Origin of the sequence: Endobacterium cereale (genome assembly GCF_009617585.1) — a bacterium.
Classification (GTDB): Bacteria; Pseudomonadota; Alphaproteobacteria; order Rhizobiales; family Rhizobiaceae; genus Neorhizobium; species Neorhizobium cereale.
Map to the genome: position 1 here is coordinate 455,272 of NZ_WIXI01000051.1, position 109,672 is coordinate 564,943.

127 protein-coding genes, 1 tRNA gene and 1 pseudogene (1 of these 129 cut by a window edge) are annotated in these 109,672 nt (G+C 58.3%); 52 read left to right on the forward strand and 77 right to left on the reverse strand.

The genetic code is table 11. The features are described 5' to 3' along the window. Window positions 1-127, forward strand: partial view of a response regulator transcription factor CtrA gene (ctrA, locus tag GAO09_RS28415; protein ID WP_112733668.1) — the 3' portion only. The gene continues 575 nt to the left of window position 1, outside the view; only the last 127 of its 702 coding nucleotides appear in the window; its start codon lies beyond the left edge, outside the window; the stop codon is at window positions 125-127. Window positions 128-283: 156 nt separating this feature from the next. On the opposite strand, the gene GAO09_RS28420 is transcribed toward ctrA, so the two are convergent. Beyond that, entirely contained in the window at window positions 284-646 is a 363-nt protein-coding gene (locus GAO09_RS28420) for a response regulator (RefSeq protein WP_153360164.1), read from the reverse strand. A 97-nt stretch (window positions 647-743) separates the two neighbouring features. Beyond that, window positions 744-1,391, reverse strand: coding sequence for a histidine phosphotransferase ChpT (gene chpT / locus GAO09_RS28425; protein ID WP_153360166.1), 648 nt, complete (start codon window positions 1,389-1,391; stop codon window positions 744-746). A 244-nt stretch (window positions 1,392-1,635) separates the two neighbouring features. Between chpT and GAO09_RS28430 the strand changes: the two genes are divergently transcribed. Both GAO09_RS28430 and GAO09_RS28435 read left to right on the forward strand, forming a co-directional pair. After that, window positions 1,636-2,235 carry a DUF1134 domain-containing protein gene (locus tag GAO09_RS28430; RefSeq protein ID WP_153360168.1) on the forward strand — a complete coding sequence of 200 codons (600 nt, stop codon included), beginning with the start codon at window positions 1,636-1,638 and terminating at the stop codon, window positions 2,233-2,235. Window positions 2,236-2,364: 129 nt separating this feature from the next. Then, entirely contained in the window at window positions 2,365-3,534 is a 1,170-nt protein-coding gene (locus tag GAO09_RS28435; protein WP_324185099.1) for a coiled-coil domain-containing protein, read from the forward strand. A 2-nt stretch (window positions 3,535-3,536) separates the two neighbouring features. Here GAO09_RS28435 and GAO09_RS28440 read toward each other — a convergent pair whose 3' ends face one another. Then, window positions 3,537-4,373 (reverse strand): TrmH family RNA methyltransferase, encoded by an 837-nt coding sequence (locus GAO09_RS28440; protein ID WP_153360170.1) that lies wholly within the window; start codon window positions 4,371-4,373, stop codon window positions 3,537-3,539. After that, window positions 4,373-4,765 carry a hypothetical protein gene (locus GAO09_RS28445; RefSeq protein ID WP_153360172.1) on the reverse strand — a complete coding sequence of 131 codons (393 nt, stop codon included), beginning with the start codon at window positions 4,763-4,765 and terminating at the stop codon, window positions 4,373-4,375. Before GAO09_RS28445 ends, GAO09_RS28440 begins: the two co-directional genes overlap by 1 nt. Before the next feature lie 42 nt (window positions 4,766-4,807). Here GAO09_RS28445 and GAO09_RS28450 point away from each other — a divergent pair, with 42 nt between their 5' ends. From GAO09_RS28450 to rpoH, 5 genes are all read left to right on the forward strand, one after another. After that, window positions 4,808-5,833 (forward strand): RluA family pseudouridine synthase, encoded by a 1,026-nt coding sequence (locus GAO09_RS28450; RefSeq protein ID WP_153360174.1) that lies wholly within the window; start codon window positions 4,808-4,810, stop codon window positions 5,831-5,833. A 73-nt stretch (window positions 5,834-5,906) separates the two neighbouring features. Beyond that, window positions 5,907-6,743, forward strand: a complete 837-nt coding sequence (locus GAO09_RS28455) for a helix-turn-helix transcriptional regulator (protein ID WP_235938547.1) — start codon at window positions 5,907-5,909, stop codon at window positions 6,741-6,743. Window positions 6,744-6,826: 83 nt separating this feature from the next. After that, window positions 6,827-7,000: a hypothetical protein gene (locus tag GAO09_RS29790; protein ID WP_209018874.1), complete on the forward strand. Its 174-nt coding sequence runs from the start codon at window positions 6,827-6,829 to the stop codon at window positions 6,998-7,000. A gap of 93 nt (window positions 7,001-7,093) precedes the next feature. After that, window positions 7,094-7,378, forward strand: coding sequence for a DUF1127 domain-containing protein (locus GAO09_RS30200; protein WP_235938549.1), 285 nt, complete (start codon window positions 7,094-7,096; stop codon window positions 7,376-7,378). A gap of 333 nt (window positions 7,379-7,711) precedes the next feature. Then, window positions 7,712-8,614, forward strand: a complete 903-nt coding sequence (gene rpoH, locus GAO09_RS28465) for an RNA polymerase sigma factor RpoH (protein WP_153360176.1) — start codon at window positions 7,712-7,714, stop codon at window positions 8,612-8,614. 64 nt (window positions 8,615-8,678) lie between these two features. On the opposite strand, the gene GAO09_RS28470 is transcribed toward rpoH, so the two are convergent. The 5 genes from GAO09_RS28470 to GAO09_RS28490 form a co-directional block, all read right to left on the reverse strand. After that, window positions 8,679-10,097 (reverse strand): PepSY-associated TM helix domain-containing protein, encoded by a 1,419-nt coding sequence (locus GAO09_RS28470; protein ID WP_235938550.1) that lies wholly within the window; start codon window positions 10,095-10,097, stop codon window positions 8,679-8,681. A gap of 145 nt (window positions 10,098-10,242) precedes the next feature. Beyond that, window positions 10,243-10,698, reverse strand: coding sequence for a hypothetical protein (locus GAO09_RS28475; protein WP_153360180.1), 456 nt, complete (start codon window positions 10,696-10,698; stop codon window positions 10,243-10,245). 75 nt (window positions 10,699-10,773) lie between these two features. Continuing rightward, window positions 10,774-11,262 carry a bleomycin resistance protein gene (locus tag GAO09_RS28480; protein WP_324185098.1) on the reverse strand — a complete coding sequence of 163 codons (489 nt, stop codon included), beginning with the start codon at window positions 11,260-11,262 and terminating at the stop codon, window positions 10,774-10,776. Next, entirely contained in the window at window positions 11,259-13,688 is a 2,430-nt protein-coding gene (locus tag GAO09_RS28485) for a RodZ family helix-turn-helix domain-containing protein (protein ID WP_153360188.1), read from the reverse strand. Before GAO09_RS28485 ends, GAO09_RS28480 begins: the two co-directional genes overlap by 4 nt. Window positions 13,689-13,753: 65 nt before the next feature. After that, the gene (locus tag GAO09_RS28490) at window positions 13,754-15,052 is read right to left on the reverse strand and encodes an adenylosuccinate synthase (protein ID WP_153360190.1); all 1,299 of its coding nucleotides are present in this window, start codon (window positions 15,050-15,052) and stop codon (window positions 13,754-13,756) included. Between the two features lie 199 nt (window positions 15,053-15,251). Here GAO09_RS28490 and GAO09_RS28495 point away from each other — a divergent pair, with 199 nt between their 5' ends. Further along, the gene (locus GAO09_RS28495; protein ID WP_324185097.1) at window positions 15,252-16,148 is read left to right on the forward strand and encodes a DMT family transporter; all 897 of its coding nucleotides are present in this window, start codon (window positions 15,252-15,254) and stop codon (window positions 16,146-16,148) included. A 3-nt stretch (window positions 16,149-16,151) separates the two neighbouring features. On the opposite strand, the gene GAO09_RS28500 is transcribed toward GAO09_RS28495, so the two are convergent. Together GAO09_RS28500 and GAO09_RS28505 are read right to left on the reverse strand one after the other, a co-directional pair. Continuing rightward, window positions 16,152-16,436 (reverse strand): hypothetical protein, encoded by a 285-nt coding sequence (locus tag GAO09_RS28500; protein WP_153360192.1) that lies wholly within the window; start codon window positions 16,434-16,436, stop codon window positions 16,152-16,154. Between the two features lie 29 nt (window positions 16,437-16,465). After that, window positions 16,466-17,731 (reverse strand): DUF3422 family protein, encoded by a 1,266-nt coding sequence (locus GAO09_RS28505; protein WP_153360194.1) that lies wholly within the window; start codon window positions 17,729-17,731, stop codon window positions 16,466-16,468. Between the two features lie 219 nt (window positions 17,732-17,950). On the opposite strand from GAO09_RS28505, the gene GAO09_RS28510 reads away from it, so the two are divergent. Continuing rightward, window positions 17,951-18,520 (forward strand): transglycosylase SLT domain-containing protein, encoded by a 570-nt coding sequence (locus GAO09_RS28510; protein WP_153360604.1) that lies wholly within the window; start codon window positions 17,951-17,953, stop codon window positions 18,518-18,520. A gap of 18 nt (window positions 18,521-18,538) precedes the next feature. Here GAO09_RS28510 and GAO09_RS28515 read toward each other — a convergent pair whose 3' ends face one another. From GAO09_RS28515 to galE, 6 genes are all read right to left on the reverse strand, one after another. Further along, on the reverse strand, window positions 18,539-18,958 hold the full coding sequence (locus GAO09_RS28515) for a L,D-transpeptidase (protein ID WP_153360196.1): 420 nt from the start codon (window positions 18,956-18,958) through the stop codon (window positions 18,539-18,541). A 250-nt stretch (window positions 18,959-19,208) separates the two neighbouring features. Next, window positions 19,209-19,823, reverse strand: coding sequence for an alpha/beta hydrolase (locus GAO09_RS28520; protein WP_153360605.1), 615 nt, complete (start codon window positions 19,821-19,823; stop codon window positions 19,209-19,211). 62 nt (window positions 19,824-19,885) lie between these two features. Next, a complete protein-coding gene (locus GAO09_RS28525; protein ID WP_153360198.1) occupies window positions 19,886-20,818 on the reverse strand; it encodes a VOC family protein in 933 nt (310 codons plus the stop codon). Window positions 20,819-20,965: 147 nt separating this feature from the next. After that, complete coding sequence (gene ung, locus GAO09_RS28530; RefSeq protein WP_153360200.1) at window positions 20,966-21,652, reverse strand: uracil-DNA glycosylase; 687 nt, start codon at window positions 21,650-21,652, stop codon at window positions 20,966-20,968. Window positions 21,653-21,666: 14 nt separating this feature from the next. Continuing rightward, on the reverse strand, window positions 21,667-22,062 hold the full coding sequence (locus GAO09_RS28535) for a VOC family protein (protein WP_153360202.1): 396 nt from the start codon (window positions 22,060-22,062) through the stop codon (window positions 21,667-21,669). A 13-nt stretch (window positions 22,063-22,075) separates the two neighbouring features. Continuing rightward, entirely contained in the window at window positions 22,076-23,065 is a 990-nt protein-coding gene (gene galE, locus GAO09_RS28540; RefSeq protein ID WP_153360204.1) for a UDP-glucose 4-epimerase GalE, read from the reverse strand. Between the two features lie 174 nt (window positions 23,066-23,239). Between galE and GAO09_RS28545 the strand changes: the two genes are divergently transcribed. From GAO09_RS28545 to GAO09_RS28560, 4 genes are all read left to right on the forward strand, one after another. Continuing rightward, window positions 23,240-23,602 (forward strand): YbaN family protein, encoded by a 363-nt coding sequence (locus GAO09_RS28545; protein ID WP_153360206.1) that lies wholly within the window; start codon window positions 23,240-23,242, stop codon window positions 23,600-23,602. Window positions 23,603-23,626: 24 nt separating this feature from the next. Continuing rightward, window positions 23,627-23,971 (forward strand): heme-degrading protein HmuQ, encoded by a 345-nt coding sequence (hmuQ, locus tag GAO09_RS28550; RefSeq protein ID WP_153360208.1) that lies wholly within the window; start codon window positions 23,627-23,629, stop codon window positions 23,969-23,971. Window positions 23,972-23,982: 11 nt separating this feature from the next. Further along, a complete protein-coding gene (gene hutX / locus GAO09_RS28555; RefSeq protein ID WP_153360210.1) occupies window positions 23,983-24,507 on the forward strand; it encodes a heme utilization cystosolic carrier protein HutX in 525 nt (174 codons plus the stop codon). A 187-nt stretch (window positions 24,508-24,694) separates the two neighbouring features. Next, window positions 24,695-25,408, forward strand: a complete 714-nt coding sequence (locus tag GAO09_RS28560; RefSeq protein WP_153360212.1) for a hypothetical protein — start codon at window positions 24,695-24,697, stop codon at window positions 25,406-25,408. Window positions 25,409-25,418: 10 nt separating this feature from the next. Here the strand turns inward: GAO09_RS28560 and GAO09_RS28565 are convergent, their stop codons facing one another. Further along, window positions 25,419-25,649 (reverse strand): hypothetical protein, encoded by a 231-nt coding sequence (locus tag GAO09_RS28565; protein ID WP_153360607.1) that lies wholly within the window; start codon window positions 25,647-25,649, stop codon window positions 25,419-25,421. 67 nt (window positions 25,650-25,716) lie between these two features. After that, window positions 25,717-25,902 (reverse strand): DUF3008 family protein, encoded by a 186-nt coding sequence (locus GAO09_RS28570; protein ID WP_153360214.1) that lies wholly within the window; start codon window positions 25,900-25,902, stop codon window positions 25,717-25,719. A 160-nt stretch (window positions 25,903-26,062) separates the two neighbouring features. Here GAO09_RS28570 and GAO09_RS28575 point away from each other — a divergent pair, with 160 nt between their 5' ends. The 5 genes from GAO09_RS28575 (at window position 26,063) to treY (ending at window position 32,683) form a co-directional block, all read left to right on the forward strand. Further along, entirely contained in the window at window positions 26,063-26,281 is a 219-nt protein-coding gene (locus GAO09_RS28575; protein ID WP_153360216.1) for a hypothetical protein, read from the forward strand. Window positions 26,282-26,493: 212 nt separating this feature from the next. After that, entirely contained in the window at window positions 26,494-27,282 is a 789-nt protein-coding gene (locus tag GAO09_RS28580) for a nucleotidyltransferase family protein (protein ID WP_153360609.1), read from the forward strand. Between the two features lie 62 nt (window positions 27,283-27,344). Beyond that, complete coding sequence (locus tag GAO09_RS28585) at window positions 27,345-28,058, forward strand: metallophosphoesterase family protein (protein ID WP_338015115.1); 714 nt, start codon at window positions 27,345-27,347, stop codon at window positions 28,056-28,058. A gap of 90 nt (window positions 28,059-28,148) precedes the next feature. Next, complete coding sequence (gene treZ / locus GAO09_RS28590) at window positions 28,149-30,002, forward strand: malto-oligosyltrehalose trehalohydrolase (RefSeq protein WP_153360218.1); 1,854 nt, start codon at window positions 28,149-28,151, stop codon at window positions 30,000-30,002. Further along, a complete protein-coding gene (treY, locus tag GAO09_RS28595; RefSeq protein WP_153360220.1) occupies window positions 30,002-32,683 on the forward strand; it encodes a malto-oligosyltrehalose synthase in 2,682 nt (893 codons plus the stop codon). Before treZ ends, treY begins: the two co-directional genes overlap by 1 nt. A gap of 210 nt (window positions 32,684-32,893) precedes the next feature. Here treY and GAO09_RS28600 read toward each other — a convergent pair whose 3' ends face one another. The 12 genes from GAO09_RS28600 to GAO09_RS28655 all read right to left on the reverse strand — a co-directional run bounded on the left by GAO09_RS28600 (window position 32,894) and on the right by GAO09_RS28655 (window position 40,509). Continuing rightward, window positions 32,894-33,088, reverse strand: coding sequence for a hypothetical protein (locus tag GAO09_RS28600; RefSeq protein WP_153360222.1), 195 nt, complete (start codon window positions 33,086-33,088; stop codon window positions 32,894-32,896). After that, window positions 33,081-33,329, reverse strand: a complete 249-nt coding sequence (locus GAO09_RS28605; protein WP_153360224.1) for a hypothetical protein — start codon at window positions 33,327-33,329, stop codon at window positions 33,081-33,083. Before GAO09_RS28605 ends, GAO09_RS28600 begins: the two co-directional genes overlap by 8 nt. A 65-nt stretch (window positions 33,330-33,394) precedes the next feature. After that, window positions 33,395-33,823, reverse strand: a complete 429-nt coding sequence (locus tag GAO09_RS28610) for a DUF983 domain-containing protein (protein ID WP_153360226.1) — start codon at window positions 33,821-33,823, stop codon at window positions 33,395-33,397. A gap of 123 nt (window positions 33,824-33,946) precedes the next feature. After that, window positions 33,947-34,300 carry a DMT family protein gene (locus GAO09_RS28615; RefSeq protein ID WP_112733473.1) on the reverse strand — a complete coding sequence of 118 codons (354 nt, stop codon included), beginning with the start codon at window positions 34,298-34,300 and terminating at the stop codon, window positions 33,947-33,949. A 139-nt stretch (window positions 34,301-34,439) separates the two neighbouring features. After that, complete coding sequence (locus GAO09_RS28620) at window positions 34,440-34,781, reverse strand: hypothetical protein (protein WP_153360228.1); 342 nt, start codon at window positions 34,779-34,781, stop codon at window positions 34,440-34,442. A 200-nt stretch (window positions 34,782-34,981) separates the two neighbouring features. Next, window positions 34,982-35,200, reverse strand: a complete 219-nt coding sequence (locus GAO09_RS28625) for a hypothetical protein (protein WP_153360230.1) — start codon at window positions 35,198-35,200, stop codon at window positions 34,982-34,984. A 261-nt stretch (window positions 35,201-35,461) separates the two neighbouring features. Further along, window positions 35,462-36,544, reverse strand: coding sequence for a hypothetical protein (locus GAO09_RS28630; protein ID WP_153360232.1), 1,083 nt, complete (start codon window positions 36,542-36,544; stop codon window positions 35,462-35,464). Window positions 36,545-36,876: 332 nt separating this feature from the next. Further along, window positions 36,877-36,953, reverse strand: a tRNA-Met gene (locus GAO09_RS28635). Between the two features lie 169 nt (window positions 36,954-37,122). Continuing rightward, window positions 37,123-38,319 carry a tRNA 2-thiouridine(34) synthase MnmA gene (gene mnmA, locus GAO09_RS28640; protein WP_324185094.1) on the reverse strand — a complete coding sequence of 399 codons (1,197 nt, stop codon included), beginning with the start codon at window positions 38,317-38,319 and terminating at the stop codon, window positions 37,123-37,125. A 200-nt stretch (window positions 38,320-38,519) separates the two neighbouring features. Continuing rightward, window positions 38,520-38,846, reverse strand: coding sequence for a hypothetical protein (locus tag GAO09_RS28645; RefSeq protein WP_153360234.1), 327 nt, complete (start codon window positions 38,844-38,846; stop codon window positions 38,520-38,522). Between the two features lie 160 nt (window positions 38,847-39,006). Further along, window positions 39,007-40,179, reverse strand: coding sequence for an AAA family ATPase (locus tag GAO09_RS28650; protein WP_153360236.1), 1,173 nt, complete (start codon window positions 40,177-40,179; stop codon window positions 39,007-39,009). Between the two features lie 108 nt (window positions 40,180-40,287). Beyond that, window positions 40,288-40,509, reverse strand: a complete 222-nt coding sequence (locus tag GAO09_RS28655) for a DUF7660 family protein (protein WP_153360238.1) — start codon at window positions 40,507-40,509, stop codon at window positions 40,288-40,290. Window positions 40,510-40,511: 2 nt separating this feature from the next. Between GAO09_RS28655 and GAO09_RS28660 the strand changes: the two genes are divergently transcribed. After that, window positions 40,512-40,907 carry a DUF7677 family protein gene (locus tag GAO09_RS28660; protein WP_209018875.1) on the forward strand — a complete coding sequence of 132 codons (396 nt, stop codon included), beginning with the start codon at window positions 40,512-40,514 and terminating at the stop codon, window positions 40,905-40,907. Between the two features lie 17 nt (window positions 40,908-40,924). On the opposite strand, the gene GAO09_RS28665 is transcribed toward GAO09_RS28660, so the two are convergent. Beyond that, window positions 40,925-41,200, reverse strand: coding sequence for a hypothetical protein (locus GAO09_RS28665; protein WP_209018876.1), 276 nt, complete (start codon window positions 41,198-41,200; stop codon window positions 40,925-40,927). Window positions 41,201-41,435: 235 nt separating this feature from the next. Then, the gene (locus GAO09_RS28670; RefSeq protein WP_153360240.1) at window positions 41,436-43,241 is read right to left on the reverse strand and encodes a putative bifunctional diguanylate cyclase/phosphodiesterase; all 1,806 of its coding nucleotides are present in this window, start codon (window positions 43,239-43,241) and stop codon (window positions 41,436-41,438) included. A gap of 266 nt (window positions 43,242-43,507) precedes the next feature. Here GAO09_RS28670 and GAO09_RS28675 point away from each other — a divergent pair, with 266 nt between their 5' ends. After that, window positions 43,508-43,978 (forward strand): hypothetical protein, encoded by a 471-nt coding sequence (locus tag GAO09_RS28675; protein ID WP_153360242.1) that lies wholly within the window; start codon window positions 43,508-43,510, stop codon window positions 43,976-43,978. Between the two features lie 18 nt (window positions 43,979-43,996). Here GAO09_RS28675 and GAO09_RS28680 read toward each other — a convergent pair whose 3' ends face one another. Beyond that, complete coding sequence (locus GAO09_RS28680) at window positions 43,997-44,458, reverse strand: hypothetical protein (RefSeq protein ID WP_153360244.1); 462 nt, start codon at window positions 44,456-44,458, stop codon at window positions 43,997-43,999. Between the two features lie 34 nt (window positions 44,459-44,492). Continuing rightward, on the reverse strand, window positions 44,493-45,395 hold the full coding sequence (locus tag GAO09_RS28685) for an energy transducer TonB family protein (protein ID WP_209018877.1): 903 nt from the start codon (window positions 45,393-45,395) through the stop codon (window positions 44,493-44,495). A gap of 422 nt (window positions 45,396-45,817) precedes the next feature. On the opposite strand from GAO09_RS28685, the gene greA reads away from it, so the two are divergent. Beyond that, window positions 45,818-46,300 carry a transcription elongation factor GreA gene (gene greA, locus GAO09_RS28690; RefSeq protein ID WP_324185092.1) on the forward strand — a complete coding sequence of 161 codons (483 nt, stop codon included), beginning with the start codon at window positions 45,818-45,820 and terminating at the stop codon, window positions 46,298-46,300. Between the two features lie 95 nt (window positions 46,301-46,395). Continuing rightward, window positions 46,396-46,872, forward strand: coding sequence for a hypothetical protein (locus tag GAO09_RS28695; protein WP_153360248.1), 477 nt, complete (start codon window positions 46,396-46,398; stop codon window positions 46,870-46,872). 9 nt (window positions 46,873-46,881) lie between these two features. Here GAO09_RS28695 and GAO09_RS28700 read toward each other — a convergent pair whose 3' ends face one another. Next, window positions 46,882-48,003, reverse strand: a complete 1,122-nt coding sequence (locus GAO09_RS28700) for a mechanosensitive ion channel family protein (protein WP_153360250.1) — start codon at window positions 48,001-48,003, stop codon at window positions 46,882-46,884. Window positions 48,004-48,127: 124 nt separating this feature from the next. Between GAO09_RS28700 and GAO09_RS28705 the strand changes: the two genes are divergently transcribed. Then, on the forward strand, window positions 48,128-48,592 hold the full coding sequence (locus GAO09_RS28705) for a DUF1810 domain-containing protein (protein ID WP_153360252.1): 465 nt from the start codon (window positions 48,128-48,130) through the stop codon (window positions 48,590-48,592). A gap of 23 nt (window positions 48,593-48,615) precedes the next feature. Here GAO09_RS28705 and GAO09_RS28710 read toward each other — a convergent pair whose 3' ends face one another. Continuing rightward, window positions 48,616-49,665 carry a Tim44 domain-containing protein gene (locus tag GAO09_RS28710; RefSeq protein WP_153360254.1) on the reverse strand — a complete coding sequence of 350 codons (1,050 nt, stop codon included), beginning with the start codon at window positions 49,663-49,665 and terminating at the stop codon, window positions 48,616-48,618. A 340-nt stretch (window positions 49,666-50,005) separates the two neighbouring features. Here GAO09_RS28710 and GAO09_RS28715 point away from each other — a divergent pair, with 340 nt between their 5' ends. Together GAO09_RS28715 and GAO09_RS28720 are read left to right on the forward strand one after the other, a co-directional pair. Further along, the gene (locus GAO09_RS28715; protein ID WP_153360256.1) at window positions 50,006-50,755 is read left to right on the forward strand and encodes a hypothetical protein; all 750 of its coding nucleotides are present in this window, start codon (window positions 50,006-50,008) and stop codon (window positions 50,753-50,755) included. Further along, entirely contained in the window at window positions 50,749-51,579 is an 831-nt protein-coding gene (locus GAO09_RS28720) for a hypothetical protein (protein ID WP_153360258.1), read from the forward strand. Before GAO09_RS28715 ends, GAO09_RS28720 begins: the two co-directional genes overlap by 7 nt. 3 nt (window positions 51,580-51,582) lie before the next feature. Here the strand turns inward: GAO09_RS28720 and GAO09_RS28725 are convergent, their stop codons facing one another. Continuing rightward, on the reverse strand, window positions 51,583-52,170 hold the full coding sequence (locus GAO09_RS28725) for a TetR/AcrR family transcriptional regulator (RefSeq protein WP_153360260.1): 588 nt from the start codon (window positions 52,168-52,170) through the stop codon (window positions 51,583-51,585). A gap of 141 nt (window positions 52,171-52,311) precedes the next feature. Between GAO09_RS28725 and GAO09_RS28730 the strand changes: the two genes are divergently transcribed. After that, window positions 52,312-53,073, forward strand: coding sequence for an SDR family NAD(P)-dependent oxidoreductase (locus GAO09_RS28730; RefSeq protein WP_153360263.1), 762 nt, complete (start codon window positions 52,312-52,314; stop codon window positions 53,071-53,073). A 67-nt stretch (window positions 53,074-53,140) separates the two neighbouring features. On the opposite strand, the gene GAO09_RS28735 is transcribed toward GAO09_RS28730, so the two are convergent. The 5 genes from GAO09_RS28735 to GAO09_RS28755 form a co-directional block, all read right to left on the reverse strand. Then, window positions 53,141-53,848 (reverse strand): GIN domain-containing protein, encoded by a 708-nt coding sequence (locus GAO09_RS28735; RefSeq protein WP_153360265.1) that lies wholly within the window; start codon window positions 53,846-53,848, stop codon window positions 53,141-53,143. Window positions 53,849-53,892: 44 nt separating this feature from the next. Further along, complete coding sequence (locus tag GAO09_RS28740) at window positions 53,893-54,465, reverse strand: DUF1700 domain-containing protein (protein WP_153360267.1); 573 nt, start codon at window positions 54,463-54,465, stop codon at window positions 53,893-53,895. Further along, the gene (locus tag GAO09_RS28745; protein ID WP_153360269.1) at window positions 54,462-54,785 is read right to left on the reverse strand and encodes a PadR family transcriptional regulator; all 324 of its coding nucleotides are present in this window, start codon (window positions 54,783-54,785) and stop codon (window positions 54,462-54,464) included. Before GAO09_RS28745 ends, GAO09_RS28740 begins: the two co-directional genes overlap by 4 nt. 216 nt (window positions 54,786-55,001) lie before the next feature. After that, complete coding sequence (serA, locus tag GAO09_RS28750; protein ID WP_153360271.1) at window positions 55,002-56,597, reverse strand: phosphoglycerate dehydrogenase; 1,596 nt, start codon at window positions 56,595-56,597, stop codon at window positions 55,002-55,004. 76 nt (window positions 56,598-56,673) lie between these two features. Beyond that, window positions 56,674-57,855, reverse strand: a complete 1,182-nt coding sequence (locus tag GAO09_RS28755; protein ID WP_153360273.1) for a phosphoserine transaminase — start codon at window positions 57,853-57,855, stop codon at window positions 56,674-56,676. Between the two features lie 498 nt (window positions 57,856-58,353). On the opposite strand from GAO09_RS28755, the gene GAO09_RS28760 reads away from it, so the two are divergent. The 3 genes from GAO09_RS28760 to GAO09_RS28770 all read left to right on the forward strand — a co-directional run bounded on the left by GAO09_RS28760 (window position 58,354) and on the right by GAO09_RS28770 (window position 60,621). Then, the gene (locus tag GAO09_RS28760) at window positions 58,354-58,998 is read left to right on the forward strand and encodes an outer membrane protein (RefSeq protein WP_153360275.1); all 645 of its coding nucleotides are present in this window, start codon (window positions 58,354-58,356) and stop codon (window positions 58,996-58,998) included. A gap of 184 nt (window positions 58,999-59,182) precedes the next feature. After that, the gene (locus GAO09_RS28765; protein WP_153360277.1) at window positions 59,183-59,482 is read left to right on the forward strand and encodes a hypothetical protein; all 300 of its coding nucleotides are present in this window, start codon (window positions 59,183-59,185) and stop codon (window positions 59,480-59,482) included. 500 nt (window positions 59,483-59,982) lie between these two features. Next, on the forward strand, window positions 59,983-60,621 hold the full coding sequence (locus GAO09_RS28770; RefSeq protein ID WP_153360279.1) for an outer membrane protein: 639 nt from the start codon (window positions 59,983-59,985) through the stop codon (window positions 60,619-60,621). A gap of 242 nt (window positions 60,622-60,863) precedes the next feature. Here GAO09_RS28770 and GAO09_RS28775 read toward each other — a convergent pair whose 3' ends face one another. From GAO09_RS28775 to GAO09_RS28785, 3 genes are all read right to left on the reverse strand, one after another. Continuing rightward, a complete protein-coding gene (locus GAO09_RS28775; RefSeq protein WP_153360281.1) occupies window positions 60,864-61,700 on the reverse strand; it encodes an outer membrane protein in 837 nt (278 codons plus the stop codon). A gap of 222 nt (window positions 61,701-61,922) precedes the next feature. Further along, a complete protein-coding gene (gene glmM / locus GAO09_RS28780) occupies window positions 61,923-63,275 on the reverse strand; it encodes a phosphoglucosamine mutase (RefSeq protein WP_153360283.1) in 1,353 nt (450 codons plus the stop codon). Between the two features lie 256 nt (window positions 63,276-63,531). Then, window positions 63,532-63,822 (reverse strand): hypothetical protein, encoded by a 291-nt coding sequence (locus tag GAO09_RS28785; protein ID WP_153360285.1) that lies wholly within the window; start codon window positions 63,820-63,822, stop codon window positions 63,532-63,534. Window positions 63,823-64,098: 276 nt separating this feature from the next. Here GAO09_RS28785 and GAO09_RS28790 point away from each other — a divergent pair, with 276 nt between their 5' ends. Continuing rightward, a complete protein-coding gene (locus GAO09_RS28790; protein WP_209018878.1) occupies window positions 64,099-64,680 on the forward strand; it encodes a hypothetical protein in 582 nt (193 codons plus the stop codon). Between the two features lie 53 nt (window positions 64,681-64,733). Here GAO09_RS28790 and GAO09_RS28795 read toward each other — a convergent pair whose 3' ends face one another. The 11 genes from GAO09_RS28795 to tolQ all read right to left on the reverse strand — a co-directional run bounded on the left by GAO09_RS28795 (window position 64,734) and on the right by tolQ (window position 74,850). Next, window positions 64,734-65,117: a hypothetical protein gene (locus tag GAO09_RS28795; RefSeq protein ID WP_153360289.1), complete on the reverse strand. Its 384-nt coding sequence runs from the start codon at window positions 65,115-65,117 to the stop codon at window positions 64,734-64,736. Window positions 65,118-65,142: 25 nt separating this feature from the next. Then, window positions 65,143-65,379, reverse strand: a complete 237-nt coding sequence (locus GAO09_RS28800) for a hypothetical protein (RefSeq protein WP_153360291.1) — start codon at window positions 65,377-65,379, stop codon at window positions 65,143-65,145. Between the two features lie 42 nt (window positions 65,380-65,421). After that, complete coding sequence (locus tag GAO09_RS28805; RefSeq protein ID WP_153360293.1) at window positions 65,422-65,760, reverse strand: hypothetical protein; 339 nt, start codon at window positions 65,758-65,760, stop codon at window positions 65,422-65,424. A 46-nt stretch (window positions 65,761-65,806) separates the two neighbouring features. Beyond that, entirely contained in the window at window positions 65,807-67,741 is a 1,935-nt protein-coding gene (ftsH, locus tag GAO09_RS28810; protein WP_153360295.1) for an ATP-dependent zinc metalloprotease FtsH, read from the reverse strand. 122 nt (window positions 67,742-67,863) lie between these two features. Then, window positions 67,864-69,198 carry a tRNA lysidine(34) synthetase TilS gene (gene tilS / locus GAO09_RS28815; RefSeq protein ID WP_324185089.1) on the reverse strand — a complete coding sequence of 445 codons (1,335 nt, stop codon included), beginning with the start codon at window positions 69,196-69,198 and terminating at the stop codon, window positions 67,864-67,866. Between the two features lie 16 nt (window positions 69,199-69,214). Next, the gene (ybgF, locus tag GAO09_RS28820; RefSeq protein WP_153360299.1) at window positions 69,215-70,225 is read right to left on the reverse strand and encodes a tol-pal system protein YbgF; all 1,011 of its coding nucleotides are present in this window, start codon (window positions 70,223-70,225) and stop codon (window positions 69,215-69,217) included. 156 nt (window positions 70,226-70,381) lie between these two features. After that, window positions 70,382-70,921, reverse strand: coding sequence for a peptidoglycan-associated lipoprotein Pal (gene pal, locus GAO09_RS28825; protein ID WP_153360301.1), 540 nt, complete (start codon window positions 70,919-70,921; stop codon window positions 70,382-70,384). A 226-nt stretch (window positions 70,922-71,147) separates the two neighbouring features. Further along, window positions 71,148-72,455 (reverse strand): Tol-Pal system beta propeller repeat protein TolB, encoded by a 1,308-nt coding sequence (tolB, locus tag GAO09_RS28830; RefSeq protein ID WP_153360303.1) that lies wholly within the window; start codon window positions 72,453-72,455, stop codon window positions 71,148-71,150. Between the two features lie 34 nt (window positions 72,456-72,489). Further along, on the reverse strand, window positions 72,490-73,623 hold the full coding sequence (locus tag GAO09_RS28835; RefSeq protein ID WP_153360306.1) for a hypothetical protein: 1,134 nt from the start codon (window positions 73,621-73,623) through the stop codon (window positions 72,490-72,492). A 10-nt stretch (window positions 73,624-73,633) separates the two neighbouring features. Next, window positions 73,634-74,092 (reverse strand): protein TolR, encoded by a 459-nt coding sequence (gene tolR / locus GAO09_RS28840; protein WP_153360308.1) that lies wholly within the window; start codon window positions 74,090-74,092, stop codon window positions 73,634-73,636. A 35-nt stretch (window positions 74,093-74,127) separates the two neighbouring features. Further along, the gene (gene tolQ / locus GAO09_RS28845; protein WP_153360310.1) at window positions 74,128-74,850 is read right to left on the reverse strand and encodes a protein TolQ; all 723 of its coding nucleotides are present in this window, start codon (window positions 74,848-74,850) and stop codon (window positions 74,128-74,130) included. Window positions 74,851-75,288: 438 nt separating this feature from the next. On the opposite strand from tolQ, the gene GAO09_RS28850 reads away from it, so the two are divergent. Beyond that, entirely contained in the window at window positions 75,289-75,771 is a 483-nt protein-coding gene (locus GAO09_RS28850; protein ID WP_153360312.1) for a hypothetical protein, read from the forward strand. A 36-nt stretch (window positions 75,772-75,807) separates the two neighbouring features. On the opposite strand, the gene ybgC is transcribed toward GAO09_RS28850, so the two are convergent. Beyond that, window positions 75,808-76,257 carry a tol-pal system-associated acyl-CoA thioesterase gene (gene ybgC / locus GAO09_RS28855; RefSeq protein WP_153360314.1) on the reverse strand — a complete coding sequence of 150 codons (450 nt, stop codon included), beginning with the start codon at window positions 76,255-76,257 and terminating at the stop codon, window positions 75,808-75,810. Window positions 76,258-76,379: 122 nt separating this feature from the next. Between ybgC and GAO09_RS28860 the strand changes: the two genes are divergently transcribed. The 5 genes from GAO09_RS28860 (at window position 76,380) to GAO09_RS28880 (ending at window position 80,865) form a co-directional block, all read left to right on the forward strand. Further along, complete coding sequence (locus GAO09_RS28860) at window positions 76,380-77,600, forward strand: NAD-dependent epimerase/dehydratase family protein (protein ID WP_153360316.1); 1,221 nt, start codon at window positions 76,380-76,382, stop codon at window positions 77,598-77,600. Window positions 77,601-77,765: 165 nt separating this feature from the next. Next, entirely contained in the window at window positions 77,766-78,581 is an 816-nt protein-coding gene (locus GAO09_RS28865) for a glycosyltransferase (protein ID WP_153360318.1), read from the forward strand. Then, complete coding sequence (locus tag GAO09_RS28870) at window positions 78,578-79,144, forward strand: hypothetical protein (RefSeq protein WP_153360320.1); 567 nt, start codon at window positions 78,578-78,580, stop codon at window positions 79,142-79,144. The genes GAO09_RS28865 and GAO09_RS28870 overlap by 4 nt, the downstream gene beginning before the upstream one ends. After that, a complete protein-coding gene (locus tag GAO09_RS28875; RefSeq protein ID WP_235938554.1) occupies window positions 79,141-80,052 on the forward strand; it encodes an NAD-dependent epimerase/dehydratase family protein in 912 nt (303 codons plus the stop codon). The genes GAO09_RS28870 and GAO09_RS28875 overlap by 4 nt, the downstream gene beginning before the upstream one ends. An 84-nt stretch (window positions 80,053-80,136) precedes the next feature. Next, on the forward strand, window positions 80,137-80,865 hold the full coding sequence (locus GAO09_RS28880) for an RNA ligase family protein (RefSeq protein WP_153360322.1): 729 nt from the start codon (window positions 80,137-80,139) through the stop codon (window positions 80,863-80,865). Window positions 80,866-81,118: 253 nt separating this feature from the next. On the opposite strand, the gene GAO09_RS28885 is transcribed toward GAO09_RS28880, so the two are convergent. The 4 genes from GAO09_RS28885 to GAO09_RS28900 all read right to left on the reverse strand — a co-directional run bounded on the left by GAO09_RS28885 (window position 81,119) and on the right by GAO09_RS28900 (window position 84,397). Further along, window positions 81,119-81,496 (reverse strand): hypothetical protein, encoded by a 378-nt coding sequence (locus tag GAO09_RS28885; protein WP_235938556.1) that lies wholly within the window; start codon window positions 81,494-81,496, stop codon window positions 81,119-81,121. Continuing rightward, the gene (locus GAO09_RS28890) at window positions 81,489-81,710 is read right to left on the reverse strand and encodes a hypervirulence associated TUDOR domain-containing protein (protein ID WP_153360324.1); all 222 of its coding nucleotides are present in this window, start codon (window positions 81,708-81,710) and stop codon (window positions 81,489-81,491) included. Before GAO09_RS28890 ends, GAO09_RS28885 begins: the two co-directional genes overlap by 8 nt. A gap of 84 nt (window positions 81,711-81,794) precedes the next feature. Further along, a complete protein-coding gene (locus GAO09_RS28895; protein WP_153360326.1) occupies window positions 81,795-82,796 on the reverse strand; it encodes an LLM class flavin-dependent oxidoreductase in 1,002 nt (333 codons plus the stop codon). A gap of 143 nt (window positions 82,797-82,939) precedes the next feature. Beyond that, complete coding sequence (locus GAO09_RS28900) at window positions 82,940-84,397, reverse strand: methyl-accepting chemotaxis protein (RefSeq protein WP_153360327.1); 1,458 nt, start codon at window positions 84,395-84,397, stop codon at window positions 82,940-82,942. Window positions 84,398-84,568: 171 nt separating this feature from the next. On the opposite strand from GAO09_RS28900, the gene ruvC reads away from it, so the two are divergent. The 8 genes from ruvC (at window position 84,569) to GAO09_RS28940 (ending at window position 89,704) form a co-directional block, all read left to right on the forward strand. Then, complete coding sequence (gene ruvC, locus GAO09_RS28905; protein ID WP_132271636.1) at window positions 84,569-85,078, forward strand: crossover junction endodeoxyribonuclease RuvC; 510 nt, start codon at window positions 84,569-84,571, stop codon at window positions 85,076-85,078. 68 nt (window positions 85,079-85,146) lie between these two features. Continuing rightward, window positions 85,147-85,398, forward strand: a complete 252-nt coding sequence (locus GAO09_RS28910) for an AbrB/MazE/SpoVT family DNA-binding domain-containing protein (RefSeq protein WP_153360329.1) — start codon at window positions 85,147-85,149, stop codon at window positions 85,396-85,398. 6 nt (window positions 85,399-85,404) lie between these two features. After that, window positions 85,405-85,836, forward strand: a complete 432-nt coding sequence (locus tag GAO09_RS28915; protein WP_153360331.1) for a type II toxin-antitoxin system VapC family toxin — start codon at window positions 85,405-85,407, stop codon at window positions 85,834-85,836. After that, the gene (gene ruvA / locus GAO09_RS28920; RefSeq protein WP_153360333.1) at window positions 85,833-86,447 is read left to right on the forward strand and encodes a Holliday junction branch migration protein RuvA; all 615 of its coding nucleotides are present in this window, start codon (window positions 85,833-85,835) and stop codon (window positions 86,445-86,447) included. Before GAO09_RS28915 ends, ruvA begins: the two co-directional genes overlap by 4 nt. A gap of 73 nt (window positions 86,448-86,520) precedes the next feature. Continuing rightward, on the forward strand, window positions 86,521-87,561 hold the full coding sequence (gene ruvB, locus GAO09_RS28925) for a Holliday junction branch migration DNA helicase RuvB (protein ID WP_153360335.1): 1,041 nt from the start codon (window positions 86,521-86,523) through the stop codon (window positions 87,559-87,561). 7 nt (window positions 87,562-87,568) lie between these two features. Beyond that, window positions 87,569-88,459: a metallophosphoesterase gene (locus GAO09_RS28930; RefSeq protein ID WP_153360337.1), complete on the forward strand. Its 891-nt coding sequence runs from the start codon at window positions 87,569-87,571 to the stop codon at window positions 88,457-88,459. Between the two features lie 3 nt (window positions 88,460-88,462). After that, window positions 88,463-88,975 (forward strand): NUDIX hydrolase, encoded by a 513-nt coding sequence (locus GAO09_RS28935; protein ID WP_153360339.1) that lies wholly within the window; start codon window positions 88,463-88,465, stop codon window positions 88,973-88,975. 75 nt (window positions 88,976-89,050) lie between these two features. After that, a complete protein-coding gene (locus GAO09_RS28940) occupies window positions 89,051-89,704 on the forward strand; it encodes a hypothetical protein (protein ID WP_153360341.1) in 654 nt (217 codons plus the stop codon). 99 nt (window positions 89,705-89,803) lie between these two features. On the opposite strand, the gene GAO09_RS28945 is transcribed toward GAO09_RS28940, so the two are convergent. Further along, window positions 89,804-90,550 (reverse strand): YebC/PmpR family DNA-binding transcriptional regulator, encoded by a 747-nt coding sequence (locus tag GAO09_RS28945; protein WP_153360343.1) that lies wholly within the window; start codon window positions 90,548-90,550, stop codon window positions 89,804-89,806. Between the two features lie 180 nt (window positions 90,551-90,730). Here GAO09_RS28945 and GAO09_RS28950 point away from each other — a divergent pair, with 180 nt between their 5' ends. Beyond that, on the forward strand, window positions 90,731-91,234 hold the full coding sequence (locus tag GAO09_RS28950; protein WP_153360345.1) for a pyridoxamine 5'-phosphate oxidase family protein: 504 nt from the start codon (window positions 90,731-90,733) through the stop codon (window positions 91,232-91,234). Between the two features lie 95 nt (window positions 91,235-91,329). Here GAO09_RS28950 and GAO09_RS28955 read toward each other — a convergent pair whose 3' ends face one another. From GAO09_RS28955 to GAO09_RS29000, 10 genes are all read right to left on the reverse strand, one after another. Then, on the reverse strand, window positions 91,330-92,208 hold the full coding sequence (locus GAO09_RS28955; protein ID WP_153360347.1) for an MBL fold metallo-hydrolase: 879 nt from the start codon (window positions 92,206-92,208) through the stop codon (window positions 91,330-91,332). Between the two features lie 131 nt (window positions 92,209-92,339). Further along, entirely contained in the window at window positions 92,340-93,140 is an 801-nt protein-coding gene (locus GAO09_RS28960; protein WP_153360349.1) for an ABC transporter permease, read from the reverse strand. Window positions 93,141-93,144: 4 nt separating this feature from the next. After that, window positions 93,145-93,933, reverse strand: a complete 789-nt coding sequence (locus GAO09_RS28965) for an ABC transporter permease (protein ID WP_153360351.1) — start codon at window positions 93,931-93,933, stop codon at window positions 93,145-93,147. A 3-nt stretch (window positions 93,934-93,936) separates the two neighbouring features. Beyond that, on the reverse strand, window positions 93,937-94,971 hold the full coding sequence (locus GAO09_RS28970) for an ABC transporter ATP-binding protein (protein WP_153360353.1): 1,035 nt from the start codon (window positions 94,969-94,971) through the stop codon (window positions 93,937-93,939). Between the two features lie 289 nt (window positions 94,972-95,260). Further along, entirely contained in the window at window positions 95,261-96,085 is an 825-nt protein-coding gene (locus GAO09_RS28975) for a TIGR00282 family metallophosphoesterase (protein ID WP_153360355.1), read from the reverse strand. Between the two features lie 48 nt (window positions 96,086-96,133). Next, window positions 96,134-96,709 (reverse strand): 5-formyltetrahydrofolate cyclo-ligase, encoded by a 576-nt coding sequence (locus GAO09_RS28980; protein ID WP_153360357.1) that lies wholly within the window; start codon window positions 96,707-96,709, stop codon window positions 96,134-96,136. Beyond that, window positions 96,709-97,995: a hemolysin family protein gene (locus GAO09_RS28985; protein WP_153360359.1), complete on the reverse strand. Its 1,287-nt coding sequence runs from the start codon at window positions 97,993-97,995 to the stop codon at window positions 96,709-96,711. The genes GAO09_RS28980 and GAO09_RS28985 overlap by 1 nt, the downstream gene beginning before the upstream one ends. Before the next feature lie 276 nt (window positions 97,996-98,271). Further along, window positions 98,272-99,306, reverse strand: coding sequence for a histidine kinase dimerization/phosphoacceptor domain -containing protein (locus tag GAO09_RS28990; protein ID WP_153360361.1), 1,035 nt, complete (start codon window positions 99,304-99,306; stop codon window positions 98,272-98,274). 31 nt (window positions 99,307-99,337) lie between these two features. Continuing rightward, complete coding sequence (locus tag GAO09_RS28995; RefSeq protein ID WP_153360363.1) at window positions 99,338-99,775, reverse strand: response regulator; 438 nt, start codon at window positions 99,773-99,775, stop codon at window positions 99,338-99,340. Then, window positions 99,772-101,268, reverse strand: a complete 1,497-nt coding sequence (locus GAO09_RS29000) for a sensor histidine kinase (RefSeq protein ID WP_209018879.1) — start codon at window positions 101,266-101,268, stop codon at window positions 99,772-99,774. Before GAO09_RS29000 ends, GAO09_RS28995 begins: the two co-directional genes overlap by 4 nt. A 159-nt stretch (window positions 101,269-101,427) precedes the next feature. Between GAO09_RS29000 and GAO09_RS29005 the strand changes: the two are divergent. Further along, window positions 101,428-101,553 (forward strand): annotated as a pseudogene (locus GAO09_RS29005) (type II toxin-antitoxin system RelB/DinJ family antitoxin); the annotation flags it as partial. Window positions 101,554-101,685: 132 nt separating this feature from the next. Here GAO09_RS29005 and GAO09_RS29010 read toward each other — a convergent pair. Continuing rightward, window positions 101,686-101,892 carry a hypothetical protein gene (locus tag GAO09_RS29010; protein WP_153360367.1) on the reverse strand — a complete coding sequence of 69 codons (207 nt, stop codon included), beginning with the start codon at window positions 101,890-101,892 and terminating at the stop codon, window positions 101,686-101,688. Window positions 101,893-103,218: 1,326 nt separating this feature from the next. Beyond that, on the reverse strand, window positions 103,219-103,494 hold the full coding sequence (locus GAO09_RS29015) for a hypothetical protein (protein WP_153360369.1): 276 nt from the start codon (window positions 103,492-103,494) through the stop codon (window positions 103,219-103,221). Between the two features lie 207 nt (window positions 103,495-103,701). Here GAO09_RS29015 and GAO09_RS29020 point away from each other — a divergent pair, with 207 nt between their 5' ends. Genes GAO09_RS29020 through GAO09_RS29030 form a run of 3 tightly spaced genes read left to right on the forward strand, consistent with a single transcriptional unit; the run spans window position 103,702 to window position 106,324 of the window. After that, entirely contained in the window at window positions 103,702-104,442 is a 741-nt protein-coding gene (locus GAO09_RS29020; RefSeq protein ID WP_153360371.1) for a hypothetical protein, read from the forward strand. A 9-nt stretch (window positions 104,443-104,451) separates the two neighbouring features. Then, entirely contained in the window at window positions 104,452-105,219 is a 768-nt protein-coding gene (locus GAO09_RS29025; protein ID WP_153360373.1) for a hypothetical protein, read from the forward strand. After that, window positions 105,212-106,324, forward strand: coding sequence for a pentapeptide repeat-containing protein (locus GAO09_RS29030; protein WP_153360375.1), 1,113 nt, complete (start codon window positions 105,212-105,214; stop codon window positions 106,322-106,324). Before GAO09_RS29025 ends, GAO09_RS29030 begins: the two co-directional genes overlap by 8 nt. A gap of 127 nt (window positions 106,325-106,451) precedes the next feature. On the opposite strand, the gene GAO09_RS29035 is transcribed toward GAO09_RS29030, so the two are convergent. Then, window positions 106,452-107,033, reverse strand: coding sequence for a recombinase family protein (locus tag GAO09_RS29035; RefSeq protein WP_153360377.1), 582 nt, complete (start codon window positions 107,031-107,033; stop codon window positions 106,452-106,454). A 221-nt stretch (window positions 107,034-107,254) separates the two neighbouring features. Between GAO09_RS29035 and GAO09_RS29040 the strand changes: the two genes are divergently transcribed. Next, window positions 107,255-107,620 (forward strand): hypothetical protein, encoded by a 366-nt coding sequence (locus tag GAO09_RS29040; protein WP_153360379.1) that lies wholly within the window; start codon window positions 107,255-107,257, stop codon window positions 107,618-107,620. Between the two features lie 25 nt (window positions 107,621-107,645). Continuing rightward, complete coding sequence (locus tag GAO09_RS29045) at window positions 107,646-108,704, forward strand: HNH endonuclease (protein WP_153360381.1); 1,059 nt, start codon at window positions 107,646-107,648, stop codon at window positions 108,702-108,704. Between the two features lie 306 nt (window positions 108,705-109,010). Here GAO09_RS29045 and GAO09_RS29050 read toward each other — a convergent pair whose 3' ends face one another. Beyond that, window positions 109,011-109,280 carry a hypothetical protein gene (locus tag GAO09_RS29050; protein WP_153360383.1) on the reverse strand — a complete coding sequence of 90 codons (270 nt, stop codon included), beginning with the start codon at window positions 109,278-109,280 and terminating at the stop codon, window positions 109,011-109,013. Window positions 109,281-109,672 lie beyond the last annotated feature (392 nt).

The window sequence follows — 109,672 nt, forward strand, 5'->3', positions numbered from 1 at the left end:
TTTCATCTGCAAGCTGCGCAAGAAGCTCGCAAATGCCGCCGATGGCGCCAACTATATCGAAACCGTCTGGGGCCGCGGCTATGTGCTGCGCGAGCCGGATGGGGCGGAATACGCCGAAACGGCCTGATAGAAATATCGGAATTCCCCTTCCGCAAGGCCCGCGCGAACGTCATCGCGCGGGCCTTTGCACGTTCACGGACAGCCTGGTGACAGGCCGATCACGGATGCGAAAAAACCGGGCACGTCAAAACGTCCCGGCAATCGTCATTTCATTTTTTGGAAATCAGGCCGCGATCGACAGGTTGGCAAAGACCGAGGACAGGATCTTGCGGTCGAACGGCTTCAGCAGGAAGTCGTCGGCGCCGGCACGCTTGCCCTGCATCATCTTGCGCAGATCGGCTTCGATCACACAATAATAGATGCGCACCTTGTCGCCATTCGGAATGGCGCGAACGCCGGTGATCAATTCCAGTGCGCCTTCAAGACCCGCATCGACGATCAGCACGACGGGAAGTTCGGCCTTGCAGCGCTGAAGCGCTTCGCCCGAACTTGCCGATTCCGACACCATGAAGTTGAGTTCGCTGAGGATACGCTTCGCAACGGTCCGGACGATATCGGAACTGTCGGCAATCATCAGACGCTGCATAGTGGACTCCCCAATGGATCCGGCCTTCGAAGGAAGCACCGGATCCCGATCCTAAGGGAGCCTCAGCTAATGAATGGTTACCGATCAGCGATATAAATCACGCGATTGCCATTTCCGCGATAAAGGCAATCTTATCTTCGAAAACGACGTGTTTCAGATCCATACCCGCTTCTTCGGCCAGCAGCACAGTATAATAAGGCTGGATCGAATGGGCGTCGACAGCCTCTTCCATGCTGCCGGAGCAGATTTCGATGAATTTCGGCGGTACGCGCAGCATCCGGCCCTTGGTCGTGATGGTGAACTTCGCGTCCGTTTCCGGATTTTCCAGCATGACCTCAAGGCTGCCACCGCGCGGGATAGAGCCATAAGCGACCATGAACAGGTTAAGCAACAGCTTGACCCGGTTCTTCGGGATGATGGCGCGCGGGCCGGTCCAGGTTACTTCGACCTTCTTGTCCGCGTCCGCAAAATCCTTGGCAGCTTTTTCCGCTTCGCCGGTATCGATCGAAGCACCAACCGAGCCGGAAGCACCGAAAGCGAGGCGGGCAAACTTCAGGCGAACCGAGGCGTTCAGTGCGGACGCACGGATCAGGTCCAGGGCTTCCTCGTCGGTACCGCCTTCGTCGAGCAGTTCCAGACCGTTGTTAATGGCGCCGACCGGCGAGATGACATCGTGGCAGACGCGGCTGCACAGAAGGGCTGCGAGGTCGGCACCGCTCAAGGTGAGATTGGGGTTCTTCGGCATCGGGAGTTCCTGTTGCTCTTCTTTAAAATGTCACAGCGTCCTTTGCGCGCCATACATATGGCACACGGCGCTGTATTGTCGTCCGCGAATGGCGAGAACCTGAGCACGCCAACGTTGCGCGAGAATGACGTCAGCGTTGCGCCTTAAGAACACCATTTTTGGTAAACCGATTGTTAACACCATCGCCTCAAGATGGTTAGACCGCTATATGCGACGAGATTCGATGCAAACCACGGAAAGAACGATGCGCCCCAGCAAACTTTACGCCATCGCCCGCCTGGGTTTACAGAGCCTGCTTGCCCCTGTCCTTGCAATGCCTCTTGCCCTCCCCACCGTTGCCGCCGCCCAACAACAGAGCGGTGAACAGTACACGGCGCAGGAAATTGTCGATGCCGGACATAGCTTCTTCGGCAATGCAAGCGGTGGCTTGGCCAAGGTTGTCGAGCGCGCTTTCCAGCAATATGGCCTGCCGAACGGTTACATTCTCGGCCAGGAAGGTTCCGGCGCCTTCATCGCCGGCCTCACCTATGGCGAAGGCCAGCTCTATACGAAGAATGCCGGCCAGCACGAAGTCTATTGGCAGGGGCCGTCTCTTGGCATCGACTACGGTGGCCAGGGCACCCGCGCCATGATGCTTGTCTATGACCTGCAGTCGATCGAGGCCCTTTATGCCCGTTACGGCGGTGTCAGCGGCTCGGCCTTCGTCATCGCCGGCGTCGGCATGACGGTTCTCAAGAACCGCAATGTTGTGCTGGTGCCGATCCGCACCGGTCTTGGCGCACGCCTCGGCGTCAATGTCGGCTACCTGAAGCTGACGCCGAACCCGACCTGGAACCCCTTCTGATCCTTGCTATCTAACTTTCGCCTTTTAGGCGTGCGAAGCGCTTGCCGCCTCGCACGCCTCATGCTTAGTTTATACTTGGCAGGAAGACGGTATCAGGCTCGATAATTCAGACTGCGGGATGGCCCTCACGTGATCCAATTTGCTTTGTTGTTCGGCCTCGGCTTTCTGACTGCGGTTCTACTTGCGATGATTCTTGCGCCCGCCATTCATCGGCGGATCGTGCGCTATACGGAAAACCGCATTCAGGCGACCATGCCGATCAGCCCGCAGGAGGTGCGCGCCCAGCGTGACATGGCGCGTGCCGTCTATGCCGCGGAGAACGCCCGCACCAAGCAGGACCTGGCGAAGGCGCGCGATAAGGCCCTGGCACTGCAATTGCGTTATGATGGCATCACCGGCGACGCCACCCGCCTGCAATCGGAAAACCACGAACTGCATATGCAGATTGATGACATGAACACCGAAGCATCCGACCTGCGGTCGCGCCTTCGCCGTGAGGATGTCTATATCCAGCAATTGCGCGCCGCCTTGCAAACCGTTGAGGATGCCGGTGCCACCAAGGATCTTGAAATAGAAACCCTGCACAAGCGGGTCATGAAGCTTGGGGCCGACCTCGACAATCTGACCATCGACCTGTCGACGCGCGACACCGAGGTCGAGAACCTGAAGTTCCGGGTGACGGCGCTGCGCGAAGAGCGGGACACCTTGCGCCAGGACGTCAAGCTGCTCACCACCCGCACCAAGGAAGCGGAAATCCGCCTGACGCAGGAAGAGCATAAGGCCCTGCGCCTTGAAGACAAGCTCGCGCGCGAAACAGCGGAACGTAACGACAAGGAAAGCGCGCTTGAGCGTCGTGATGTGGAAATTACCCGCCTTCGCGACAAGGTGAAGACGGCCAATGCGGAAACCCGTAGCGCCAACAAGGCGCTGAAGGCTGCCGGCATCACCCTGCCGGCGCCGACGAAGAAAGCCGCAGAACCGGAAAAAATCTCGGTCATTCCCGCCGGGATTTCCGAAACGGGGAACGACCTGACATCCATGGCTCAGGACATCCGCAACCGCGGAACGGCTCTCGGCGAACGCCTGACGAAGCCGCGCGGCAAGGCCGGAGATGATGCCATCCGTTCCGAAATGGCCTCGATCGCCGCCAGCATGGTAGCACTGACCGCAACCGCCGAAGGCCCGTCCTCACCCATTCACAAACTGCTGGAGACGCCGGCAGAGCCGTCAGAGACTGGCCGCATCAGTCTTGCTGATCGCGCTCGCGAAGCGATTGCCGAACAGACGCAAAGCGCCTGAGATCAGATTTTCTGCTGGATGCGGGCGATCTCGTAAAGCGCGATGCCCGTCGCCATGCCGGCATTGAGGCTATCAAGGCCCGGCCTCTGCGAAATCCGCGCCGTGCTGAACCGGCTCATGATCACACGGGGCAATCCCTCTCCCTCCGTTCCCGTCACCAGTGCGATGCCCCCTGCCTCTGGCGGGATTTCGCGCAGGTCTGCAGTACCGGCCGGAGACAGGCCCCAGATCGACAAACCACGCTCCGCCAGCCGCTCCAGCAGTGACAGGATTGATCCGCCGCGTGCATAGGGCACCGACAGAACCGAGCCGACCGAGACACGCAGCGCCTTGCGATAAAGCGGATCGCAGCAGGTTTCATCTAGAAGCACCGCGTCCGCCCCGAAGGCGGCGGCATTGCGGAACATCGCGCCGATATTGTCATGATTGGAAATACCGCAGGCGGCAACGACCAGCGCCCGCTCCGGCAGTCGGTCGATCAGGGCATCAAGCTCAGGTTCGGCAACACGTCGTCCGAGCGCCAGAATGCCACGGTGCAGATGAAAGCCGGCAATCGCATCGAGAACGGCGCTGCTCGCCACATAGACCGGCACATCCTCAGGCACACCCGCCAGAATATCCTGCACACCATCGACCCGGTTTTCCAGCAGCAGGATCTTTTCGACTGCAAAAGCCCCTGCCCCATGCGCGGCAGTGGCCATGCGTAGAACGACAGTGCCTTCGATGATGAAACGACCCTGCCGCCCGGCAAGGTCGCGTTCCTTGATGTCGCGGAATTCTGCGATGCGGGGATCGGCCGGATCATCGATCCGGGTAAGCCCGTTCCCCTCGACACGCATCAGTGGCTGCCGACCGTGATATCGGCGATGATACGGCCGACCGACAGATCGAAGATCAGCGCCTTCGATGTGCCGTTAAGCTGGCCGTAGAACAGGATCTGGTTGCCCGAATGCGAAACCGACTGCACGACGAAGCCGGCCGGCAGGTTCGCGGTTGCCGCCAGCGGCTGGTCAGCCGGCACGGAAAGGCCACCGGACGTCTGCGTTGTAGCAGCCGTCTGCGGCGCCGGGCGCGTGATCTTGTAGACAATGGCGGCAAGGACGGCCATAAAGCAGACCAACAAGATGCCGCCGGAGACAAGCTGCAGCTTGATCATCTTGCGACGGATGTTCTCCATTGCCGGATCGAGCGGCTCTTCTGGGCTCTGGTCCTCGATTTCGGCTTTGGTCATGGAACGGTCCTTGCGTCAGATTTTTCAACATCGGATGAATGAATGAACGACCCCTTTAACCAAGGCGAGCAGCCAAGGAAAGTCCTGACTGCCGGAGAAGATGCCGAAGGCCGCATCGATGCATGGCTGGCAGCCGAACTCGGCGGAGAATTTTCGCGCAATCGCCTGAAAGCCCTGATCGAACAAGGTGCCGTCAGCCTGAATGGCAAACCCTGCACCGAACCGAAGAAAAAGGTGTCGCCCGGCGATACGATCGAGATCTCGCTTCCCGAACCGGAAGACCCGGAGCCCAAGGGCGAAAACATTCCGCTGGAGATATTGTACGAGGACAAGGACGTCATCGTCATCGCCAAGCCGGCAGGCCTCGTCGTGCATCCCGGCGCCGGCAACTGGACCGGCACGCTGGTCAACGCGCTGATCTACCATTGTGGCGACAGCCTGTCGGGTATCGGCGGCGTAAAACGTCCCGGCATCGTCCACCGTCTGGACAAGGAAACGTCCGGTGTGATGGTGGCCGCCAAGAACGACGCCGCCCATCGCCATCTGTCTGACCAGTTTGCCGACCATGGCCGCACCGGCCCGCTGGAACGCGCCTACATGGCTGTCGTCTGGGGCCGCCCCAACGGCCTGAAGGGAACGATCGATGCACCGCTCGGCCGCGCCAATGGCGACCGCACCAAGCGTGCGGTGAAGAAGGAAAACAGTGACGACGCCCGTCACGCCATTACCCATTATCAGGTGATGGAGCGTTTTCATGAAAAGCCGGACGCCACCTCGCTCGCCGCCCTCATCGAATGCCGGCTGGAAACCGGCCGCACGCACCAGATCCGTGTGCACATGGCGCATGTCGGCACGCCTCTGATCGGCGATCCGGAATATGCCGGCGGTTTCAAGACCAAGGTGAACACGCTGCCGGAACAGGCAAGAGAAGTGGTCGGCCGTTTCCCGCGCCAGGCCCTGCACGCCTTCCTGCTGGCCTTTGAACATCCGCGCACCGGCGAGGTGATGGAATTCGAAGCGCCGATCCCCGACGACATGGCCGAACTGATCGAGGCGCTGCGGGCGTAAGAAATAGCGGGTGGCGACACGCCGTTGCCGGGCGTATAAAAACCGCCCGGCAACTTTTGGGCGTGCGAAACCGATGTCCGTCAGCCACATGCATTCCACAAAACTGCTGGAAACCGATATCCTCACGGTGTGGGATGTCGTCTGCGATGGCGCGCATCGGCACCTGAGTGAAGAAGAGACGTCGGGCAGCACCTGCCTCGTGTTTCCCTATCGCGGCGTCTTCATGCGCCATATCGGCGATGACGAGGCCGTGGCGGAAGCAAGCCAGGTGCTGTTCTTCAACAAAGGCGATATCTACCGCATCAGCCATCCGGTCGAGGGCGGCGATGCCTGTATCAGCCTCAGCCTGCCGGAAATCCTGCTCGATGAACTGGTGCCGGACATTCACCGTCGGCCCGGAGATGTTTTTGCCTTCAACAAACAACGCCTCGGCATCGATGCCCGCGCGCAGGCGCAGGTGGCGCTGCTGCGTCACAGCCTTCTCAACCGCACCGCCGAACCGCTGGAAGGCGAAGCACTGGCGATGACGCTGGTGCGCCGCGCCGTCGGCGAGCGCACCGCCCGACCACCGGTGCCTGGCTTCAGCACCCAGAAACTCGTCAACCGCACAAAGCTCCTGCTCTCCTCCGATCTCGCAAGGCGCTGGACGCTATCGGAAATTGCCGCAGAAACCGGCGTATCTCCCGTCTACCTGACGCAGGTGTTTCGAAAGATCGAGGGCATGCCGCTTTACCGCTACCAACTGCGCCTCCGGCTTGCCCGCGCGCTCGATCTGCTCGGCAGCTACGACGACCTGACCGAACTGGGCCTCGACCTCGGGTTTTCCAGCCACAGTCATTTTTCCTCCTCCTTCCGACAGGCCTATGGCCGCACGCCGGCGGAATTCCAGCGCTTTGCCGGGCTGCGCTAAAAAAATCGCTAAAGATTCTGACAGCGCCGAATTCGCCAAAGGTGTCTTCTCTCCCTGTCACCGCCAACCAAGGGAGAGACATCATGAAGGAAAACACCTGCGCCGCCTGCGACTGCGAACTCGATGACACCCGCATCGCCGTGAAAATCGGCGGCAGGACGGTCGAGGTCTGCTGCGAGGAATGCGCCACCGTTCTGCGTGAAGCGGAAGCCACTACGCGCGCTGCCGCCAGCATGTCGGCCCATCCCGGCCACTAGACGGCTGCCATGACGGCTTGACGATCAGCGGCGGCCGGGCGGCCGCCCTTTGCAGCCTGTCATAAGCACAGGCCACCCACTCAGGAGGACATCATGAAAAACGAGAACCGGGCGGTCTTTGACCGCGCGCCGGAACCGATTGCCTATGCTTTCGAGTTTCCGATCGAAACCAGTGCCACACCGCCGAAGCCAAAAGGCATGGCGCGTTTCATCAACTGGATCGCCGCAAAACTGCGAAGACGCCGAGACCGCATGGCGCTGCTCGAACTCAACGACGAGCAGCTGAAGGATGTCGGCATTTCCCGAAGCCAGATCGACAGCGACCACAGCCGTTATCGCATGAGCCAGTCGCACGGTCTGGAACGTCATCGCTTCTGAAGCGTTTTGGAAACAGTCCGTCGCCGCATTCCCTCAAGACCATCCGAGCAATGGCTGAGGAAATGCGGTAGAAACGGTCCTGAGGAACAGCCGAGCCATCGACGGAATCTTCGATTTTCACCGGCCTTGCAAGCTTACGAATTTGTAATGATGTAACGCTCTCGTGAGGCATTGAATCACCGTTCCGCCGTACTTATCTGGTATCCGGGTCGGAGTGGGGTTGATGACATGACCCACGCCGAAGCGGCTTGCCTGAAAGGGTTTTGATGACGTCCATATGTGATGGCGTCAGCCCGAGGGAGCCGGCATTAAACGATCAGAAGGGGGTGCTTTATGGCCCGCAACAATCTGCCATCCATTACCGCCGGTGAAGGCGGTCTCAACCGTTATCTCGACGAAATCCGCAAGTTCCCGATGCTGGAGCCGCAGCAGGAATACATGCTCGCGAAGCGTTACGCTGAGCATGGTGACCGCGACGCCGCCCACAAGCTCGTGACCAGCCACCTGCGTCTCGTCGCCAAGATCGCCATGGGTTATCGCGGCTACGGCCTGCCGATTGGCGAAGTCGTGTCCGAGGGTAACGTCGGCCTTATGCAGGCCGTCAAGAAGTTCGACCCGGAACGCGGTTTCCGTCTGGCGACCTATGCCATGTGGTGGATCAAGGCCTCGATCCAGGAATATATCCTGCGCTCGTGGTCGCTGGTGAAGATGGGTACGACGGCCAACCAGAAGCGCCTGTTCTTCAACCTGCGCCGCCTCAAGGGCAAGCTGCAGGCCGTCGAAGACGGTGATCTGCGCCCCGATCAGGTCAAGGAAATCGCCACGACCCTGAAGGTGTCCGAGGAAGAAGTCGTATCGATGAACCGCCGCCTTTCCGGCGACGCTTCGCTGAACGCTCCGATCCGCGCCACGGAAGGCGAATCTGGCCAGTGGCAGGATTGGCTGGTGGATGACAGCGAGACCCAGGAACAGGTTCTCGTCGAGCAGGACGAACTTGATACCCGCCGCCGCATGCTGTCCAAGGCCATGGGCGTGTTGAACGAGCGTGAACGCCGCATTTTTGAGGCCCGGCGTCTGGCTGAGGATCCGGTGACGCTGGAAGAACTGTCGAGCGAATTCGACATTTCCCGCGAACGCGTTCGCCAGATCGAAGTGCGCGCCTTTGAAAAGGTGCAGGAAGCCGTCCGCAAGGAAGCGCTGGCACAGGCTCAGGCACTGCGCGTCGTCGACGCATAATTCTGTCTGATACAAATTTGATAGACAAAGCCCGCGGCAAATACCGCGGGCTTTTCTTTTGTGACTACCGCATGCCCGGTGGCATGTTGCGTTGTTCCGCCGCCATCATCTCCCCGAGTGCCGCCCGGAAAAAATCGATCAGCAGAAACACCAGCAGACTGACACCCATCACCGGCAGCACCACGCTAAACGCGACGGCAACCACCAGCGAGATCAATTTGGCGACTGGAGACATGTAGGAAAAGCTGCGGATCAGCGTGCGAACCGAACCACCCGGTGCCGGGCGTCGAGTCCACCACATGCGATAACCATAGATGATCATTGCCGTCAGTGAGATGCCGAGCAACGCCATCAGCACCTGATTGGCGACACCGAACAACACGCCCATATGCGCATCAATGCCCCAGCGGATCAGTTTGGCGACGATCGGAAAGGTCGCGAAATCGGCGCGACTGGTAACGGCAAATGTGTTCGGGTCGACGGCGATCGTATCTACCTGGGTGGGCCAGCTGCGATCATATTCACTGACGCGAAAGGCTTGATCAACCGTGCGCGGCGGACGGATCTCGATCATCGGGCTATCGATACCAGCTGCGCGGGAAGATGCCACGACGGCATCGAACCGAGCAACCATGTCGCTTTCGGCAACCGCGGCAGCCGTCTCGACCGGAGCACCCATGCCATGCGCCGCATGTTCGCCCAGAACAGGCGCTTCCGCTGCGGGATTAAGCGCCGTGGTGATCGCCGGCGTGATCCAGCCCACGGTGTTGCGGAAAACGTCGATATTTCCGCCCGCCCAGCGCGACCATGTCAGGCCCGTCGCAGAGAGGAACAGAAAACCGATAGCCGTCCAAAGGCCGATCACCGTGTGAAGTCGGCGCGAACGCTGGTGCGTGCTGACCTTCGCCAAGGCTGGCCTTTTTACACCGCGTTGCCAATACCAGAGCAGCACGCCGCCGAGGATAGACACCCACAGCCACGAGGCGGCAAGTTCGCTGTAATGGCGGCCGATATCGCCAAGCAGCAGATTGCGATGCAGGTAATCCAGTGCGATGCGGAATGGCAGAATGCCGCTGGTACCGTAGGTAATCAACTCACCCTGTACGGCCGCAGTGGCCGGATCGATGAAGACCGTCCGCGTTTCGGATTCGCCAAGGCCCGGTTCGGTGAACATCACGCGCGTGGTCTGCGTTTCATTCTTGGCGGGACGCACTGCAAACAGCCGGGGCCCCTCGCCGATCGAAACACGCGCTGCGGTGATCTGCTCGGACAGTGGGCGTGCCGGTCCTTCAGTCTGCGCCACAAGCTGGTCGCGATACAGGATGTTCTCGATCTGCGGCGTCAGCACATAAAGCGTACCGGTGATCGCCGCGACCAGCAAAAACGGGCCGACAAAAAGGCCGACGTAAAAATGCAGGCGGGTGAGAAAAGCGCGGACAGCGGCGCCATCAGATGCTGCGGCAGGCGTGCGGGACATTGTCATGGCGTGCCCCTCACACATGGATTTTCAGGACAAGGAGCTTCGGGAAAATTGGTACGGGCAGCCACACAAAGGGGCGCCACGGAAAAACGACGGGACATTGATGCCTCCAGATGAACAGATGGAGCCGAAAGTTTGCTCGGCCGGATCAGACGTCGGGAGAAAAAGCAGGCGGCCCACGCGCCGCCATCCACCGCCCTTGCGGTCGAGTGACCACCACAGCGTAGTCGCGCGACAAAGGCACCGCACGCGATGGCACCGGCCATCGCGGTGCCAATACGACTGGCAGGTCTGTCGCCGCAACCTGAGCGGCAAACTGGCAGGCGGCCGAACAACATTCGGGATGCTCCGCCTTGCCGCCATGCTTGTGATGGACGGGCGCAGCGCTTGTGCTGTCATGATCACCATGGGCATCGCCATGTCCGTCATGAACGCTTGTATCGGTGGAACAGATGATCTGCGCTGCAGCCAGCCGTTCGGCCGCCGCCATGGCACCCAGCGCATGCGCACCGATCGCACCGTCGAGCATCATCATGAACGACAGCAGCAGGGCAAGAACCCCGCCGCTCATTCTGTCCGCGATGATTTGTCTGACGAAACGCATGATTGTGTCATTGCATTTCGCAAGCTGGATGTCACTGCGGCAAGTTTGCGCCCTGCAACTTATTTGGGCAGTTCATTAAGATACCTCGCGCGTTCCGATCGACTGGGAGAAACGGACAAGATAACCGTCGGGGTCCTGCACCAGAAATTCGCGCGCGCCGGACTCAGCCTCGCCGATCCGGTACCAGCTTTCTTTTACAGGCCGGAACAATGGCCATGCGGCGGCATTGAGCGCTTCGGTAATGACCGTCACGTCCGAACACTCGATCTGGAAATTGATGCCCCGCCCGTAAGGTCGCTCAAGCGGTCCTGTCACCCACTCGCCGTTGACCTGACACAACATGACCTGCGCGCCTTCGCGCTGAAGAAAGGCGAAGCCGGCGGCAGGACGGTCGTAGACGATATGAAAGCCAAGAAGATCGCACCAGAAACGCAGGCTGGCAGCAATGTCCGAAACATCCAGTTCCGGCACGAGCGCATTAAAACCGCCTTGAGGCGATGCGCCGTTTCCGGCCGCAGCGTTGCGGCCGGACTGGTTCAGTTGCGTGGGTTTGTCCCCGCTCACTGGCCCGTCGAAGGTGTGGCGGTCGACCATTCGCGGATGGCCGTATTGAAGGCGCGAATACCTTCCTGGCCCTTCTGCAGGGTCAGGAGCGCCCGGCGACCGTTACGATAGGCCAGCGGAATGTCCAGCCAGTTCTTCGAGCGCAGCAGTTCCAGGTTGGTCGCGCGTGCATCCGGAAAATCGTTGAGCGCGATCATGTGGAAATCGTCGGTGATCTTGGCCGGAACAGCCACCAGCGGCGTGCCGCGATCCTGCTCGGTATCCTTCATTGCGATGCGCTGGACGCTGTCGATCGCGCCGCCCTCGAAATCCGGCGGAACCGAGAAGACGAGTTCGATCAGGTGACTGGCCGGCAGCGACGGGTCGGTATTGCGCTTGAAGGTGACGAGCGCCGTCAGACCGCGACCGGGAATATTGATGCGCGCCTGAACGGTCGGTTCCTGGCGGCCGTTTTCACCCGGCTCGGTCTGCAAAGACCACGAGACATTGCCCTCGACAGCGGTCGGAGCCGGCTGGCCCAGACGCTCTTCGTAAAGGAACATTTTTTCGCCGCTGACAGCAGCCGTATCGGCCGGATTGACGGCCGGAGCATTGGCAGGTGGCGTCTGGCCGGCCGCTTCGTTAGGCGTTGCGGCCGGTGTGCCGGGCGGGCTGTTCAGCTGTGCGACGGACTGGCCGCCACCGCCTGCAGGCGGCCCACCGGCACCTTCATCCACTTCCGTGCCATTCGCCAGCAGACGCTGCGTAAATTTCTGGCCGGATGTCGTGCCATCGGCTGCCGGAGGTGTCGCACCGTTGGATGCCTGCCCATTGGCCGGCGTCTGTGCCGGTGTATCGTTGGCCGGCGGGGTCTGCTGGTTCGCGGGCGGTGTCTGCTGAGTCGTTTCGGTTCCGGACGTAGCGGAACCGCCGACAGTACCGACCATTTCGCCGACCTTGTCCCAGTTCGACCAGGCTACGTAACCGCCGCCACCGATGATGACGATGCCGAGAACGGCAAGGATGATCGGGCCGAAGCTGCGCTTCGGCTTAGGCTTGGCACGGTATGGGCGCACCGGCGGCGGCATCATGTCGTCATGAAGCTCGTCGTCCTGTGCGGCAGGTGCCTGCTCGGCCGCAGCCGCAGCCGCCTTGTTGTAGCCGATCAGTTCTTCCAGATCATTCCAGGGATCGGGATCGGCAGGTTTCGGCTGCGCAGCGGCAGCGCTCGCAGCAACACCGGCGGCGCTAACGGCAACACCAGCTGCGCCAGCGGTCGCAACTTCGGCAGCCGTGGTAGTAGAAGCATCAGGCTGACCGCGCAGATATTCCTCGAACGGGTCGTTGCCCGCTTGAAAGCCCTGCGACGGAATGGTGCCGAGCTCCGGCAGATCGCCGACGGACGGCATCTTGGCTGTGGCCGAAGCGCTGACCGGCGTTTCGAAATGGGCATCGAAATTTTCGGTTGCAGCCTGATCGCCGGACTTGTGTTCGCCAAATGCAAACGGAACCGCATCGTCCGAATGACGCGGCAGTTCAACAGGGTCCGCCCAGGACAGTTTGGGGGACAGGTCCGGCTCGGACTGTGTCTCGCTGGCGGACAACCAGGCCGGCTCTTCGTTTTTCGCAGGTACGTCGCCGAAATCGGCCATCGGCTCGACAAGGCGCGAACTTGCATGATGCGTATCGCGCTCACCGCCGAAATCGGGCTCGCGCGCCTCATCGTCGGCATGATGCGGAGACGCAGGATCTTCCGGCCAGATTGGCGCCTGCGTCGGAAAGGTAGGCTCATGCGACGGGATCAGATGATCGGCATCGTCCTGATATGCCGTCGTCTCGGGCAGTTCCGCCTGACGGCCGAAAGGCGGTTCATCCGGATAGGGGGCGGTGACGGGCGCAGCAGGTTCATCCCAGCGCGGCGTCTCGGCGGCTTCGACAGAAGAATGGTCCGCGTGACGATGATAATCTTCGACACGCTCTTCCTGCACGGGCTCTTCGTACTGCTCGGCAGGCGGCACAGGCGCGGGCTCAGGCTGCCAGAGCGGTTCATAAGCCTCCCCCTTGCGCTCCTCGTGCTCATAAGCGCTGTCGGAATAGGAGGATGCAGCATCATCCTCAACCGGCGCGGCAACGGGTTCAGGTTCCGGTTCCGGTTCCCGCGTCGGCTCGAGGGCTTCAGGCGCAAGTGCGGCTGCGGCAACAGCGGGCGCGAGATCCGGTTCCGTCGCCGGCAATGCTTCCGCATGTTCGGCCTCGACAGACGTAATCGCCGCCTCCAGCTTATCCATCTGGCGGCGGAGCATGTCGTCCGACGGGCGCGGCTTCATGTTTTCGAGCTGTCTTTGAACAGCTCCACGCGCCTTGTCATACACCCGAAGCCGCATCTCGGGAGTATTGTTCGCCAGACCGTCTACCGCCCGGCGAATAACCGCTACAAAATCAGCCATCGATACTTTCTCTTGATCACTGACCTGAAAATGGGGTCGCGTGAAAGATGTGTCAAACTAGGATATTAGTCCTCAAACGGGTCCGTCACAAGTATGGTGTCGTCCCGCTCAGGACTCGTGGAAAGTAGGGCGACGGGCGCGCCGATCAACTCCTCGACCTGACGGACGTATTTGATCGCCTGCGCCGGCAGGTCAGCCCAGGAACGGGCACCCACAGTCGACTCTTTCCAGCCTTCCAGCGTGATGTAGATCGGCTCGACGCGAGCCTGTGCGGCCTGCGCCGCCGGCAGGTGGTCGATCCGCTTGCCGTCGAGCATGTAACCGACGCAAATCTTCAGTTCTTCAAGACCGTCGAGAACGTCGAGCTTGGTGAGCGCAATGCCGGTAATGCCGTTGGTGGCGACCGACTGGCGAACCAGCGCGGCATCGAACCAGCCGCAACGACGCTTGCGGCCCGTGACAGTGCCGAATTCGTGGCCCTTCTCACCGAGGAACTGGCCGATCTCGTCGTTCAGTTCGGTCGGGAACGGACCTTCGCCGACGCGGGTCGTGTAAGCCTTTGTGATGCCGAGGATGTAACCGAGCGAACCCGGCCCCATGCCCGAACCGGCAGAGGCCTGACCGGCAACGGTGTTGGACGAGGTCACGAACGGATAGGTGCCGTGGTCGATATCGAGCAGCGAGCCCTGAGCACCTTCGAACAGGATGCGCGAACCCTGGCGGCGCTCCTTGTCGAGCAGTTCCCATACGCTTTCCATGAAAGGCAGGATACGGTCGGCAACGGAGGTCAGTTCCTCCATGATGTCCTTGTGCTCGACTTCAGCCACGCCAAAACCGCGACGAAGGGCATTGTGATGGGTGAGGATACGCTCGACCTTGGCTTCCAGCGCATCGAGATCGGCAAGATCCATGACGCGGATGGCGCGACGGCCGACCTTGTCTTCATAGGCCGGGCCGATACCGCGGCGGGTGGTGCCGATCTTGGTGCCGCTGTTGGAAGCCGCATCTTCGCGCATGCCGTCGAGTTCGCGGTGCAGCGACAGAATCAGCGTGGCGTTTTCGGCGATACGCAGGTTGTCGGTGGTGACCTTGACGCCCTGCGCTTCCAGACGGCCGATTTCGGCGATCAGCGCATGCGGGTCGACAACGACGCCGTTGCCGATGACGCCCTTCTTGCCCGGACGCACGACGCCCGACGGCAGCAACGACAGCTTGTAGCTGACGCCATCGATGACGAGCGTATGGCCGGCATTGTGGCCTCCCTGGAAACGGACAACAATATCCGCGCGTTCGGAAAGCCAATCGACAATCTTGCCCTTGCCCTCGTCACCCCACTGGGAACCCACTACCACGACATTCGTCATTTCACGATATCCTGCCTTGCGGCGCAAGACGTTGCGCCTACTCAAACCGGCGCATCTATACTGCGCCGATCCGCGGAAAGCGACCGCTTTATCAACTTGTCTGTGGTTTTTACGTGACAAATCGCCAGCCGGACCGGTAACTGCACGACCGAAAAGGCGTGAGAACAGCGCTGTGACGGGGTATTTCAGGAGAACACACGTGCACGGCAGAGCTTATCTTTTTCTGATCATTGCTACGCTTTGCTGGGGCGGAAACGCGGTCATGGCCAAGTTTGCGGTCGGCCATATCAGCCCGATGACCTTCACTTTCCTGCGCTGGGTAGTGGCCGTCATGTTGATTCTGTCGATCTCGCTGCCGCAGATCAAAAAGGACTGGCCGGTCGCGAAAAAGCATCTTCCGGTGCTGATATTCCTTGGTGCGATCGGTTATACCAGCTTCAACGCCCTGCTTTATTCGGCCGTCCACTATACGACGGCGATCAATGTCACGATCGAACAGGCGGCCATCCCGTTCCTGATTTTCTTCGCCAATTTTGCACTGTTTCGTATTCGCGTTTCGGCCGCCCAGATTTTCGGCTTCTCGCTTACGCTTGTCGGCGTCGCGCTGACCGCCGCTCATGGCGATCTGGCCTCACTGGTGACGCTGAGCGTCAATTACGGTGACGGCCTTATGATCTTTGCCATCCTCGCTTATGCCGCCTACACGATCGCGCTGCGCTGGCGCCCGCCAGTGGACTGGCGCACGCTGATGGCGATCCCGGCCATCGCCGCCCTCGTCTTCTCCATCCCTCTGATGGCATGGGAATATGCGGCAGGCGACCTGATGATGCCGGACCTCACTGGCTGGGGCGCCACGCTCTATACCGGCATTTTTGCCTCGCTGGTGGCGCAGATCCTCTACATCCGGGGCGTCATCGAACTGGGTGCAAACCGCGCCGGGCTTTTCATCAATCTCGTGCCGGTATTCGGCACGCTTTTGTCGGTCGCCATTCTTGGCGAACAACTCTTTCTCTTCCACATCATCGCACTGATGCTGGCACTCGGCGGCATTGCCATTGCCGAACGCTGGAAACCGAAAGAACCGGTCGCCGCCTGATCACTATTCGATGGGATATTCAAAACCGTTCAGCACCTCGCGAATAGCGGCAGGTGCGTTGCGATATTTTTTCTTCAGACCGTTGAGCCGTGCATCCGTGCCACGGCAATAACGATCGAGTGCCGCTGAAATTTCCTTGGCGCGCTCGGCGTCATAGGGCTCTTCGCCACGAAAATGGTCGCAAGCCTCCCGCTCGGTGACATAGGTCTGGACATCGGCCGGCAATGAAGCAGCCGATGCAGGAAGGCCCACGACCAGAAAAATGCAGGCGAAAGTCAGACGAAGCATTCCCCCTCCTCCCCAGCGCCTGAAAAATCTCAGTCGCTGTGCTTGTTGCGAATATGCCGAACCGTCAGCCAGATGCCGAGCACGACAAACGGCACCGCAGCACCTGTCAAGGTTTCCGGCGCAATGTGCACGCCGAGATTATGCGCGAACTTGGCGAGATAGCCCACAAGACCGATAACGTAATAGGAGATCGCCGCAACCGAAAGTCCTTCGACCGTCTGCTGCAGGCGCAATTGCAGATGCGCGCGCTTGTCCATCGAGGCGAGAATTTCCGTATTGAATTTCTGCAGATCCACATCGATCCAGCTGCGCAGCAAAGCGGTGGCACGCGTCAGCTTGCGCGACATGTTGGCCTGCCGCTCCTCCACCGACTGGCAGGTGCGCATGGCCGGCGCCAGACGACGCTGCAGAAAACCGCCCAGCGTTTCCGAGCCGGGCACGGCCTTTTCGCCCAGCATCGACACCCGGTCGAGCACGATGTTGTTGTAGGCGCGGCTGGCGCCGAAACGATAAAGGCTGAGCGCCGCATTGGCTTCCAGTTCGGCGGCAAGGGCTGTGATCTCGGCCAGCATCGTATCCGCCTCACCGCGTGCGTGCTGCTTCATGCGCTGGGTGATGGCGGTGAACCGCGCTTCGATGGCGCGGATTTCCGGCGATAGTTCCTGCGCCAGCGGCAGACCCATCATGGCAAGCGTACGGTATGTCTCGATGTCGAGAATACGCTGGGCAAGCATGCCGCGTGCCGCTTCCGTCATGCCGTGGTCGAGCACGAGAAATTTCGTCAACCCGTCACCATCCTGACGAAAATCGGTGACGATGGTCGCCTGCCCGTCGGCCACCATGCTCTGACAGAGGCTGGTCAGGTCGAAAGCGGCAATGACATCCGACACATCCTCGCTGGCAGGACGGATTTCGATCCGCACACCGGAGATGAACGGTCCCGGTGCTGCAAACCGTGCGCCAAAAGGATTGACCGGGATTTCGGCACCGAATGTGGCCGGTGCCGGCGTGTCCCAGAAATAAGTCGAGAATTCCGTATGGCGTTCCCATCGCAGCGTGCCGCTGCCCCATGTCATCGTGTGATGGCTGGTGTCGGCAGCCGGTGCTGGCACGCCCTGCCCCAAAGACAATTCGGCGAGGATGGCCTGATCTCCCGCAAAATTCGCCTCGGTCAGGAAGGCCACCTGAAAGATGACACGCGGTAGCGGCAACAGCGTATAGGGCCGCGAATGGATTTCTCCGAGCGCACGCGCCCGAACGTCTGCGACCGGAAACGAAAAACTGCGCTTCGACAAATACCTGGCTCCCCGACTGCGCCCCACCGGCCAGCTCTGGTCTTGGCTATTATCAAATAGCTGGCCCGGCGCGAGGTGACGCTTTGCCGCAGAAAAATAACATTGTCCTGCTCTTCACAGAACCGCGATCTCAACAGGCAAATCGCACCCAGCCCGGATACGTAAACTTTTCATTAAATTTTAAGGAGCATCACTTTTCGTATGACCCGAGTTTCTGCGATGCGTATTGCGTTTTTCATCGCGCTTTTTGCTCTGACCGGCTGCGCCAGTGCGCCGAGCCGGATCAACAATGCCTGCGCCATTTTCGAACAAAGAGACGGCCTGTTCAACAACTGGGCCCGCGACGCCAAGCGTGTCCAACAGGAATTCGGCGTGCCGGTGCCGGTGCTGATGGCGACGATCTACGTCGAATCCAGTTTCCAGCCCTATGCGAAACCACGCCGCAAATATGTGCTCGGCTTCATTCCGTGGGGCCGCATCTCGTCTGCTTATGGTTATGCGCAGGCGCTGGACGGCACCTGGGAAACCTACAAGAAGGATACCGGCCGCTGGAACGCGCGACGCAGCAATTTTGGCGACGCCATCCATTTCGTCGGCTGGTATCATAACCGCAGTGTCAAAACGAACGGCATCTCGCCGACCGACAGCCGCAACCTCTACCTCGCCTATTATGCCGGGCACCGCGGCTATGAACGCGGCAAGTTCACCACAGCCATCCGCGGCGCGGCCCAAAAATCCGCCAGCATGGCGCAGCGTTACGAAGCACAGCTGCGCCAGTGCGGTTATTGATCAGGCTATCGGCTGCGCTCAGTGGCTGATGTTGATCCGCGTGTTGGCGAGCCCGTAGCGGTGCGTCAGTGCGTAAAAGGCCGCTGCGTTTTCCGGATGCAGGCGGATGCAGCCATGCGAGGCGGGACGACCGAGACGCTTGGTCTCATAGGTCGCATGCACCGCATAACCGCCATTGTAAAACACAGCAAAAGGCATCGGCGCGTTGTTGTATTTGCGCGAGCGATGGTTTTTCGACAGCCATTTCGCCGTCCACTTGCCCTTCGGCGTGACAAAACCCTTGCGGCCGGTCGACACCTTCCACTGATAAAGAACGGTTCCGTTTTCCGTCACCGTCATGGTCTGGCTGGACAGGCTGACATTGGCAACAACGGTTGCTTCAGCCGGCTGAAACGATATCAACAGGGCGGCAATTGCCCCCAAAGCGAACATACGCATAAACTTCCCTCTCACTAGAAAAACGGAGTCCGCCACACCGTCCGTGAGAGCAATAAGCTGAAAATTTCTCAGCCAATCAAATGAAAACATGAAGAAATCGCGCGAAGAACAAAAACTGTTCTTAACAAAAGAGAACAGTATTGCATTTATGCAGCACAGAATGCGGAGAACCCAGTAAAAATACGGGAATATCTACCCCGCAGCGCCCCAGAAGAATGGCGTGCCGCCTGAACGGCACCCCATTCCGGCATCATGCGCCATACGGCTGCAGAAACAGCTTCACTGCCTCGATTTCGTTCGGGCGGATTTCATGACTGCCGGGATGCCATTCCAGCGTCACATCATCGCCCTGGCCGCGAAAATATTCGGCCAGCCCGTTGGTCAGCGGCACCGGGCAGATCGGGTCGCGCTCGCCGGCCGTGATCAGCACACGCGCGTTTGCATCCTCCATCCTTGCCTTCGGTTGAAACGGGATCAGCGGATGCATCAGCACGCCGGCATCAAACAGGCCCGGCTGCTCAATCATGACATTGGCGAGAATGTTGGCGCCATTGGAAAAACCAAGGCCGATCACATCGGACGCGCCATATTTTTCCCTGTTGGCAGTTACGAAAGCCACCATCTGTGCGGTCGCCCGCGCCAGATCGGCAAGATCATAGACACCCTCGCCCGTGCGGCGGAAAAAGCGCGGAGCCCCATGTTCGGAGACGTCGCCAAGCGGTGAGATCACCGTCGCCTCGGGCAGCAGACGACTACCGAAATCGAAGAACTGGTTTTCATCGCCGCCTGTGCCGTGGAAAACGAACAGGATCGGTGCACCCGGCGCTCCGGCGCGGGCACGGTGCAGATAGTTTTCGGCACTCATCGTAAAATCCTTGTCAAAGAAAAAACCGGCCACCGGCTTGAACCGGTGGCCCACAGAAGGCATCAGCCCTCCAGCGGCTCCAGATGCTTTTCCAGCTCGGTGCGCAGGTGAGCGTGCTGGCTCGGCAGCTTCAGTGCCTCGCCGAGATGGGCGGTATCTTCGTCACGGTCGAAACCCGGTTCGTTGGTGGCGATTTCAAACAGGACGCCACCCGGCGTGCGGAAATAGATCGCCCAGAAGTAATCACGGTCGATGACGGGCGTCACCTGATAACCGGTATCCATCAGCGCCTTGCGCACTTCGAGCTGCTTTTCGCGGTTCTCGACGGCAAAGGCGATGTGATGCACTGATCCGGCGCCAAGCCTTGCATTGGAAATGTTCGGCATGGTTTCGATGTCGATGAAATCGGCGCCATTGCCGCCGGGCATGCCCAGACGCAGCACGCCGTCCTTGTTGTCCACCTGCTCATAACCCATGAACTTAAGAAGCTCGGCAGTGCCACCATCGTCACGCAGACGCAGCGAGGCGGAGTGGAAACCGCGGATCGCCTCGTCAGCGCCGACACCATTGCCGGTCCACTGGGCGCGGGCATCATCCTTCACTTCCACCAGTGCAAAACCATCGCCATCGGGACCTGCGAAATGCAGGCGCTTTTCGCCAAAAGCCTCGTCAGCCTTCAGGCCCTCTGCACCAGCCTTGGTCAGGCGATCCGTCCAGTAACCCAGCGAGCCCTGTGGTACGGAGAAAACGGTGGAACCGACTTCGCCGGTGCCGGGACGGCCCTTGGCGATATGCGGAAACGGAAAATAGGTCATCACCGAACCGGGCGTGCCGACCTCGTCACCGTAATAGAGGTGATAGACATCCGGCGCGTCGAAATTGACGGTCTTCTTGACGCGGCGCAGGCCGAGCGTATCGGTGAAGAACTGGTTGTTGGTGCGGGCGCTGCCAGCCATCGAGGTGACGTGGTGAAGCCCTTTGATCTGGTCGAGCATGGAAATATCCCTTCTCTGCGGGTTCATCTGAACCGCGTTTGATGAAGGGAAGATGGTGGATCGATCGCAATTTGGATAGACGATCAGACCCGAACGCATTGTTCGATAAATGAAGACGGAAAAGATCCGTCGTTCACTGATGCAGCGTCAAACGCTGTCCGGCAACTGCCAGTCCACCGGGTCCTTGCCGATCGATTGCAGATATTCGTTCGTCTTGGAAAACGGCCGCGAGCCAAGAAAACCGTTATGCGCCGAGAGCGGCGACGGATGCGCCGATTTCAGCACCAAATGGCGTTCCTGATCGACGAAGGCCGCCTTCTTCTGTGCATAGGAGCCCCAGAGGATGAAGACCACGCCATCACATTCGTCATTGACGGTGCGGATGACGGCATCGGTAAATTTTTCCCAGCCCTTGCCCTGATGGGCGGCGGCTTGGCCTTCCTCGACGGTCAGCACACTGTTGAGCAGAAGCACGCCCTGCTCCGCCCAGTGCTCAAGGAAACCGTGTTTTGCAGGCGGGATATCAAGATCGGCCTGCATCTCCTTGTAAATGTTGACCAGCGACGGCGGCATGCGCACGCCCGGCTGCACGGAAAAACACAGGCCATGCGCCTGCCCCGCACCATGATATGGATCCTGCCCGAGGATGACGACCTTCACCTCATCGAGCGGCGTCAGGTCAAGCGCGCGAAAATATTCCGAGCCCTTTGGAAAGATCTGCTTTCCCGCCTGCTTTTCGGCAACGAGAAACTTTTTGAGGTCGGCCATGTAGGCGCTGTCGAATTCCTCTTCGAGCGCAAACTTCCATGTCTCTTCAAGCTTGATATCCGCCATGACCGATCCTCCCTTTACTGAAACCGTCCGCCACGCTGGATGACTTCGGTTTTGTAGCCATCCGGATCGGTCACGAAGAAAAATTTCGCGAACGGTTTTCCTTCGTGCGGCATCTCGACCAGTTTGCCGACCGTGAGACCCAGATCGGTGAAACGTCTGTGCTCCGCCTCGATATCCTCCACCGTCACGGCCAGATGGCCATAACCATTGCCGAGGTCATAGGCTTCGGCCTTGCCGTCATTGACGGTCAGTTCCAGTTCGAAGCCGGTTTCCGGGTTGGAAAGATAGATCAGCGTAAAACCATCAAAGGGCACGCGTTCGGCGACTTTCAGTCCAAACGCCTTGTCGTAGAAATCGACCGACCGCGCCTCTTCGAGTACGCGGATCATCGAATGCACCAGTTTTGCCATCGGCAAATGCCCCTCAGGTCAGTATGTGGTTGCTGCGCGAATGCCAGTCCCAGGCGGACCGGATGATATCGTCCAGCGTATATTGCGGCTGCCAACCGAGCACGGCCTTGGCCTTGTCGTTGTTGGCAACCAGCGTGGTGGAATCACCATCGCGACGGCCGACATATTCCACCGGAAACGGTTTGCCGGAAACAGCTGAAATGGCGCCGAGCAGTTCTTTCACCGTCGTACCGGTGCCTGTCCCCAGATTAAGCTCAACGGTTTCGCCGCCGGCCAGCAGATAATCCACCGCCCGCACATGCGCATCGGCCAGATCCAGCACATGGATATAATCGCGCACACAGGTGCCGTCGCGCGTGTCGTAGTCATCGCCAAACACTTTAAAGCCCTGGCGACGGCCGAGTGCTGCCTCGATGGCAAGCGGAATGGCATGGGTTTCCGGCGTATGCCACTCACCGATCCGGCCCTCGAAATCGGCACCGGCGGCGTTGAAATAGCGCAGCATCACCGACTTCAGCCCCTTGTATGTGCCGTAATCCTTCAGCGCCTGCTCGACGATAAATTTCGTGCGGCCATAAGGGTTTATCGGCGCCTGCTTGTGCGTTTCATCCATCGGCACGCTATCCGGCAGGCCGTAGGTGGCGCAGGTCGAGGAGAATACAAAAGCCTTCACCCCGGCATCCATGGCCGCCGACAGTAGGGTCAGCGCACCGATGACATTGTTGTCGTAGAAGGCGACCGGGTTTTTCACCGATTCCCCGACTTCGATCAGCGCCGCAAAATGCAGCACGGCGTCGGGCTTATGCTTGGCAAACACCTCGTCGAGGCGCGCGCGGTCACGGATATCACCCTGTTCGAGCGGTCCCCATTTGACGAATTCGGCATGACCATTGGAGAGGTTGTCGAAAACGATCGGCTCGTAACCCCTTTCCGCCAGAAGCAGGCAGTTGTGCGAACCGATATAGCCGGCACCGCCGACCACGAGCACTTTCTTCTTCGACATCGACACCTCGAGGTTTTCCGTTGAGTGTTGCGGCGCAATATAATGAGCAAGGCTCAAATATCCAGTACGGTAATCCCATCACAAAAGTGGAGCATCACGGAAAAGAATTGCGACCTGCGGCCCAACCGAATATCGTCGCGCCGACTGTTTCAGTATCATGCCCATGGAAATAAAATGCGCGTCGTTTTTCTCTGTCTCGGATGGTTTTTCGTCGCGCTCGGCGTGATCGGAGCATTCCTGCCGGTCATGCCGACGACGCCGTTCCTGTTGCTGGCAGTTGCCTGCTTCACCCGTTCGTCGCCGCGCATGAAAGCATGGCTGCTGAACCACAAGAATTTTGGTCCGCCATTGAGGAATTGGCAGGAACATGGCGGCATTTCTCGCCGCGCAAAAATCATGGCCATCTGTCTGATGGCGGCCAGCTATGCGGGCTTCTGGTTCGGCAGCCATCCGGCGCCGTGGCTGGCCGTGCTGGTCGCCGCCATCATGCTCGGCTCGTCCGCCTTCATCATCACCCGGCCGGATGGCCGCACCTGAACACAACATTTGAGGAGATCACCAATGTATATCGCTATGAACCGTTTTCGTGTCGTCCCGGGCTTCGAAGAAACCTTCGAGGAGATCTGGAGAAACCGCGAGCGCCACCTCTCCACCCTGCCCGGTTATCTCGAATTCCACATGCTGAAAGGCCCAAAGGCGGAAGACCATACGCTGTATGCCTCGCATACCGTCTGGGAAAGCCAGGAGCATTTTGTCGCCTGGACGAAGTCGGAACAGTTCCGCGCCGCCCATGCCAATGCCGGAGCCAATCGCGGCAAGGTCGAATATCTGTCCGGCCCGCATTTCGAGGGTTTTGAAGTCATCATCCACGAAGACAAGACCGGCGCCCGCGCCGAAGTCGCCTGAGGTTTGTGTTGATGGACGCTGAAGTTGAAAACAGCACCGAACGACGCGCCCGCTCTACTGCGGCTCTGGCCGAAAAGCCGGACGGCGTGGTTGAGGCAATCGCCGGCATTGCACAGGTGACACCGGCGGAAATCCTTGAAATCCTGCCGGAAGGCGCTGCCGTCATCGCGGCAAAGGAAGAGTTCGCAGCAATCTGGACCGACCTCACTGCGTGGGGAAAAGTCCTGTTCATCGTTCACACCGAGGATATCGTGCTGGAAGCCGAAGGTTCGTTGCCGGAAGGCTCGGAAGGCCATGGCTGGTTCAACATCCATGGCGACAGCCCGATCGGCGGCCACATCAAAAAGGACAACTGCGCCTCGGTGACCTTTGTCGACCGCGCCTTCCACGGGCGTCGTTCGTGTTCCGTCTGGTTCATGAACGCCAAGGGATCGGCCATGTTCAAGGTGTTCGTCCGTCGCGATGAAAACCGCGAACTGATCGGTGAGCAGCTGAAAAAATTCGAGGCACTGCGCGACAGCTATAAAACGCAGTGACAAAACCCCACCCGGTCCGGCCGGACCTCCAGGACCGGGTGGGCGCCACAGCCAAATTGTACAAAAACAAGAAATACAAATACAGGTTGAGACAAGGATTGCGTGAAAGGGTTTGAGGACAACCTCAGGGAGACCCGTGATGACGTCTGTTGGATCCGCTTATGATTTTTATGTCGCAACCCGGCATTTGCGGGCAGGCGATCCGACGCCCCCCGGCGCCGGCAATACATTCTCTGACGTCATGCAGGAAAACGATCCGGCCATCGACGCCGAGAATAGCGAGGGCACACCGTTCATCGTGAGTTTTCAGGACAAGCTTTATAATCTCGGCAAAATCACCTTGCACAAGATGCCGGATTCAGCACGGATCAACGTGGCGGAACTGCCTGAAGATAAATACCAAAGCTTCATGGAGAACGACAAGCAGCATCTCGATGTGCGTGAAAAAGGACTTGAGCGCAGGTACTCATCCAGACCTGAGCTCCCGGAAAATGACCCGCGAACGAAGACATATGCAACAATCGTCGTTGGTGGCAGGGTCATTGCAACGATAGACAATCAAGGCTGCATCGGCGGTCATGATGCCGCAATCGCTCGACTTAACGGGCGTTTACCGGACGAGGTGAATGGCACCAATGGCCCCGCGTTGGCAAAAGCACGTGCAGAGGCTGCTGTCGCCATTCTGGGCGGTCGCATTGTCATATCATCGACCGCGATCAGCCAACCGCAATTCAATGCACTACCGTCGCTGGATGCGCTTGAAACGCTGATCGATTACGACGCCATGAAAAACGATCCTGATTTCCAGCAACTCGAAAAGATGCGTGAAAACTACCGACAGATCGAACTGGACCGCGCGACCTATCTGGCAAAACAGCAGGCGGAACAGCCTGTAGCCTGAGGCCGGCGACCTACATCGCCGGCACCCATTTCCACAACACTGCCTCGCGCCGTTCGGGGTAATATTTGAACTCGCATTCGAAGCGGCGTCCAAAGGCTTCCGCTGCTTTCAATGCTGCCTCGCTCGGCGGGTTCATGCCCGTGCCCGGTGCAAACCAGTCCTCCAGCAGATCATCGGGAATATAGATCCCCACCCTCAGCGGCAGTATTTCCAGCGTTCGGGCAAGCTCGTCCGGCGGCATCGCGTTCTCCTTCGAAAATCTCAAGGTCACGGGGTCTGCTGCGGCAGAGTAACGGATCATGGGCCGATCAGGAAGGCCGATGCTCCGGCTTGCCCTTGTGCTTGGTGGAGGCGAAATCCACCAATTCCTTTTCCGTCATGGATTTCTCCATGCTTTTCGAAGCGCCTTTCAGGTCCTTCTTCTTGGTTTCGCCGCGCTTGGCGGACAAGGCCGCACCGGCGGCCTTCTGCTGTGCTTTCGAGACTGCGGGCATTTTTTAAACTCCCTGCTGGTGACGGCACCATTTGCGCCTGCATGTCCAACAGGCAAAGAGCGATGGAAGTTCCGAAAATCGATGCCTGATGTGAGCGGTTTGGAACCGCAGCCAGTCGCCGCGGGTTGTCTGTCGAACACAAACCCGAAAGGCCATCGCCATGGACAAGCTCGACCAGAACCAGAAACTCGACCAGTCGATCGAAAAGGAACAGCTGGACACCACCAATCCGGAAGCACTGCGCGAAGCCGCCCGGCTCGGCACGATCGACACGTTCCTCGTCAAATCCGACCTTGAAGATGTCGATCAGCGTGAAAGTGAAGACGGCGATGACGGCCGTCCCAGCCCGTTGGCCAATGCCGACAATCCTGAGAAGTGACCGATCGCCAAACGCCGCTTTCGGGGAACCTGAGAGCGGCGAAACTGTTGTCCCGCGCAACATTCTGGAGGAAACGCATGAACGCCCAAAAGAAGGCAGTGCAGGATCAGGCGCTGGCAGACATTCGCAATACGGCGGAGGCTCCGGAGCAGAAAGCCGGTTCGCGACGGGCGGAGACCCGTATCTCGGCTGACGAACATGCCGGCAATGAAATGAATATCGAAGCCAAGGCTTCGCCCACGCTCGCCGATGCCGAGGCGGAAGCCTTCGCGGCGGAAGTGATTGAAGAGCTTGTTGCCTGCCACATCCCGTTTCTCGTCGCCGGAACATTTGCTGTCAGCGCCTATACCGGTATTTCGCGTCCCACCAAGGATCTCGACATCTTCTGCAAGGCTGGCGATTACGCCCGTATCCTCGCCCATTTCAAATCGAAGGGTTTTGAAGTGGAAGTCGAGGATGACCGCTGGCTCGGCAAGGTCAAGCGCGGCCGGCATTTTCTCGACGTCATCTTTGCCGGCTCGAACGGCACGATGCCGATCGGCGATCTCTGGCTGGATAATGCCCGCCAGATGGAAATGCACGGCCATAATGTCCGCGTCATCGCACCGACCGAACTGATCTGGTCGAAATGTTTCGTGCAGCTGCGACACCGCTATGATGGTGCCGATGTCGTGCATGTCATCCTCAAAGCCCATGACCAGATCGATTGGGAACGCCTGCTTGGCCATATGGAAGTGCATTGGGAAGTGCTGCTCATTCACCTCATGAACTTCCGCTGGATCTATCCGACTGAGCGCGACAAGGTGCCGGCATGGCTAATGGACGAGCTTCTCGACCGTCTCGCCGCCCAGCGCCAGCTGCCGCCGCCGCAGATGAAGATTTGTCGGGGTCGCATGTTCTCGCGCATCGATTTCGAAATTGACGTCAAGGAATGGGGTTTTGCCGATGTGGGCGGCGAAGGCGAAATGCGTGACGAAACCCAGGAAGGAGCATTGCCGTGACCGACGACGCTATCCACCAGAGCGCCAACAATCCACCGCAGGATCTGGCTGAGAACCAACCGGTGCACAAACCGCTGCGCATCGCAGCCGTCGCCGATCTGCATGTGAAGGAGAACGGCAGCCAGTCCTACAAGGAACTGTTTGCAGAAATCTCCTCGAAGGCCGACGTGCTGGTCATGGCGGGCGATCTCACCGATCTCGGCAAGCCCAAGGAAGCGGAACTGCTGGCATCGGATCTGCGCAGTTGCACCATTCCGGTCGTCGGCGTGCTCGGCAATCATGATTACGAATGCGGCGCTGTCGATGAGGTCAGGGAAATCCTGAAGGATGCCGGTGTGCACCTTCTGGAAGGTCAGGCGGTGGAAATCGGCGGCGTCGGTTTTGCCGGCGTCAAGGGGTTTGCCGGCGGTTTTGGCCGCCACATGCTTGGCTCCTTCGGCGAACCGGCGATCAAGGCCATGGTGGCGGAAAGCGTGGAGGAATCCATGCGGCTGGAAAATGCGCTCCGGCAGGTTCGCTCGCACCGCGCCATGGTGGTGCTTCATTACGCGCCAATCCCTGAAACCGTGGCCGGAGAACCCGAGGCCATCTATCCCTTCCTCGGCTCGTCACGGCTGGCGGAAACGATCGACCGTTTCCCGGTGTCGGCCGTCGTACATGGCCACGCCCATCGCGGCACCTATCAGGGCAAGACCCCCGGCGGCGCACCCGTTTACAACGTCGCAGCCCATATCGAAAAACCGACGGGACGGCCTTACGCGCTCCTGGAATTGTAGCACGCGATTTTTTAGCGATTGGCCTCGAAAGGCGGAACCTCGGGGCCGATCCGCCGTTGAGGGCATCGACAATCACATCGGGGATTTTTGATGCCAGCTGCCGACATCGCGAACGAATTCCGAACCTTTCCAAAGACATGGGGCGCCGAATATGTCGCTGCCGGTGAAGTGCGTTTTCGCCTATGGGCACCGGGCCAGAAAGACGTTCAACTGCGTTTGAATGGCAAGGATACGCCGATGACGGCAGACCGCGACGGCTGGTTCGAGATCCTTGCCACCGGTGTTGAACCGGGGGCCGAATACCAGTTCGTTCTGGACGACGGCCTTGCCATTGCAGACCCCGCCTCCCGCGCCCAGAAAGGCGACGTGCACGGCCCATCCCTTGTCGTCGATCCGACCGATTATCCGTGGCACGTGACCAAATGGATCGGTCGCCCCTGGGAAGAAGCGGTCATCTACGAACTGCATATCGGCACCTTTACCGCGGATGGCACCTTCCGGTCGGCAATCGAACGCCTGCCTTACCTGAAAAAACTCGGTATCACCGCTGTCGAAATCATGCCCGTCGCCCAGTTCGGCGGCACCAGAGGTTGGGGTTATGACGGTGTGCTGCTCTATGCGCCGCACAGCGCCTACGGCCCGCCGGAGGACTTCAAGGCCTTTGTCGACGCCGCCCATGAACACGGCCTGATGGTCCTGCTCGATGTCGTTTACAATCACTTCGGCCCGGACGGAAATTACCTACCGGCCTGCGCGCCCGAATTCTTTCATCCCGACACGCCCACCCCATGGGGCGCGGCAATCGCCTACGACAAGCCGGCCGTGCGCAGCTTCTTTCTCGACAACGCGCTCTACTGGCTGGAGGAATTCAACCTCGACGGCCTACGCTTCGACGCCGTCGACCAGATCCGTGATGAAAGCGAAAGACATTTTCTGCTTGAGGTCGCGGAACGGATTCGCGCCGAAAACCCCGGACGGCACATTCACCTCACCACTGAGGACAATCGCAACATCACCTCCCTGCACGAACGCGGCGAGGATGGCTCTGTGCCGCACCATACCGGTGAATGGAACGACGATTTTCACAACGTCATCCATGTCATCGCCACGGGCGAGACCGACGCCTATTACAAGGATTTTGCGAAAGACCCGCACAAACACCTTGCCCGCGTGCTGGCCGAAGGGTTTGCCCATCAGGGCGAGGTCGCCGCATCGACCGGCAAAAAACGCGGCAGCATCAGCACGCATCAGCCGCCGACGGCATTTATCGATTTCATCCAGAACCACGATCAGGTCGGCAACCGCGCTCTCGGCGAGCGTCTGCTGACGCTGGCAGGTGAAGACAAGGTGAAGGCCCTCATGACCGTTCTTCTGCTCTCCCCGCATATCCCGCTTCTGTTCATGGGCGAGGAATTTGGCGAGGACCATCCTTTTCTGTTCTTCACCGATTTCCACGGCGATCTCGCCAAGATCGTGCGCGAAGGACGGCGCAAGGAATTCGCCGGTCATGCCGGTTTCCGCGACGGTGAAGGCGATACGTCCGATATTCCCGATCCCAACGCGAAAAAGACATTGGATGCCTGCAAGCTCGACTGGGACAAGCTGGAAACCGACATCGGCCGCAACTGGACCGGCTTTGTCGAAGACATGCTGACGCTGCGTCGGGAAAAAATCGTGCCACTGCTCGGCGAGGCACGCGGCCACGCCGGCAAGGTATTGAAGGTCGATGGCGGCACGATCGCCGTCAGCTGGAAGCTCTGTAATGCCACCCTGTCGATGGCGGCCAACCTGTCGGACGAGGCGTCATCCCAGCCGGACCTTGCCGGCCAGATCATCCACGAAACCACCAGCGGCAAGGCCGGCAACAAGGCCGGTGCCAATGATGGACTGTTGCCGCCATGGAGTGTGGTGGTCTCGATCGACGGTACAGAGGGCAAGAACTGATGGCATTCCCCACCTCCACCTATCGCCTGCAATTCCGCAACGGCATGACATTCGACCGTGCCATCGAACTCGTGCCCTATCTCAAGAAACTCGGCATCAGCCATCTTTATGCCTCGCCGATTTTCACCGCCACCAGCGGCTCCACCCATGGCTATGACGTCACCAACGCCAATGAGATCGATCCTACAATCGGCGGTCGTGAAGGCTTCGACAAGCTCTCCGCAACCCTGAAAAAGGCGGACCTCGGTCTGATCCTCGACATCGTGCCGAACCATATAGCGGCATCGCTCGAAAACCCGTGGTGGCGCAGCATCATCGAATGGGGCGAGGACAGCCTTTACGCCTCCCATTTCGATGTGGACTGGACACGGTCGCTCACCTTGCCTTTTCTCGGTGACGACTTTGACGCGGTGATATCAGACCTTTCGATCACCGCGGACGCGCAAGCCGGTTGCCTGGCGCTCACCTATTACGACAGCCGTTATCCGCTCAACCCAAAAACCTATGCTAGCGTTCTCGACGGCATCGACCTGCCAATCGCAAAGAAAATTGCGACCATCGCGGCCCACGCATCGCCGTGGGATGCAAACGCCTTTCATGACGGCATCCGCGCGGCACTCTCGACCGGCACGGACGCCGGCTTCAGCCCCGCCGACACGATGGCGTTGGCTTCCGCTCTCGAAAAATTCTCAAACGATCCGAATAACCTTCTGAAAATTCGCGATCTTCAGCCTTGGCGACTGACCTCTTGGCGTACAGCCGCCAACAATCTCAGCTATCGCCGTTTTTTCGAAATCACCGGCCTTGCCGGCCTGCGGGTCGAAGAGGAATCCGTGTTCGACGATGCCCACCGCCTTGTGCTCGAACTCGTGCGAGGCGGCATCGTCGATGGCCTGCGCATCGACCATGTCGATGGCCTTGCCGACCCGAAGACCTATCTCGACAAACTGCGCTCAAAAATCGGTCCGGACACGTTTCTCATCATTGAAAAGATCCTCGGCGAAGGCGAGACGGTTGCCGCCGACTGGCCGATTGCCGGCACGACCGGTTACGAATTCATCTCGGAACTGACCGACGTGATGATCGATAATGCCGGACTGAAGACACTCTACCACGCCTATGACCGCCTGCGCGGCCGCCCGACGCATGTCACGTCAGAAGTACGCGACGCCAAAGGCCTGATGTTCGACGTCAATTTTGCCGGCGAGGTCTCCACCCTGCTGCGGTTGGCGACGGACATCCGCGCGGCAGAGGGCGGCGACATGATCGCTCCGGAAACCGTGCGCACCGCGCTCAGGGAAATTCTTCTGACATTCCCGGTCTATCGCACCTATGGCACCGCCGACGGCCTGCCGGAGGCGGACAGAAAACTGCTGACCGAGGTATTGGAGACGGTGCGCGAGGGCGGGCGCGCCGAAGCCGAAGCGCTTGCCTTCATTGAGCGACTGATAACGGGCGACGTTGCAAAAATCGTGTCGGACAAGGCCACGACTTTCCGCATCCGCCTGCAACAATTGAGCGGCCCGCTGACGGCGAAATCGATCGAGGACACGCTGTTTTTCCGCATCAATCCGCTGCTCGCACTCAACGAAGTCGGCAGCGAGCCTTTTATGCGCGACCATGACCTGAAGCATTTTCACGCAGCCATGCAGGCACGGCGGGAAACGCAGCCGAACGGTCTCTCCTGCAGTTCCACGCACGATACCAAACGCGGCGAGGATGCGCGTGCCCGGCTGCTGGCACTCACCGAGGCACCGGATGTGTTTGCCGAAGCGGTCAACCGCTGGCGTGGGCTCAATGCTGCTGCCATCCATTCGTTGCCCGATGGTGCCGCGCCAGAACCGGCGCTTGAGTGGATGCTCTACCAGGCGCTTGCCGGTGTCTGGCCACCGGAACTGACGATCAAGGATGCCGATGGCATCGCGGCGCTGTCCAATCGTTTTCTGACCTTTGTCGAGAAGGCGCTGCGCGAGGCAAAACTCCACACCAACTGGGGTGAACCGAACGAAGCCTATGAGACGGCAGTTGCGGATTATGTCCACGCCCTGTTCGGCAACCGTATATTCCTGTCGGATTTTGTCGCCACCATGCAGCCCTTCTGGTGGGCGGGCGCCGTCAACGGCATTACCCAGACGCTGATCAAGCTTACCGCACCCGGCATTCCCGACATCTATCAGGGCAGCGAGACACTCGACCTCAGTCTTGTCGACCCCGATAACCGCCGTGAGCCGGATTTCGAGACGCTGGCGAAACAGCTGTCCGCTGCCACCCATCTACCCGTGACCGACGAGGACTGGTTGAACGGTGCAGTCAAGCAGCAGGTAATCGCGCGAGCGCTCCGGCTGCGTCAGGACAAGCCGACGCTCTTCAGCCAGGGCCGGTATATCCCCCTCACCGGCGCCGGCAAACGCGGGCGCAACGTCATCAGTTTTGCGCGCGCCGATGAACAGGACGCCGTCCTGCTGATTGCTCCCCGCCTTGTCCTTGGCGCCTTCGCAGAACATCCCTCGACTGCCGCGCTCGATGGCTGGGACGAAACCTCACTGACGCTGCAACCCGGTCTTGCCGATCGCCGCTACCGCGACCTGTTTTCCGGACGTGTCATTGCGGCGGGAGAAAAACTGTCCGTGGCTGAAGCGCTCTCCGGCCAACATTTCACCCTTCTGGTGGCCGAGGGGTAACCCTCGGCTTTCTACCTCCTGCGCAAACGCAAACAGGGCGCCGATCCAGCCGATCGGCGCCCTGTTTGATTCCTTGCCCCAAACCCTTCCGATGTCAGGCGATGCCGACGAAGGACAGGACGGCGAGAACGATGACAACGGCTCCAACGAGCCAAACGATGCTGTTCATGATGATCTCCTTTTCTCTGTTAGATCAGGTGTTTGTCGGCCTCAGGCGAAGCCGACCAGATTGAGAACGGCGATAACGATAACCACGGCGCCGACAAGCCAAACGATGCTGTTCATGACGAACTCTCCTTTTTGATTGTTGTGAAACGAACGGTTGAAAGGGTGAAAAGGTTCCGCTTTTGGGACAGTGCGAAAAACCTTCGTTTTGAAGGCTTTCCCCTCCTCCACATCAGGCACCGGGCGTCGCCATGCCGTCGCCGCGGCGCAGCCTGCGGATCTGCTTGACGACCCGAAGCGAACTCGATGCACGTGCCGCGGATCCCTCCGAACTGCTGCCCAGAACACGCAGCATATCTTCCGCCTCATCGACGGAAATCGTGCCGCGCGAGGCCAGCCCATCGATCAGCAGCATCAGCGCGCCTTCAACCGCGAGCGCGCGCCGCTGATGTTCGTTTTCCATCATCTCCGCATTCGACATAATAAGCTCCTTCGCTGCGTGAGACGAATGAGTTGGGCAGGCGCTTTGTTCCGTCGAAAGCAGGATTAGGCCGGTTCTGAGGGGAATTTGATCTGGTCCGGCCTGTCACGCCGCGCCAGTTCACCCTCTTGCGCCTTGTAAAAATACTGGCTGGCGACCAGCCAGCCCTTGAGGGGACGCAATGGCGGAATGCAGGTCAGAAGCATGAAAGGCAAAGACGTGAAGAGATGCACCCAATAGGGCGCCTGCAAGGCCACCTCGATCCAGACTGCCAGCGCGACGCTTGGCACGCAGCCGAAGCAGATGACGAAAAATGCCGGGCCATCCGCCGGATCGGCAAACGAATAGTCCAGTCCGCAGACCTCGCAGGCCGGACGCAATGTCAGAAAACCCTTGAACAGATGTCCTTTGCCACAACGCGGGCAGCGGCCACGAATGCCGGTCTGGAACGGCGGCAACGGTTCGTGGCGCTTGCTGCTGACAGTTTCTTCCATGGCAACATCCCCCCGCCGCATGAATTGGCGCGATATGAATTGACGATTGCAATTATCGTCGAATACACGCGCAGAACAAGCGGCGACACATGGGGCGCGGCAATCTGCCCCGCCCCGGCTGTATCAGGCGCGGAAGATGAACGAGGCGCCGATGGCGATCATCGCAAAACCTATGACGTGGTTGATGGTGAGGTTTTCACCCAGCCAGAAGACGGAGAAACCGGCAAAGACGACAAGGGTGATGACTTCCTGGATCGTCTTCAGCTGGGCGGTCGTATAGACCTCAGAGCCCATGCGGTTGGCCGGAACCGCGAGGCAATATTCGAAAAAGGCAATCCCCCAGGAGGCCGCAATGGCGATCCAGATGGCGCTGCCTTTGTGCTTGAGATGACCGTACCAGGCAAACGTCATGAACACGTTTGAAGCGAGCAGCATGACGATAGGCCACACGGCAGCGGGGCTGAGCGAGAAAGGCATTGTTTGCGAATCCTGTGGAGACGAGGCGGTAGCGGAGAATGGACCGGGGCGTGCATTTGCTCAAGCGGGACCGACCGTCCTCCCATAGAAAAAGCCCCGCCGTTGCGGCAGGGCTTCATGCATTGATCTATCCAGCGGATCAGATTTCCGGGCAACCACGTTCATTGGCGAAAGTGATACGGTCCGGCCCGCGGCGTGTCATGCCTTCAACGGTGATACTGCGGCGGGTGACGCGCGTGACTTCGGCGTCGCGCAGACCGGATTCGCGAGCAGCGCGCCGGGCGTCCCGCTCACTGCATCCACCGCGGCGATCATAACGGTCGCGGTCTCTTTCACGGTCGCGATCACGGATAACAGGGCGCACACCATCTGGGCCGATACGCAGTTCAACATCCTGCGCCTGTGCGGTGGTAACGGCACCGGTCAGGGCGCCTGCACTCATCGCCAGCGCCAAGCCGGCTGTTGTCAGGAATTTCAGCATTTGTTCCTCCTTGGCGCCACTCCCTCCCGGAATCGGCAGCACACAATTGACTGACGACACGAAAACGCGGTCTCACGGAGATTTGTTCCGGTTTGAACTTTGCCAAGCCGAAATTAAAACCGCCACGCCCAAGGAAAAGCGCAGGGTGGACAATCAAAATGCAGGCAACGCGCAATGGAAATGCGGTTGTTATGCCCGGATCAGAGTTTTGCCCTGTGCCCTGCAAAAGTTTTCGGCGGAGGAGCTGCCTCATGCACCTTGGCCAGATGTTCCAGCCACGTTGCCAAGCCCTCGGGAACCTCTTCGTTCCCGGCTTCCAGAGCCTCGATCCACGACAGATCGCATTGCAATGCGGAAGCGATATTGATGGGCGTCCAGCGAATGACACGCAGACATTCGTTGAAGCGTTTGGAATTCATGCTGGTATCAAGCTCCCCTTATGGCGTCGGACAGGCATTGCGGAATCGCATATCCATTCGACAATTTATGCCGGAACACTGCCAGAGCATGCAAAATGTTGCAATCCGCCAAGGGACGATCGCAAGAAACAATCGCAAGGCCGATAAATACCCCGATCGGCCTTCAGCATTGCCCAACACGGATACGCTTGACAGGATGCTCTCGGGTATCGTCTGGACCAGCGTTCTCAGTCATGTGCCGTGATGCTCCCCGACCACCCCTCACTTCCCTATGAACCTTCTTATACGCGCCCGCAGCGCCGCACGAGCTTGAAGTGACTTCATCGAAGCCTCCAGGCCTGGGACCCGATCAAGATATCCCTTGTCCTTTGCCCGCTGATACAGGTCTACGATGAAGGCCTGCTCGCCACCGGCGATATCTTTCGTGGTTACCTTCGGCGGACTATCGTCCAGGAACACTCCCGCAGGGACCGCCCCCGTCATCCCGGCAAAGAGAACCTTCGTTCGCATGCATTTGATGCACTTGCCGCAGTTCTTTGGCCTGATGTCCTTGTCCTTGCAGAAAGATATGCATGAAAGAGCGAGGGGGTCAGATGCGATACGCTCGACCTTTTCTGCCCTGGTGACATGTTCATTGACAGCGATGCACGAAAAATCGCTTCCTTGAAAATATCGGTTCGTGACGTGGTTCAACGGCCAGGGAAAGTGAACGAAGTCCTGCTCCCAGGTCAGGTCCGCGGCGAAATACGCACGCTCGAACACGCTTCGAAACATAAACGCATATCCGGCAAGGACTGACGAGTAAGAATGATAACCACGCGACAGCTTGGCGAGGTTCGACCGCACCGTTAAGCGCGTGTAGTTCAGATCGTCCAGCAGCGGCTGCAGGTGGTTCATCGCTCTTTCGAACTGCTCATTCGCTTTGAACGAGTATTCCATGCCTTGGACCTGCAGGCCGACAGACGGGGTCTCTCTCCGGCCTCGGTCCAGGAGCATGAATGTGGAATCAACGCCGCCCGACACCATCGACAGATCCCCGGAACGGGGGTTTGTATTCACCTGTGCCGGCAATGCGGTGATACGCAATGACCGAAACTCACGCGGACGCCACATCTCCCATGTCCGGGTCATGAGCTGTGCATTATCCAACACCATCTGATCGACTGGGCCGTCGATATGGATGTCAGCCCCATCACGCATGGCAAACGGCAGCACATGCCAGACCGCAAAGCTCATGTCTGTGAGTTCCGGCAAATCAATGCCGCGAACGCTGTACAGAATAGGCCTGTTGCCGCCAGTGAGCTCAATCTCGTTCTGCGTTTGCTTAACCTTGAAAGTGCCCATAACCCCCGCCCGCGCATATTCCATGGAACATACCGGTTAAATAAGGACCTCCCCCAGATGATCAAGCTTGGCAAGACAGGTGGTGAGCTCAAAGCCCCCCAACAGTGATGCTCGCTCCTCAGCGGAAGACCGTTCGCCGTTTCCGCGAAAACGCGGAAAGTCTCGCGAGAATATTTAAAGATTGGGGAGAAGCCCTGCCGGAACCGGCAATTCCGTTCAGGCAACTTGTCGCCGCGGTCGTTGTCGAGCCGCGCGGTATGTGAACCTACCCTATCGGGATCAAAGGCTTCCTGCCAAGGTTCACGGGAGTCGACGAACTGTCGGAGTAAAAATGGTAGCGGGGGGCGGAATTGAACCGCCGACCTCAGGGTTATGAATCCTGCGCTCTCACCAACTGAGCTACCCAGCCACACACGACAGAAGGACCTTTTGGATCGTCCCGCCGCTTTGATGAGCGGCTTATAAGACCCGTGTCACCAAAGTGTCAAGCAGGCTTTCGGCAAAAATCTGGGAAGATCAGCAACCTTGTGATTTCCGTCCGTCCCTGCCTGCCGCAAAGCCCCTGCCCTGCCTTGCGCTCAGGCCGCGACCGGCTGCGCCAGCAGCGTCTTCAAAGCCAGTTCGGCCTCGGCGGCACGTTCCGACCGTTCGACGAAGCCGCCGCCATAAACGCGCGAATCTGCGCCTTCGCCGGAATAAAGAACGCAGGCCTGCCCCGGCGCCACGCCGGCCTCGCCAACCGCGAGATCGACATAGATGCCGATTTCATCCGCATGCAGCACCGCCGGCGCCGGTGGGCGGGTGGATCGCACCTTGGCGAAACAGGAAAAGCCGTTTGCCGCGTCGGCAGCAAGCGAACCGTCACCGATCCAGTTGACGTCGCGCAGGTAGACGCGGTGCGTATCGAGCGCCTCTTTCGGGCCGACGATGACGCGGCGCGAACGGGCATCGAGATAAACCACGTAAAGCGGCTCGCCGGTCGCAACGCCGATGCCGCGACGCTGGCCGATCGTATAATGGAGAATACCCTCATGACGGCCGAGAACACGGCCATCGATATGGACGATATCCCCGCCAAGCGCCGCGTTCGGCTTCACCTTGTTGATGATATCGGCGTATTTGCCCGCCGGCACGAAACAGATGTCCTGGCTGTCGGCCTTCTTGGCAACGACGAGGCCCATCTCTTCCGCCATTTCGCGCACCTGCGCCTTGCTCATGCCGCCAAGCGGAAAACGCAGGTAATCGATCTGTTCCTGCGTGGTGGCAAACAGGAACCAGCTCTGGTCCCGATCGCTGTCGATCGGGCGATAAAGCGCGCGACGGTTCGGGTTGTCGGCGGACGGATTGAGCGACGAGCGGATGTAATGACCTGTCGCCAGTGCATCGGCGCCGAGTTCCTTTGCCGTCGCCAGCAGATCGGCAAATTTTACCGTCTGGTTGCAGGCAACACAGGGGATCGGCGTTTCACCCATGGCATAGGCTTCGGCAAACGGATTGATCACCGTTTCGCGAAAACGCTTTTCATAGTCGAGCACGTAATGCGGAATGCCCAGCGTTTCCGACACGCGGCGGGCATCGTCGATATCCTGACCGGCGCAACAGGAGCCGGCACGGTGCACGGCGGCGCCATGGTCGTAAAGCTGCAGCGTGATGCCGAGCACATCATAGCCCTGCCGCTTCAGAAGCCCGGCAACAACGGAGGAATCCACGCCGCCCGACATGGCGACGACAACGCGCGTGTCTTCCGGCCTCTTGTCAAAATCCAGCGTGTTCACGAAACTCTCTCGATATGTTTTGGCGCCCACTTTCCAGCGGCGGATGATGGGCAGGGACGCGGGTTCGACTGCGACCGGGCCCTTTCAGGTCTGCCGGATATAGAAAGGAAAGTGTTGAAGCGCAAGACGAGCCGGCGCGCGGGTGTCGGGCGGCTTTTGCATGGCTCCGTTCGAATGGGTGCCGCTCTGCAGATTTCCCCTCAATCTCCCTCGCCCGACCAGTAATGTTCGACGATCTTCTGCTCGCTGCGGATGAGATGGCCGGCCATGACCGGATTGCCGCCTTTCATGGTCTCGATATCGGCACCGCATAAAATCAGGAACATGTTCTGGTGCAGGACAGCAGCAAAATATTCGATAGGCGGCGGGCTTTCCGTGAGATCAGTGGTCGGCCAGGCGTCTGCTGCCTGTTTCGTTGCTTCTTCGAGTGCGTTCTGGACCGCCGCCATCAACCCCTCACCGGCACGTTGGATGGTATCGACGACCTGCTGCTCAGTCGGCGTAAAAACGGTGCAGGAATTGCTCATCTGACGATCTCCCATGGAATCGCGACGGGTACCGCGCAACCTCAGTATGAGAGGTGATTGTGTCGGCTTTGGGCTGGAGTGAACGATACGCTCCCATGCCCGATCTTCACCACACGCACGTTTGGCCGGCCACAATAGTCAGGCATTCACCGTCATGCGTTCACCGGGAAGGCCAGGTCCAGGCAGGCGCGTCAATTCCTTCCGCCACCGTCTCGCCAAGAACCTTCTTGAGCGTGATCAGGAAAGCGTCACCTTCAGCATCCAGCCCCGCCACCAATTGATCGGCATGCGAAACCACGATGAGTTGCGAGCGCCTGCTGGCCTGCAGGATCAAGCGGGCAAGTGGCGCAAGAAGATCTGGATGCAGGCTGGTTTCAGGCTCGTTCAGAACCATCAGGGCGGGTGGTCGGGGCGTCATCAACGCCGCGACAAGCAGCAGGTAACGCAAGGTACCATCGGACAGTTCGCTGGCAGCCAGCGGCCGCAACAAGCCCCGTTGCCGCATCAGCAATTCAAAGCGGCCACGATCCTCGGTCACCTCGACGGCGCTGCCGGGAAAGGCATCCTCGATCGCCTCATGGAATTCGGCGGCATCGCCGATTTCGAGAATTGTGGCGATGGCTGCCGCCAGATCCGCGCCGTCGGATGCCAGGACCGGCGTTCTGGTCCCCACCTGCGCCTGGCGGACAGGTGCATGCGGGTCGGTGCGAAAATGATCGTAAAAGCGCCAGCCATTCATCTGGGCGCGAAGATACAGCAGTTCGGGAAGATTTTGGGGATCGGCCGACTGCGTCATCATGCTTTCGAATGCTGCAAGATCATGCAGCAGGACCTGACGGCGAGCATCGCCCGACAGCGCGGTGACGACCGCTCCCCGGCGTTCGGCAAAGACGTTGCGGCGGCTAAGCTCCTCGCCCGCCCAGACGGCCTCCGCCTTTATTTCCGGATCGAGCGCAAAATAGACGGGCGACGGCGGTGGTGGTTTTGGTGGCTGCGGCAAGCCGAGATCAATCGCATATCCGTAATCTTCCGAGGCAAATCCCAGCTTGAGCGCGACCGGATGTTTACGACCGGTGCCCTGTACGGGCACGCTGCCGTCCTTCATGCCGCGTGAAAAGGCTTCAGGTCCCGCCCAGATCGTCGATTGCAGACCGCCTTCCGCAGCCAATGAGGCGATGGCCCGCCCCTGCGCGACATCGGCGAGAAGCCGAAGCGCACGATAGAAGCTCGACTTGCCTGCGCCATTCGCGCCGGTCACGACGGTCAGTTTTTCAAGCGGCAGAACCAGATTACGAAGAGAGCGATAGCCCGAAATGGCAATGGTGAGGATCATGGTGGCACAATTCTCACGGAATATGGAGGCAGGGCAAGCGTGTTGCGCTGATGGCGCAGGCTTTCACGCGCCTTTGCCCGAAGGCATCTGCAGGCGCGACGGCTTCATCTATTCGTAGATTTTGGCAGCGGCGAGCAGGGTCGCGGCATGTTGCCATGGGTTTTCGGGAAAAGCCTGCGGCCGGTCGTTTGTCCATGCCTCCATAGCCTCGAGAAAGGAGGCAAGGTCGCGATTTTCCCAATCGCCGACATCGGGATTTTGCAGGCTCACACTCAACTGCCTGAGAAAGATCAAAAAACTGTCGCGATCATGGACGAGATTGGAGTTCATCAATGCACCATGGCATAACTATCGAGTGCGAGAAAAGCATCTTCAAGGAAACAAGAATTGGACTATTCAGCTCCAAAAAATTCATACCCGTTCCTAAAAAAATGCACCCTGACCTGCGCATTGCTATCGCACAATTTTCACTCTGGGTCGCCAATGGATCGGTTGGACATCCCATTCTCGAGAATGTCGATTATTCAGAGGTGCTGCAGGAGCCGAGCGCCATGGAGCGGCTCTATTTCATCTTCACCAACTGCCTGGAACTGGACGAGGAAGGGGCGCCAACCAACGCGCGCCACGCCGAAGAGCGCGCAGCCCAGTGGCTGCGACAATATTGCGAGCGCGATCATGTCATCGACCCACCTCTGAGCGATGAGGAATATAACGGGCATATGTATTGATGCCCTGACCACAACGCTCACGCCTCCAGTGGCCAGCGATCCGGCCGTCCGGCGCGGATGTAATCGAGATATTCGCTTTGGCCAATCAGCGCGTTGGTCCAGCGGGTTCTGTCCGCGCCAATCTTTTCCTGCGCAAGGGCAAGCGCTGCCTCAACATCATCGAATGTCGCGACAGGCCCCTCGTCGTCCTCATCGGTCAATGTGGGAAAATCATATAAATCCAGAAATTCCTCGTCGCCGATATCCTCGGCATCATAGACCCATAATTCGATGACACCCCGGGTCGGGCGCAACTCGACATGGCGGATACAGCCGGGATCTTCCGGGCTCTTCCCGAGAAACTGTTCAACGGACTTGCCGCGATTGAGAGCGCTCGAAATATAGTCGTCGTCAAGATAACGGATGGCTGGTCACCTGCTCTGGCGCGCGCGGATCAGGTCCAGCGCGAATGGATCGACGATTGCCCCTGTAAATCGAAATGCTGACGGCAGCAAAGGACCAATCGCCAAGGCGGCTGGTCGCGTCCCCTCAAGCCCGCCGATGTGTTCCCACATGCATCTGCGCCGAATGCCGCAACAACACGGCGGCGGCATCGCAGTCGACGGCTCTGGAAAACAGATAGCCCTGCCCGAGCGCACAGCCGAGATCCATCAGCTGGGCCGCCTGCGCATTTTCCTCAATACCTTCGGCCACGACACGGATGCCGAGTTTCCTGGCAATATCGATGACACCCTCGACGATGAAGGCAGCCGGATCACGCGGGCGCAGGCGATCGGTGAAGGACTTGTCGATCTTGATGATATCCACCGGCACCGTCAAAAGATGGGTGAGCGAGGCAAAACCCGTGCCGAAATCATCCAGCGCGACGCGCAGGCCGCTTGCGCGCAGCTGCCGGATCTCATCGCCGATATCGAACCCGCCCTGCCCGAAATAGACGGATTCGGTGACTTCCACGATCACATGTTTCAGCGGCACGCCGGCATCGGCGAACACAGCGCAGATACGTTCGTTGAGATTGCCGCCGGCAAGGTCGGCAGCCGATAGATTGACGCCGACATGCTGCAGCGCCAGGCCCTCGTCCAGCCAGCCGCGCATGTCGCGCGCCACCTGTTCCAGCATGCATTGTGTCAGTTCGGCCGCCACCTGTGCGTCCTTGGTGGCCTCGTGGAAATGCGCGGCCGAGACGATATCGCCACTTTGCGTACGCATGCGTGCCAGCGCCTCGAAGCCGACGACCTGGCGTGTGTCGAGCCGCACAATCGGCTGGTAATACGCATGGATGCGCGCCTGCGCCAGCGCCAGGCCGACATCGCGGATGGCGCGGAAACGGCGGGTAATGGCAGTGCCCAGGCCATCGGCAAACTGCACATACTGGCCGCGGCTGCGCTCCTTGGCGTGGTAAAGCGCCAGATCGGCATTCTGAAGAACTATGTCGGGTGTTTCACCCTCAGCGGCGAGCGCACCACCGATCGTCGCTTTCGGAAACACGACATGGCCGGCGCAGTTGCAGGAATCCGACAGCGACGACAGGATGTCTGTGGCCATCCGTTCCAGATCGTTCGGCGCATTGTCGCGATAGACGATGATCGCAAATTCGTCGCCGCCCAGGCGGAATGTGCTGTCCGGCCCGCCAAGGGCCGCGGCGCGGGCAGCGACCGTCTGGATCAGGCCATCGCCGGCCGCATGGCCAAACGTGTCATTGGCCAGTTTCAGGTTGTCGATATCGACCAACAGGATGCCCCACGGGCTGATTGCATTGTCGAGCCCCGCAAGCACCCTGTTGAAACGGGCGCGGTTGGGAAGGCCGGTGAGCGCGTCGGTATAGGTCAGCCGGTCGCGCTCCATCACCCGTTCATTACGCTCTATGGCAATTGCGCAAAGATGCACGCAGGCCTCTACGATCTGTCTTTCGGTTTCGTTGGGGCCGCGGTTTTCGCGGAAATAGAAGGCGAAGGTAGCAGCCACGCGCTCACCAACCATGATCGGTGATGACCAGCAGGCGACGAGGCCGAGCGGCAGGGCAAGAACCTTGAATTCGCTCCAGCGCGGATCGCTTGCGATATCCGTGACGACCACCGGCTCGCCAAGGAAGGCGGCAGAACCGCAGGAACCGGCAAGCGGGCCGATCGGCTGGTTATCAACGGCTGCGGAAAAATGCGGCGGCAGCGATGGACCGGCAAGCGGATGCAGCAGACCTTCCCTGACTGCCAGCACCGAGCAGACGATACCGGGCGCGATAACTTCCACGTCCCGGCAAAGGAGATCGATGGTCTGTTCGAGCGGTTCGCCCCGCGCGATCATTTCGAGAATGGCATTCTGCAGTTCAAGGATCATGATAGGGCCCGTCGAGAAAGCAATACCGGTTTAAATCACCGGAATTGCTAGGGCCTTTTATATATCGATAAATTCTAATCTAAGGTTTACGGGTGCGCCGATGGATGGATGTTTCCGACGAAGCCGAGGGGATACCGATATGACAGTTGGCGCTTGTTATCGACTGCGCGCGACAAAATGCTTTGATTGGATAAATTTGGCTCTGAAAGGATAAGTGTTCCTTGACTGCCCACGTGCAGATTGCAACCCCAACCATGGGGGCGAGATTGCGTATTCTCCTTATCATCGCGGCGGTCATAGTGCTGATTGGCGGCGCAGTTGCCACCATCAAAACACCTAATGTGCGTGCGCAGGAGCGCGTACTTGCCAGATATAAGGTCAATCCGGACACAACGCGGGCAAGTATGCGGACAGCGATCCTGAAATGCGTACCCGGCATCGCCCAGAGCCGCGTCGGCCCGCGGTTTACCGGTTCAGTGATCGTGCCGCTTTACGTCAAACTCCTGCATATGAGGCAAAGCGGAACAGACAGACAAGCTATTTCCGCTCAAATGCGAAAATCGATCATCAAAGATCACCTGAAGCTACTGGATGGCCTTCCCGACAAGGATTTTCTCGAGATGGTCGGTTACGTCAAGAAGATGGGTGAGGACGATATCGAGAATTGCATTCTCGATATCGTGTCTGAAGGCGCCCCCCTGAACGAAAACGCCAAGCAGTGGGGCCTGCGGATTTAAAGCGCATGACAGGGTCAATCAGCCCGTAACGTCGCCGTCCAGTCCAACGAAACCGTCGCGCATTTGCGCCATCAATCTCAGAAATCGCACTTTTCCCGTCACGCCGGCCAATTCCGCCTCACGGTAACCTCGGAAGACATAAAATGTCGTGCCGTTTTCATCACTGAACTGGTGGAGGAATTCGAGAGGAACTCCATTTTCGAAAACCCAGCTTGGCTCGAAGAGCCATTTTGGCTTGCCACTCACACAGATGAACAGGTCTTGTAGCTTCAACGAAAACCACGCGGCGATATCAGCTGGTTGTTCGACGGAAAACTCCGCATAAAAACGGTCAACGAAGCTGCCTGATGCCGCGCTCGCGTTTTTCTCCGCAACCAGAAACCGATCGAGGCGATCGGAAAATTGCGCCTTTTGCGCATCAAAGGGGTTTGCCGCCACCTTGGCCGCAAACTTATTTCGTAATTCTTCACCACGGTTCATCGGCGCATTCCCTAAAAATCCGACGCCAGAGACCTTACCGCACCACCTGCACCGTCTGCGCCAGAAGCTTGAACACCGGGCGCGCAGCTGGCGTCGCTTCGCGGGTGGTGTCGCAGGAAATGCTGACGCGGCCGGTCGGCGTATCGGCGAAGACGACGTATTGACGGGCAGTGTCGACATCCGGACCCGATGCGGGCGCCAGAATCATCTCCACAGCCTTTGCGCTGTGAAGGCTGATCGTCTGCGTGTCTTCCACCCTCTTGCCGCCCTCTTCCATCAGGGCGCGCAACGGCTTTTCCAGTTCGTTGAACATGGCATCGCCGTTCAGCTTCTCCTGGGACCATCCGTAACGCGGATTGTCCTTTTCCCAGACGCGGAAACCGACCTTGCAAACGGCCTGGTCAGGTGTGCCCGGAATGCGGCCCGGCGCCGTGCTGATGAGATTGTATTTGACCGTCTCTTCACCCGGCGGGTCGGCCTTGCCGATGGTTTGCAGCTCGGCCGGCGTGGTGAAGGTCAGGCCCGTCACCGCATCCCTTGTGGTCGGGTTGGGCAGTTCCATTTCCATACTGATCGGCACGACAATCTTTTCCGTTTCGCCCGTCATGTCGGCGGAAAACGGCGCAACCGGCGACACGCGCAGGATCGCCTCGCGTGCGTTTTTATCCACCTGCGGCACACCGGAACTTTCACGGATTTCCACGTCGGTAATCGTGCCGTCCTTGTGCACCACAAAAGCGACCTTGGCGGTGCGCGGGCCGCTGACTCCGGCGATCGGGCGCGGCATCCTGATAGACCGATGGATTTTTCGCGACAGCGCAGTCGTCCAGTCCTGCTTGCTGGAAGGCTGCGGCTCCGGCCGAGCGCCCTTGGTCTGCGCCATCACGCTGGTTGCGGCGCACATGAGCACCACAAGCAAAAGTCCAGTCCGTTTCATGTCGACCCCATCCATGCGATATGCCGGCCGAAAACTAACCGTTTTGCCTCATATTTCAAGCGGATAAACGGGGCGTCGGAGAACCGGGCGGATCAGCCGCGCTTGTTCATATCACGCACCACCCATCGGAAGAAAAAATAGATGGCGGCAGAAGCAATGAACAAGGGAAAGAGATTGTGGATCGTATCCATGCTGAAAACATCCGGCGGCGCCCGAGGATTCGGGTCTGTAGCAACAATGCAGGAAAACCATTAATTGCAAATTAAGTAAATACTGAACTGTTCGCAGATGCAGCAAAACACGGCAAGACCCAAAAATGGTTTGTCCGGCCACCACACTGAAACCCGGCAAGGTACGGTGACACCTCTGTTATCCGCTTGGGAAAACTGGCATAATCACGCTTTAATCGATGGAGTTCTGACGTGAGCGTCGCCTTTACCAAGGAAGAAAGCGCCGAGACGGCAGCCGAAACCCTTTTGCCCGAACGGCCGATTTCGCCGCATCCCAATCTCGTGACAGAGGCGGGGCTGAAGGCGTTGGAACGGCAGATGGAAGAGGCCCGCGCCGCCTATGCCGCCGTGGAAGACATTGACGACGTCAACGAAAAACGTCGCCAGACGGCTGGCCCCTTGCGCGATATCCGGTATCTGGCCGAGCGCTTGCGCACCGCGCAGGTGATCCCGGCGCCTGCTTCGACCGATGTTGTCGCCTTCGGAAGCCTTGTTACCTTCGAACGCGACGACGGCCGGGTGCAGACCTACCGCATCGTCGGCGAGGACGAGGCAGATCCGAAGGCCGGCACGATTTCCTATGTCTCACCGGTGGCGCGCATGCTGTCCGGCAAGGCGGTGGGCGATGTGGTGAGCCTTGGCGGACAGGAGTTGGAGATTAGGAAGATCGGGTGAGCAGTTATTCCGCAAACCATAAATCCTGCCTAAAGGCATTAAGGCGCCTCTAACATCTGTGTTGTTACAAGCAAGCGGGACATTGGGGGCGAGGCATGTTGCGCGTAACTGCTGCGGTACTGATCATCGGCCTGGGTGGCTGGTATGGCTACGCCCGAATGAGTGATGGCGAGGAAGCCGAATTTACCAAACGATATCTCGCCATGGCATCCGCCAACCCGGATGATCTGCAGAGGCATTTTGCCGCCGTGATACCGAACTGCCTGCCGCAGACCGCAAGGGTGCACCTGAAAACGCAGCGGGTCAAAGATCTTACCACACTCACTTTCATGAAATCCGCGACACTCACTGCGGAAGGCAAAAGCCCGGAAGAGGCATCCAGCGTCTTGATCCCCTATCTCATAAAGCTTGGGGAGCAGATGCCTGAGGACGATCAACAATCCTACATCGCAATCGTCAACAATGGTGGATTGCAGGGCCGCACACTGGTCTGCGTCGTGTTAGCTCTGAAGACCTCCATCTATCAAAGCGATGTCGGCGGCGATGCTGAAAAATGGCAACTTCGCCGCTGATATCCGCAATCACGACTGCAAAACATGCTGCCGCGCACCGTCCATCACCGCCGCGCCATTGGCATTCGCCGCTCCTTCCGCCCGCACCCGCGGAAGGGCTGCCGGATAGTCGCGCTGGATGAAATCGATGATCTTTTCCCGCATCTCGCAGCGCATGTCGAAGGTCTTCGGAGCGCTGGCCGCGGAGATGAGGATACGGATCTGCATCACGCTTTCGGTGAAATCGGTCACCTGCACATTGACCACCTTGCGGTCCCAGATCTTTGACTCGTTGGCGATCTCCTCCACCCTCTTGCGGATGGCTGACACCGGCACCGAATAATCGAGATAGATCATCACGGTGCCGATCAGCGCCGAGCCTTCGCGCGTCCAGTTCTGGAACGGCGTCTCGATGAAATAGGAGAGCGGCAGGATCATCCGACGCCAGTCCCACAGCTTTACGACGACGTAGGTCGAGGTGATCTCTTCAACATTGCCCCACTCCCCTTCGACGATCAGCGCATCGTCGATGCGGATCGGCTGGGTGATGGCAAGCTGGATACCGGCAAAGATGTTTTTCAGCATCGGCTGGAGCGCCAGACCAAGCACGATACCGGCGACGCCGGCAGAAGCCAGTACACTGACGCCATATTGCTGCACGGCCGGAAAAGTCATCAGCATGGCGGCGATCGTCAGCGCCACGATCATGAAACTACCCACACGCTCGCCAATGCGCGACTGGGTAACGTGTGTACGCGCCAGAAGATTGTCTTCCGCATCCAGCTTGAAGCGCCGGAGATAGACCGTCACCCAGATATGGAGGGCCGCCTTGGCCGACCAGCCAAGGACGAGGATGAAGCCCAGCAACAGGACATGCCGGATGAAGTTGGCAGGCCCCGCCGCCAGCGGCGCGATGGAGGCGGCAAACGACAGGGTGAAGGTGAGGATCGCGAGTTTCAGCGGCCGCTTGCCGCGAGACACCAGCGAGCGCCAGAACAGATCCTTGTTTTCCACCAGTCGGGTGAAGAGGCGGAAGACCAGACGGTGGATTGCAAGCCCGAAAAACACGGCCAGAACAAGGAGGCCTATACTGACCACCCAATTCGGCAGCCAATCGGTATAGGCGCGAAAATCAGCGATAAATTGGTCCATTCTTCCCAGCTAGGGTGCATTGCAGCATAAAAAACCCCCGGCATGAAAATTTCACGCTTTTGTCAGAACACGCCCGAACCCTTTGGCCTGTCGTTCGTTGGAAAGGAAACGAAAGGAGAAAGGCATGGTACAGACACTGGTAAATCAGCCGCCCGTATCGCAGCAGTGGCACGATGATTTTTACCTCGGCCGCTTTCTCGCAGCCCAGCAGGCGGTCTATCCGAGCGTGCTGGAGGAATTGCGCGACGGCTTCAAGCAGAGCCATTGGATGTGGTTCATCTTCCCGCAAGCGAAAGGCCTCGGCCGATCACCGATGGCGCAGCGTTATGCTATCGCTTCGCGAGCCGAAGCCGAAGCCTATCTCGCCGACCCCATTCTTGGGCCGCGACTGGAGGAATGTACGCAGGCAATGCTGACACATCCGGGCCGTTCAGCGCATGATATTCTGGGCTCGCCCGACAACATGAAATTCTGCTCGTCGATGACGCTGTTTGCGGAAGTCGCAGAAAAGGGCTCGCCTTTTGAGCAAGCCCTTGAAGAATTCTGCGGCGGCAAGCGCGACGAACACACGCTTGCCTTTCTGAATTAGGAAACCGGTGGCTGACCGGGGCGTTACTGAGCGCCCTGGATAGCCGAAAGCTGCCACTCGCCAGCCGTTTTGCGGACAAAGGTCCACAGTTCGACAGTTTCGCTGGGGGTGTTTTCATCACCCTGAACAACGGCACCGGTGTTGCGGTCACGCATGATGTCGATGCTGGAATAACGCATGGCAACGGTTGCGTATTCCTGGCCGTTTTCGCGCCATGCCTCGGACAGGTCACCCTGCAGAAGCTGGATATCGCGAACATCGTTCTTGACGCCGGCCGTGGCGTTTTCACCCATTTCTTCCGCCAGATAGGACATGGCTTCCGGCGTCGTCAGGCCACGCAGCTTGGCATAGTCTTCCGCACCATAGGCACCCTGAACCTCCTGAAGCAGCTTTTCAAACTGGTTGAGGTCGCGGTCGGTGATACCGATCTCGTCGGTATCGGAACCGGCCTTGCGCGGAGCAGCGTTGGCGTTGGCGGTTGCGGCACCAGCAGCACCGCCACCCATGGTCGGAATACGAAAGCCCGGCTGGCCACCATTGTTGCCACCACCATTGCCGCCGCGCGGGCCTTCATGGGCGTTGCGCTGCGAACCATAGGCACCGGCAGGACCTGCCGGCTGCTGGCGACGTGCGAAGAAACGGAAGGCCAGCATGGCAAGACCGGCGATCAGAGCGATCTGCAGCAGCATGCCGAAGAAACCGGCCATGCCGCCAAACCCATTGCCCATCATCATGCCGAACAGGCCGCCAAGCGCGAGACCGCCAAGAAGACCACCGGCCATACCGCCGAACATGCCGGGACGGCGCTGCTGCTGGGCAGCCTGCGCGCCCATGCCGTTGGCAGGCGAGGCAGCGTTCTGCTGCGTGTTGGGGGTCATCGAACGGTTGATGCCGGTGGCGGAACCGGGAGCGGTATTGGTGGTGGCGGGCGCGGAATAGGTGCGCGAACCACGGCTGCCAAAACTGCTGCCGCCGCGACGGGCTTCAGCAAAATCCACGGCCACCAGCGAGACCGCGAGGCCGAGCGCGGCCACTGCGAATACATGCTTGAACCGCTGAATTTTCGATAACATCAAACTCTCCTTCTGATCGCCCGATTGCGATCTGTCCCGCATCATATGGCGATGAACGCTCCACAATTTTAGAGGCATCACCGCATTTTCCCGCATTCGTAGATAGTCAAGCAAACGAGAACCGCCAACTGAACTTCACTCACATGGATGTGATAAGGCAGCCGAACTATTTGATCGGGCGAGGAAATTTGGAAGACACGCCGCGTCATCCGCCTTGGTGAAATCCGGTGTGTTCGGCGCAAATACGGTAAAAGCCCCCTCTGCTGCGCCGCGAATGAGACATATTGCCGTGTTGTCGCAAACAGATAAAGGGATTGGCCCGCACGGACCATAAAAACATATGCACAGTGCAGATCTTGCCGTGGAAAATCGGCCATGGCCACGAAGGCTGATCAAGACGGGTTTCGACCTTGTCCGCGCCATCGCGGGAACACTGATTCTGGTCGGAGCCGGCTTCATGCTGATCCGCTATTTCAACACCGCCAATCCAGAAATGCGGCTCGTGCTGCCATTTATCGCGCCGATGTTTCTGTGGACGATGGCCGCACTCTGCACCGGCGGAAAACGCCCCGGCCTGTCGCTGGCGCCGGAACATATCTGGATACCCGTGAATGTCAGCGTGGTCATAACCATCATACTTTACGCCAATCTGGTGCCCATGCTTTACCTTGGTCCCGGCCTGATCATGTCGGTGCTTTTCTCAACCGTGCTCGCCTTATGCGTCACCACCCGTCGGCCGCAGCATGCGCAACTGCTGCTACGCCCCGTGCTTGCCGGTCTCGGCATCATGGGCGTTGCTTGGCTGGCTGTAAGCATTGTCCTTCCCGCCGCCATCCGTCAGAACATCGCGGAACTCGCCGGCAACAAGCCTTACACACTTTATGTCCCCGATCCGAACAACCGGCGCATCACGCACGAGCTGGTCGCAGGACCTGATTTCTGGACATTTCAATCAATGTTGTCGGACGAACGCATTCTGCATTGCCATATGCATCTCGTCGTCGGTGACCAACCCTTCTATGGCAAGCATTATCACTGGTCCTTCTTCGACGGATTTCGTTTCGTGGAGAATGGCGAGGGCAAGTGCTGAACGCATTGCTCAGAGGCGAGAACGAGAGAAACATGCAGCCACTTGATTTTGCCGACAAGAACCGTGCCTTCGCCACAACTATACTCAAGGCGACGTTCGGCATGGCCATGGCGTGGATTGGCGCCTTCGTTTCGCTGGGCTTCATTCTGGTGGTCGTTTACAATTTCACGCCCGAGCAACCAAGCTCCCTCATCATGGCCGTCTGGCTATTGCCCATGCTGGTTTGGGCGTTGGCGGCAATGCGTGCCGGCGGGACCTTAGCCGGATTGTCGCTGGCCCCGTCACTGGTCTGGAAACCGATGCTGTTGAGCATCGTCGCAGGTGGGCTGGTTCTCATCATTGTGCTCACCTTCATAAGCACGTCCCAAGACCCCGTGCTCGGATTTACCGCGCTGATCGTCGTCAGCGTCGGACTGACGGCGATGCCGACACTTGTCGTCACCCTCTTCGTCGCCACCAACAATCGTCAGCGGATGCGGCTGCAATTCGGCCTCACACTGGCCGGCATCGTCGCCACGGCGATATGCTGGCTTGCGATCAGCATCGCTCTTCCCATTGCGATGCGTAAGAATATCACCGAGCTTGCCGGTGACCAGCCGTACAAATTGTACGTGGCCGGTCAGAAGAACAAATTTCAGTACCGGGAACTGAAAACCCTGCCCGGCTTATGGACGTTTCAATCAATCTTTTCCGCGGATCGCACATTTCGCGCTCACATGTGCCTTTATGTCGGCGTCGAAGGCGGTCCGCGAAAAGGTTATCACTGGTCGTTCTTTTCAGGATTTCGCTTTCTGAGAAATCCGAAAAACGCCGTCTGGTGCTGACGCCTAGCGCACACCCGGAAATGCCGAAAGCGCCTGTTCCGCCACGGCCCGCAATGTTTCAGGGCTGAAACCCGCCTTGGCCTGCACCGCCATGCCGTGGAGAATGGCCAGCACGAATTTCGCGAGCGTGTCGGGGTTTGCCGTCGGCAGCAGGTCGCCTTCCACCTTTGCCCGCTCGAAACGCGCAAGCAACATCGCCTCGCCTTCCGCCCGCGCCTCGATCAAAGCCAGCCGCACCGGTTCCGCCTCGTCCGATCCGGCCAGAATGCCGTTGATTCCGAGACAGCCGGTATGTTCGGGATATCGGGTATTGAGATCGATGGCGTTGAACAGGATATGCGCCGCGACCTCGCGCGCCGTCGGCAGTTGCAGCGCAACCGGAATGTAATCGAGATGGCGCTCGTAATAACGCGTCAGCACCTTCTTGAAGAGCGCTTCCTTGTTGCCGAAGGCAGAATAGAGCGCCGGCCGTTCCACCCCCGCAGCCTGCGTCAGGTCGGCATAGGATGCGCCTTCATACCCCTTGCGCCAGAACACGCACATGGCGGCGTCCAGCGCCTTCTCCACATCGAACTCGCGATGGCGTCCCATCAGTTCATACCCATCCATTTCATAACGACCATTATTAAAACGCTTGACCGTCTCTGTCAAATTTCATACCGATCATTACGTAACGATCGTTATGAAATTTAATCATGGGCGATGACCCGCTCGAAACGAGAAGGAACGGACATGTCGAATTCATTAAAGGGCAAGGTGGCGCTGGTGACCGGCGGATCACGCGGCCTCGGGGCGGTGATTGCGCAAACGCTGGCCGATCTCGGCGCCGATGTCACCATCACTTATGTCGCCTCGGCGGAAAAGGCCGAGGCGGTCGTGGAAAAGCTGAAGGCGAAGGGCATCAGAGCGCTGGCGATCCAGAGCGATCAGGCCGATATGACGGCAGCAAAGCCGTTGATCGAAAAGGTGATCGCGCATTTCGGCAAGCTCGATATCCTCGTCAACAATGCCGCCGTGGTGGCAAAAGGCCAGACGGTCGATGACCCGGACCTCGACACGGTCGCACTCGACCGTCAGTGGCAGATCAACCTGATGGGGCCGATTGCCACCACCCGTGCAGCCGCACCGGTTCTGTCCGATGGCGGCCGCATCATCTTCATCGGCTCGCTGAACGGCACGCATGCCCTCATTCCCGGCGTGGCGGATTATGCCGGCACCAAGGCCGCCATCAACGGTTATGCACGCGGCCTCGCCCGCGATCTCGGCCGCCGCAACATCACCGTCAACGTGGTACAGCCGGGCGCCATGCCGACCGACATGATGGTGGAAGCACTCGGCAGCACGACGGCACCGGACGCGTTTCTCGACATGCACGCCATCCGCCGCATCGCCACGCTCGAAGAGGTTTCCGCATTCGTCGGCTTTCTGGCCGGGCCGAATGCTGGTTACATGTCGGGCGGCGTGATCGATATGGCGGGTGGCGTCGCCAGCTGATCGATCCTCGTCGGGTCAGAAGACGGTCCCGGCACATATGCGCCGGGACCGTGAGACAGCACAAAAATCAACGCGTCTGCGATATGTTGCCACTGCCCTTGACCACGGAACGCCGCATCACCGCAGGCCCGATAACTTCGACATCACCGCTGCCGGCAATAAAGACGTCGGCCTCCGCCTGCGCCATCAAATTGGCATCGCCGCTGCCGTGCACTTCCACCTGCACCAATTGCGCCACCAGCTTTTCGAACGACACATTGCCCGAGCCGGCAATGGTGACATCCACCACGTCTGCCTTCCCTGTGGCCGTGGCGCTGCCGCTACCCTTCATGACCATATCCAGCCGAGGCTGATCGACCTGCGACAGCACAAGATCACCGCTTCCATGCACTTCCCAGCGTGCAACAGAGGGGCCTGATAGCCGCACATCGACCCGCGGCGAAAACCAGCCTGGGTCGCAATCGAGGCTCAACTCGCCGCCATCGATACGGATATGATCGAGCACGGCAGCATCACCGCTGATGATGGCCTGCGGCTCGCCACCGGGCTGAAAATGCACCGATGCCGGCATACGGATGATAAAGCTCTCCGCCGATGTCAGCGGCAGCGTGACCCGGTCGCGGCCGGATGCATTCTGCCCGCAGGTGGATTTGTCGGCTATCCACAGCCGCGCCGCGTCGTGCCAGTTCGAGCCTGCCAGCGCGAACCCCAAGGACAGGAATGCGGCGGCGCCAACCAATCCTGCAGTCGCTACCAATGCCAGTTTGCGTGTCATGCCTCAATCTCCAGAGACAATTTGAATTGTTGATGGTGGACGTCTCAGATTTCCCGGCGATCCTGCTGCAAAACGCGAAAATGCAGCCGCGCATAATGGCCAAATATGCGGATACCCGCGCCCATGCCAATTAACAGCAATGCACCACCACCGATGAGGCATGAGACCAGACCTGCGCCGATGAACAGGCTCGCCAGCACATCCATGAACGCCATCCCGGGCGGCAAAAGCAGCGCCGTCACCATGATTTTCAATCCGGCAGCACCAAGTGCCAAAAGAACGATGGCAAGTGCCGTTGCGATGATGACGACGATCAGGAGAAGCGGCAGCAGGAAAAACAGATCGACAATGGCAAGTCCGGAAAGCGCCATCAGCGCGGCAAACAGATTGGTCAGGCTCCAATGCTGCTCAAAGCGCCGCAAGCCTCTTTCCGCCCGGATTTCCCGCGCGATCCGATCAGGATTGCCGAGCGCCGCCGCCACTTCTGCCTCGCTGCGGCCATCCATGCTGGATTCGGAAAAATGCGCCGCATAATCGGCGACGATCTCCTCGACCTCATCCTTCGAAAGCCCATTCAGTCCACGCCGCAAACGGCGCAAAAAATCACCCCTGCTCATGTCAGATCCTCAAGAAGCGTGTCGACTGCACCAGAAAAAGCGCGCCAGTCCCGGCGATGCGTTTCGAAAACCGCCTGCCCGAGTGCGGTCAGTCTGTAATATTTACGCGGCGGCCCGCTGCTGGATTCTTCGAGGCGGGTGACGACCAGACCGTCAGTCTGCATGCGGCGCATCAGCGGGTAAATCGTGCCCTCACCCATGCCCACCGCGTTCACGAGCGTGCTGGCGATTTCATAACCGTAACTCTCTCCCCGCGACAGGACGGCCAGCACACACAGGTCGAGAACACCTTTTCGCAGCTGGACATGAAGTGAATCCAAGTTCGCAACCTCTCGCTTAAATTGTGTATATAACACGGTATCATGTTATGCAAGGTAGCCGGGTGAATTTTCAAGGCCCACACCCGTGGCGGGAATTCACCCAGACAGGAAATGCAGAGATGCATTGTCAAAAACGAAAAAAGGCCCGGTGCAAATGCACCGGGCCTTTCTTTTGTCGCCCCTCAGAGGTTCTTGCTTTTATTCGTGAGAGGTCAATTATTCGACGTTGAATACCAGCGGGCGGGCCTGCTTGATCGCCGCATTAGCGGTCAGCTTGTCGAGGACGGCCTGCGAAACCGGCGCGTCGACATAAAGAAGCGCGATGGCATCGCCGCCGCCGACTTCGCGGCCAAGCTGGAAGTTGGCGATGTTGACGCCAGCATCACCCAGTGTAGTACCCATGAAGCCGATCATGCCGGGCACGTCGGTGTTGGAGATGTAGACCATGTTGGCGCCGACATCGGCGTCCATGTTGATGCCCTTGATCTGGATGAAGCGCGGCTTGCCATCGGAGAAGACGGTGCCGGCAACCGAGCGGGTCTGCTTGTCGGTCTTGACCGTGAGCTTGATATATCCGTCGTAAACGCCTGTTTTATCACGCTTTACCTCGGAAAGAACGATGCCCTTTTCCTTGATCATGATCGGTGCCGAGACCATGTTGACGTCGGCCACCTGATTGCGGATCAGGCCGGCGAGAAGAGCAGAGGTCAGAGCACGCGTGTTCATGGTCGCGGTCTGGCCGTCGAACAGGATCTCGATTTCCTTGATCGGATCATCCGAAACCTGACCGACGAATGCGCCGAGAACGTCTGCAAGGCGAATGAACGGCTTCAGGATCGGCGCTTCTTCGGCGGTGATCGACGGCATGTTGATGGCGTTGGAGACGGCACCCTTGACGAGGTAGTCCGACATCTGTTCGGCGACCTGCAGGGCGACGTTTTCCTGGGCTTCCGTGGTCGATGCACCGAGATGCGGCGTGCAGACGACGTTGGGCAGGCCAAACAGCGGGCTTTCCGTGGCTGGTTCGACTTCAAAGACGTCGAAACCGGCACCGGCGACATGGCCGGACTTGATGGCTTCGGCAAGCGCTGCCTCATCGACCAGACCGCCACGGGCGCAGTTGACGATACGAACGCCGGGCTTGGTCTTGGCGAGATTTTCAGCGCCGAGAATGCCGCGGGTCTTGTCGGTCATCGGTACATGCAGAGTGATGAAATCGGCGCGCGGCAGCAGTTCTTCCAGCTCGACCTTTTCGACGCCCATTTCCTGTGCGCGTTCAACCGACAGGAAGGGATCGTAGGCGATGACATGCATACCGAGGCCAATGGCCTTCTTGCAGACGATGCCGCCGATATTGCCGGCACCGATGACGCCGAGCGTCTTGCCGGTGATTTCGACACCCATGAATTTCGACTTTTCCCACTTGCCGGCCTGCGTCGAGGCATCGGCTGCCGGAAGCTGGCGGGCAACGGCAAACATCAGCGCGATGGCGTGTTCCGCCGTCGTGATCGAGTTGCCGAACGGGGTGTTCATGACGATGATACCGCGCTTCGACGCAGCCGGGATATCAACGTTGTCGACGCCGATACCGGCGCGTCCGATGACCTTGAGGTTGGTCGCGGCGGCGATCAGCTTTTCCGTCGCCTTGGTGGCCGAGCGGATGGCGAGACCATCGTAATTGCCGATGATTTCGGCCAGCTTGTCCTTGTCCTTGCCGAGTTTCGGCTGGAAATCCACTTCAACGCCGCGATCGCGGAAAATCTGGACGGCGGTTTCCGACAGTTCGTCGGACACGAGTACGCGAGGTGCCATGTTTGGGCTCCTTAAAAGGGGTTCAATGCTGAATGCGTATGAGGCGGTGCCGCATCAGGCGGCACCGGAAATCAAATCAGGCGGCGGCCTTGTTGAGCGCAGCCTTCTGCGCTTCGAACGCGTAGGTCAGCCACGGCATCAGGGCAGCCATGTCGGCCGTTTCGATGGTGGCCCCGGCCCAGATGCGCAGACCCGACGGAGCGTCGCGGTAAGCGCCGATGTCTAGCGCGACACCTTCCTTTTCGAGGATCGAGACCATGCCCTTGGCGAAGGCTGCCTGTGCGTCGGCATCGAGAGCGGCGACGTCAGCATCGGCGATCTTCAGGCAGACGGAGGTGTTGGAGCGGGTCTCGTCGACCTCAGCCAGATTGGCGATCCAGTCATTGACCTCGACGAAATCGAAGATGACTTTGGCATTGGCATCGGCGCGGGCGATCAGGCCTTCGAGGCCACCGACCGTCTTTGCCCATTCGAGCGCATCGATATAGTCCTCGACGCAGAGCATCGACGGCGTGTTGATCGTTTCGCCCTTAAAAATGCCTTCCGAAAGTTTTCCACCCGAGGTCATGCGGAAAATTTTTGGCAGCGGCCATGCAGGAACGTAAGTGGTGAGGCGCTCGACAGCACGCGGCGACAGAATGATCATGCCGTGACCACCCTCACCGCCCAGAACCTTCTGCCAGGAGAAGGTGGTGACGTCGAGTTTGGCAAAGTCCATGTCCTGCGCGAAGGCGGCCGAGGTCGCGTCGCAGATGGTCAGGCCCTTGCGGTCGGCCGGGATGAAATCGGCGTTCGGAACGCGGACGCCGGAGGTGGTGCCGTTCCAGGTGAAGACCACGTCACGATCGAAGTCGATCGTGGAAAGGTCGGGCAGAAGGCCGTAACCGGCCTCGATCTTGCGGACGTCCTTGAGCTTCAGCTGCTTGACGACATCGGTGACCCAGCCGGCGCCAAAGCTTTCCCAGGCGACCATGTCGACGCCGCGCTCGCCGAGCAGCGACCACATCGCCATTTCGACGGCGCCAGTATCGGATGCGGGAACGATGCCGATGCGGTAATCGGCCGGGACGCTCAGAATTTCACGGGTAAGATTGATGGCCTGTGCCAGCTTGTCCTTGCCAACCTTGGCGCGGTGCGAACGACCGAGCGGGGCATCGGAGAGAGCGTCTAGCGACCAACCGGGGCGCTTCGAGCAGGGGCCAGAAGAAAAATGAGCATTATTCGGACGTGAGTCCGGCTTCGCGGTGCCATTGGCCATATGTATACCCTCACAGGTAATTAGCCTCTCGTTGGGGAGAGGTGTCCCGCCGTCGGAGATATTGGAAAATGAGCAGACGCGCAAGAGGGAAATTCTGAGCCTTGCACCGACAAGAAGGCGATCCACGATTACGTCTTGTCCCTAAAACCGCAAATGCAAGCGGACAAGCGTCGAAACGGTCGCTGCCTTTTCGCTGGGATCGGGGGCGAGTTTTCCGGTGCCGGTCGTTTGAACGCAGCCCCGAATCCAGCAGAAGCGTAAATACGCGGCGATGAGAAGCCGAGCTTATGTGGATAAAAACTTGAGAGAGCCAAGTAATTGATCTCACAACCGGGCCAGCCCACTGGTCACGTTTTCGAGAACACGACAGCGAAACACCGTTGCACTTCAGGCCGAAAATAGAAGCACTATCCAGACTCATGGATCATGTTGCCGTTTCGCTACAGACTCTTGAACAGGAAATCCTTATCTGCCGCTCCACAGTTTTAGGAGTAAGCAATGTTCAAGACTATCGCCCTGGCTTCGGCCCTCGTACTTTCCGCTTCCGTATCGGCCATGGCTGCTGATGCCGTTTATGAAGTCCCGGCCGCTCCGGTTGCCGTCGACGCTCCGGCATTCACCTGGGCGGGCGCTTACGCCGGTGTACAGGGCGGCGCAGGCTGGCTCGATGGCACGTTTGGCTTGGCCGGCGTCGGCAGCGCCACGCAGGATTTTGACGGCGGCATCGTCGGCGGCTTCGTCGGCTACAACTGGCAGTTCAGCAACGGCTTCGTTGCCGGCATCGAAGGCGACCTCGACTATAACTTCAACGAGGAAAGCGCGCTCGGCACTGACATCGGCACCGACTGGTCCGGCTCGGTTCGCGGCCGCGTCGGTTACGCATTCGACCGCGCTCTGGTTTACGGTGCAGCCGGCTGGACCGCCACGAACGGTTACGTCAAGAATTCCGCCCTCGGCATCGATGAAAATGAAGTCTTCAACGGCTGGACCGTTGGCGCCGGCGTCGATTTCGCGGTGACCGACAACATGTTCCTGCGTGGCGAATACCGCTACAACGATTTCGGCGACAAGGACATCGTACCGGGCCTGAACGTCGATCTCGATCAGAGCGTCGTCAAGGTTGGCCTCGGCGTCAAGTTCTGATCCTTCGAACGATCTTTTGAAAAGGGGCCTTCATGGCCCCTTTTTTTGTGGTCCCCTGCCTGTCCCTCGGACCTAGCACTCGGCTCCAGCACGGACCCGGCTCCGGCGGAATGCGAGCGTTATTCCATCATCTTCCACCTGACGCCTTCCCGTCCGGCATCATGGCATTTTTCTCTGGAAAATGATGCGGCGCGCCCGTGGTCGTATCGGGCAAGAGGTGACGGCCCGCGGCCTCGCCCGCCTGGCACCGTCGCTGCTATTTCCCATCGATGTCGTGCAGTATTCCGGTGCAGCAATACAATGCGCCGGCGCGGCTCTCTGCTTTGGCCTCATTATCGTCGGCATTGCCATAAGCCCGCCGGAACTTTTGGTCCCCACGACATTTTCCCGCCTCGCCTACGCCAGCTTCGAGCTCTCCTTCCCGCATCCGCAGGTCATTAGTTTCCTCGTGGGCCGGGGCGCCTTCATCGCCGTTCAGACTTGATACCGGGCAAGACGGCAGCTGATGCCGCCTGCTTGACGTTCGTCGCGCTGATCCTTATCCCCTCGAACCTGCTCACAAGACGATTCATCGAAATACCGAGTGAACACCTCGGGGCCGGTTGCCGACCCTGCCGGCCGGGAATCGTACCGATCAGGTCGGGCCCCGCGCGCGCCATCAGACGCAGGCCCGCACTGGGCCCGGACAGAATCACAAACGAATCTCCTCGAAACGCAATTGTGGCGACCCGCCACAAAGCGAACACAGAATATACAATCTTAAAACAACAATAAGCTTCAATAAAAACACAGTATACCCATGATTAAATTTTCGTTATAAATAATAAAATGGTAAATTTCCCATTAATGCAAAACATTATCAATTTTTATGCTTGTTATTTTTTGGAAATACACAATTAAGCATGATTTAATCGTATTTTTACCTTGGATTTTCTTCAATGCGACCGATACGAATTCCGTCATCAGACAACGACGGGGTTCTACATGTTTAAATTCATTTCCTTGGCTTCGGCCGCTTTTCTCTGCAGCACTGCCCTCACCTTCGCGGCCGACCTGACCGACAACGCGGTACCGCCGGTCGCCTTCGAGACGCCGGCCTTCACCTGGACGGGCGCCTATATTGGCATTTCCGGCGGTGCCGGCTGGCTTGACGGTTCAACCACCAAATTCGGCCGCTACCACGACAAGCAGGATTTTGACGGCAGCGTTTTCGGCGGTTTCGTCGGCTATAACTGGCAATTCAGCAACGGCATCGTTGTCGGCGTCGAAGGCGACGTCGAATACAATTCCAACGACGAAAAATTCTTCGGTTACCGCACATTCGGCACCGACTGGCAGGGCTCCGTACGTGGCCGCGTCGGTTACGCCTTTGACCGCCTGATGGTGTTCGGAACTGCCGGCTGGACCATGGCCAACGGCCATATCGAATATCCTTGCGTGGATGAAAACACGACGTTCAGCGGCTGGACCGCCGGCGCCGGCATCGACTACGCGGTCACCGACAAGGTCTTCCTGCGCGGCGAATACCGCTACAGCGATTTCGGCAGCAAGGAGATCGTTCGTGGCATGAACGTCGATTTCGACCAGAGCATCGTCAAGGTCGGCCTGGCCGTGAAATTCTGATCCGCCGGAAGGCAGGATCACATGCACTACAGTGCCCGCTTTCACAGGCCACACCTGGCGAGGCGCTGCAGATCAGGATCACCATCTCGCCCGCCGCCGAGACTGACCCTGATGACGGCGAAAAGGGATCCCAAGGGATCCCTTTTTGTCGTTGTACGACCCTACGCTTTGGTGAAAACGGAAAAAGACCGCTCCTTGCGGAGCGGCCTCTGGTGGATCGCAAAAACGCTGAGCGCGCCGTCTTACTTGTAGACAGCCGGAGCCGGTTCCGGCTCATAAGCAACGGGCTGGCTGCAGTTGTTGTTGAACATGTAACGAGCGCCAAGGCGTGCCTCGTGGCTATAAAAGCCCTTGTCGCGGCCCGGACCGCCGTTATCGGCATAACCGAACATGTTGCCGCCATCGACATAACGGAAGCGGTAGCCCAGATCGGCCTTGAGGTTGCAGGTAACGTCGATGGAAGCACCGGCCATCAGGGCAGCCGTGGCGCGCCACTTGCCCTTGCCGCTATGTTCCGTCGTGTTGCAGCCCGGCGTCGCCGGATCATCACAGATCGTGTTACGCAGATTGCTCCACTTCACGTAGGTCGCACCGAAACCTGCACCGACATAAGGCGTGATCGAGGCATAGGTGCCGAGATCGACATACATGTTGGCCATCAGTGAATAGGCCCGGAACGATGCCGCATCGCTCGACGTGCAGACGCCGCCTCCAACGCAGGTGCCGATCGTGCTGCCACGGAAATCGGTCTTCGTCATGTGATCCAGGGTCACGTCGCCGCGCAGGTAGTCGTTAAACTGGTAACCGACACCGCCACCCACTGTGAAGCTGTCGTCGACGCGCGCCGAGGCAAAATCGACTTCGTTGCCCGAGAAACCGCCCTGATAAAAACGGGCACCGCGCAGTTTGTTGAAGGAATAACCGACGTCACCGCGAAGGTACCAGCCGCCCGACGACTGCTGGATTTCGACTTCCGGCGCACTGTCGACCGGGATCGGCTGCGGCTGGTAAAGATCTGCAGAATTGGCTGCAGTCGTGGCCAGCAGAAGCGCTGCCGCTGCACTCAGGATTTTCTTCATGGCTTCCACTCCGGAGCTTTAAACCGTTCAGCCGGGCTTTACTCCCGACTTTTTCACCCCTGATCATTAACGATAAAGGTTAAGGAGCCATTAAGCATAAACTGCGAGCTTTTATATTGTGAAACCCAAGTAAACTCGCCAGTTTCACAACAGTAAAAACAAACAAAAACGGCGACCAAGTATGGCCGCCGCAATATATTTCAGTTTATTAGAATCTATAGATCAAGCGGCAGATCGAACAGTCCCGATCACGTCGATCAGTCCATCAACGATACGCTCCACCTGGGCGCGATCATCACCTTCGGCCATGACGCGGATCAGCGGCTCGGTACCGGACGGGCGAATGACCAGACGGCCCTTCCCGGCCAGTTCCGCCTCTGCATCGGCGATCGCCTGGCGCACCACGACTTCCTCCAACGGCTTGCCGCCAGCGAAACGCACGTTTTTCAAAAGCTGCGGTACAGGCTCGAAGCGGCGGCAAATCTCGCTGACCGGACGATCCAGCTTCTTCACGCAGGCCAGGATCTGCAGCGCCGCCACAAGTCCGTCGCCGGTCGTGCCGAAATCCGACATGACGATATGGCCGGACTGTTCGCCGCCGACATTGAAATCGTGATTGCGCATGTGCTCGACGACATAACGGTCACCCACCTTGGTGCGGGCAAGCGAAAGCCCCTTGTCACCGAGGAAACGCTCCAGACCGAGGTTCGACATGACGGTGGCGACGATACCATTGCCACGCAGCGTGCCGGCATCCGCCCAGCTTTCACCGATCACCGCCATCAGCTGGTCACCATCGATGATCTGACCATTTTCGTCGACGATGATGACGCGGTCGGCATCGCCATCGAGCGCGATGCCGATATCGGCACGCACTTCATGCACCTTCTTCTGCAGCGCCTTCGGGCTGGTGGAGCCGCAATCGAGGTTGATGTTCGTACCGTTCGGCTCGTTGCCGATAGTGACCACTTCGGCACCTAGTTCCCAGAGCGCCAGTGGTGCAACCTTGTAGGCGGCGCCATTGGCGCAATCGATGGCGATACGCAGGCCCTGAAGCGTGACATCGCGCGGCAGCGTGCGCTTGGCGTGCTCGATATAGCGATAGATGTCACCCTCGACGCGCTTGGCGCGACCGATCTCGTGCGGCTTGGCAAGCTGCGCGTAAATATCCGTTTCGAGCAGGTCTTCGATCTGCATTTCCAGCTCATCGGAAAGCTTGTAGCCATCCGGGCCGAAAAGCTTGATGCCGTTATCCTCGAACGGGTTGTGCGAAGCGGAAATCATCACACCGATATCGGCGCGCAGCGACCGCGTCAGCATGGCAACGGCCGGGGTCGGGATCGGCCCGAGCAGAAACACATCGAGACCGGCGGCGGTAAAACCGGCCACCAGCGCATTTTCCAGCATGTAGCCCGACAGGCGCGTATCCTTGCCGATGACGACACGATGGCGATGGCTGCCGCGACGGAAGAGCGTACCGACGGCAATACCGACGCGCATGGCCAGATCCGGCGTCATCGGGAACACGTTGGACTGGCCGCGAATGCCGTCAGTGCCGAAATAACGACGTGTCATGGAAACTCCTTGGGGTTCGCGCCTTGCCGCACGGTTTGTGCCGGGGCGCGGTGTCTTTGTCTTGGCCATTTTGGGCTTGCTTGCTTTTGGCTGGGGCGTCATCCGCAACTGCTCTTTTCGCGTGCATGTCCTGATCTCGGCTCATGCCACACTTCATGAAATCAGGCACGTAAAATAGCGTCAAAAAGGATTACATCTTGTTACCGCAGGGCAAACAGGCGTTTGCCACGATCTCCTGTAACGACAGGTTCTGTCGTCAGAACTTGATCGGCGAAATCCTGCGGCTGCGCAATTCGATACTGCCATCCTGATTGACGCGGTACCGCTCGCTGACCCGACTTCCAAAACTGCCGATGAATTCATGCGTGAAGGTGTAACCCGCCGGCATTTTTTGATAACGCCCCTTCGATTGCGGCCCGTATTTGAGACTGCCGGCGATCGGCGGAATATTGGGCGCAAAATCAATGGCGGCAAATTCCGGATTACCTGTGCCGCTACAGCCGGAAAGCGCCATCAGCAGAGCCGAAAGAACAAGCAGCTTTTTCATCGGGACACCTTTCTCGATATCGATACACACCGCATAGGCCATATCACAGGCAATGGTTTAGGCGAATGCACCGATTAAAGGAAGCGCCAGTGCCATCTGTCGCATTCCCGCAGCCAATACGGAAAGTGTGCTGGTGCCAGCGAAATTTCAATTGAGCCGGAGGTCACCACAGTGCGAACATGGAATGACGATTTTTGTCGCGGAAGATCGCAGGAGAGCCGTTGCGCCAGCGTATCTTCGCACTAACTCTTCCAGAACCGCTTTTTCAGGACCATGTTGTTGATGTCGAAGACTGTCACTGCTTCCGCATTTCTTCTCATATCGCTTGCAATTTCTCTTCCGGCGCAGGCCGCACAACACTTCGTCGATGAAGCAACCGGTTTCACCGTGCAGGTTCCGGCGGGATTCGATATCGGCAACCGCCGCGCCGATGCCAACCACGACATTCTGTTAGACATTGTCAGCCTCAGCGGCCAGCCACCCGTGGCCGGAAACAGCCATGCGCTGTGTGCCGCTGGCTTTCGCAAAAATCCACCGGATTTTGACCAGACGCAGGAAGATCTCAGCAACCCATCGGCCATACGCCACATGATGACGGCCAGCCGGCAAGCGCTTGAGCAGCAGGGAATGAAAATCGAGAGCGTCGACCCTATTAACCGGGAGGACGTTGCCGGTTTCGAACTCACCATGATTCCACCGCTTGGTCCCGATCACCGGAATTTCAGGCTTTACATGGCATTTATGGACAAGCCGGTCGGTCGCATGGATCTGCTATGCGCTACGACAAAAGATGCATTGCTTCCTGCCATGGGGTTGATCCATGCGATCCGCGATAGAATGACCGTCACCTCCCCCTGATTGGCAGAGAACGGAGCCGGCAGCGCGCGCCGATGCGAGCCGGGATCACTCCACTAACGCGTTGATCCGAGCCCATCTTCTGTGACACCTCTCCCCGGCACGTCCTTGGCGACATCAGCCAGAAGCACCGGATTGTTGACCTTTAGCACCTCCGCCACACCGACTACCCTTGTCCCTTCACAGACCGTGATCAGGCGTCCCGGCCAGACGCTGCGGGGATAGGCCTCCGGGGTGATGAGCCAGACTTGCGCTACAGCGCGCTCACCAGTGACGATCCGATCCACGCCGACAAATTCGTGGTGGGCCGAGGTCTGGTAATCATCCATGATCCGATAATGTGGACGGTAGCCCGACAAAACAACTCTACTGCCGCCTGAGGCACTGTCGGCGGTAAGTTGGAAAATCACTTCGAGATCGGGGGGTTTGGTGGATTGCATCAGTGACGCCAATTATTTGAACGGGTTACTGAATCCAGCGCACAAAACGCCGCCAGCACAGGTAAATCGAACCGATGACCAGAAAGTATCCGAAAGAATAAAGCGGCCCGGTTATATACGAGGCGACAACCAGACAACCGACATCCTGGCAGGTATAAAAGAGACCGGAGCCATCCATCGTTCGCGTGGCGGTCTGATAGCCCAGAAAAACGCAGAGGGCCGACACCAGAACAATAAGTGCAGCAATCTTGAATGCTTTCAATCCTACCTCGCTATTCTTCAAATTTTTTAGCCCAGTATTATTCTAACTCCGAACATCCATCCGCCATACCGCCAGCAAGGCAATTGCCTTGCGCGCAATATCCAGCCGATGTTCAGGACTTGTCTCTATCTCCATCTGGCCTTTTTCCGCCCCTGCAAGATATTCCGAGATGACATCGGCCTCAGAACCCGATGTAACCAGCCTCCAGAATTCCGGCAGATAGTCTCGGTATTCACCCTCCAGGCATTCCGTATCAGTGCTGATGCCGATCGGATCCCATTGACGGAAAAGCAAGCGATCCAGCGCTTCGTAAGCGCTGGCATCTTTTGCACTCAGTTTCGTACCCACGAAAAACCAACCTTCATCCAATAAAAAAGCCACCCCAGCATCAGCAAGGGTGGCTCCATCTCAATAACCGTCACAAGCCTCAGTGCGGCTGCGGCTCAAGCCCGCCTTCGGAAGCGTCACCCTTCGGCTCGTCCTTCTTGGGCCCGGCGGAAGGAACGGCCGAACCACGGCTCGGCGTGGAATCGTCACCCAGATCACGCGACGGCTTCTCGCCACGGATCAGCGACTTGATCTCTTCGCCGGTCAGCGTTTCGTATTCCAGCAGGCCTTCCGCGATTGCGACAAAGCCATCGTGATGGTCCGTCAGGATCTGGCGCGCTTCCTGATAGGCTTCGTCGATCAGACGACGCACTTCCTGGTCGATCTTCTGCGCGGTCGATTCCGACACGTTTTTCGACTGCGAAACCGAATGACCGAGGAAGACCTCCTGCTGGTTTTCACCATAGGCAACCTGGCCGAGGATGTCGGAAAAGCCCCACTGGGTGACCATGGCGCGGGCAAGCTTTGTGGCCTGCTCGATATCCGAAGATGCACCCGAGGTGATATTTTCCTTGCCGAAAGTCAGTTCTTCAGCAACGCGGCCGCCCATCATGATGGTCAGGCGCGACACCATCCACTTGTAGCTCATCGAATAACGGTCGCCTTCCGGCAACTGCATGACCATGCCGAGCGCACGGCCGCGCGGAATGATCGTTGCCTTGTGCAACGGATCGGCAACCGCGACCTTGAGCGCCGTGATGGCGTGGCCGGCTTCGTGATAGGCAGTGAGCTTCTTTTCGGCCTCGGTCATGGCAGACGAGCGGCGTTCCGCGCCCATCATGATCTTGTCCTTGGCGTCTTCGAATTCCTGCATCGTGACGAGGCGCTTGTTGCGGCGCGCAGCCATCAGGGCGGATTCATTGACGAGGTTCATCAGGTCGGCACCGGAGAAACCGGGCGTACCGCGAGCCAGAACCTTGAGGTCGACATTCGGTGCCAGCGGCACGTTACGGGCGTGAACCTTGAGGATGCGCTCGCGACCGACGATGTCCGGGTTCGGCACCACGACCTGGCGGTCGAAACGGCCCGGACGCAGAAGTGCCGGATCAAGAACGTCGGGACGGTTGGTGGCGGCGATCAGGATGATGCCTTCGTTCGCCTCGAAACCGTCCATCTCGACCAGCAGCTGGTTGAGCGTCTGTTCGCGTTCATCGTTACCGCCGCCGAGACCGGCGCCACGATGGCGACCGACGGCGTCGATTTCGTCGATGAAGATGATGCAAGGTGCATTCTTCTTGGCCTGTTCGAACATGTCGCGGACGCGGCTTGCACCGACACCGACGAACATTTCAACAAAGTCCGAACCGGAAATCGTGAAGAACGGCACATTGGCTTCACCGGCAACCGAACGGGCGAGCAGCGTTTTACCCGTGCCCGGAGGTCCGACGAGCAGAACACCGCGCGGAATACGGCCGCCGAGGCGCTGGAATTTCTGCGGGTCACGCAGGAATTCGACGATTTCTTCCAGGTCCTGCTTGGCTTCGTCGACGCCGGCGACATCGTCAAACGTGACGCGGCCATGCGCTTCCGTGAGCAGCTTTGCCTTGGACTTGCCAAAACCCATCGCACCGCGCGATCCACCCTGCATCTGGCGCATGAAGAACAGCCAGACACCGAGGATCAGCAGCATCGGCAAAAGCGTGCCGAGATAGCTCAAAAAACCGGAGGAACCATCCGTCTCGGGGCGCGCGGCAACCTGAACGTTCTTGGTGGTCAGCCGGTTGATCAACGAGTCGTCGATAACGGGGGAATAGGTCTGAAATCCCGGGCTACCGTCGGTATAGGTACCGATGACGCGGTTGCCCGTAACGACCACGTCACGGACCTTGCCGGCATCGACATCAGCCAGAAACTTCGAGTACGGAATTTCTCTCGAGCTCGTTTGCGACGGCGCAGTCTGGAACATGCTGAACAGTGCGATCAGCAGCAGAGCAATCACCGCCCACAGAGCAAAATTACGAAAATTTGGGTTCATCGAACTCCCCGATATGCACGACGGCTTTAGGCCGCCGCCTTTATTGGTCCTTAACATAGGATTGTGGCAGCCCGTTGCCAAGGCAAAGCGCCGGTAACCTTCACGTTTTCCGTGCGAAAGCGTTAAACGGGTGGCAATAAATAGGACTGGCGGCCCATAAGCCGGGCGATCGCGGCTGCAAGCGGCAGGTCAAAGACCGGCAGGAAGCGGTCGAATGGCGCAAGATGGGGCGCGATGGCGACCAGCCCTTCGCCCTGTTCCGGCACATGCGGCGAGACCCGCGCACCAAGTTTTGCCAGGCCGGAATGCGCATTCTCGAATGCAGCGGCATGATCCGTGCCGGCAACAACCTCGATCGGCTGCAATCCGCGGTTTTCGATGCGGAAACGACCATCCCAGACCACCGTCTGCCCCGCCCCGATCGAAAGATGCGGCAGATTGCGGTTTTCGCGCAGAAGGAAAAGGCCGTCACGCCGCCTGTCGAAGATCACACGCCCGGTGGTCATGCGGCCATGCATGCCGCTGTCCACAAACACCATCAGCCGATCTGCATTTTCGCGCGACAGGCTGTGAGGACGCCCACCCAGAACAGCCGCGAGCATGGAAATTGCGTGGCGAATGGCGGCGGATTTTTCTCCGAAACCACTCGGGTCTATTTTTGCAATGACCTGTTGTTCGATCTGCGCATATTCAACCAGCCAGTCAGCCGCACGCTGTGCAATCTCCACCCTCGACCGCGTGGCAAGCATGATGGTCTCGAAATCGATGGAGGGAATGCCGGCTGCCAGCGTCTGGCGGACGCGCACCCGCTCGTAATGCGGATCGAGATTGCTTGGATCGTCGATCCACGAATAACCAGATTCACTGAGAAAAGCCCGAATGTCGCTCCGACAGCTGTGGAGAAATGGACGCAGGATCCAGTGGCGAGCGTCAAGCAGTGTTGCCGGTGCCATGCCGGAAAGGCCGGGAGAGAATGAAGGATCGCCTTGTCCTTCAGCACGCCCCGCCCGCATCACCACCGTCTCGACCTGATCATCCGCAGTGTGACCGGTGACGATGGCTGTAGCACCAATTTCGCCGGCAATGGCGGACAACAGCGAATAACGCGCCTCGCGGGCAGCAGCGGAAATGCCGGTCGTGGGCTTTTCACCCTCCCAGCGACGGATCACATGAAAGATGCCGAGTTCGGCGCAAAGTCTCGCCACCGCCCGCGCTTCCTCAGCAGCCCCGGGGCGCAGCGCGTGGTCAATGGTGGCGGCAGAAAGCCGGATATCGGGATGGAAAGGAAGGATCTGAGAAAGGCCGACAAGAAGGCCGGTACTATCGCTGCCACCGGAAATGGCAACAAGAAGGTGCGCGGGTTTTCGGATGTCGCGCAGAAAGCCGGAGAGTGCCGACAACGGTGGCAGGCTTCGATCCGGGGATTCGGCAATGATGGAAGGCAGCGGCGGCGTCACGACGCGAACCGCCGCATCAGCAACCGAGACGCTTCTGCTCGCTGACGACCTTGGAGGCGACAGGACGCGCTGCATTCGGATACCGGCGCGTGACTTCCTTCAAGGTGGCGCAAGCCGTGTCCTTGTTGTCGAGTGCAGCCAGCGACATGCCGAGCTTCAACAACATTTCCGGCGCCTTCGGCGAGGTGCCGAATGCCTTGTGTGCGTCGAGGAAGGTTTTTGCCGCCTCGTTATATTTGCCTTGCGAATACTGGGCTTCACCAAGCCAAAAATGTGCATCGGCAGCGCGGTCGGCCTTGGGATGCGCGGCAATGTAATCGGTAAATTCCTGCTCGGCGATCTTGTAGTCACCCGACAGGACATGCCCATAGGCCGCACGGTAGGCATCACCCTCATTCGAAAGCGAAGCGCTCTGCTGGCCACCACGATTGCTCGACGAGCCGTTATTCACACCAGGGAGCGAGCCCGAACCGTTATTGGCACCCTGGTTCATCGTCGCGCCCTTCGGCATGCCCGACTGATCCATCTCAATCGAGCCGAGCACCGTCGACGGAGGCGCTGCGGTGCCGGAACGGCCACCCGGATTGCCACCCGGGTTCTGGCCGTTCGACGCCTGCCCGCTCATGTCAGCAGGGTTTTGCTCGATGATCTGGCCAAGTTCATCGTTTTTTTTTGAGCCTTCTGCCGGAGCGGCAGCAACTGCAGGGCGGTTGCCGGAGCCACCACCCTCGGATTTTTCAAGCTCCTGGAAACGGAACTCGTTGTCTTCCTGCGCCTTGCGGATCTGTTCCTGCATCTGCAGAAGCTGAAAGCTCATTTCCTCGATGCGGCCGTTCAACTGGCGGATTTCTTCCTGAAGCTGCTGAATTCGCACGGCTTCATTGCCCGCCTGGGCCAAAATCAGCGGCTGTTGCTGCTGCGGCTGTGCCTTGGCGTTACCACCATTGAGGAACGGCAGCCCGAAAGCTTCCGCCTGGCCGCTTGCGGCCGCAAGCCCCAGCATTGCTGCCAAAGCAAGTTTCTTCATATCTTAGATCCCGAATCGTCTTGAACCACGCCGGATTGGCGCAAGCGGACATTTTGCCAACTCCACCAAAAATACAAGTGAGTTCGGCCAAACTAAGGAGAAACGAAAAAGGCGACCTTTCGGCCGCCTTCACTTTTTCGTTTCCCGAAGGAAAAATTACATGCCGGCGCCGCCGAGAACGGTAACGGCGCGACGGTTCTGCGACCAGCAGGAAATGTCGTCGCAAACGGCGACCGGACGTTCCTTACCGTAGGAAATCGTGCGCATGCGGTTGGCAGGTACGCCACGCGATGCGAGATATTCCTTGGTGGCGGCAGCGCGGCGTGCGCCGAGTGCCAGGTTGTATTCGCGGGTACCGCGTTCGTCGGCATGGCCTTCGACGGTGATGGCGTAGCGCGGATAGCGCTGCAGCCACTGGGCCTGACGATCGAGGATCTGCTGCGCATCGGCGCGAACCGACGTCGAGTCGGTGTCGAAGAAGATGCGGTCGCCGACATTGACGGTGAAGTCCTGGCTCGAACCCGGGGTGGCTGCGCCACCGGCACCGCCGTTCAGGCCGAGATCACCGGCGTTGTTCGGCATGTTCTTCTTGTTGGCGCAACCGGCCAGAGCAAGAGCGAGCGTCAGTGCGATGACGGCCGGGTTACGGGCAAGGGTCTGCATGCGGCTCATCGCCTGGGTCTCAATGCGGCTCATGGCCGGTCTCTCCTTGGATAAACTTTACAGTTGCCGGACCATAACCTTTCTCGGTTAATCGACAGCAAACGGTTATGGTTAACGATCCGTAACCAATGTCCCCTTCTGGCCTTTTTCAGGACATTGCGGCGGTAAAGAGGCGGTCCCCGCCTCTCCGGTGTTCACGATAGGTCTCTGGTATTTACAATTGAAAAGAGGCGGTTGCCCGCCTCCTGTCATTGTCATGCTATTCCATCAGCGGCGACCAGGCCGGGTCGGACGCGAATGTCGGGGTCTTGATGGCCTGCTCGTTATAGCCGGTCAGGTCGATCGAATAGAGCTGCGGGCCACCGGCGCCGGCGTTCTGACGGAAGAACATCAGCACGCGGCCGTTCGGTGCCCAGGTCGGGCCTTCGTTGTGAAAGCCTTCGGTGAGAATACGCTCACCCGAACCATCCGGCTTCATCACGCCGATCGAGAATTTTCCGCCCGACTGCTTGGTGAAGGCGATCAGATCACCACGCGGAGACCAGACCGGCGTCGAATACGAGCCGTTGCCGAAGGAAATGCGGTTCTGGCCGGAGCCGTCTGCATTCATGACGTAAATCTGCTGACGACCGCCACGGTCGCTTTCAAACGTGATCTGGCGACCATCCGGAGAATAGGACGGTGCTGTGTCGATGGCGGCTGTATTGGTCAGGCGCGTCGTGGTGCGCGAGCGCAGATCCATCGTATAGATGTTCGCATTGCCTTCCTGCTGAAGGCTCATGATGACCTTCTGACCATCCGGCGAAAAGCGCGGCGAAAACGTCATGCCCGGAAAATTGCCGACAACTTCACGACGACCGGTTTCCAGCTGCAGCAAATAAACGCGCGGCTGGTCGCCTTCGAACGACATGTAGGTGACTTCCTGACGGCTCGGCGAAAAGCGCGGCGTCAGAACCAGATCCTTGCCGTTGGTCAGCGACCGGATGTTGAAGCCATCCTGGTCCATGATCGACAGCTGGCGCTGGCGGGCTGTTTTCGGCCCGCTTTCCGATACGAACACGACGCGGGTATCGAAATAGCCCTTCTCACCGGTGATCTGCTGATAGATTGCATCGGCGATGATATGGGCGACACGGCGCCAGTTGTCCGGCTGGGTATAAAACTGCTGACCGGTCATCTGGCTTCCGGCAAAAGTATCCCAAAGGCGGAATTCGGCACGCAGACGGCCATCGGCTTCACGCGTGATACGACCCGAGACCATGGCCTGCGCATTGATGGCCTTCCAGTCCTCGAAACGTGGCTGCTGGTTCGGGTTGGAAATCTTTTCGATGAACGCGGCCTTGTTGATCGGCGCGAACAGGCCCGAACGCTGCAGGTCGGCAGCGATGACCTGAGAAATCTGCGGGCCGAGTGCGTCATTGGACAGGAAATCCGTGATCGCGATCGGCAGTGGCTCAACCTTGCCCTTATTGACGTTGATCTCGACCCGGGCCTGAGCCGGAGCAGAAAACATCACGGCCATGCCCGCAAGAGCGATCACGAGACGGATGAAAGAACGTTTCATCATTGTACTAAAGCCTTTCAGCTACGCTTTCAGCTGTTTAGAGCGCGAATTCAGAGGGATCGAAATTGACGACGACCTCGCTCCACGTGTCATATTTATCGGCGGGCAGTCCCTGGAACGGCTGCGATTTCAGGACGGCGCGGCGAGCACTGGCTTCCATCGTGCGGCGAGCCGTATCAGACCCACCCGTCGACGAAACTTTTGGGCTGCCAACGATATTGCCGCCCTCGTCCAGATTGAAGGTGACGGTGATGATCATCCCCTGCAGGCCTTCGATGCCAGCAAAGGTCGACCAGTTGTTCTGGATCTGACCACGCAACGCATCCATTTCGGACATGCTGAGGCTCTGACCACCGGTCGTCTTCTTGCCGCCGAGCGAAGCGGTCTGGGTCGAAGATTTGGCACCGCTGCTTGGCGCATCCTGCTTGTTGAGGAAATTCTCGATATCGTCCGGATTGAACTTGCTGTCGCCCGCCTTGGTGGTCTTGGCGGTTTCCTGCTTCTTTTCGGCCGGTTTCTTTTCCGGTGTCTTTTCAGCCGTCTTGGTCTCCGGCTTTTTCTCGACCGGCTTTTCCGGAGGCTTTTCAACCGGCTTTGCCTGTTCCTTCGGCGGCTCCGGCTTCGGGCGCGCAGCCGGCAGCGGCACGCTGTCCGGCAATGGCGCGTCTTCGGTCTTGGCCTCCGTGGGCGCAGGGGTCGGTTCCGGCGGCTTTGGCGTCGGCTGCTGGACTTCCGGCTTCGGCGGCGGCAGCGATGCGGTCTCGACCGGCTTTGGCGCGGTCTCCTCCTTCACCACGTCCTTGACCTCGTTGTTTTCCTTCGCCGTTTCCGGCATCGGCTTTTCCACCTTCGGCGGCGCCATGGCAGATTCGGTCTTCACCGGCTTTTCAACCGGGACAGGCGCACTCTTCAGGTCGACGGAGTTGTCGCCAGTATTCTGCGCATCCGGCACATTGGTCGGCTTTTTGGTCGGCGTCGGCGCGGACTTTTCAGCCTTGGGCGCCTTCTTGTCGCCTTCTTGGATCTGGGTGATCGATTCCACCGGCACGATATCGACCGGCAGCGCCTCGACCGGCGCCACTTCCATGGGCGCAGGTGCGCCTATCGACACCAGCGCAAAGGCCAGTGCCGCGGAGTGCAGAGCAAAAGATGTGCCGAGACTGGTCTTCATGGCACCCCGATCACTGCGTTTCCTGCAGGGTCACCAGGCCGATGTTCTTGAAGCCGGCCGCAGAGACGCGGGCCATGACCTTCATGACGACGCCATAGGCGGCGGCAGTATCGCCGCGCACATAAATGCGTTCGTTATAGCCGGTTGTTGCAATGGCTTCGAGTTTCGGCACGACTTCGTCGATGCCGATCGGGGTTTCCTGCAGATAGATTTCGCCCGCCGGGTTGACGGAGATCGTGATGGGCTGGGTATCGGAGTTCATGGCGCTGGCCTGCGTTTCTGGCAGGTCGATCGGCACGCCGACCGTCATCATCGGTGCGGCCACCATGAAGATGATGAGCAGAACGAGCATGACGTCGACGAGCGGCGTCACGTTGATTTCGCTGATGGCTCCGCCACCTGCGCGACGACGGCGACCGCCGCGACGACCGCCACCACCACCTTTTGCACCGCCGGCCGACATGCCCATGGGTTATGCTCCTTGAACGCGTTTCGCCGTTGGATTTACTGCGCAGCCTGCTGACGCGGCTGCAGCTTTTCGTCGATCTGACGCGACAGGATGCCGGAGAATTCGTCGGCAAAACCTTCCATGCGCGCAGACAGTTTGCCGGCATCACCCATGAACTTGTTATAGGCGATAACGGCCGGGATAGCGGCAACAAGGCCGATCGCGGTGGCGAGCAGCGCTTCGGCGATACCCGGTGCGACGACGGCGAGGTTGGTGGACTTCGAACCGGCGATCGCCTGGAACGAGGTCATGATACCGATAACCGTACCGAACAGGCCGATGAACGGACCGGCCGAACCGATGGTGGCGAGCGAACCGAGACGCGCTTCGAAACCTTCGGCTTCTCGGGCAAGCGTCACATCCATGGCGCGGTCGATACGCATCTGCAGACCGATCGGCGAACGGGCGCCGCGCTCAAAACTCTTCTTCCATTCGCGCATGGCCGAAACGAAGATCGCGGCCATGCCGACATTCTGGCGATCGGCGAGCGTGCGATAAAGCTCTTCCAGCGACTGGCCGGACCAGAACACCTGTTCGAACTGGTCGAACTGGCGCTTTGCCTTGGCGAAGTTGATGTATTTGTCGATGACGATGGCCCACGTCCAGACCGACGCAAACATAAGGCCGATCATCACCGCCTTGACGATAAATCCGGCTTGCATGAACAGCGCCCACAGACTGACATCGTGAGTGGCTGCTTCCAACGCTACCTGTTCCATCTAACTCTCAATCCCCGAATCCAAACGCCCGGCTTGTTCAAAGACCGGGCGGGTTCAAAAGCGCGCTCTCGCGAGTATGTGTCTGTTCGCTAAAGAAACCGACTGACCCCAGATACCCTAGGTTTTCAGCTTGGCTTCTCGCCTTGAAATTTGGTCAAAGGAAGGCGTGCATCGCACAAATTCCTCACGCCTGAGTAAGACATGATTATCGTTAATAAAGGGTTACAGCCGAGCCGGCCATGTGCTTGGCAAGACTCAGCAATTTGCTGTTCAAAGGTTGCCCGCCGGCGGTGCCCGGTGGAAAAAGCGTTTCCGCAGCGTGTTTTAGCGTCGAGCGACTTGATCCCTGCCCTGCCGCCACGTATCGCCCCGGCACGACGATTTTTGCCGTTCCGCCAGCCATGGCATCGGCACCAATGATTTTCACCGAGGCATCACATGTTCGTAACCCTGCGTTTCCTTGCCGGCATCGCTGTCGTATCGCTACCGATTGCACCTGCCGCCTTGGCCGCCGATTTTCCTGTCCGAAAGCCGGGCCTGTGGATCCTTACGTCCAAAGACAACCCGTTTGCCGACTGGTCTATGTGTGTCGGTGACAGCAAAAACCATTTCATCGACAGTGACGTCTGGAGTGATTTCGACAAGGAATGCGAGGTCATGACATCGAGCTGGAACGGCAACGAAGGCGCTCTCGAGGCAGGCTGCGAACTGAGCGGCACCGGGAATGTCAAAATGGCACTGACCTATGCCGGCGATTTCCAGAAAAGCTACCGGTTCGAATCGATCACCAGTTTCAAGGCCGCCGGTGAGCAGGTTTCACAGACGATCCGGGCCGAGGTGAAATTCGCCGGACAATGCCCGGTCGAACTGAGGCCCGGCATGAAGAAGATGACACGGACGGGCATTGTTCTCGGCAAGTGATATGAAGCGCCTGAAGGTGCGCGAGGCTAACCGCGCCTACTCCGGCTTCCCCAAAAACTTCTCCGCAATCGTCTCCGGCAAGCGCCTCGGGCGGCCGTGCTTGTTGATCACCGCAATCACCACCTTGGCGGAAATAAGCAGCGTATCGCCACGACGGATCTCCTGATCGAGCACCATCTTGGCGCCGCCCGCCTTTTCCGTGATCGTCTGGATGGTGATGACGTCATCCATGCGCGCCGGCTGCTTGAAGTCGATCTCCATGCGGTGCACCACGAAAACCAGTCCCTCGTCATCGACCGAAATCAACTGGCTCTGCTCGCAGCCGAGGCAGCGCAGATAGTCGGAGCGGCCGCGCTCGAGAAAATGCAGATAACGGGCGTGATAGATCAGGCCGGAGAAATCCGTGTCCTCGTAATAGACCCGCTGCACCAGACGGTGACCATTTTCGATAAGTTCGCCTGAAAGCGAAAAACTGTGCTCAGTCATGGATATGCCTTGGAATTTTCATGTTGTGCCCTTCATAAGGGAAGGACAACACACCACGCTTTATTGCCTGTCACGAAACTTCCCTATCAGGAATTTTTGTCAAAACCAGCGGAGACATCATCATGAAGATTGCAGTTCTGGGCGGCGACGGATTTGTCGGCTGGCCGACTTGCCTTCACCTGTCGGATGCCGGACACGACGTCCACATCCTCGACAACCTTTCCCGCCGCTGGATCGATACCGAACTTGGCGTTCAGTCCCTGACGCCGATGGACTCGATACAGGAACGCACCCGCATCTGGCACAATGAGACGGGTCGCCGCATCCATTTCAACCTGATCGACATCGCCAAGGACTATGAGCTTCTTAAGGGCTGGCTGGCAAAAAATCGCCCGGATGCGATCGTGCATTTCGCCGAACAGCGCGCCGCTCCCTATTCGATGAAGTCCGACCGCCACAAGAACTACACGGTCAACAACAACGTCAACGCCACCCATAACGTCCTCAACGCGCTGGTCGAGCTCGATCTCGATGCGCATCTCGTGCATCTCGGCACGATGGGCGTTTATGGTTATTCCACCGTCGGCGCCGCCATTCCGGAAGGCTATCTGCCGGTCGGCATCGAGACGATGGACGGCCGCACGGTTTCCCAGGAAATCCTCTATCCCGGCAATCCCGGCTCGATCTACCATATGACCAAGGTGCTCGATCAGCAGCTGTTTGCTTTCTACGCCAAGAATGACGGTCTTCGTATCACCGACCTGCATCAGGGCATCGTCTGGGGCACGCACACGCAGCAGACCCGCCGCCACGAACAGCTGATCAACCGCTTCGATTACGATGGCGATTACGGCACAGTGCTCAACCGCTTCCTCATTCAGGCGGCGATCGGTTATCCGCTCACCGTGCATGGCGTCGGCGGCCAGACGCGCGCCTTCATCCACATTCAGGATTCTGTGCGCTGCATCGAGATCGCGCTCAACAATCCGCCGGCCAAGAACAGCCGCGTCGAAATCTTCAACCAGATGACCGAAACCCACCGGGTGCGCGATCTGGCCGAAATGATTTCCAAGATGAGCGGCACCGAAATCGCCTGGCTGCCGAACCCGCGCAAGGAAGCGCCGGAAAACGATCTCGTCGTGAAAAACGACAAGTTTTTGGGCCTCGGCCTAAAGCCGACCACGCTTGGCGAAGGCCTGCTGGCGGAGATCGTCGACGTTGCGAAGAAATACGCCTATCGTGTTGATCGCACACGCGTTCCGGCCGTTTCGGCATGGACGAAGGACATTGCCGCCAAGATCGAACATGATCCGGAAGGCAAGCGGCTGAAGTCGGTTTCGTAAGATTTTTTCGAGGCGGTGTCGCTTTGCACTGCCTACCACTTTGTTCTCCGTCATCCTCGGGCTTGACCCGAGGATCTAAGCACGCCCGAGAATATTCAACGGCGGCAGATCCTCGGGTCAAGCCCGAGGATGACGGCAGCGTTATGAGGGAGTTACCGCCAAGCCATGAACCACGCCTTCGTCACGCTCGTCACCAATGCTGATTACGCGATGGGCGCCACGGCACTTGCCCGCTCCATCCTCCACACCGGCACGGATGCCGATATCGTGGTGCTGCACACCGGCGCCGTCTCCGATCTCGACCTGTTGACGCTGACGGCGCTTGGCTGCCGCCTTATCAAGGTCGAACACTTACCCCTTTCCGACGAATTCAACGAACGCCATGCCCGCAAGAACCTGCACGGCGCCGCTCCCTTCACCAAAGGCCGCAAGCCGGAATTCCACACGCCGCTCGACAACTTCTGCAAGCTGCGTCTGTGGCAACTGACGGAATACGAGCGCGTAATCTTCATCGATGCCGATGCGCTGGTGCTGAAAAATATAGACAAGCTGTTTTCCTATCCAGAATTCTGCGCCGCGCCGAATGTCTATGAAGGACTTGGCGATTTCCACCGCATGAATTCCGGTGTGTTTGTCGCCAAACCCTCACTCGAAACGTTTGACGCCATGCTGGAAGCACTCGACGTGCCGGATGCCTTCTGGCGACGCACCGACCAGACGTTTCTGGAGCATTTTTTTCCCGATTGGCACGGCCTGCCGGTGACGATGAACATGCTGCAATATGTGTGGTTCGCCATGCCGGACCTGTGGGACTGGAAAAACATCGGCGTGCTGCATTACCAGTATGAAAAGCCGTGGGAGACGGATCATCCGAAAGCGGACAAACTGCGGCCGCTGATCGACCTGTGGCAAGCCTATTATGAGGGGCGCGAAATCCCGGACATTGCGACGCTCGAAAATCCGGCGGATAGTCCTCGATGACAAATATCGAGCCAAAGCCGTTGCCTGATCTTGATGCTCCGCTGGTGCCTGCAAAGAGCGCCGCCGGGTTCACGCTGGGCATGGCATTTTCCGACGTACTGACTATGATCGCGCTGACACAGGAAGTGCGCTTCATGAAGATACCCAATATCCAAGAGGGATACTGGGAATTGATGGAAAGCAGCACAGGCTGGATCGGGGAAATTCGACTGCGACATTTCCAGCATAAAAATCAAGTCTATAGGTCTCTCGCTTTCAAAAATTTGGAAATCATCCTCGACTTTGCGGTGTCCGATCTTCTTTACAAAATTACGGTTGGGCCAGGTTACAGGAGTAAATTCGGTGGCATTGGCATCGGTGATGATGTCGCCGGGATTGGCGATGGCTACACGATCGAGTTCAATTCGATAGAAGATGACTTCATCATCCATAAAGATGGAGAATGGGTGCCGGGCCTGCATTTTGTGACGGATTGCAAACAACCTCTGGATCTGTGCCCGAAACAGATTGTCGAGTCCATTTCCATCCATGATGTAAGCCTGGCCGACGTTACAGGGAAATGATGGACCTGAAATTGCCCTCCTTCGCCCCTCCCGTCTGCAGCGTTCTTCTGTCCGGCGGAACGGGGCTTGTCGGGCAATACGTGACTGATGGGCTGCTTCGCGCAGGGCATTCGGTTCGCTTGGGAGGACGGCGCCAGCCAGCTTCCGATCTCACCTTCACGCACCTCACTCTCGACCCTACGCTCGACCAGCGGGAACAATTCGCCGGCATCGATGCCTTCATACATCTCGCCTTCGATCACCTCCCCGGCCGATATCGTGGCGGAGAAGGCGATGATCCGGTGCGCTTCCGCCATCTCAATCACGAGGGCAGTGTCAAACTGTTCAAGGATGCCAAAGCGGCAGGTGTCAAACGCTGTATTTTTCTGTCCAGCCGTGCCGTCTATGATGGCTTGGCCGCCGGCAGCGTACTGCGTGAGGACATGACGCTCTCGCCAGACAGCCTCTACGGCCAGATCAAGCTTGAGTCGGAACAGGCACTTGCCCGTCTTTCCTCCAGCACTTTCATCACCACCAGCCTGCGCGCCACCGGCGTTTATGGCCATCATCGACCCAACAAATGGGATGCATTGTTTGGCGATTATCTCGCTGGCAGGCCAATCGCACCGCGGGCCGGAAGCGAAGTGCATGGCGACGATCTGGCGACGGCAATCCTTCTGCTGCTCGAACAGGATGCCAACGTGGTGAACGGCAGAGCCTTCAACGCGTCCGACATCGTCACCGACACACACGAAATCCTATCGCTTTATGGCAAGGCAGGCGGCGTGTCTCATCCTCTGCCGGCACCGGCTGATCATGCGATGGTGAACGTGATGGACACAACGCATCTCAAATCGCTCGGCTGGCAACCGGGCGGGCGGGACAAGCTGAAAAGCAGCTTGCGAAACCTGGCTGTCTCGTCGCGCTGACCCTGTACAAGCCGCTTTTAGCTCTGGCATTCTTGACAGGCCGTACATCGATGAACTGGCGGGCACAGGCACAAGAGATCCTTCATGACCGACACAAAACCTTCCAAGCCGCTTGGCATCAAGGGCTATGGCAGCACGCCACATCTGGTCGGCTCGCGGGTCGGACCGGCAGACTATACCTTGCCGCCCGAGCAATCGCGCCTTTTCACCACCGGCCCCGCAAGGCGCGGCGACAGATTTATTGTTACGGAAAAAGTGGACGGCTCATGCGTCGCTATTGCAAGACTTGACGGACAAATCCATGCCCTGAACCGGGCCGGATATCCGGCGTGGAGTTCGCCTTACCCGCTCCATCTCGCTTTCGAGAGATGGGTGGCGCAAAGGCAATCCCGCTTCCTCGATCTTCTGCAGGAGGGCGAACGTGTCGTCGGCGAATGGCTGCATACCGCCACCGGAACCCGCTACGATATCGACGATCCGGAACATCTGTTCGTGGCGTTCGCGATCATGCTCAAGCATCGGCGTACGGCCTATGACGAGTTTAGCATGCGTGCGGACAAGGCGGCCCTGCCGCGGGCGCACGTGCTTCACGACGGCGGCCCCCTGACGGTGGAAGCCATGCTGGAAACCTTGGGCAACAAAGGCTTTCACGGCGCGTTGGACGGGACAGAAGGTGCTGTCTGGATCCACGAAAACGACGGCACCTTTTCCGCGATTGCCAAATATGTGAAGCATGACAAAGTCGATGGGCGCTATCTGTCCAGCAACAATGGCGGCCTGGATATCATCAACTACAGCGGCCCGGTTATCTAGAGCACATCGCAGCCAATCTGCACCATTCTGCCGGGGCAGGTTTTCGTCAGGGCAGCGGCGATTGGCGAAGGGCATACCCTAAGGTACGTTCGAGCCGATCGCCTCTTATCCGGGCGGAAAGATGCCTGGCCCCTTCGGGGTTGGCTGATACGGGCCGCCTATTCGTTCGGCCGGCTTGGCCGTAGAGCGGAGCTACGACGCGCGCCGGCCGAACGAATATCCGACTCCGTCTAAGCCAACAGAATGGTGCAGATTAGCTGGGACGTGCTCTAGCGACAACCGGTCTGCGCTGTCTCGACTGCCTCTGCCCTTCCACCCAAGTTTTACCCGCATCGCCGCCCCACATCAGCCAGGCGACATAACCAGCAGACGGATCGTCGTCATTGCCAAAATTTCTGGCGCGTCTGTCGAGGTTATGGCGGGCGAAAAACGCGGCCATGCGTTTCATCACCTCATCCGACAACGGTTTGCGGTCTTTGAGATCGCAGGCGCGCGCAACCCCCACCATAGTACCGCCCCGATGAAATTTCTGGCGCAGAGCCAGCCCTTTGCGGGCAGCCGCCGAAACCGGTTCAGGCGGAATATATTGCAGATTTGCGGGTGACTGTCTGTCGGTCATCTTGTCAGTCATGAGCCGGCCTCACTTCTGATCGGCTCTTCAGCACCCTGCCGCCATCCTTTTGACGGATCAGCAATGCCGGTTCCTGTTTGTCGGCCTTGCGCTTGATCACCTTACCTTTGATTTTACGCGATACGTCGGCGGTGAAAGTCTTTTCCACCTTGCCTTCGGCGCTGTTGGCACCCCAGGTCCATTCGACCTGGCTTCCGGCACGGAGCTTTTTCATGTTCGCCTCCTTCTCTTCGAGACGAAACAGGCCCCGGCCGGGATTGTTCCGACCGGGGCCTGAGGAAATCAAGGCGTTGCTAAATCAGTCGGTCGTCTTCTGCATCATCGAAAGATTGGCAAACATCTCCACCGAACGAAGGCGCGCGTCGATATCGTGGATCGGCATCGAAACGATCAGCTCATCCGCCGCCGTATCCTTCAGGAATTCGCCAAGTTGCGTTTCCAGCGTGGCAGCCGAACCGACGGCAGCATAACGCAGCGTGTGCTCGACATTGATGCGCTCGATATCATTCCAGTGGCCGTCCATGCTGTCCACCGGTTTCGGGAATTTCGTGCGGATATTCTTGCGCAGATTGACGAATTGCTGCTGCGACGATGTGAAGAGGCGTTTTGCCTCCTCATCTGTCTCCGCGCCCACACCCATCACACCGACCATGACATAAGGCTTGTCGAGCGTGGCGGAGGGCTGGAAGCGTTCACGGTAGATATGCAGCGCATCAAACAACATATCGGGCGCAAAATGCGAAGCAAACGCATAAGGCAGGCCGAGGGCCGCCGCCAGATGAGCGCTATAGACGCTGGAGCCGAGCAGCCAGACCGGCACGTTGGACTCGACACCCGGAATGGCAAGAATGGCCTGATTGTCCAGCGGCGTGCTGAGCAGGTGCTGAAGTTCCAGAATGTCGTTCGGAAAATTGTCGACGCCTGCCTCCATGTTGCGGCGAAGCGCCTGCGCGGTTCGCATGTCCGTGCCCGGCGCGCGGCCAAGGCCAAGATCGACACGACCCGGGAAGAGCGCTGCCAGCGTGCCGAACTGTTCTGCCACGACAAGCGGAGAATGGTTGGGCAGCATGATGCCGCCGGAACCGATGCGGATGCGTTTGGTGGCCTGCCCGACATGACCGATGACGACGGCGGTGGCAGCGCTGGCAATACCCGGCATGCCGTGATGTTCAGCCAGCCAGACGCGTTTATAGCCTTCATCCTCGGCCTTTATTGCCAGCTGGCGCGATTCATCCAGCGCTTCGGTGGCGGTCCTGCCCTCGCCGATCGGCGACAGATCGAGAATGGAGAAAGGGATCATGAGAAAATCCTGCTGCAAACATGAAAATGCGGCGGATGATGATCCACCGCACCTTCCATGTAGGAAGCCGTAGCGCAGATGCTAAGGCCCCCGAATTGATTTTCGACAAAGGCATGTGACAAAAACGCCTGTGCGCACGGCGGCTATTTGACGCGGCGCAGATAGGGCCTCGGCCCAGATGGACGCGACGTGTTGGCTGGCGCAGGCATGGGCGGGAATGCCGGCAGCGACGGCACAGGCTGGTTGAAAAGCCCGAGCTTCAACTCCATGCGGCCAAGGCTGCGTGACAGGGCACTCATGGCAAGCACTGTTTTTTCCACCACATTGGCATGACCGCGTGCGCCCGCTTCCAGTTCGCGCGCCACCAGCTCGACCTCGCCGATGACAGTCACATCCTCGCGGCCGGCGCGGGCAAGTGTCGCTGCGCGATCCTCTATGGCTTCCATCTGCTGACCAAGCGCCTCGAGATCGGCCTGCGATTTTGCCATCACGTCAGCCGCCGAATTTGCCTTGGCGACGCCGGGCATGGTGATGCCTGACAGCTTTCCGGCAGCGCGCGCCGCCCGATCGGCAAGCGTTCTCACCTCTTCCAGCAGAGCCCCGACATCCTTGCTGCCTCCAGTAGACTGAACGGCGCCGATGCCCAGGTTGAGCGAGGCAAAACTCGTGTCTCGAAAAATATTCTGAACGTCTTGCGCCGTCGCATTCATATCGGCCGAGGCTCTGGCAACACTGTTGACCGCACTCTTAGCAGATGTGATCGCCTGAGCGCATTGCATGATTTCCGCGCGCAACCATGCGGCCAGCGCTGCCAGTTCCTGTGCTTCTTCCGCCCTCGCCGCCGCGCCATGGGTAAGCATGGACGCCGAACGGCGCAGTTCCACGATACCGCTGGCCTGATCGGCTCCTTGTCTTGCGAGTTCGGTGCTGGCTTCCAGCACGATGCCGGTATCGCGAACGACCATCGCATGACTTCCATCACCACCCATGTTTTCGGCAAGCATGATGGAAGCGCGATTGAAATGGATGCGCACCGGCTCCAATTCCGGCGGCATGGACAGATCCAGCTGCAGGCCCAGTTCGCCATTGGCGAGACGGCGCAAGCCATCGGCAAGCTCTCCAACCGCCACCTGACGAACCTGGTCCTCTACCGCCTGCTTGAGACGTTCTGTCGTCAGCTGTTCATCAATGCTCCGGCGATCCCGCCGGTCCTGCTCGGCGCGACGATTGCGATCCGACAGGACCTGTCGCAAGCGAAAAAGCGATCGGCTGGATGCGCTGATGTCACCGCTGGATGCCAGCGTCAGACCAAGGCCCGGCACCGCATCGCCACCGCGAGCCACTTCGGCGCTGAGCGTGCGTACCGACGTTTCGAGCCGGTCCAGCGGTGCCTGCACCAGCCGTGCCAGTGCAATCAAGGCTGCAAGCGTTGCCAGCAATGCGCCAGCGCCGACGACAGGAAGCCACAAGCCGGTTCCACCAGCCAGATCGATGGGGGCCGCCAGCGCCATCATGGCGCCAACGGCCAGAGCATTGAGTATTAACAGAACGGAAAGGACCTGTACCGGCCGCGCCCGCAACTGAGTCACTATCGTCATCATGACCTCCTCCTCCCGTAAGTTCTGACGGGATTTATTTCAGCAACGGCTTATATGCTGGCGAAGTTTCAAACACCGTTGGAAGAGGATTAACCGTTCGTTAACAGGCCGTATGTTTTTGGTTTGTTCGCATTTGACTGGCCGTATTTCAGCGGTCGCTATAGGGTGGACGGCATGACACAGACGATTCGCATCATCGGCATCGACCCGGGGCTTCGCCGTTGCGGCTGGGGTGTGATCGAAACGCTCGGCAATTCGCTGCGTTTCGTGGCATCCGGTACGGTGACATCCGATGGCGACATGGATTTGGCGTCGCGCCTGTGCCAGTTGCACGATGGCCTCGCCGAAGTGGTGCACAGCTACCAGCCCAATGAAGCCGCCGTAGAACAGACCTTTGTCAACAAGGATGCGGTTGCCACGCTGAAACTCGGCCAGGCCCGTGGCATCGCCATGCTGGTGCCGGCCCGCGCCGGCCTGCCGGTCGCCGAATACGCGCCGAACGCGGTCAAGAAATCCGTCATCGGCGTCGGACATGGCGACAAGAAACAGATCCACATGATGCTGAAGATCCTGATGCCCAAGGTGGAATTCAAGGGCAATGACGCCGCCGACGCACTCGCGATCGCCATCTGCCATGCCCACAATCGCGGCGGCAACCGCATGCGCCAGGCGCTGGCCGGCTAAGCCGGCGAAGAGTTTGTTCTTGACTTGTTCTCGAAGTAAGATAAATTCTTACTCAAAGGAGCAAGGCCATGCGTGTGACATCCAAAGGACAGGTGACCATCCCCCGCGACTTGCGCGAACTGGCCGGCATCACGCCGAACAGCGAGGTCATCTTTGGTGTCGAGGGCGGCGTCATCACCATTGCGCCGAAAAACGGCGTGACAGCGCAAGCCGACCGTGCGCGGCTCGACCGGTTTGTCTCGACACTCGATCGGCTGGGCGGCACCGGTGATCAGGCCGTGGATGCCGACGAACTCATGCGCATCACCCGTGACCGGTAACAGACAATGACGACGCTGGTCGATACCAATATTCTGGTGGATCTCGCCGTTCGCGATGAAACCTGGCTGGACTGGTCACGCGCGCAACTGCTGGCGGCGATGCAGCGCGGCAATGTCGTCATCAACCAGATCATCTTTTCCGAATTTTCCTATCGTTATGACGATCTCGATACCGTCGAGGCGCTTCTGCCGCGTGAACAGTTCATTCGCGAAAACCTTCCATGGCCGGCGGCATTTGCCGCCTCCTATGCCTTTCGTCGTTATCGTTCGGCGGGCGGAAAACGCGAGCGGGTGCTGCCCGACTTTCTGATCGGTGCACACGCCACCATCCGCGGCTACAAACTGCTGACCCGCGATCCATCCGGTTATCGCAACTATTTTCCGGGCATAGACCTCATCTCGCCCGATACCCACCCTCTTTCAGGACAAGCCACATGATCGGCAAGCTCAAAGGCACTATCGACGAGATCGGCGACGACTATGTGCTGATCGATGTGCATGGCGTCTGTTACGAAGCCTTCTGTTCCTCGCGCACTCTGTCGCGCATGAATGTCGGCGAAGCGGCGATCCTGTTCATCGAAACCTATGTGCGCGAAGACCAGCTGAAACTGTTCGGTTTCGTGTCGGCGCTGGAACGCGAATGGTTCAACCTGTTGCAGAGCGTGCAAGGCGTGGGTTCCAAGGTGGCGCTGGCGGTGCTCTCCACCCTCACCCCGGCAGAACTTGCCAACGCCATCGCGCTACAGGACAAAACGGCGGTTTCGCGCGCACCGGGCGTAGGCCCGAAGGTGGCGGTGCGTCTCGTGACCGAATTGAAGAACAAGGCTCCGGCATTCGCCGGCGAGGCGGCCGGCAATATCGGCTTCAAACAGGAGTTGGGCGAAGGTGTCGCCTCCGCACCGGTTTCGGATGCCGTCTCGGCACTCACCAACCTCGGATACTCGCGTGATCAGGCTGCCAATGCGGTGGCAGCGGCCATGAAGACTGCAGGCGAAGGTGCAGACAGCGCCAAGCTGATCCGGCTCGGCCTGAAGGAACTGGCACGCTGACACCGATCGCGGCTGCGAAACGCGCTCATGTCGTGTATGGACTGGATAACTGGTTTCGAACGGAAATGCCCTTATGACCGATGACACCCGCCTCATCTCGCCGGAAAAGCGGGGCGAAGACCTCGACACGGCGCTGCGCCCGCAGTCGCTGGACGAGTTCACCGGCCAGGCGGAGGCCCGCGCCAACCTGAAGATCTTTATCGAGGCGGCGAAAAACCGTGGCGAGGCACTGGATCACGTCCTGTTCGTCGGCCCGCCGGGTCTCGGCAAAACCACGCTGGCGCAGATCATGGCCAAGGAGCTCGGGGTGAATTTCCGCTCCACCTCCGGCCCTGTCATTGCCAAGGCCGGCGATCTTGCAGCCCTTCTGACCAATCTCGAGGAACGAGACGTCCTCTTTATCGACGAAATCCACCGCCTCAACCCGGCCGTCGAGGAAATTCTCTATCCGGCCATGGAGGATTTTCAGCTCGACCTCATCATCGGCGAAGGGCCGGCCGCGCGTTCCGTGAAGATCGATCTTTCCAAGTTCACGCTGGTTGCCGCCACCACCCGTATCGGCCTTCTGACCACACCGCTACGCGACCGTTTCGGCATTCCGGTGCGGCTGTCCTTCTATACGGTCGACGAACTGGAAGGCATCGTGCGTCGTGGCGCGCGGCTGATGGGCCTCAACATGACCGACGACGGCGCCCGCGAAATCGCACGACGCGCCCGCGGTACGCCACGCATCGCCGGCCGTCTTCTGCGCCGCGTGCGCGATTTCGCAGAAGTGGCGCGGGCGGAAGCCGTGACCAAGGAGATCGCCGACGAGGCACTGCTGCGTCTCAATGTCGACCACGCCGGTTTCGACCAGCTCGACAAACGGTACCTCAACATGATCGCCGTGAATTTTGCCGGCGGCCCAGTCGGCATCGAAACCATCGCCGCCGGCCTTTCCGAGCCGCGCGATGCGATCGAGGACATTATCGAGCCCTACATGATCCAGCAGGGTTTTATCCAGCGCACCCCGCGCGGCCGCGTTCTAACGGCAAACGCCTGGAAACATCTGGGGCTTCAGCCGCCGAAGGAAATGGAAGCCGCACAGTTTCGCATGAGCCTGGAAGACGAGTGATCCCGGCATGCTGACAAGGCGAACCCTGATCAAAGGCGCCTTGACTGCCACGGCCAGCCTCCTGGCATTGGCCGCCTACCCCTTTGTCGAAGTGATGGCGCGCCCGCGCATCACCCGCCATACGCTGACGCCGAATGGCTGGACGCCCGGCCTGAAACTGCGCATCGTTGCGCTTGCGGATATTCACGCCTGCAATCCGTGGATGACCGTCGACAGGATCAGGCAGATCTGCGCGACGGCAAACGGCTTGGGCGGTGATGTCATACTGCTACTGGGGGATTGTGTCACCGCGACCGATCTGGTGACCGACCCCATCGCACCATCGCAATGGGCATCCGCGCTGGCCACGCTGAAAGCACCGCTCGGTGTCCATGCTATCCTCGGCAATCACGATTACTGGCATGATGACGCTTTCCAGCTTGATCCCGACGGTCCAAACCTTGCCCATGAAGCGCTGAAAAACGCCGGCATCGCTACCTATGTTAATCAGGCGACAAGACTGGAGAAGGATGGAAATCCGTTCTGGCTAGCTGGTCTGGGCGACCAGATGGCGCTGCCCGGCCGGCGCTTTGGCGGGCTGGATGACCTGCCAGAAACCTCGCGCCAGATCACCGATACAGCGTCTGCAATCCTGATGGCACACGAGCCCGACATTTTTGCCCGCATGGACGAGGCAAGCGAGAGCATGAGCCTTGTTCTCTCCGGCCACACCCATGGCGGCCAGATCAATATTTTCGGCTGGCGCCCCATGGCGGCGTCTGCCGGTTCGCGCCGATATCCGGCCGGACACTATCGCGAATTCGGGCGCGACCTGATTGTCTCGCGCGGGCTCGGCTGTTCCGTGCTACCGGTCAGGATTGGTTCGCGACCGGAAATCAACGTCATAGAATTGGGGTAATCCATGCCGCAGGATCTGCGTATCCGCAAGAAATTCAAACCCGGCCGCCTGTTCCAGATGCGAATCGCCGGCCTTGCCTTTCGTAACGGCCATGTTCTGGTGCACCGCGCCGTGCACGAAACTTTTTGGACATTTCCGGGCGGCCGCGCCGAAATGGGTGAAACATCCGGGGAAACGCTTGCCCGCGAAATGGTCGAGGAACTGGGTGTCACCGCGGAAATCGGCCCGCTTCTCTGGGTGGTCGAGAACTTCTTCCATTATGAGGAGAAGGACTGGCACGAACTCGGCTTTTATTACCGCATGGAACTGCCGGAGAGTTTTGCCTTCCATCCGACCGATATCGTCCATCGTGTCATCGATACCCACGAACTCGAGTTCAAATGGGTGAAAGCCACGACCGAAGCATTGAAGGCGCTCGACATCCCGCCCTACTTCATCGCCGACGAGATCGAGACCCTGCCAGCCTCACCGCGCCACGTCGTGTGGCGGGATGGCGATCTGGATGTGAAGGTGTGAGACTGGCCAGCACCTTCCCCCGACCTATCTGAGCACAAGAAACCGTTCCCCTGCTCAACCGAGGTTCGATATCGAATGGCGCATTTCAAGATTATCTACGAAGGCACGCAATACACGCCCGCAATCATCTCAGGGCGCATGAACCTTTTCGAGCGCGACGGCAGCTGGAAGGGGCAGAAACCGGGGGAGATGATCGGTCTTTATCTGAGCCTCCAGGGAGAGCCGTTCACCTATGACATTCCCGAGGATCCGGATGAGCATTTCGATCTCCAGCCCAATGTCGATACTCAGTGGCTGCAACTTCCGCTTTCTGCTTTCAGGGATCGAAATCTGCGCAGTCTCGATGGGATATCCATCGTTTATGACGGGCCGGGATCGATCAATTCCCTGACGGGAGAGGAATGGGCAGAACCACCCGGCCTGCTCGGGACCTATGGCGACGACGCTTTCGGTCCCTCCCGCATCGATATCTCGATCGACGAAAACGCTCTCTGCCGGCTTCGTCTGCAGGGCGAAACCGAGGGCGGAACGGTGTTCGACGTGGACTATACCGCGCCCCTCGGCGTCAGTCTCACCAGTTACACCGGTCAGGACGGTGAGGATCGTCTTCGGCGCTGGTTCGATACAAGCCTGAAATGGGACGATTTCAGCTGGGAAAGAAGCGTTTTCGAGAACAGCGACGGCCCTGACCAGCACAGCCTGCAGGGCACGTTCGCCGCTGCAAGGTAGCCTGCTTGCCAAAAAAACGGCCGCCGGACAGATGTCCGCGGCCGCCGGGCTCCGATAAGCCTTAAGGCGAGAGTTAACCCCCGCCCCTTGTCAAAAAGATCAGGCCGAAAGCTTGGCCATCACTTCATCAGAGACTTCGAAGTTGGAATAGACGGCCTGCACGTCGTCGTCGTCTTCCAGCGTTTCGATCAGCTTCATGATCGAGAGCGCCCTGTCTTCGTCGACTTCGATCGGCGTTTGCGCCTTCCAGATCGCCTTGACGGTTTCGGCTTCGCCGAGCACGCCTTCCAGCGCCTTGGACACTTCGTTCATGTCCTCGAAGCCGCAATAGATCGTGTGGCCGTCTTCATCCGAAACGACGTCTTCTGCACCGGCTTCGATCGCCGCTTCCATGACCTTGTCGGCATCGCCGACGGAGGCCTTGTAGGTGATTTCGCCGACGTGGTCGAAGGAGAAGGATACCGAACCGGTTTCGCCAAGTGCGCCGCCGGCCTTGGAGAAGGTCGAACGCACGTTCGATGCGGTACGATTACGGTTGTCGGTCAGCGCTTCGACGATGACCGCCGTGCCGCCCGGGCCGTAACCTTCGTAACGGATCGCGTCATAGGTCTCGGCATCGGCGCCGGAAGCCTTCTTGATGGCGCGGTCGATATTGTCCTTCGGCATGGACTGCGCCTTGGCGTTCTGTACGGCCAGACGAAGTGCAGCGTTCATGGTCGGGTCAGGCAGACCCGTCTTTGCGGCAACCGTGATTTCGCGCGCGAGCTTGGAGAACATCTTTGAACGGATACCGTCCTGCTTGCCCTTGCGGTGCATGATGTTCTTGAACTGTGAATGGCCAGCCATGGCACCCCTGCATCATTTATAATGGAATGGCCGCCTTATAGTTTCGATGGCTTTGCTGTTCAAGAGGGCGTGGCCTTGGCGACGCAGCTCCTTTCCCCGCCTTTTCAAGGAACAAAGCCGTCGCTCGCATCGTTTTTGGCTGCGAACCCGAAAATGATCCCGACCAAGAGGAGAACACCGATGGCAAGCCTGACAGAAGCACGCGAAGCCCCCGCCCGCCAGCTCTGGGACGAGATCGCCGAAATCCATGCCGGCATGCTCGGCATCGAAGGCGCGCGCGCCCATATGCAGCCGATGGCACCACACCCGGACCCGAAAACCAATACGATCTGGTTCTTCACGAAGACCGATACCGACCTCGCACAATCGATCAAACCCGGTACGCGCGGCTATTTCTGCGTGGTCGGAAAGAACCACGATTATCATGCCAGCCTCGGCGGCACGCTGGAGCTTCGCCACGATCCGGCAAAGATCGACGAATATTGGAGCAGCGTCACGGCCGCATGGTACGAGGATGGCAAGGCCGATCCGAAATTGACGCTGATCGCCATGCATGTGGATGACGCCGACATCTGGGCCTCCACTGACAGCAAACTGAAATTCGGCTGGGAAATCGCCAAGGCCAATTATTCAGACGAAAAAATGCCGGACGTGGGCGTGAAACAGCATCTGGAATTTGCGTAAAACGCCGGTTTGGTGGAGATGTTCGGGAGCCGCGGATGAAAATCCGCGGTTTCTTTTTTGGTAGAGGGACAGAGCTGCACGCGCGTCTTTCCGCATCACAGCCCCTTTGGTACCATGATCGTCGGCTTTTTCGGCAGGCTCCTCATCGAAACCGAAATTACATCGTCCTTGGCATAGACGATGTCGAATTTCGTATCGAACATGGAGAGAAAAGCTTCGAGCGGCGGGCCAAACCGGTGCATCGGCAGGATCAGTGAAGAGCGCAGCCGCTGCACCACCCGGCTCATGCTGTCCGCCCCCATTGTAAGCCCTCCGTCCACCGGCACCATCAGCACATCAAGCCTGCCGATCTGGGTATATTGCTGTTCGTTCAGTTCGAAATGCAGATGCCCGAGATGGCCGATGCAAAGTCCCGCCACCTCGAAGATAAAGATGGAATTGCCGTTCTCCTCGAGACCGCCGCCCCAGTTGCGAATATCGGAGGCGACATTGCGGATATAGACGTCGCCGACCGCGACATTGTGCTGCGCCTTTTCGCCCGGCACCTCGCCCCAGCCACGCAGAACGGTCTTGATGCCGGGGTCTGGTGTCAGCGTGTAATGGGTGGAATGCGCCCGGTTCATCGTCACCACGTCTGGCAGGCGATAAGGCGTGTAGACGCCACTGTAATCGGTGGCGATGCCTATGCCGCCGGGCGTTTCGATAAAATAGGTGGAATGGCCGACAAAGGTGATTTTCACCTGTTCTTTTTCAGCCATTGTCAGCGTGTTTTTCGCCTGCGCCTTCCAGACCGGCAGAGGCGAAGAAGGCGTGAAGTTTGCGTAAGTGGCGCCGGGAAAGCCCTGCGCGATTGCCTGGCACTGGCTGACCGGAAGCCCCTCGCCCGAACCAGACGATTGCGCAAAGGCCGCCGCTGCGAAAGCAAGGATGCCGGCCAGAATGGAAGAAACGAATGCGACAGCCCGCAGCATCATGCCACTCCCCGCTCGGTTCATGCCGCTGTGGCGGCCCCGTCCATGACAGGAAAGATGCGGGAAGTGTTTGAGCCGGTCCAGCCGGTTATGACATGACGATCGTCACGTTTTAGTCATTGCCGCGCTGCGGTTCAGCCGCCCGCGCCCTGATACCGCCGCTGGCAGGCCTGCCAGGCCAGCATGGCGACCACGACCATGAGCGGACCGGCGAGGATAGCAGCGAAGGGAGCGGCTTCACCGATAAAGGGCACCGGCTTGCCCAGAAGGGCGGCCACCGGCACATAACCCATGAACCCCAACGGCACGACGGACAGAAGCAGGAATTGCAATGGCACGGCAAAAATGCCGAGCGGATAACGCGACATTTCCAGAAAGTCGAAATAGAGCCCGAACAGGTAACGGGAACGGGTCAACACCAGCGCCAGAGCAGCTATCGTGGTCAACATCGCGCCGCTCAGAAGTGCTGCGCTGATCAGGCTCAGCGCAAACTGCAATATCGTCAAAAACGACCAGTCGACCCCAAGGTGAAGCAGCGCCCAGACGATCATGCCGATGCCAAGCGAGATGTGGCCTCCGTATTCGATATTGATGCCGGAAAAGACGAGGAAAGCCCAGGGACTGACGGGACGCACCAGCAACGTATCATAGGTTCCGTGCCGCACCAGTTCCTCCATGGCGCGCAATTGCACCAGCGTGAAAAGCGCGCCGAGCGAATAGGCAAGCGTGTGAAAGCCAAGCATGAGCGAGACTTCCGGCCAGGTCCAGCCACCGATCTTTTCGAAACGGCTGGCGATGATCCAGATCGTTCCATAGGTGCTGGCATAACCGAAAGCCTGCGCAACCCAGCCAATCACAAGATTGGCACGGTATTGCAGACGGGTACGCACCTGCATGCGCATCAGGTGAAGATAAAGTGAGAGGTTTTGGCGCATGGCATCAGCCTCCCTGAATGATCATGCGGCGGCAGGCGGCGCGCCAGATCAGCGCCACCACGCACGCCATGACTGCCGCCCATGCGAAACCGTAAAGAAGGTAAAGCAGGCTGGAAACCAGATCCATCTGGCCGAGATAGATCGCCAGCGGATAAAAGCTGATCCAGGCAAAGGGCAGATGGCGAACGACATCTGCGATCGCCTCCGGATAGAACCACAAGGGCACCAGTCCGCCGGAAAAGAAGACCAGCGTTCCGCGCAGCAGCCATTCGAGCGTCAGAAAGTCCGTCATCCAGAATCCGATCATCAGGACCGCAATGATAATGGTGAACAGCAGGAAAATGGACAGAGCCAGCGACACCGCAAACAGCAACGCATGGCCGAGGCTTGCCGGTGGAAGCAGGCCGTAGATGGCACCCATCAGAACGATGACGGGAATACCGACCATCAGCATTTCATGAAGGCGCACACCAAGTTGGCGGGCAAATAGGCTGACAGGATAATGATACGGACGGGTCAGGTGATTGACGACATCACCACTGACGATATCGGGCCGCATTTCCCGCACCAGTTGATTGAGATCCCAGGTCGTCAGCAGCGTGGCGCCGAGAATGGAATAGGTGATCATTTGCGCAAGGCTGATATCGCTCGATGCGGCGCCGTGCACAAACACAGACTGCCAGATCGAGGCGCGGGCGATCACATTGATGATTCCACCGATGATCATCGTCCAGAATTTGGCTCGAAAGCTCGATTCGATGCGAAAACCAGCCGAAGCAAGCGCGATGAACATGGCCTACCCTACCCGTTTGGACCGCAAGGCCTCAGCACCTGCCGTCCTCAAAACCGTTTGGCGCGACTGGTAATAGGTGCGGATCACCTCCTCGATATCCGGCTCGTGCAGATGCACATCCACCAGTTCGGCATCCGATTTCAACGCGGTGATGATCTCCACCAGCGAACGTTTTTCATCGGCAAGAAGGAATGTGCGGATCACACCTTCGCCACCTGCCGGTTCCGCACCGGCAAGGGTCACCGTTCTCGGTTCCGTCGCAAACTCCAGCGTCAGTTTTTTGCGTGCGCCAAAGGTCGTGTTGAGGTTGGCGAGCGGTCCGTCGAACAACAGCTTGCCGTCATCGACCATGATCAGGCGCGGGCAGATTTCTTCGATATCGCGCAGGTCATGCGTCGTAAGGATGATCGTCGTGCCACGCTCCTTGTTGACACGGGCAAGCAGTTTGCGCACCACGTCCTTGGCGACGACATCGAGGCCGATCGTCGGCTCGTCGAGAAACAGGATTTTGGGTTCATGCAGAAGCGTCATGGCGATTTCGCCGCGCATGCGCTGGCCAAGGCTCAACTGGCGCACCGGTCGCTCCAGAAACGGACCGATCTGAAGCATGTCGATCAGTTCCGCCCGCACGATGTCGAACCGGGCCTTTTCGATGCGGTAGATGCGGCGGTGCAATTCAAAACTTTCATAAAGCGGCAGGTCCCACCACAACTGGCTGCGCTGGCCGAATACGACGCCGATATCCCGGGCATTGGCGATCCGCTCCATATGCGGCACACGGCCGAGCACGTTGACGGAACCGGCGGTCGGCACCAGCACGCCGGTCAACATCTTGATCATGGTGGATTTGCCGGCACCGTTCGGGCCGAGATAACCGACCGCCTCGCCTGCCCGAATAGCAAAGGAAATGCCATCCACCGCCTTTACATCGCGGGTGACGGGGGCAAGGAAATTGCGAAACGCACCGGCAAGACCGGACTGCGGCACTTTCTGCGCAAACCACTTGGTCGCGCCGTCGGCGAAGATAATGGGGGGCATGGCAGGAATTCCGTCTGGGGAGGCGAATCCGATACAAGCCCAGTATGACGGTCACGCGACAGGTGCCAAGGTGCGATATTTTGCGGGGGGCCGACAGGAACGCTGCGATGGGCACAAGAATCCCATCGTCATCCCTGTCCCTCGCGTATGACGCGAGGTATCCCACATGAATCCAGCCAGCCCAAGTCTTTGGGGTGAAAGGAGCCCGTTGTCGCGCACACGCGCGACTGCTGGGTCCCGGCACGACCCTCGGGTTTAACCCAAGGGCCGATGACGCAAGAGAAGAAAACTACCGCCAGAAGCTCGGGATATTCTCAGCCAGCCGCGGTCCAATGCGCAACGGTTCGATCTTTTCCGCCAGACCTGTCGCATCGGAAATCTCGACACCGACGCCGCAAAGCGTGGCCGGGCCGGAGGCCGCCTCGAAACGGCCCTTCGGCATCTTGGAGATGAAGCGGTTGAGCGGTTCTTCCTTTTCCATGCCAAGCGACGAGTCGTAATCGCCGCACATGCCGGCATCCGACATATAGGCGGTGCCGCCGTTCAAAATCTGGTAGTCGGCGGTCGGCACATGCGTGTGCGTGCCGACGACAAAGGAAGCGCGGCCATCGACGAAATGACCAAAGCACTGCTTTTCGCTGGTGGCTTCCGCATGGAAATCGAAAACGATGACGTCGACCTGATCCTTCAACGGAGCGGCTTCGAGGATCGTTTCGGCCGACTTGAAGGGGTCGTCGAGTTCGGGATGCATGAACACCCGGCCCATGATGTTGGCGACAAGAACACGGGCACCGTTGCGGGCATAAAACACGCCGGAGCCCTTACCGGGCGTGCCGGCCGGATAGTTCGCTGGACGCAGGAACTGGTCGTGGCGACCGGAAAAGCTGACGGCTTCCTTCTGGTCCCATACATGGTTGCCGGTGGTCACCACATCGGCGCCGGCATTGATGGTCTCCAGAAAAATGTCTTCGGTAATGCCGAAACCGCCGGCGGCATTCTCGCCGTTGACAATGACGAAATCGAGCTTCAGGTCGGAGACGAGGCCCGGCAACTTGTCCCAGACGGTCGTGCGTCCGGTCTTGCCCACCATGTCACCGAGAAACAAAAGGCGCATGCTAATCCAATCTGTGCCTGTCAGATGGTGATGCCGGCCGCGCCCCTCTCAGGCGAAGGGCCGGTAACCGCTTTCCGTCAGGATCGCGTCCAGTCTGATGTCGTGAGGTTCTACCGGCACTGATGCCACTTCCTGGCAGTCGAATGCAATGCCGATCAGCTTCGGATTGCCGCCTTTTTGACGCATTAGGTGAATGGCACGGTCGTAATAACCGCCGCCATAACCGATCCGGTTGCCGGATCGGTCAAAAGCGGCGAGCGGCACGAGCATGATTTGGGGATCAAGAACCGGCTCATGGGCCGCCGGACCATAGGTGCCGAACCCCATGGAAATCAGTTCCGCATCCGGGCGGTATTCGCGAAACACGATCGTTGTCCTGTCGAGAATGGCCGGCAGGCAAAGCCGCGCGCCCTCCTGCGCCAGCGCCGCCATCAGCGGCTTCAGATCGACTTCGGAGCGGATCGGCAGGAAACCGGAAACGATCATGTGGGCAGACACGTGCACGGCGCCAAGACCATGCGTGGTGAGCGACAGGTTTTTCTCCAGCCGTTCCTCTTCCGGGATGGCATCGCGGGCGGCAAGCCGCCCGTTGCGCAGATCCGCCTTTTCCGGCGTTGTCGCCATCACTCCTGATCCGTGGCGCGAGAAACCAGCAGCTTGTCGATACGGCGACCATCCAGATCGATGACTTCGAATGTCCAGCCATGGGTGGTGAACTTTTCACCCAGTTCCGGCAGGTGCTTCAACTCATCAATGACAAAACCGGCGACGGTTTCGTAACCCGGATCGTCATCGATCGAAATGCCCATCTGGTGGCCGAATTCATCGACCGGCATCCAGCCGGCAACCAGATAGGAACCATCATCACGCGGCACGATCGCCGGCTCTTCGATATCGTCCTCCTGAAACACACCGGTGATCGCTTCCAGCACGTCGCCGGAAGTAATCACGCCCTCGAAATGGCCGTATTCATCATAAACCAGCACCATATGAGCGGAGGCCTTACGCAGTGCCTGGATGACATCGAGCGCGCCGGTCAGATCGGATACAACAGGCGCATCGCGCAGAATGGACTTCATGTCGACAGCTTTGCCGCCGGCCATGAAATCATAGGCGTCTTTCACGAACAGCACGCCGATAATCTCGTCGGAACTGCCCTTGCGCACCGGCAGGCGCGAGCGGTGCGTATTGCGCAACTGGGCGCGGATCTCGTCGGCATCGTCCTCGGTATCGATCACCTCGACATCGCGGCGCGGCGTCATCAGGCCACGCGCGGTGCGGTCGGCAAGACGCATGACGCCGGAGATCATTTCGCTTTCGCCGCTTTCGATCACACCGGCGCTCTGGGCTTCGGCAAGAACGGTGCGGATTTCCTCGTCGGTGACGCGTTCTTCGCTCTCACCGCTCTGACCGAGCAGTTTCAACACCGTGCGGCCGGAAAGATCCAGGAGAAACACGATCGGTGCGCCGATCTTTGACAGCAGCCACATTGCAGGGGCGACGCGTGCGGCAACACCTTCCGGATTGCGCAGCGCCACCTGCTTGGGCACCAGTTCGCCGATGATCAGCGACATATAGGTAATGATGACGACGACCGTGCCGACGCCGAGCCAGTCGGCAAGGTTTTCCGACATGCCCTGCAGTTCAAGCCAGCCGGTCAGACGCGCACCAAGGGTGGCGCCGGAAAAGGCGCCGGACAGAACGCCGACCAGCGTGATGCCGATCTGAACCGTGGAGAGGAATCGGCCGGGATCTTCGGCCAGCTTGATGGCGCGGGCTGCACCGCGGTTGCCCTGCTCGGCCATCACCCGGAGGCGGATCGGGCGCGAGGAAACGACGGCGAGTTCCGACATGGCGAGAACACCGTTCAGGACCGTGAGGCAGACCACGATAAGTATTTCGGTTAACAAGAGAAGCTCTTCTATTGGAACTGAAGGATCCGGCTGAGGTGCATGCGGCTTAGCCCGCTGCGATCATCACGCCAGAATGGAAAATGCCCTCCGCGAAAAAGCGCAGGGTCCGGCGTCTCAGCAATGTCTCACACAGCGTTCGGAAAACCGTCGCCGGTTCAGGGATGTCATGGTCCTGTATCCGTCAATATGCCCTTGAGAATAGGGGCGCGATCCCCGCTTGGCAATGGCGGACGTCAAATGAAGTCTTGAGGCAGGCATTTTTGCGAGCGATGATCAGCCTTGGAGATTGATCGGCAGTTCAGCGCGGGTGCCAACGGCAACCGGCACATAGGTCACGGCGGAGCCGAGCGTGGAGGCCATCGACTTGATGATGCGGGTGCCGAGGCCCGTGCCTTTCGGGGTCGCGTCATCCAGACAGCCTATGCCGTCATCTTCCACCGCGAGCAGCGCATGCGCCTCGTCTGATTTCTTGAAGATCACCCGCACCTCGCCATCCGAACCGGTCGGATAGGCATATTTGATGGCGTTGGTGAGAAGCTCGGTGACGATCATGCCGACCGATACGGCGCGGTCGGAAGACAGCGAAATCGCCTCGGCTTCGAGACGGATCGAGGGGCCTTTGTCGCCCATCTCGACCGAACGCTGCACTTCCTTCACCAGTGTTTCGAGATATTTGTCGATCTCGACCGTGCGCACGTCATCGGACGTGTAAAGACTGCGATGCATGCCGGCGATGGCGGAAATGCGCGCCTGCGTTTCGGTGAGCGCCTCCTTCACCTCGTCGCTGCGGCTGCTCGTCACCTGCAGGCGTATCAGCGCCGCCACCAGCGCCAGACTGTTGGCCACCCGATGGTTGACCTCGGCGAGCAGCACTTCGGCACGGTCCTTGCCGATGCGGATTTCGGCCTCGGCCTTTTCCTTGGCACGGCGCAGATCCGCAGTGGCGATCGACTGGCGGATGGCATTTTCCATCAGCGACCAGAATTCGTCACCAACCGTCTTGATGACATAGTCCGATGCGCCGTTCTTGAGCGCATCGATAGCAATCGTTGCTTCGCTTGACCCGGTCACATAGATGACCGGCAGTTCTATGCCGCGCTCTTTCAGCCCGCGCAACACATCCTGCCCGGTTTCCGCGCGCAGGTAATGATCGAGCACGATGGCGTCGATGCCGCCCTCTTCCGCAAGCCCAAGCCCGGTTGCGCCATCGACGGCATGTTTCAGCGTATAACCGGCGCGGCCGAGATACCGTTCCGCGAGCCGCCCGAGGGCGACATCGTCATCAATATAAAGAACGGTCTGCGGCATCGGCGCGGCGGCCTTTTCATTCAAAATGAGGTCAGGGAATCTGCATGACCGAGAAGAACAGACCGAGCTGCCGGATAGCGTTGGCAAAGCTCTCGTATTCCACCGGTTTGGTAATATAGACATTAGCGCCGAGATCGTAGCAGCGCTGGATTTCGCGCTCGTCATCGGTGGTGGTGAGAATGACCACCGGCAGGCGCTTGGTATGCGGGTTCGATTTCACCTTCTCGAGAATGTCGATACCCGACATGTCGGGCAGGTTGAGATCGAGAAGGATCAGCAGGTAACGGCCCTGCGATACATCACCCGAACGATCGGCACCGAGAATGTAGTCGAGTGCGGCCGTGCCGCTGGTGAAAGGCACGATCTCGTTATTGACGCCAGCGCGGCGCACGTTTTTTTCGATGAGGCGGGCATGGCCTTCATCGTCCTCAATCATCACGATGGTGACTTCTTTACCGGAAGCGTTCATGACCCGTTGCTCCTGACATACTGGGACAAATCCAACGGGAGACGAATGACGAAAGTCGAACCGCCCCCCAGCGTGGATGTGACCGTAATGTCCCCACCTAAATTTCTGACTAACGATCGCACGTGCGCAAGACCAATACCCTCACCTGACTGATCCTGCAAACCGGAGCGGCGAAACAGTTCGAAAACCCGTTCATGATCTTCCGGCGCGATGCCGCGGCCATTGTCGGCCACCTCGATGCGCAACGCCGTGCGGCCGACCGGATAGGCACGCACCGAAAGCTGCAGCGGCTTTTCCGGATTGCGGTATTTGACGGCATTGTCGAACAGATTGCCAAACACCTGATCGAGCGAAAAGCGGTCGGAGACCAGTCCTCTGGCGGCATTAACCGCGATCTTGACCTCACCACCCGCCTCGACAACCTGATGGTTGATGGTGGCAGCCGTCACCTCCAGCATTTCGGAAAGGTCGATCCGCTCGGGCTTCAATTCGCGGCGCCCGTCACGCGAGATTTTCAGGATGGCGTTGATGAGCCCGTCCATCTTCTTGGTGGACGAACGGATGAAGGAGATCGCCTCCGGCAGATCTTCCTCGACGGCGAAACGCGCCTGCTTGATCTCGTCCTCGCCCGGCATGCCCTCGGCCAGAACATAGGCCTGGATATCCTTCATCGTGGTTTCAAGCTCGCTGGTGAAACCCATGATGTTGACCAGCGGCGCGCGCAGGTCATGAGAAACGATATAGGCGTACCGCTGGATTTCGCTGTTGGCACGCATCAGGTCTTCGGTGCGCTCATTGACGCGTTCCTCGAGGCCGGTATTAAGCAGCTCGACTTCTTCACGCGATTTTTGCAGCGCCCTGACATGCTGGCCAACGATGGCAATGGCGCCACCGACAACGATGAGAATGACGAGGCCGCCGCCGATGCTGACCCATTGCAGGCTTTCGGAGGACTGCCGCAGTTCGGCGATACCTTGCGTCAGCCGTGCATCCATGACACCGATGATGCCGTTCAAAATGGACGACAGGCGGCCCATGATCTGCCGGCCGGAATCATTGCGGACGATCGCAACGGCACCGCGCAGATCGTTGTTGTTCATTCGCTCGAACGTTGATTCCATCTCGCGAATTTTTTCGCCGATAAGCTGGCGTAACTCACCTACGGGAACAGGCACATAGGACTGTGCACTGCCGGAGCGCTCGAGCTTGGCAAGCTGCCCGGGAATGGCATCTCGGGCCTCGTTGAAGCTGGCCAGAAACGCCGGCTCGCGCGTGATGAGATAACCACGCTGCGCCGTTTCTGCCGCCTGCACGCGCAACAGAAGATCGGCGGAATTGGTGCGCACGGCACGCAACCGCGTTACTTCGTTGAAATAGTCGCCGGTGTTCTGCGCCAGGAAAAACGACGACAAAACAATACCAAGCATGATCACGCCACCGATCAGCAGCATGAGCAGCGACGAGCGCGCGAAAGTGTTGTTCAGAATGGCCATACGTGCGGCTTGATCTCCCCACCGACAGAAGTGGGGAGGATGGCAGAAAAGTCAAGGAGTTAGGGCGATGTGCGCTCAGCCCCATGCAGCAACGGCAATTGGAATGCTTTCGGTATTTTGAAATGTGAATGCAGTACGATACAGAGAAAGGAGAGAGCGATGGTATCCAACGCACTGATCCAGACACGCATCAACGCGGACGTGAAAGACCGCGCGGCGGAAGTGCTCGCCACAATGGGCCTCACGATCTCGGATGCGGCGAGAATACTGCTCACCCGCACTGCCGAGAGTTCGAGGCGTTGATTGCCACGAGTAAAAATTACAGGCAGGCAATACCGTCGATTGCATTCTCAAACATTCAGCCGATGCATTTGAGGCCTGATAGGCATTCACCAGAGCCGCTTGCGCAGACAGCCCTTACGACAAAAACTTCCGCACGATATCGTCCTCCGGCTCAGAGCCGGTGAACTCGCTCAACAGCCGTTTGGCGATCAGCTTGCCTTCGCCACTGACGAGTTCAACACCACGCATGTCGCACACCCGCACATGGGCATTGTAGATGCGGTGCAACTGTTCCGGCGTATATGTCCTGCCCTGTGTCATAACGGCGAGATAGGGCGGCACGGCCTCGGACGCAGGGCGTCAATGGATAACATTTTTGGCAACATCTCTGAATAAGCACAAAACTGGCCATGCACACCCGCCCTCCGCAAAGGGAGGGCATGTGCCGGCACGATAAATATCGAGAAAATTCAGGTGCGATCCACGGCAACCGATGGAGGTTTACGATCCTGGGTGCCTACAAACGTAGGTGGGCGCCATATGTCCAAGCCCACGGGCCTGGTCAGGGACAGCTCCCTTTGGATCTATTTGATTCCATATAACAATCGCGGCTAATCGCAGTTCGGTTTTTAGGCTTTTTGTTCTGATCGGACTCTGGTTTGTAGGCAGGTGGTGTAGACGTCGGTGTCAAAAAACTCAACCGATAATCGATGTGGAACAGACCCGAAAAGCTCTTTTGCTCCACGAAAGCATGTGACTTTACTGAAAGCGCGTTGAACTTCCACGCTGTGTTGCTTTTTTCATCAGCTGGATCGGACACTGATCGTTTTTACGGATAGCAGCCGGGCAGCTTCTCGCAGTTTTGGTTGAGTCGCTCTTAGTCAGCGCCCGAATCATCGCTGGTCGAAGGCTGTGTCGTTTTGACAGTATCGTGATGCCAATCGTAAGTTGCGTGAGGTCCTCTTTGGCTCAGGACCTGTCTCATGCGGGCAAGAACAAACAGGCGACCACAAATGTCGCTATGGCTAGCCAGCCCATCAGCTCAAGCTTGAAACTCGTCCGCATCGCCCTGCCCCGTTAACCAAGATTTGGCTGACAATGCGGGAGATTCAGGTGAGTTCCGTACGACCGAAAAAATAGCTGCGGGCTGCTTCAGGTCCGAACCCGCGTTGATAGATATCGCTCGACAATCGCGTCTACCGGCTCTTGTCCAGAACAGTCACGAAATAGCTGTCTCCGGACCTCAAGCGCCTGTTCGCAATTCGGCTCGATATGCAAAGCTTCACAGATCTGAATGCTCGCCTTCGACAACACACCAAGCTCGTCGGACGTGAACTGCTTGCTCTTATGCATTGACCAAACTCCAAACGCCCACGCTATTCATATCTTTCAAGAGTATAGCGACCATCGTCGCGTTCTGTAAGGACGACGAATGGCTTGTCACCGGCATGCTGCAATATGAACGACGTAGCTTCGGAATGAGATTTAAAAGCCGCGTCATGTTTTGTCTGAGTGCCGACACTGGACGTGGATGTAGAAAGCAACAACCTTCCCTGCTCTTCGAGTAATCGATAAGACGCAGGTCGCGTATCGAAATGCCAACTGTCTTGAAGCTCTGCCATTGCCCCCTCCAATTCCACGGGAATTCTAGCAAAGCTTCATCGGAATTCAATCTGATACTGTCTCTACGAGCGTACGGTCGATAATGATGGCGTTGGTCAGATCATCGCCGTTGTTCAAACCATCGAGAAGCGTCTGAAGGTCCGGGATTTCCATGTTGACGCGGTAGATCGGCATTGGCTCGACTTCACCGTATTCGGGATCGTCCCGAAGTTCGGATCGCTGTTGCTGTGCAGCCGACCGACATTCATCCAGCGTAGCAGCAAAATAAAGACGATCGGGGTTGGTGATCGGGCTGACTTCATATGCATAAAGCGTAGTCATTTCAGCGTCCCTCCTTGTTCAACGTGCCAAGGATACGGGGATAAATGCCGGATCGTCTATTGCAGAATTTACGGTACTGCCCGGTTCGATGACAACGATTGCGTGATCGAAATGACACTCAATAATGGATGTGGATTAAGCCCCGCAACCGATATTCGTCGGGAATGATATACGCCTATAATCATGCTTTCGATTACAGGTGCGGGCATGGCAGACAGAAAAGAAGTCCATAAAACCAACTGGCTGATTATCGCTTTCAACGCGTCAGGCATCTACATCGCTGGCTTTATGGTATGGATCATCCTATCCGCACCAACAACATTCTTCACTGATCCGAAGCCAAACGAAGTTGGTGACTTCCTTGCTGGTCTGTTTGCGCCGGTCGCATTCATCCTTCTTGCTTGTGCGGTCGTGATGCAGCGACAGGAATTGAAGGTCACGAGGGAAGAGCTTGCCGACAATCGTGAGGTCGTCGCTGAACAGCTTAAACAGATACGCATCCAAACTGCCATGCTTGCGGATCAACAGCGCAAAGCCGAAGAGAGCGCAAAGCAGACTTACAAGCTTAACCTGTTTGATAAGCGGTTCGACATCTACAACGCCCTACTCACTGTGGGACAGGGGATTGAAAAACGTGGATTGGTCGTCGCAAACGACGCTATTTTGCTAGCCGTTCTTACGAGCCAAGCTAGCTTCGTTTTCCCCGAGCGAGTTGAGTTATTTCTTGTGAAAGTGTGTGATGTGATCGCGGACAATCTGCACGATCACGGCGAGTGGCGCGATACGTGGACACAAGATGAATTCGGAAGCTTTCAGGAACCTACCGGACCTGATGCTGACGCAGCAAAAGCCAATTTAGGCTGGCAACTTAAGGCAATCATTGGCGCGTTGAGCTACAACGGGCTTCGGCAAGAAATGTGGTCGTCAATGCGTGTGAGCGACGCTTAGGAGAGAGCCATGCCTTGGGACGTCAATAATCATTGGGTAGATATCGCTGAAATACGGATCGATGACACAGTTACGGACAGTGCCTTTGAGACCGAAACCGAATTCCGTCTGGAACTTCGAACCAACAGCCACGAACTCGACCTAGAAGACGTTCGAGTGTTTGTCGGGTTCAACCGCATGACTCTTCAGCTTGAGTGCGACGGTATCGAAGTTGCAATCGGTGAACGTCATGGCGACCATACGCCTCAAAATGATATTGTCACGAAGCTAATCGCTAAATCGACCAGTGGGACGAAGATGGCTGGATCAGTCGGAGTGGATCTAGACATAACCACTGCCTTGTCTGGCATGCCCTTTAAAGCATCTGGATCAGCAGAAGGAACGAGTGGCACATCGGTGGAGCGCGAAACTACCCGCACCGAGACATCCAAATTCGTGTCAGCCAAGCCCGGTGATAAGTGGGTGATCTCATCTCCAAATAGCGAGCCTTTATCAGCAAAGTATATCTCTGCTGATCACCCTCTGTGCATTTTGAAGCCAAAAGCGAAATCGAACCGTACTGGTCTAAGGGCACATTTGTACGCTCATAAGAACGACATGGTCATCACCTCGGACCAGAAACCGTCATTGTTTGCGGTAACCTCCGAGAAGAAAAACAAAGAGCGCGTCCTAGCCATTTTGCTGGCGAAGGCTGTCGATGATCGAAGAGAAGGACTTGATGTGACCACGCACATACATCTCACTACGCTTAACAGCTTGTCACCCGACGATGAATAATACGTTCGAATTATCAGAGGGATATCGGGAAAAGGTTTCGTCGATTGCTTCGGTCGAAACGACAAATTTCTCCGAACTGGTAAAATTGTCGGAATTGTCGAAATCGGAGGATTTCAGAGGCGCAAACCTGTCCGAAGTTGATTTTTCAAACTCAGATTTGAGGGGGTTCGATTTCACAGGTGCCGACCTATCTCGCACGCGGGGAACCGGATTCAAGATTGATCAAACTACGATACTGACGAATGCAAACGTGTCGGCTTCGGTTCTCGCAATGCAGAAGGAACGGTTCGACTTCTTCAATGCCAATCCAGAGCATTACCCCCTCTTCAAGCGGCTTAAGAATGAGTACTGGACAACCGGCTCCCTATGGATTGGAGATAACCTCAAGCGTACGTCGAAAAATTACGACGTATCGTCGAAGATCGCCAAATTCCTTTACAGCAGTGTCAGGGACCAGACCTACAAAAACTCGATCCTCTATGCGATAAAATATACGTTTGAAGACAGGAACGAGTATAAAAATTTCCTCCTCGATCAGATTATAGACCCTGAAATAAGCTATCGTTCGCTCCGGAACGTGATCGAAATACTGGCGCGAGGCTTTTCCAAAGACACCGCTGTCAGAACGACGATTTTGTCATTTCTAACGCACGATGACGCAGAGATACGGAAGCTCTGCGTCTCGCCAGTAGTGGAACGCTTATTCTTTGTGAAAAATAAGGAAGCTATTGTCCAAGCTATGATGTCAGAACCCGAATCCGACATCAGGAAGCTATACTGTCAAAATGCGCCCACCGCTTTGATGGGCTTTGAAGCCGATCTACTTTTCAACGAAGAAAAACGAACTTATCACGATTATCGCCTACCTATTGATGACAAAACGTTCATGTCACTAGTACGTGGGGCGGCGCGACGGCAGAAGGTCATCCGGAAATCGTTCAATCTGCGAAGTAATATGACCAGTACGGTTGTCACTTTCAGTGATCTCGACGTCGTCCTCGCGGATGTGAACCTTCAACTAAGTCAGTTGGCAGAAAAAGGTTTGCCGCTCGAATTGAAGTATAAGGTAGGGAGCGCCTTCGATGCATGGCTCAATATGGATTAGCTAGATAGCCCCCTGCCTTTCAGAGACCACGTTTCCCGCCTCGCCGCTGGACACGCCTGCAACTCCCTGCCGGACCGTCTTAGTCCATTATTATGGACTATCGAGCGATGAATGAGCGTTGACTGCGCTATATTCCGGCGACTCCATCGGTTTCTTTGAGGTAGCGATAGACGCTTGCACGACCGATCTTCAGTTGCTTGGCTATCTCGGTCGCGCCCTTCCCTTCGGCGACAAGCTGCTTGATCCTTTCCGCATCGATGGTGGCGGTCCTGCCCTTATAGCGACCGTCTGCCTTTGCGGCGGCGATGCCTTCCAACTGCCGTTCGCGGCGGATAGCTGTTTCGAACTGTGCGAAGACACCAAGCATCTGGAAGAATGCCATACCTTCAGGTGTGCTGGTGTCAACAGACTGCTCAGTAGCCTTTAGATGAATGCCTTTGTACCGTAGCGTGTTGGCGATCACCTCAAGGTCCATTAGCGAGCGAGCGAGCCTGTCGATGCGTGTGCAGACAATTGTGTCGCCATCCCGCGCATAGTCGAGCAGCCTTGCCAGTTCATCCCTGCCCTTTGTCGTGGTGCCGCTCTTCTTTTCGCTGAACAGTTTAATCGGCTGCTTCAGTCCATCAGCATAGGCGCGCAACGCAGCCTCTTGGATGTCCAAGCCCTGATCGGTGGTGCTAACTCGTGCGTAGCCAAGAAGCTGACTCATATCCGTACCCGTGTCTCATTAGGTTCTAGACCATGACACATAATGTCTCGGATAAAGAATAGCAACTCAAATGAGACAGCGATATGCAGTAAATGCAGGATGACACTGTCTCACTGAAACGCATCGCTGACGTTTACCGAAATGAGACGGAACTGATACAGACTTGCTTCAATTCTTGACCGTCATCTAAATCACAAGAACAGCGACAGGAACCGTTGCTCATGACCACCACGACGATCGACGACATCAAATTCGAGATTGGGCAGGTCCATGTCGTATGGAGCTTCTTTGAAGCTGACCTTCGAAAGCGGTTGGTGGAAGCCGGTTTTCACGAACAGATTAAGCGCGGCTCCATCATCAATCACTGGCGAGCATATGTGAAGCAACATGCTCCCGAACACGCTTCCCATCTTCAACGGATCGACACCCTTGTAGTTAAGCGTAATCTACTCGCCCACGGCATCGACCGGTTGTCTATAGAAACCGACGCTGTTGTCGGGTGTACCGGACCAGATGGAGAAACTAAGTTGTTCTCGATAGCTGAGCTTAAAGAACTTTCTGATGAAATCAATCAGCTACGCTTCTAATAACCACCATTAGGATAGATGCCGAATGTTTCTGATGAATGATGCGGGAACACTGCTCAATGCAACTATTGAGGTAAAAGCCCCAGGGATCGTTCTCCATAGCCGCAGTGGTAAATCCCGGAACCGTGACTACAGACAGGCGCTCGAACTAATCATGACGCGCTTAGACACGGCGGGCATCGGATATAACGTGTATCTCGACAGCGCACGAAGCCAGCACATCCCGCTCGCGCAGCGGCTTCTAGAAATTGACATGAAGACTTCGGTTGCGAGGCGTTTTGATCTCATCGTTCGGGCGATGAACGACGGAACTCCGAGCCATGGAGCGTGGAAACGCCTACTGATCGTGACATCTGAGACAGATCAGATACGTTTAGCGAAGATCGTCGATCGCAAGTCAGCAACGCGAACAGTGTCACGCCTCCCTTCCGCCGAAATGCGAAAGGTTCAGCAAAAACACATTCATCAGGCAGTCGAATTTCTGCGCTCTGGTGGTGACGCTCAAAATTTTGCACCGTCACGCGACTATGATGCTCTTACAGAAAACGGAGAAGCATTTGCCCCTAAGAAAGTATTTGGACTGGCTTTGGAGTACGCTCTCGGCATCGAAGCTTACCCAGCCAATTTCAGTGCCAGCTGGGGACAACCATGTTTCGAGCTACTAGAAGACGCTGGTCTATGGATTGTCCCGAAGCGTAATGCAGCGGCGGCTAGACCAAAAGCACGAGAGATGGTGGACGTAGATGTCTCACGTTTCGTTCCGACCGAGGAGGAAACGGTCTGGATCGAGGGCAACCCAAGGATTGTATCCCATCTCATCAAAGAGCGGCAGCCAGGCTTAGCCCATCAAAAGCGTAAAGAGTTTCTGTCCGAACACGGACGGCTATTTTGTGAGGACTGCGGTTTTGACCCTGTGAGTTTCTATGGTGGGGCCGCTGGCGCCGCTTGCATTGAAGTTCATCACCACCGGACTCATCTCGCTAAGATGCAGCCGGGTCACTTGTCATCAACAGATGATTTAAAGTGCCTTTGTGCGAATTGCCACCGTGTACTACACCGCAAGCTTGCGATGGGCACTACATAACATTCCTTTCAACAGCAAATAAACTTAAATCCCACTAATTCAAAACTAATTCAACCTAGGAATTATTTATAAAACACGCAAAATACATAAAAGAAATATATTCAAAAATATAATTTGCAATTATTTCAATAAAAAATGAGCGACTGTAAAAATATTTGCTGTTGACTTTTGTGTTGAAAAATGAGACTATAGGAAATACCCAAACATTTTTGACAAGTTGATGCGATAGAACATACATCGTGTCACGATAATATATTGAATAAAAACTAGATGATAGTCCAAATTAAGAATTCTAAACTGAAAATTTCAGTACGCAACACAGATGAACTTTACGCCGACCTGGAATGCTGGACGGCTTCGGCTTGCTTTACACATGAGCAAACCGAATGGCGCCGATTGACCACGTCGAACGGCGCTGTCCAGATACGTAAACAATGCCTCTGCTGTGGGTACGTCATAGGAGGCGCGCGGAAGCACGCCGCAGGAGACAACAAACTGCGCGCCGTAGATGAAAATGCAGGCGATCGATACAATCGAGCACGCTTCGAAGAGTACGAGGCAATCTTTCAGAAACATGCATTAATCCAAGCTCCGCACGGTGACTTTGCTAGGTTTCCACATAATCCCAAACTCCGAGAGAACCTATATATTCTGCCTAAGTCGTAAGCTCGCGGACACGCGAGTACCGGCACGAGGCAACATACACGTCTCACACATTGAGTACGTTAACCCAAAAGCTTTGGTCAGGCGATTGTAAGACCGGAAACCCAGCACGCACACGTACGATGTTGGCAGCCAGAAGTAGACACGTAGGGTTTGTGTCGAGTGCAAGACCATGTGAGGCTGAAGAGGCGCCATGGCTTGCAAAGGGTTGCGTCGAGGAAATGCTTAAATGGCATCCGAAAGCGCCCCACTGCAAAAAACTAATACAGTGCGTGCGAAAGGGCACTGGAAAAATAACCTGACGA

Bases quoted from the DNA above. Each gene is read 5' to 3' on its own strand.
- GAO09_RS28420 (WP_153360164.1), bottom strand. From the start codon at position 646: ATGCAGCGTCTGATGATTGCCGACAGTTCCGATATCGTCCGGACCGTT.
- chpT (WP_153360166.1), bottom strand. From the start codon at position 1,391: ATGCCGAAGAACCCCAATCTCACCTTGAGCGGTGCCGACCTCGCAGCC.
- GAO09_RS28430 (WP_153360168.1), top strand. From the start codon at position 1,636: ATGCGCCCCAGCAAACTTTACGCCATCGCCCGCCTGGGTTTACAGAGC.
- GAO09_RS28440 (WP_153360170.1), bottom strand. From the start codon at position 4,373: ATGCGTGTCGAGGGGAACGGGCTTACCCGGATCGATGATCCGGCCGAT.
- GAO09_RS28445 (WP_153360172.1), bottom strand. From the start codon at position 4,765: ATGACCAAAGCCGAAATCGAGGACCAGAGCCCAGAAGAGCCGCTCGAT.
- GAO09_RS28450 (WP_153360174.1), top strand. From the start codon at position 4,808: ATGAACGACCCCTTTAACCAAGGCGAGCAGCCAAGGAAAGTCCTGACT.
- GAO09_RS28455 (WP_235938547.1), top strand. From the start codon at position 5,907: ATGTCCGTCAGCCACATGCATTCCACAAAACTGCTGGAAACCGATATC.
- GAO09_RS29790 (WP_209018874.1), top strand. From the start codon at position 6,827: ATGAAGGAAAACACCTGCGCCGCCTGCGACTGCGAACTCGATGACACC.
- GAO09_RS30200 (WP_235938549.1), top strand. From the start codon at position 7,094: ATGAAAAACGAGAACCGGGCGGTCTTTGACCGCGCGCCGGAACCGATT.
- rpoH (WP_153360176.1), top strand. From the start codon at position 7,712: ATGGCCCGCAACAATCTGCCATCCATTACCGCCGGTGAAGGCGGTCTC.
- GAO09_RS28470 (WP_235938550.1), bottom strand. From the start codon at position 10,097: ATGACAATGTCCCGCACGCCTGCCGCAGCATCTGATGGCGCCGCTGTC.
- GAO09_RS28475 (WP_153360180.1), bottom strand. From the start codon at position 10,698: ATGCGTTTCGTCAGACAAATCATCGCGGACAGAATGAGCGGCGGGGTT.
- GAO09_RS28485 (WP_153360188.1), bottom strand. From the start codon at position 13,688: ATGGCTGATTTTGTAGCGGTTATTCGCCGGGCGGTAGACGGTCTGGCG.
- GAO09_RS28490 (WP_153360190.1), bottom strand. From the start codon at position 15,052: ATGACGAATGTCGTGGTAGTGGGTTCCCAGTGGGGTGACGAGGGCAAG.
- GAO09_RS28500 (WP_153360192.1), bottom strand. From the start codon at position 16,436: ATGCTTCGTCTGACTTTCGCCTGCATTTTTCTGGTCGTGGGCCTTCCT.
- GAO09_RS28510 (WP_153360604.1), top strand. From the start codon at position 17,951: ATGCGTATTGCGTTTTTCATCGCGCTTTTTGCTCTGACCGGCTGCGCC.
- GAO09_RS28515 (WP_153360196.1), bottom strand. From the start codon at position 18,958: ATGCGTATGTTCGCTTTGGGGGCAATTGCCGCCCTGTTGATATCGTTT.
- GAO09_RS28520 (WP_153360605.1), bottom strand. From the start codon at position 19,823: ATGAGTGCCGAAAACTATCTGCACCGTGCCCGCGCCGGAGCGCCGGGT.
- GAO09_RS28525 (WP_153360198.1), bottom strand. From the start codon at position 20,818: ATGCTCGACCAGATCAAAGGGCTTCACCACGTCACCTCGATGGCTGGC.
- ung (WP_153360200.1), bottom strand. From the start codon at position 21,652: ATGGCGGATATCAAGCTTGAAGAGACATGGAAGTTTGCGCTCGAAGAG.
- GAO09_RS28535 (WP_153360202.1), bottom strand. From the start codon at position 22,062: ATGGCAAAACTGGTGCATTCGATGATCCGCGTACTCGAAGAGGCGCGG.
- galE (WP_153360204.1), bottom strand. From the start codon at position 23,065: ATGTCGAAGAAGAAAGTGCTCGTGGTCGGCGGTGCCGGCTATATCGGT.
- GAO09_RS28545 (WP_153360206.1), top strand. From the start codon at position 23,240: ATGCGCGTCGTTTTTCTCTGTCTCGGATGGTTTTTCGTCGCGCTCGGC.
- hmuQ (WP_153360208.1), top strand. From the start codon at position 23,627: ATGTATATCGCTATGAACCGTTTTCGTGTCGTCCCGGGCTTCGAAGAA.
- hutX (WP_153360210.1), top strand. From the start codon at position 23,983: ATGGACGCTGAAGTTGAAAACAGCACCGAACGACGCGCCCGCTCTACT.
- GAO09_RS28565 (WP_153360607.1), bottom strand. From the start codon at position 25,649: ATGCCGCCGGACGAGCTTGCCCGAACGCTGGAAATACTGCCGCTGAGG.
- GAO09_RS28570 (WP_153360214.1), bottom strand. From the start codon at position 25,902: ATGCCCGCAGTCTCGAAAGCACAGCAGAAGGCCGCCGGTGCGGCCTTG.
- GAO09_RS28575 (WP_153360216.1), top strand. From the start codon at position 26,063: ATGGACAAGCTCGACCAGAACCAGAAACTCGACCAGTCGATCGAAAAG.
- GAO09_RS28580 (WP_153360609.1), top strand. From the start codon at position 26,494: ATGAATATCGAAGCCAAGGCTTCGCCCACGCTCGCCGATGCCGAGGCG.
- treZ (WP_153360218.1), top strand. From the start codon at position 28,149: ATGCCAGCTGCCGACATCGCGAACGAATTCCGAACCTTTCCAAAGACA.
- treY (WP_153360220.1), top strand. From the start codon at position 30,002: ATGGCATTCCCCACCTCCACCTATCGCCTGCAATTCCGCAACGGCATG.
- GAO09_RS28605 (WP_153360224.1), bottom strand. From the start codon at position 33,329: ATGTCGAATGCGGAGATGATGGAAAACGAACATCAGCGGCGCGCGCTC.
- GAO09_RS28610 (WP_153360226.1), bottom strand. From the start codon at position 33,823: ATGGAAGAAACTGTCAGCAGCAAGCGCCACGAACCGTTGCCGCCGTTC.
- GAO09_RS28615 (WP_112733473.1), bottom strand. From the start codon at position 34,300: ATGCCTTTCTCGCTCAGCCCCGCTGCCGTGTGGCCTATCGTCATGCTG.
- GAO09_RS28620 (WP_153360228.1), bottom strand. From the start codon at position 34,781: ATGCTGAAATTCCTGACAACAGCCGGCTTGGCGCTGGCGATGAGTGCA.
- GAO09_RS28625 (WP_153360230.1), bottom strand. From the start codon at position 35,200: ATGAATTCCAAACGCTTCAACGAATGTCTGCGTGTCATTCGCTGGACG.
- GAO09_RS28630 (WP_153360232.1), bottom strand. From the start codon at position 36,544: ATGGGCACTTTCAAGGTTAAGCAAACGCAGAACGAGATTGAGCTCACT.
- GAO09_RS28645 (WP_153360234.1), bottom strand. From the start codon at position 38,846: ATGAGCAATTCCTGCACCGTTTTTACGCCGACTGAGCAGCAGGTCGTC.
- GAO09_RS28650 (WP_153360236.1), bottom strand. From the start codon at position 40,179: ATGATCCTCACCATTGCCATTTCGGGCTATCGCTCTCTTCGTAATCTG.
- GAO09_RS28655 (WP_153360238.1), bottom strand. From the start codon at position 40,509: ATGAACTCCAATCTCGTCCATGATCGCGACAGTTTTTTGATCTTTCTC.
- GAO09_RS28660 (WP_209018875.1), top strand. From the start codon at position 40,512: ATGCACCATGGCATAACTATCGAGTGCGAGAAAAGCATCTTCAAGGAA.
- GAO09_RS28670 (WP_153360240.1), bottom strand. From the start codon at position 43,241: ATGATCCTTGAACTGCAGAATGCCATTCTCGAAATGATCGCGCGGGGC.
- GAO09_RS28680 (WP_153360244.1), bottom strand. From the start codon at position 44,458: ATGAACCGTGGTGAAGAATTACGAAATAAGTTTGCGGCCAAGGTGGCG.
- GAO09_RS28685 (WP_209018877.1), bottom strand. From the start codon at position 45,395: ATGAAACGGACTGGACTTTTGCTTGTGGTGCTCATGTGCGCCGCAACC.
- GAO09_RS28695 (WP_153360248.1), top strand. From the start codon at position 46,396: ATGTTGCGCGTAACTGCTGCGGTACTGATCATCGGCCTGGGTGGCTGG.
- GAO09_RS28700 (WP_153360250.1), bottom strand. From the start codon at position 48,003: ATGGACCAATTTATCGCTGATTTTCGCGCCTATACCGATTGGCTGCCG.
- GAO09_RS28705 (WP_153360252.1), top strand. From the start codon at position 48,128: ATGGTACAGACACTGGTAAATCAGCCGCCCGTATCGCAGCAGTGGCAC.
- GAO09_RS28710 (WP_153360254.1), bottom strand. From the start codon at position 49,665: ATGTTATCGAAAATTCAGCGGTTCAAGCATGTATTCGCAGTGGCCGCG.
- GAO09_RS28715 (WP_153360256.1), top strand. From the start codon at position 50,006: ATGCACAGTGCAGATCTTGCCGTGGAAAATCGGCCATGGCCACGAAGG.
- GAO09_RS28725 (WP_153360260.1), bottom strand. From the start codon at position 52,170: ATGGGACGCCATCGCGAGTTCGATGTGGAGAAGGCGCTGGACGCCGCC.
- GAO09_RS28730 (WP_153360263.1), top strand. From the start codon at position 52,312: ATGTCGAATTCATTAAAGGGCAAGGTGGCGCTGGTGACCGGCGGATCA.
- GAO09_RS28735 (WP_153360265.1), bottom strand. From the start codon at position 53,848: ATGACACGCAAACTGGCATTGGTAGCGACTGCAGGATTGGTTGGCGCC.
- GAO09_RS28740 (WP_153360267.1), bottom strand. From the start codon at position 54,465: ATGAGCAGGGGTGATTTTTTGCGCCGTTTGCGGCGTGGACTGAATGGG.
- serA (WP_153360271.1), bottom strand. From the start codon at position 56,597: ATGGCACCTCGCGTACTCGTGTCCGACGAACTGTCGGAAACCGCCGTC.
- GAO09_RS28755 (WP_153360273.1), bottom strand. From the start codon at position 57,855: ATGGCCAATGGCACCGCGAAGCCGGACTCACGTCCGAATAATGCTCAT.
- GAO09_RS28760 (WP_153360275.1), top strand. From the start codon at position 58,354: ATGTTCAAGACTATCGCCCTGGCTTCGGCCCTCGTACTTTCCGCTTCC.
- GAO09_RS28765 (WP_153360277.1), top strand. From the start codon at position 59,183: ATGCGGCGCGCCCGTGGTCGTATCGGGCAAGAGGTGACGGCCCGCGGC.
- GAO09_RS28770 (WP_153360279.1), top strand. From the start codon at position 59,983: ATGTTTAAATTCATTTCCTTGGCTTCGGCCGCTTTTCTCTGCAGCACT.
- GAO09_RS28775 (WP_153360281.1), bottom strand. From the start codon at position 61,700: ATGAAGAAAATCCTGAGTGCAGCGGCAGCGCTTCTGCTGGCCACGACT.
- glmM (WP_153360283.1), bottom strand. From the start codon at position 63,275: ATGACACGTCGTTATTTCGGCACTGACGGCATTCGCGGCCAGTCCAAC.
- GAO09_RS28785 (WP_153360285.1), bottom strand. From the start codon at position 63,822: ATGAAAAAGCTGCTTGTTCTTTCGGCTCTGCTGATGGCGCTTTCCGGC.
- GAO09_RS28795 (WP_153360289.1), bottom strand. From the start codon at position 65,117: ATGCAATCCACCAAACCCCCCGATCTCGAAGTGATTTTCCAACTTACC.
- ftsH (WP_153360295.1), bottom strand. From the start codon at position 67,741: ATGAACCCAAATTTTCGTAATTTTGCTCTGTGGGCGGTGATTGCTCTG.
- ybgF (WP_153360299.1), bottom strand. From the start codon at position 70,225: ATGAAGAAACTTGCTTTGGCAGCAATGCTGGGGCTTGCGGCCGCAAGC.
- pal (WP_153360301.1), bottom strand. From the start codon at position 70,921: ATGAGCCGCATTGAGACCCAGGCGATGAGCCGCATGCAGACCCTTGCC.
- tolB (WP_153360303.1), bottom strand. From the start codon at position 72,455: ATGATGAAACGTTCTTTCATCCGTCTCGTGATCGCTCTTGCGGGCATG.
- GAO09_RS28835 (WP_153360306.1), bottom strand. From the start codon at position 73,623: ATGAAGACCAGTCTCGGCACATCTTTTGCTCTGCACTCCGCGGCACTG.
- tolR (WP_153360308.1), bottom strand. From the start codon at position 74,092: ATGGGCATGTCGGCCGGCGGTGCAAAAGGTGGTGGTGGCGGTCGTCGC.
- tolQ (WP_153360310.1), bottom strand. From the start codon at position 74,850: ATGGAACAGGTAGCGTTGGAAGCAGCCACTCACGATGTCAGTCTGTGG.
- GAO09_RS28850 (WP_153360312.1), top strand. From the start codon at position 75,289: ATGTTCGTAACCCTGCGTTTCCTTGCCGGCATCGCTGTCGTATCGCTA.
- ybgC (WP_153360314.1), bottom strand. From the start codon at position 76,257: ATGACTGAGCACAGTTTTTCGCTTTCAGGCGAACTTATCGAAAATGGT.
- GAO09_RS28860 (WP_153360316.1), top strand. From the start codon at position 76,380: ATGAAGATTGCAGTTCTGGGCGGCGACGGATTTGTCGGCTGGCCGACT.
- GAO09_RS28865 (WP_153360318.1), top strand. From the start codon at position 77,766: ATGAACCACGCCTTCGTCACGCTCGTCACCAATGCTGATTACGCGATG.
- GAO09_RS28870 (WP_153360320.1), top strand. From the start codon at position 78,578: ATGACAAATATCGAGCCAAAGCCGTTGCCTGATCTTGATGCTCCGCTG.
- GAO09_RS28875 (WP_235938554.1), top strand. From the start codon at position 79,141: ATGATGGACCTGAAATTGCCCTCCTTCGCCCCTCCCGTCTGCAGCGTT.
- GAO09_RS28880 (WP_153360322.1), top strand. From the start codon at position 80,137: ATGACCGACACAAAACCTTCCAAGCCGCTTGGCATCAAGGGCTATGGC.
- GAO09_RS28885 (WP_235938556.1), bottom strand. From the start codon at position 81,496: ATGACTGACAAGATGACCGACAGACAGTCACCCGCAAATCTGCAATAT.
- GAO09_RS28890 (WP_153360324.1), bottom strand. From the start codon at position 81,710: ATGAAAAAGCTCCGTGCCGGAAGCCAGGTCGAATGGACCTGGGGTGCC.
- GAO09_RS28895 (WP_153360326.1), bottom strand. From the start codon at position 82,796: ATGATCCCTTTCTCCATTCTCGATCTGTCGCCGATCGGCGAGGGCAGG.
- GAO09_RS28900 (WP_153360327.1), bottom strand. From the start codon at position 84,397: ATGATGACGATAGTGACTCAGTTGCGGGCGCGGCCGGTACAGGTCCTT.
- ruvC (WP_132271636.1), top strand. From the start codon at position 84,569: ATGACACAGACGATTCGCATCATCGGCATCGACCCGGGGCTTCGCCGT.
- GAO09_RS28910 (WP_153360329.1), top strand. From the start codon at position 85,147: ATGCGTGTGACATCCAAAGGACAGGTGACCATCCCCCGCGACTTGCGC.
- GAO09_RS28915 (WP_153360331.1), top strand. From the start codon at position 85,405: ATGACGACGCTGGTCGATACCAATATTCTGGTGGATCTCGCCGTTCGC.
- ruvA (WP_153360333.1), top strand. From the start codon at position 85,833: ATGATCGGCAAGCTCAAAGGCACTATCGACGAGATCGGCGACGACTAT.
- ruvB (WP_153360335.1), top strand. From the start codon at position 86,521: ATGACCGATGACACCCGCCTCATCTCGCCGGAAAAGCGGGGCGAAGAC.
- GAO09_RS28930 (WP_153360337.1), top strand. From the start codon at position 87,569: ATGCTGACAAGGCGAACCCTGATCAAAGGCGCCTTGACTGCCACGGCC.
- GAO09_RS28935 (WP_153360339.1), top strand. From the start codon at position 88,463: ATGCCGCAGGATCTGCGTATCCGCAAGAAATTCAAACCCGGCCGCCTG.
- GAO09_RS28940 (WP_153360341.1), top strand. From the start codon at position 89,051: ATGGCGCATTTCAAGATTATCTACGAAGGCACGCAATACACGCCCGCA.
- GAO09_RS28945 (WP_153360343.1), bottom strand. From the start codon at position 90,550: ATGGCTGGCCATTCACAGTTCAAGAACATCATGCACCGCAAGGGCAAG.
- GAO09_RS28950 (WP_153360345.1), top strand. From the start codon at position 90,731: ATGGCAAGCCTGACAGAAGCACGCGAAGCCCCCGCCCGCCAGCTCTGG.
- GAO09_RS28955 (WP_153360347.1), bottom strand. From the start codon at position 92,208: ATGATGCTGCGGGCTGTCGCATTCGTTTCTTCCATTCTGGCCGGCATC.
- GAO09_RS28960 (WP_153360349.1), bottom strand. From the start codon at position 93,140: ATGCGCCAAAACCTCTCACTTTATCTTCACCTGATGCGCATGCAGGTG.
- GAO09_RS28965 (WP_153360351.1), bottom strand. From the start codon at position 93,933: ATGTTCATCGCGCTTGCTTCGGCTGGTTTTCGCATCGAATCGAGCTTT.
- GAO09_RS28970 (WP_153360353.1), bottom strand. From the start codon at position 94,971: ATGCCCCCCATTATCTTCGCCGACGGCGCGACCAAGTGGTTTGCGCAG.
- GAO09_RS28975 (WP_153360355.1), bottom strand. From the start codon at position 96,085: ATGCGCCTTTTGTTTCTCGGTGACATGGTGGGCAAGACCGGACGCACG.
- GAO09_RS28980 (WP_153360357.1), bottom strand. From the start codon at position 96,709: ATGGCGACAACGCCGGAAAAGGCGGATCTGCGCAACGGGCGGCTTGCC.
- GAO09_RS28990 (WP_153360361.1), bottom strand. From the start codon at position 99,306: ATGCCGCAGACCGTTCTTTATATTGATGACGATGTCGCCCTCGGGCGG.
- GAO09_RS28995 (WP_153360363.1), bottom strand. From the start codon at position 99,775: ATGAACGCTTCCGGTAAAGAAGTCACCATCGTGATGATTGAGGACGAT.
- GAO09_RS29000 (WP_209018879.1), bottom strand. From the start codon at position 101,268: ATGGCCATTCTGAACAACACTTTCGCGCGCTCGTCGCTGCTCATGCTG.
- GAO09_RS29015 (WP_153360369.1), bottom strand. From the start codon at position 103,494: ATGACTACGCTTTATGCATATGAAGTCAGCCCGATCACCAACCCCGAT.
- GAO09_RS29020 (WP_153360371.1), top strand. From the start codon at position 103,702: ATGGCAGACAGAAAAGAAGTCCATAAAACCAACTGGCTGATTATCGCT.
- GAO09_RS29025 (WP_153360373.1), top strand. From the start codon at position 104,452: ATGCCTTGGGACGTCAATAATCATTGGGTAGATATCGCTGAAATACGG.
- GAO09_RS29030 (WP_153360375.1), top strand. From the start codon at position 105,212: ATGAATAATACGTTCGAATTATCAGAGGGATATCGGGAAAAGGTTTCG.
- GAO09_RS29035 (WP_153360377.1), bottom strand. From the start codon at position 107,033: ATGAGTCAGCTTCTTGGCTACGCACGAGTTAGCACCACCGATCAGGGC.
- GAO09_RS29040 (WP_153360379.1), top strand. From the start codon at position 107,255: ATGACCACCACGACGATCGACGACATCAAATTCGAGATTGGGCAGGTC.
- GAO09_RS29045 (WP_153360381.1), top strand. From the start codon at position 107,646: ATGTTTCTGATGAATGATGCGGGAACACTGCTCAATGCAACTATTGAG.
- GAO09_RS29050 (WP_153360383.1), bottom strand. From the start codon at position 109,280: ATGTTTCTGAAAGATTGCCTCGTACTCTTCGAAGCGTGCTCGATTGTA.